Below are 115,343 nucleotides of genomic sequence, written 5' to 3'. Positions count from 1 at the left end.
CTCGGAGGGTCCGCCAGGATTTTCGACCTACCGAATCCGAAGTGGTTGTATTTTTCCACTCATCCCTTGGACCAATTTTCCCGCTCGGCATTCTTTTCTTCCAGCCCTCTTCTGGAAAACCCCACTTTGAATCTTGCCGGAATGGCGGTTTCGGTTTTCGAAGCCTTCGGTTTCGGATCTTGCATTGCAAAAGGTTTCGACTTTCGGAGAGAATCGGGAAAAACCCATTGCAGAGGAACGGGTTACGAAAGATACGACCGCTTCTTTTTGGAAAGAAAGGAAAGTATGTTTCGAAGAAGATACGTTTCGGAAAAAAAATGGGAACGTAGAAAAGCGGTACTCGGACTCTGGGAAGAATGGAGTCCCCTTCCCTTTCTCCAAAGCGTACCGAAAGAGACGGAAGTTTCTTCGGACTGGAAGCTCGCTCTTTCCGGAGCCCCTCCGAAATTTCCGGGGACGGGAAATTTCTGGAGAAAAGCGGACGAAATCCTGGCGGAATTTCCTTCCGAAGTCCGTTCCATTTTAGAGAGACAAAGTCGGATTCTAGACGGAACGGTTTAGAGATTCCCGACTCGGAACTCTTTTACGAATTCTTCTTATTGACATTCTTGGAATAGTCTCCAAAATTCTATAGTTCCGGGAAATCGACTCGTCCCCCAGGTCTTAGGAATATGAATAAAGGTTATATTATTTGTGTCGATGATGAAGTATCGGTTCTGGAAACACTCCAAGAGCAGCTACACAACGAATTCGGAAAGACCCATGAAATCGAAACCGCGAGGAGCGCGGAGGAAGCCTTAGCTCTTTTGGAGGAAATCCAGAATTCGGGTTTCGTGATAGAAGTCATTATCACGGACCAAGTCATGCCCGGGATGAAAGGCGCCGATTTTCTGGAGGCTGTCCACAAAAAGTCTCCCGATTCGATCAAGATCCTACTGACCGGACAAGCCGGTCTGGATTCGGCCATCCATGCCATAAATTTCGGAGGGCTAAGTAGGTACGTGGAAAAGCCCTGGAATATCGAGGACCTCAGCAGGGACATTCGGTCCTTGATCGAGAAGTTCCGTCAAAATCTGGAGAACCAACATCTTGTCAATGAACTCAACCGCAGAATCAAGGAACTCGAAGAAGAGAATCGAAAACTCCAACAGACCGACTGAAGGAAAAGGACGCAGAGGTACCGACACTTCCGTTTTCTTCCGGAATTTCTTCCTTGCACTCGTCGCATCCCTGGCTTTACTCTTCGTCTCCCAAGCAGAAGCGGGCGCCAAAGAACCTCCCAAGCCGAAATACACCGCGGAACAAATCAAAAAGAAGAAGGAAGTACTTCTTCAAATCTTAAAATACGGAACTACGAAAGAACGGGCCGGCGCTCTCCGGGAACTAGAGGATTTTCCTAAGGAAGAAGCGGGGGAACTCTACGACCTCGTAGGCGTCATTCTTTCCAAGGATCCGGATTGGTCCATGCGCATCTATGCGCTACGCATCTGCGGAACCCTGGAACTTACCAATTTCGAGGACAAGATCGTCGGTCTCTTAAAAAACGACCAGCAAGAGATATCCAAAGAGGCGGTCTACGTAACCAAAAAACTCAAGTTCAAGTCCGCGATCCCTACTTTGACCGAACTCTTAAAAGCACAGGACTTTACCAAAAATTCGAATTATACGATCGCCCTCATAGATACGTTAGCGGAATTCCCCGAAGCGACCGACGCTTTTCAGGTATTGGAGTCCAGATTCCAGGAAAAATTCAACGACCCCGAACTCCGCGCCCAGACCGCTCTGTATTTCGGAAAAATAAAAAACGGATCCGTGGAAAGCCTGCTAATCTCGACGTTTAAGGACGACAAGGAGCCGATCACGATCCGGGCTTACAGCGTCAATGCCCTCGGAAAAATGAAGTCGAAAGACGCGATCCAACCTATGACGGAGTTATTGACCAAGATTCGGAATCTAAAGTCCAAAACGGACGTCCAGGATTACCAGGCCTTAAAAATCCATATCATCACCGCCCTAGTTTCGTTAGGAGACAAGGACATTATAGAAGAATTATATTCCTTGGCTAGAGACGACGACGCCGTGGTTCGCTTACGGGCAATCAAACATTTGGCGGAAACGGAAGACCCGGCCGTCCTAGAAATTCTGGAATACAAGGCGCAAAGGGATCCTAGTGAAAAAGTAAAACGGGCGGCGCAGAACGCCTTGAACCAACTTAAGAAAAAGATTTCTCCCGACTTCGTCCCGCCCGCCGCCGAGAAATCTCGCGAGCCTTCCGGCATCAAACGCTACAATACTCGCCGACCTTCTTCCTCCAAGGAAGAATCTCCCGCGAGAACGGACGCAGGTTCCCAGTCCCAGTCGCCCTCTTCCTCTGATAAAAAACCGGATGCCGCTCCCCAAGGCGGTAGCGGCGAGTCCGAGGACTTAGAGGACCAATAGAATGTTCGGGTTCCGGCGGAAACTCGCGGGGGCGTTGTATTTCGCCGCCTTAACGATTTTCTCCGCCGAACTGGTCGGCGAGCCCGCAGCGAATACATATCGGGGAACGATTCCTCTAGAGTCCCCCCGGTCTTCCGATTTAAAATCGGCTTTGAGCGAAGGGAATCCGAATTTCCCCGAAAACATCCGACTGTTTTTCCAAGGCACTGAGGGAAATTACGCGGTGTTTTACGACTGGAACGGACATACGTTCTATTACCAATATAGGGAAAACAAATTCGATCGAAGGTTACGAAAGTACGTATCCAGACTCTCGAACGGGGCCGCATACGAGGTTTCGGGAGAATACGTTGGCGTTTTCGTTTTTGAAAATAAGGTGGTCCGAAGATTCAAAAAGAAGGGAGAGGATTCTCTTGCCGACAAAAAGGAAAAACAGTCCATTCCCGTATTTAGGTTGAAGTCCTACAAGGAACTCATCGTCGAGGAGATCCTATTTTGAATGGAACCGCGACTATATCCGCAGTTTTTATAATATTCTTTCTTCTTCCGCTCGGGTTATTTTCCGTACCCCTTGATCCGGACCAAAAAGTATACGAGCAGGACGAGATTTTCAGGGAGAATTTTCTCACGATATCTTTTCCGGAAAAAGCTCTGGTACGCACGGAATCCAGAAAGAGATGGAGAGCGGTTCCGTTAAAGGATCGACCTTGGATTCTGATCTGGAGAAAATTGGACAGGGTCGCAGAATTCGAAAAAGTCAAAGAGTCCGTATTAAGCGTTTTTCCGGAAAAACCGGCGGAAACGTTTTCCGTCGGCGGCGCGGAGATCCTACGTTGGACAAAAGAGGATGTGTCGGGTGGGAATCCGCTCAGAATCTATTTCTTTTTGATCCGACGAGGAGATTCGGCTTATACCGTATATGTGGCCATGTACCGGGAACGGCAGGATTTAAGCGAACGATTCGGATCTCCGGAAAGATACATATCCTCTCCCAAATAAACTCCGAAATGACTTGAAAGGCTTTGCCTTCCGAAAAAACTGGATCGGTCGGGCCTATAGCTCAGTTGGTTAGAGCGGCAGACTCATAATCTGCGGGTCGAAGGTTCAAGTCCTTCTGGGCCCAGATTTTTTTATATTAGTTTGGTTTTTAGCTGCAACTCAAATCCCCGGGTTACAGGTTCAAGTCCTTCTCAAGCCCAGATTTTTTTATCTTAGTTTGGTTTTTAGCTGCAACTCAAATCCCCGGGTTACAGCTTCAAGTCCTTCTCAAGCCCAAGCAATTATAAAGACGCCGTGGAGCTAAGTCGACCATGACGGGCGACTGCGTAGCGGCAAGTCACCTTCTTTCTCCCACCGTGTTCTCGAGTCTAAAACGATAAAAATCTTTTTTCCTAAAAAACTCTATCTCTCCCCCAAAAGGATTAGTTTCGAATACGAATCCAGATTGCGCAGAAAGGACCTGAATTAAAAAATTAGTCGTATGGAACAGACCGTAGTGAAAAAGGTCAGCCCCAAAACCCGCAGGAAAGGCGGCGGTTACACCGTCAATCCTGACGATATTTACGTTTTTCCGTTAACGGATGCAACGAGCGCCTTCCTGCAAAAAGTCTGGAACTCCTTCGTGAATAAGATGGTGGCGATGACTCTGCCGAACGGAAAACCGGTTTTTCAATACGCGATCTTCGAAGCCATCCAAGGAAAAAACCTGAAGATCGTCGCTTCCGCCACCCACTTTAAAATGAAAGAGGTGGCCGATCGTGTCGGTCTCCAGAGCATAGAGGAATTCATCAGAAATACGATTCCGATTTCTATACAGGATGCGGGAAATCTTTCCGCCAGATATTTGAGGGAAGCGATTCTCTCCGTGGAAAAAAAGGCCAGGCCGGAAGTCTATTTTCACAGCCTGCACGATGAAAGGATCCACCCCAACTTAAAAAAACTTTTAACCGAGACCATGAATTACGCCGCCGGAATTCCACTCTTCGTAAAGGGCTTTCCGATCGGAATGCTCTGGGGAATCCGCAGGGACAATATGACCGAAGACCAGGAGGAAGAAGTACGCCAGCAGCTTTATTCCTTATACGATGTCATCGACTTCGTGATCTCCAAGGAAATGGGATCCAAAGGAGATCCTTATTATGCTCGTAAGAATATCGAAAAATCCGACCTGAATTCCCGAGCCAAAAACCTTTTTTACACGAGAGGCTACGGACAAAACGATCCGGTAACTACGATCGTGTTCGATTCTCATACGTACCATCGATCTTATCGATTGGATGCCAGCTATATCATTCCGTCCGGAGACGGCTTTTCCGTTAGCCTGAAGCGTTTCGAGCCCAAGGATAAAAACGATACCGGAAAAAATCTACTTCTGATTCCCGGCTTCTTCTGCAGGCGATCCGTAATGGACAAAGTGGCCAGGGAGCTGGCCCTAAAGCACGGATACAGAGTATTTTCGATGGATATGAGAGGCCGATCGAGACGCACCCTCCCTACGTTCGGTATCAGGGAAGGTTGGACCGTAGACGATTTCATCCAGGAAGATTTTCCGGCGGTGCTGCAATGGATTCAGGAAAACTTCCCGAATGAGAAACTGGTCGCAGTCGGCCATAGCATGGGAGGAATGATCCCCCGTTTTTACGCGGCGGCGTACGAGGAAATCGTCCGGAAAAGAAAGGGTTCCCCTCTGCCTCTTCCCAAACCGGAGGAGATCCTTTCCGGAATCGTCTCCATCACCTCCCCGAACTTCATCCGTCTCCAAGCCCAAATTCCGGGTCTGGATGTTTTGAAAATGGGCTTGAAACTGGTTCCTTCCAAAACCATTTCCGATTTCCTGTTCGACCTGACTTCCTTTTCTCTCCAAACGACTCTTCCCACAGTGGACCTGAACAAATTCTTCAAATTCCTCCTGGGATTACATTCCTCTCTCCGAGCCGTGTCCTTCGACCTCCACACGAAGGTCGTAAATCTTCGGGACTTCGTAGGTTACAGACAGATTTCTCCTCCGGAATGGTATTTTCTGATAGAAGATATCTTTTGTGAGGAATCCACCAAAGTAGTATTGCAATTCCTCAGATCCCAACTTAGCCAGGACCATTCTTTTCTTTCGTACGACGGAAATCTGGACTATACCGCTTTACAAAAGAATCTCAAAATTCCTTTGCTTTCGATTTTAGGTTCTTTGGACAAAGTCGTTCCGAGCGAAACTATCAAGGCGGATCTCGCGGCTCTTCCGCACGAAAAAAACCAGATTCTTTCCTACGAACAGGGACACCTGGGAATCGTTTTCCACATGCCCGTGGTCAGAGAAATGTGCTCCGAAATCGATTCTTGGATCCGAAGATTAGACTCGACCTGAACCGTCGGTTTAGAAGGCTTGACATTTCGGAAATCGAAAGATAGGGTCTAATCTAGGAATGGATTTAATAGAAGCGAACATTTACAATATTTCTCTAACCAATGTCGGATTCGCAGTATTCCTAAAAGCAAAAGACGACTCGGACCAAAGGGTCGTGCCCATTTTTATCGGCCCCCTCGAAACCCATTCGATCACGTCGGTTTTGGAAGGTACCAAACCTCCCCGCCCCATGACCCACGATTTGATGACCATCCTTTTGACGACTCTGGGAATCCAAATCGTAAAGATCGCGATCGAGGAAATCATAGACAATACGTTCTACGCCAAAATCACTCTCAGAAAAGATGAGGAACTCATCGTTCTAGATGCCCGACCCAGCGATTCCATCGCGCTCGCTCTCCGCGCCAGCGCGCCCATCTACCTCGCCAAGAAAGTCATCGAAGAAGCGGGAATCGTAATGAAGGATGACGAAATTCCGGGAGAAACCATCGGAAAGGAAAAAATTTCCCAGCTTCCTAAATCGCAATTGGAAATCCTGCAGGATTCTCTGGATAACGCTCTGAAGGCGGAAGATTACGAAACCGCTGCAAAGATCCGGGACCAGATCCGCAAAATGCTAGAAAATCCTTCCTAAAACGAAAAGTGCGTCTCGCGATTTAGCTTGATGAATTCCGAATCTACTCGTATCCTGGGACGCCGTGCGAGGAGGATCGCCATGGAAAAAGTCTTAATGGATATCTTAAATGCCGGCATTGCCGCATTCCAATCCGGAGAAGGAAAGATCAAACAATCCGTCCATGATTTGGAAAAACTCTACGAGGAATTGCGGGCCAAAGGCGCGCAAAACCAGTCGGAGCAAGCGAATCGTCTCCGAGACCTGATCCAAAAAACGATCACCGATGCACAGTCCAAATTGCAAAGCGCGAACTCCGAAACGACCGCAATTTACCAGCAATTGAAGGAGAATTTCCAGAAAATCTCCTCGCAGGTAAACGAGATACTTCCGGAAGAATTGAAGGCTAAGGCAAAATCCGCGATAGAAGAGCTCAACAAACTCAGCCAAAAAAAGTAGGTTCTGCGAATCCTCCTGGGTGCCGAAAAATTCGGGACAAAGAAGACTCGGCTCAAAAAATAGGCAATACGATTCGGTCCTTGCCGATTCTTGTAACGCTCGAATATGAACCCACCCATGAGGAAACATTCCTTCATTTTAGTTCTTACGGTATTCATTGATATGATGGGGTTTTCCCTCATCTTCCCGATCTTTCCCGAAACCCTGAACCATTTCCTCGCCCAAGCCGGAGATCCTCTCTTGGACCTCCTCGCAAGTTGGACTTCCCGTTTGCTGGACAGTTCCGCTCACGACTGGAAACTGTTCGTGGCTTTATTCGGAGGGATCGTCGCCAGTCTCTATTCCGTTTTACAGTTCCTGTTCGCTCCGATTTGGGGAAAACTTTCGGACCGAACCGGACGGAGACCCGTGTTGGTTTTTACCTGCACAGGTAGTTTCGTCGGCTATCTGGCATGGCTCGCCTCCGGTAGTTTTTCCTTTTTCGTACTTTCCAGAGTGATCACCGGACTCATGGGAGGGAATATTTCCGTGGCTACCGCAGCCATGGCGGACTCTACCGAGGAAAAAGATAGAGCCAAAGGAATGGGAATGATCGGTGCGGGGATCGGACTCGGCTTTATTGCAGGACCTTCCATAGGCGGAATTCTTGCTCATACCGACCCTTCGACTTTACTTCCTTTCCTTCCTTGGTCCAAGATGACGGTATTCCCTTCCGTCGCGCTGGCGGCGACTGCCGCCGCATTGGTAAACCTACTCTTCGTCGTTTTCCGCTTCCGGGAAACCCTTCCGGCCTCGCTACGAAGAAAGCCGGAAGGAAGGTTGCATCCTATATTAGGAGTATTTGATATAGGATCGCGGGACGTCCTTTGGATCAGTTTGTTGAATTTTCTGTTCTTATTTTTCTTTTCAGGATTCGAATTCTCGCTGAACTTCTATTTGGACCAGTTCTTGGGATTTAAACCGATGGAAATCGGTTACACCTTCGTTTATATAGGTCTAATCATCGTATTGGTGCAAGGTGGGATCATCAGGCGTATCAGCGGGAAAGTTCCGGAAAAAAGCATCGGAATTTTTGCGGGGTCCATGCTTGTGATCGGCTTTTTGCTGTTATCCTTTACGGATTCCAAAATCCAACTTTTCCTATCTTTGACCTTTTTGGCCTTAGGAAGCGCCTTTTTAAACCCCGCAATTTCGGCCATGGTGTCCCTGTTCTCCCCCGCACAGGACCAGGGAAAAAATTTGGGCATTCTAAGAAGTCTAGGTTCTCTAGGAAGAGGAATTTCGCCGGTTGCGTTCAGCTTGGTGTATTCCCAAAAGGGACCCCAAATTTCCTTCCTAGTTTCCGGAATTTTAAGCGCCTTATTCCTATTCTTCTTTTGGTTCGTACGACAACCGAGACGGCATCATTCCTAAGAAACCCGGAATTTTCTTATATTAGAAATTCCGGATTTATAATACGGACAGGAGCGCATTTTTCAGTTTTTGGAAATGCAAAACCTCGTCCAATTTGGAACCGTTTTCCAATCTCAAAAGAAACGTATCCCGAACCTGTCCGGAATCCGTTACCGCTTTAAAGGAAAGGATGTCTATCCCGAATAGGAAGAGAATTTGGGAGATCTCGAACAGGATCCCCGAGCGATCCCTCATCCTCAGGTCCATTACGGTGGAATCGCTGATTTCGGAATTAAAGAGAAAAATTTCGGGAGTCTCTTCCAATTTCATCCGCAGCGTTTCCGTCTTTTCCGGATGTCTGGCGAGGTAGTTCATCACCGAAATTCCGCCGTAAAAGAGTTCCTTTAAGTCCTTATGAATGGCGTTCAAGTGTTCCTCTTTCATCCGTTCGTCGTCCAGCCTTCGAACGATGAAGATATCCTGGATGTATCCGTCCGTGGATGTTTCCGCGATTGCCTCCTCTATATTCCAACCGTGAACGTACAAAACGGCGGTCACTCTATAGATGATTCCGATCTCGTTTTTGGAAATATTGACCTTTAAGGCGTATGCATCCCCCCTGGGGATGCAGGAAATGTGAAGCGGTTTTTCCGTTGTTGGAATCGTCATATCGCCTCCTAAAGCGGTCTGCTGAATTCTTACGCAATCCGGCTCGGAACTTACTTCTCGTTGCCCGCTTTCCCTTTATATTGCAAAAGTCATGCCTATCCTGTTAGTATAGAATAAAAACCGAATTAAGCTCCCTTTTTATCGAAGAATCCGTCCCGAAAATTAAAAAACCGAGTACGATTAGAGTGCGAACTTCAACCCTATATTCGCCGCATAGATCTTGTCGTTCGTTACCATCGCTTCCGCCAGGACCTTAAAGGTAAGAAGGTTCACTTCCACTCCCCCCAAAAAGTAATTCGTCTGCGTTCTGGCATTGGCGGTTCCGGTGAGATCCAAACGAAGAGTTCCGCTGGCGCCCCCGCTCAATTGCTGGATCACCGCCGCAGGCAGTCCGGAAGAAGTGGGAACGTTAACCGCAAGATACAGGGGTCCGTTTACGTCCAGATTCACCTTTGCGTAGCCGGTATTATTGCTTACTCCGGCCCCTACGAATACTGTAAGAAAATAGAATAACCTGAGTCCCGTTCGAATATCCACGGGAACGGACTGAGCCTTGTTTCTGTAACCGAATGAAACGGTTTCGTCCCACCTACCCACGGCGGATCCGAAGTTGACCTGGGCTGCGGAATTCACTCCGGGAGCGTACGAGAGGGTCACGTTCTCGCTCTGCCGATGGAATCCTACCCCTAAACTCAACCCGGTAAAGCCGAAGAAATCCAGACGAGTGTATCTCTCTCTCAACAATTGGAATCGAAGGGTCACTCCCGCGTTATTGAAATTTCCGTTTAGATGGACTCCGTTATTCGCTTGGTTCGTGAGAGTCTTCAAATCTCCGGACCCGACATTTCCCTGGAATCCGTGCACGTACAAATTCAGTCGATGCAAAAAAGAACGTTGGGAATCGGGAATGTCCGCGGAGCGATCCGGTTGGTCGGATTGTCCTTTGCCGAACAGCCAACCCAAATTCACCGCCAGCATCAGGGACGGGTTTACGGAGGCTCCTACGTTCGGAAAATTCGGCAGAGTCGTGCCATTGTAGGAAACCGTAATATCGTTGTGTTTGACTCCCGCAACTCCTAGACCTGCTCCGATCTGGAATCGGTTCACCGTACCCGGCCCCATCATAGACGCGCCTACGTTGCTCATTACCGCCGAGTCCGCCATGGACTTCGTGACCTGGTTCAAATATTGGGTCTGGATGGAGAGAGCCAATCCGTTAAAATCGGACTGTATGTTCGACGGAATCATCGTACATACGTTGTTGCCTGTCAGCGGAGGAGTACAAGTGATCTGAGCTTGCAGCCCGGAAAAAGGGAACGAATATACGGAAACACCTAAAATAACAAAGGCGATGGCTTTTACACACCGCCTTAAAACGTTCTTAATTTGAGACATCTCGCCCATAGTAAACTAGGACGAAGAGAAAGTCGAGATTCTTTCAGAGACCGAGGCTGCTGCCAATAATTTCTTTCATAATCTCGGTAGTTCCCGCATAGATCGTTTGAATTCTCGCGTCCAGATACGCGCGGGCGATCGGATATTCCATCATATATCCGTATCCTCCGAAGAACTGAAGACAAAGATCCGTGTGTCTTTTTTGCATCTCGGTGGAATAATACTTGGCCATGGACGCTTCCACAGTCAATTTATTTCCTTTCATATGCTCGGCGACTACCTTATCGACGAACGTACGGCACATTTCCAACTCGGTGGTCATCTCCGCCATTTGGAATTTGATATGCTGGAAGGATCCGATTTTCTTACCGAAGGCCATCCTTTCCTTGATGTATTTCAAGGTCATCTTGTGCACCAATGCAGTCGCTTCGACCGCGGCAACGGCCAGAACCAATCGTTCTTGGGCAAGTTTCATCATCAGATATCGGAAACCTTGTCCGCCCTTGCCGATCACGTTCTCCTTGGGAACTTTTACGTCATTAAAATACAGCTCCGAAGTGTCTTGGGCTTTAAGGCCGATTTTCTCGAGGTTTCTACCCCGTTCGAAGCCTTTCATTCCCTCTTCTATCATAACAAGCGAGATCGTTCCGTTTTCATGTTTTACGGCGGTAATCACTAAATTCGCCAATTGACCGTTCGAAATAAACGTCTTCTGTCCGTTAACGAGATAGTGATCTCCCTTGTCCACGGCGGAAGTACGGATGCTTTTTAGATCCGAACCGGCGCCCGGTTCCGTCATAGCGACCGCTAAAACGCTATCGCCGGAACAACAACCCGGTAACCAACGTTTTTTTTGTTCGTCGGTCGCATACGCGGAGATATAAGGTGCAATTACGTCGTTGTGAAGAGATATGAAAAAACCGCTGTTTCCTACTTTTGCGGATTCTTCTATTACGACTATGTTATATAGAAAATCCGCTCCCGAGCCGCCGTACTCCTCGGGCACATCCGGACATAATAGACCGCTGGTTCCCGCTTTTTTCCAAAGCTCTTTCGGAACTTTTCCCACCTTTTCCCATTCATGATGGTGTGGAGCCACTTCGGTCTCGAAAAATTTGCGAGCCATTTCCCGGAACGCTTCGTGTTCCTCTGTGAATTGCAGGACTCTTTCCATTCCTATTCCCTCGTTTTAGTAGACGGTATTCATTCTCATGTAAACGCCGGGATTTCTCTTTATATACTGGATGAGTTCGTTCTGGGAAATGGAGTACAATTCCGCATCCGATTCCGCGACGAACATATAATTCGCAGCCAGCTTTTTGGAAATCGCATAGATTTCCCCGACAAAATCCCCGTCCGTAAGATCGGCCAATTTGTTTCCGTTCTGGTAGACGCTTACTTTTCCATGACGAATGATATACGCCTCATGGTAAAACGATTTTTCCTTGATCAATACTGAACCGGCGTTCACTTTAGAAAGCCTCATGATCATTTCCAACTGGGTGACCTGGTGACTGGTCAATCCTTTGAAGTGTCTGGATTCGATGAGAGTCTTCCAGGAATTGCTGTCCCGAATGCTGTTCAGTCTGATCAGATTTTGACGAAGGTCCGTGTTCCGAATGAATTGCAAAAATTTATTCTTTTCCACCGTGAGAGCAACGACGTCGGTTTCGGCAAATACGTCCGCAGCTCTCGGAAGATCCAACACGAGAGACGCTTCTCCGAAATACTCGTATTGACCGTATCGTTTCACGGGAACGGCTTCGGAGGACGTATCCAAACCCTCGAACTTCACGTTTCCGGACGCGATAATATAGAACTTATCCCCTAGCGTCCCTTTCCGGATGATGAGATCCCCTCTTTTGTATCTCTCTTCTCTCACGATCAAAAGGAACTCTTTGGCTTTCTCGATCGGAAACCCGCTGAAAATATCGATCTGGCTGAGTATATCCAGAAGATTGTACGCCTCGATATGTTTGGGAGGAGTGATTTCGGGATAAAGGGTGTTCTCGATCCCGAATTTCGCCAGATTCAATTTGGTTCCGGGCGGCATATCTTTTCGCGCGATATGATAGACGGTGATCTTCTCCTGGATCGTGAGCGGAAGACTTGCCAAATAACTGATTCGAGTGTGAAGCGGAGGAATCCCTGCCTCGTGGTAGATCACCCTTCTATCCCAAGGAAACTCCTTCAGGAATTTCCAGCGGGATTCGGGAAGCACCCCTTCCTTGTACATCTTATCGTGAATTTCCGGTTCGTTCAGGTGATCGGAAGTGTATACGAAAGACTGGTCCTGAAAAAAGAATTCGAAACCGACGGAAGGGATGGAATGCAAAGCATAATGAAAATTGAATTCTCCTCCGTTGATCATCACGGGCCTTCCTATGATGATGGGCTGAAAATTGAAGAGCTCCAACAATTCCTTTTTCGGAATCTTAGTTAGAGCGGAATATTTCCGGAGAAAACTCTCCATCACCGTTGCGGTCGCGTGGATCGTGATCTTAGTTTCTTCCAATATTTTTTGGAAGGTGCCTGCGTCGTGATCGGCGTGACAATGAGTCAGAATGACGTGATTGATCAGCTTAGGATTCACGTTGGAACTCCGCAGCCATTCCGTGGAATTCACGGGAGGATCCACCATGATTCCTTGGTGATTGAGCCAGATGATGAATCCGGAAGTATTATCGTCCGGATCGAATCCGTGCGAAGGGCCGAGACAGGTGATTCCTAAAAGGGGCGGCTGAAACGGTTCCTTGAGACGGGTACCAATATCGTATTTTATGTTGAAGCCCACTTCTCCCGGAAGTTCCGTCTCTTTGCTCCCGTCCGTAATCCTGAAATCTCCCGAAGGAAGTTTCCGAACGATGACTTTTCCGAGAGTCACCATGTTATCGGAAGCGAAGACTTTGAAATCCACCACGTCGTCCAGGCCCTTATAGCTTCTGAAGTAAGCCATCTCGGCGCGCATATCCGGGAAGCCGAAAGAGTCGGCTCCGTTCAGGTATTCCGATTCGAGATTGATCTCCTCCGGGCCCATTAAGGATTCCTTAAGAACGGTGATCAATTGTTCCTTTTGCTCCTCGGTACAGATGATGGTGGTTTTTTTCTGGCGAAGAAAGAAATTGAAATAGATGGGGAACTCAAGCTCGGCAGTACTGATGCCTTTTTCCACATGAAAGAACTTGTTCGGAAGAATGAATACGAGCGGAGTCTTTTTTTCCGCCATGGTATCCTTGATCGTTTCCGGAGGCGATCCGATTTGGAAAAAACCTTCGCTGGTCTCGACAAGATAGCCGCCGCGCTGGAGTTCGATGTATTCCCTAGATTGTTCTTTTAGCATGAAAGATTCCTGACGAATCGCCTCTACGAAGAGGCCTTATTTGTGCCTTTCGATGAAATTCTTGATCTGAGCTTTGGGAAGTGCGCCTATGATCTTGTCGACGAGTTGTCCGTCCTTAAAAAGCAATAGCGTAGGCAGGGATTGGATTCCTAATTTTTGAGCCGTATCCTGATTGTCGTCTACGTTCAATTTCTTGATTTTCAAAACTTCATTCAGTTCGTTGGAAAGCTCTTCGAGTACCGGAGAGACCATTCTACAGGGACCGCACCATTCGGCCCAGCAGTCTACTAAAACCATTCCACCGGAGATTTCCGTTTGAAATGTTGCGTCGTTGATTTCGGACAATGCCATGAGTTCGTTTTTACTCCTTTTTTTTCCCACTCTTTACAACAGATGAGACGGGTCTATTTCTTCTTTTTCTTCTTTTCCTTCTCCGCTTCGATTGATTCCACCTTCTCTTTCAGGGATTCGATCAGCGTTTTCGTCTTACCCAAATCCTCGGTTTCTCCCGTGGTCTGGAGGATCTTCCGGTTTACCTCCAAAAGCGAGATGGATTTTTTCAGATCACCCGCGTCCTGCGTGGACAAATCGAATTTAGCCCGGTATTCTTGAGCCGCAAAGTTACATAGCTCCAGAATCAGGTTATAATGTTCCTGACGCGGATAATAATACGGGTTCTCTAAGTCTCTTTCTTTTTCGAAAGCCCGGAAGTCAAAAAGATTCTTACTAAGAATCGCGATTTTGAAATGTATTTCCGGAAAGCTCCATTTCCATTTGGAGTTGGATCCGAACGCGTCGATCGTTTTGTTCGTGCAGAGACGAAGTCCTTTTACGTAATTCAATCTTTGGATAGGATTGAACTGTAGGATTTTCGCCAATAAATCTTTGTTTTCGGCCAAACCCCCGTCGATATCCACACCTACCACTTTTTCCATAAAAGAGATCGCGCTATAGATTTCCTTTCTTCCTTGGTTCAGATAGGTATCCGATTTCAGATCCAAAATCACCACGGAAATCTCGTTGATCAGCAGGCAAGTATTGATGTTTTTTATCGCATTGAGGGAAAGAGCAACGTTGAAATAGGGCTCCATCTTAGGGTCTTTCCGGGACTGTGCCTTAAGTAGGTTTCCTTCCTTCTTTAAATCCTCTAAATAGGCTCGGAAATCGCCCAGCTTTTCCTGGAACTCCTGCTTCTGCTCCTTTGTTAAGGCCATTCTTTTATACCTGCACGTTAATGATGCCGCCGGTGGATAACGCGTAAACGTAGTCGGAATTGGGGGTCTTTTCCTCTTCCTTTCCGTCCGTTTTTTCCATGGGAGGCTCCGCTCCAGGCTGGGACACTGGGGGAAAAGAAGACACCGCATCGAAAGGCGAAGATTCTACTCTCATTTTCCTGTATTTCCTTGCCGGAAGCTCTTTTAGAATTATCGGCTATGGGCTACTATCTATTTGACAGATAAAACCTGCGGGAAATCCTAACAAAGGAGGAAGATCCATGTTTTTACCCCTGGCATTCATCGGTAACCTAGGTTGGCCGGAAATCCTCATTATCCTGTTTTTAGCACTCCTGCTTTTCGGAGGCAAGCGACTTCCCTCGTTGGCTAAAGATTTGGGGGACGGCATCCGCCAATTTAGAAAATCCCTTTCCGGAGATCCCGAGAGTGAATCTCCAAAAATACAAGAACCTGAGAACAAAACGACTCAGACTACATCCAAAAAATCCAAAAAGTCCGCTTAAATCAGTACCGAGCCGCGGAGGCGTTTCGTCCTGCGGCTTTTTCCTAACGAAAGAGCTATCGACTCCCCCCAGGAATGCCCGCAAAAAAAAAGAAAATCCAGGCGCTCGAGTCAAAGGAACCGGCACCGGTCTCCCACCCGGATTCGGTCTCCCGCGACCAGGAAAAATATATGACCTTAGGAGAGCACCTGGAGGAACTCCGGCTCGTACTCATCCGAACCCTGTTGGTTTTTTCCGTCTTCTTCTTGGCGTCCCTTTTTTTCGGGGAAGAAATCCATAAAATTTTTACGAGACCCTACAAACGGGTTTTGGGAGAAGGCGCCACCTTTTACCAGATCAAGCTCATGGCGCCGTTCATGGTCTATCTCCGGACCGGATTCATGGTTTCCCTGCTCTTAAGTTTTCCATTCACTCTAGTTTTTCTCTGGAGCTTTGTCGCTCCTGCATTGGAATCCAAGACGGCGAGACTAGGCAGGGTTCTCATCGCATTCTCCACCCTTTTGTTTTGGTTGGGAGTTTGGCTTTGCTGGACACAAGCCTTCGAGAACTTTCTAAAAATCTTTCTAGTAACCTTCCGTCCCTTGGATATAGAAACCAAGCTTCCGATAGACGAGTACTACGACGTATTTTTCAATATCCATCTGATCTTCGGATTGGCTTTTCAGCTCCCGATCGTTCTGATCCTACTCGGAGCGCTCGGAATTCTGAAGACTTCCTTTTTACTTTCCCACTGGAGGGAGGCGATTCTGGGACTGGCTGTCGCGGCCGCCGTTCTTTCTCCCGGTCCGGACGTGATCTCGATGCTGATGCTATTCGTCCCGCTCGTGGTATTATTCGCGATTTCGATTTTTATAATGAAGTTGATCGAAAAGAAGAAATAGCCGGAAGCCCGGAAGGATCAGGCGATCTTAGGCTCTTTTTTGAGCACTAATTTCGGCGGCTTGGTTCCATTGACCGCGTCTTCGGTGATGACCACTTCCTCCACGTCTTTGCGAGAAGGAATCTCGTACATCAGATCTAACATCAGATTTTCCACGATTGCACGCAGTCCTCTGGCTCCGGATTCCCTTTCGATCGCGAGCTGAGCGATCCTGTCTATGGCGGCCTCTTCGAAGGATAACTTAACGTTTTCCATTTCCAAAATCTTGGTGTATTGGCGCAGAATGGAATTCTTAGGCTCGCGGAAGATTCTTTTCAACATCTCAACGCTGAGATCCTGCAATGTCGCGATCACCGGCATCCTTCCGATGAATTCGGGAATCAGACCGAATTTCATCAAGTCTTCGGGGATGACCCTGGACAGAATTTCTCCCTTGCTCTCGTCACGGAGTTGTTTGCCGCCCTTCTCGTCGCTGCCGAAACCGATGGTTTTGACCCCGGTCCTGGTTTTGATGATGTTTTCCAGATCTACGAAGGCTCCCCCTAGAATGAAGAGTATATTCTTCGTATCCACCTGTAAGTATTCCTGGTGGGGATGCTTCCTTCCGCCTTGGGGAGGCACGTTTGCCACAGTGCCTTCTATGATTTTCAACAAAGCTTGCTGCACGCCCTCGCCGCTTACGTCCCTTGTAATGGAGGCGCTATCCGACTTTCTGGCGATCTTATCCACTTCGTCTATGTAGATGATTCCGATCTCAGCTTTCTTAATATCGTTATCCGCGTTTTGGATAAGCTTCAAAATGATGTTTTCGACGTCTTCCCCGACGTATCCGGCCTCCGTCAACGCAGTGGCGTCAACGATGGCAAAAGGGACTTTGATGATGCGAGCCAGAGTCTGGGCCAGAAGGGTTTTTCCGGATCCGGTAGGTCCGATCAAAAGTATATTCGATTTTTCTAATTCAATATCGGACTTTTTGTCCTTCAGATAAATCCGCTTGTAATGGTTGTAAACGGCAACGGAAAGAGCTTTTTTGGCGTGGTCTTGGCCGATAACGTATTGGTCCAATATGGATTTGATGGCGGCAGGATTCGGAACTTCCCCTAATAACTCCGTACGTTCCTTTTCCTGTTCCGGTTCTTCGGCGATGATTTCATTGCAAAGCGAGATACATTCGTCGCAAATGTACACCCCAGGGCCGGCCACGAGCCGCTTGACCGAATCCTGTTCCTTTCCGCAGAAAGAACAAAAGAGTTTTTGTTTGCCATTGGTTCCGGTCGGTTTCTTTGCCACGATGCCTATCCTTTCCCCTTGATCAGTTTTTGCCGCGTTCTATGGAAATAACGGAATCCAAAATGCCGTAGGCCTGCGCTTCCTCAGCGGTCATGTAAAGATCCCGTTCCGTATCTCTTTGGATCTGCTCTATCGATTTTCCCGTATGCTTCGTATACAAGCCGTTCAGGATCTCTTTCAACTTTAGGACTTCCTTAGCCTGGATCGCAATGTCCGAAGCTTGACCGGTGGCTCCTCCGGTCGGTTGGTGCATCATGATTCTAGAATGCGGAAGAGCGGAACGTTTTCCCTTAGCCCCTCCCGCCAGAAGCAGAGCCGCCATGGAGGAAGCCTGTCCGACACAAAGCGTGCGCACATCCGCTTTAATATACTGCATGGTATCGTAAATGGCAAGCCCGGAAGACACGTATCCTCCGGGAGAATTGATGTACAAATATATGTCTCGATCCGGATTTTCCGCATCCAGGAATAAAAGCTGGGCGATCACCACATTCGCGTATTCGTCCGAGATCGCGTTTCCAAGGAAGATGATTCGATCCTTTAGAAGACGGGAATAGATATCGTAGGATCTTTCTCCCCGACCTGTTTGCTCGATGACGACTGGAATTACGCTCATACGCCTCCGCTTTCCTTGTTAGACAGGAATTCCTTAAGCTGTCGGATACTCATCTTCTCGTTGTATTTCTTTTCTACAAGCTCGAAGAGCGTATCGTCTATCTTTTTTGATAAAAAATTGTCCCGGTAAGATTCCAGAAGTTTCCCTTTTTCCAACTCTTTCCTAAAATCGGCCTCCTGCATCCCGTATCTTAAGGCGAGATCGGCCAATTCCTTGGAGAATTGTTCGTCGGATAGAACGATATTTTCCTGGGTTGCCAATTTCTGTCTGGCAAAATAGGCTTTGAGTCGGTTTTCCGCGATTCCTCTAAAGGAATTCCGAATTTCTTCCAGGGGCTTCCCGACCATTTCCGCGTATTTTTCGATCGGGGGAATCTGGTCGTCCGAAAGTCCGGCCCGTTGCCCCCTCCCCATGACGTCTCTCATCATGTTTCGGTAAACGTGCTCCGACTCTTCGGAAAGAAAGGATTCGGGAAAAACGAATTTGGAATCTTCGACCAATTCCTTATACACTTCCTCCAGTTTTTTGGCTTTTACCCCTTCCGTGTAATTTTTACGCAGGTTTTCCTTGATTTTTTCCTTCAAGGACGCCAAAGACTCGGAGCCGTCGTATTCGTTCGCAAGATCGTCGTCGGGCTCAGGGAGAACTTCTTTATAAACCGCTTTCAAAGTCATTTCGAACTGGATGGTTTTGCCGGCCAAATCTTCTCGAGGGTAATCTTGGGGATAGGAGTAGGAGAAAGTTTTCGGTTCCGCCATTTTCATCCCGTAGAGATTCTCGTCGAAGCCGGGTAGATTATTCGGCTCCCCTAATTTATAATCGCTAGATCCGTTTTTGGCGTTCCCGGATTCTTTTCCCTCTTCATGAACGATGAATTCCATGTCCACCGTGTCGCCGACCTGAGCGGTTTCCTCCGGTTCCCGGAGTAGTTTGCGAGCGAGTTGTTTCCGGATCGCTTCCAACTCGTCCAGGACATCATCGTCGGCTACGTTCACTTCCGGGAGCTTGATCTTGATTTTCTTATATTTTCCGAGGGTGACTTCCGGTTCCGTATCATAGACTGCGGTCGCTACTAGACTTTTTTCCGGTACGTAATCCTCGACGGTGAATTTCGGAAATCGTACCATCTTGTGCTCGAGTTGGTCCTTTAAGGAATCCACGGACTCGAACAAAAGGAGATTGATCGCGTCGCTCGCAACGGAGTCTCCTAGATGCCGTTTGACCATTGCCAAGGGAGCTTTTCCCGGTCGGAAGCCCGGCACTTTGAGGTCTTTCTGTTTTTGGACGTACGCCTTTTCGAAGGCTTTTTCTAGATCGCTCTTGTCAAAGGTTAACTTGAGGTCTACGGATGCGTTTGCGTTTTTCTTTGTCTTAAATTCCATGGATTGAGGCGCCGAAAGGCGAAAAAAAGAAAAAGCGGGAAACGGGATTCGAACCCGCGACCCCCTCCTTGGCAAGGAGGTGCTCTACCACTGAGCTATTCCCGCACGATTGGTAGAACCATCATTTTGACCCGGAACCGCCTGTAAACCGGTTTTTTGGGAAGAAAACGGTTGCTTGCAGCACAGGTCTCCGGGTAAAATTCCAAGCTACTTTTCTAAGGGAAAAGGATCGTATCCTGTCCGATTTCAGGCGGAAGAAAGTGTCTCAAAAATACGACATGACACTTTTACATATTATTTTATGTTTATGTAATCTTCCCAAAGGTTGATATTCCGAAAACCCTCCCTCTCCGATTTTGGCAATTCCAGTAACAGAGGATGCCGAGAGAGGATCTTGGACCGGGGGGAAACGTCGACGATCCGACCCGATTCGTACTCCGCCCACCAATCCGACAAATACTCCCGAGGAAAAAATCCGCACAAAGGTTCTAGTCCGTTCTCTCCGGTATAAAACACCCCTTCCGACGAATTTTTTCCCATAGATTTCAAGCGTTCTAGCGTACGGATCCGGACCTTCGGCATATCCACGGGAAGGGTCAAAATCGGGGAACGGATCCCGTTTTTGACGCAATGGGAAAATGCGCTCAAGATTCCTTTCAGAGGTCCGCCGAAAGAAAACGGTTCGTCGGGAAGAAGATTCTCGGGAGAGATCCATTCCGAATAGGAGGGAATCTGCTCTTTCCGCACCGAAACCAAAACGATAGAACACAAAAATTGCAACTTTCGGAAAGAATGAGTGAGAAAGAGGGATTCTTTTTTTCCCAAAGGTAACAAAGCCTTATCTCTCCCCATGCGGGAACTGAAGCCTCCCGCCAAAAGAACTCCGATCGGCTCAATGCCGATGTTGTTCATGGGCGCAACCTTGGGACCATTCCGAAGTGCCGTCCTCGAAAAATTCCCGCTTCCAAATCGGAACTTCGTGTTTGACCCGATCTATGATGTACCGATTGGCGGAATACGCCTCCTCACGATGCAGGGAACCCGTCGTAACGATCACGGCGATTTCCGAAATTTCCAATTTCCCGAGACGATGCCTACAGTCTGCGTGAAGCAAATCCCATTTTTTGCATGCGTCCGAAAGAATGGATCGTATCATCCGGTCCGCCATTTCGGGAAAGGCTTCGTATTCCAGATGATTCACTTTTCTTCCTTCGTTGATATTCCTGACGATCCCCGCAAAAAAAACGAAACCGCCCATTTCAGGTAAGTTCGGAAAACGTTCCGTCGGGACCAAAGGAGAAAACGTAATATGCTCGAATAACTCCACCGATTCCATACGACTAACCTCCGCTAGATGGAGGAAGCACCGCCACGCTCTGACCGTCGGAGAGAGAATAAGCGTCCTCTACGATCTCTTGGTTGACTGCAAACCGACTCACTCTTAAGAGACGGGAGGCCGACGGGTTTCTGACTTCCAGTGAAGAGCGTAATTCCGCGATCGTACTTCCGGATTTTACGAACAACTCTTCCATTGCGGGAAAATAATCCTTCATTGCGGCGAAACAGAGAAGTCGTATTTTCAAATTCAGCCTCCGATGTATTTCATGGAAAGTTCGCTTCCGATAAACCGGCTTTTTTTACTCTGCATGGCCAGTCCTAACGCCCGTACCGCACCGACTTCGTCTTCGGGAAGGTCGTAATTCTGGGGGTCGCTCAAACATCCGTAGATTTTTCCCGTCGCATCCATTCTAAGACGATTGCATCCTTCGCAAAACGGCTCCGTATGGTTGGCGATCAATCCGAATACGAAACCGTTCGAAGTCAGATAATAGCGCGCCGTGGATTCCAAAGGAGTATCGATCGGTTCGAACAGAAACTCCTCCTGGATTCTTTTCCGGATTTCCTCGGAAGAGACGAAAAGTCCGGAATGTTCCGGCACCAGAGGTCCCATTCTCATCAATTCCAAATAGCGGATGGGTAATTTTCTGACTCCGGCCCATTTCAGTAAGGGAAGAATTTGATCCTCGTTGTAACCTCTCACGATCGTGCTATTCAATTTCACCGGAAAGCCTAAGTCGGCGGCCTCTTCGATTCTCGAAAGCAATCTGGAGACGGAGAGATTCCTCCCTGTCATATGCGAAAAACCCGCCGGCGATAGGGAATCCAAAGAGAAATTCATCCGAGTCAAGCCGGAAGATTTCAAGGCCTGGATCAATCCGTCCGCAAAAAATCCGTTGGAGGTCAATGCGATTTCCGGAATGCCTTGCTCGGAAGCGATCCGGACCAATTCAGACAAGCCCTTATGGTTCGTGGGTTCCCCACCGGTCAGATGGACTTCCTTTACCTTCAGGTGGGAAGAGAGGACCTCCAGTTTTTTTCGAAACGTTTCCGGCGAAAGAAAAATCGCGTTCGTCTTAGGCCGAGCTGAGAATTCCGACTCCTCCGTTCCGGGAGCGCAGTAAACGCATCCGAAACCGCAGGAGGAAGTGACGCTAACCCTCAACACTTCGAATTTTCGGGACTCGGCTTCCGGCATAAATCCTATACTATCCCTCCGCTCCAATCTTGGAAACCAAAATCGAATATCCATGAAGCAAAGCGGGGAATCGAAAGCTCGGTGCGAAAGGAAAATCGGAGAAAACAAAAGAACTTGCGTATTCTAAGGGCGAGGGGTGAAATCATCAGTATGGACGAGGAGAGGAAAAAGTTTTTTTCCAGACAAATCCGGATTCCTTCTTTCGGGGAGATCGGACAGGAAAAACTTTTATCTTCTTCCGTGTTGGTGGTCGGTTTAGGGGGCCTAGGTTCTCCCGCCTCCCTGCACCTGGCCTCCGCCGGAGTCGGAAAGATAGGTTTGGTGGACTACGATCGGGTAGAGTTCAGCAATCTGCATAGACAGACCGCGTTCACTCTTTCGGATCTAGGAAAAAGAAAAACGGAGGTGACTGCCGAATTTCTCAAAAACCGGATCCCGAAGCTCGAGTTAGAGATTTTTTCCTTTCCCTTTTCGGACGACTTGTCCGAGGATTTTCTAAAAGGTTGGGATCTTGTCCTAGATTGCACGGACGACATCCAGACGAAATATTCCATCAATGATCGATGCGTACGGGATCGAAAACCCTTGTGTACGGCTTCTCTGTACCGGACCAGTGCGCAATTCGCAATCTTTTCTCCGGAAGGAAGGCCTTGTTATCGCTGTCTTTACCCGCGATTGGAATCGACAGACGCGATGAGCTGTGCAGACGGAGGAGTATTGGGAATCCAAACCGCTCTTGCCGGACTACAACAAGCCAATCTCGCGATCCGTTATCTACTCGATCCAAATTCCGTTTCCGTAAATTCACTTTATTTAATGGAATGGGAATCCCCCGTAATTTACGAAAGTACTATTCCTCCGAATCCGGCCTGCCTTGCCTGCGGTGACCGACCCTCTCCGGTAGAAAATAAGAATAGGCTCCGGGAAATTTCCATTTTGGAATATGCAAAAAATCGAAATGACCAAAGTTATCTCCTGCTGGATATCCGAGAGGAAGGAGAAAGAGCGGAGTATCCCATCTCCGGCTCGGAACATTTCCCTCTCAGCAGATTGACGAAGGGAGAAGTCCCTTCTCTACCTTCGGCTTCGATTTTAATCCTAATCTGTGAATCCGGAATGCGATCCTTAAAAGCGATCGATCTCTTAACGGATCGTTATCCGAACTCGTTTTCCCTAAAAGGGGGCAGAAGGGCCCTCGAATCCTTCCTTTCGGAAAAAACTTGAGATGTCTTATGCGGATTTGCGTCGGATCGACACCGGAATTCCGCTGAAGGCCGCGTTTCCGGAAAGTTCGTCCACGGACGAATCATCCGTCAAATCGTTGATACTGGCTCCTGCAAACTGACTCGCGACCTGTAATTTCGTCCCCGACCGGGTGTGTCCGAACCCGTGAGGAATGCTGACCACTCCTCTCATCATGTCCTCCGTCAATTCCGCCGGAAGGAAAATTTTTCCGACCCTGGATTCGACGAGCACCTCTTCCTCCTCTCTGATCCCCAGGCTCTCCGCGTCGTCCGGATGGATCAGTAAAGTGCATCTATCCTTTCCCGTCATGAGTTTAGGAAGGTTGTGCATCCAGGAGTTATTGTTTCGGAGATGTCTCCTTCCAATCAAAAGAAAAGACCTTCCGGAAGAAACGTTTTCCGTACTGGATCCGACTTCCTCGAACCGATGTTTCAAACGACCCATATCCGAAAGGATCCTCTCGGGTACCAGACAAATCTTTCGATCCGGCGTCTGCAATCTCTCCGGAAAACAGGATTGCAGTGCCCCCAAATCCAGTCCGTGAGGATTCGCCTTCAGTGCCTCCAGGCTCAGTTCCAGATTCTTTTCTCCCTTGGCTCCGTACGGGCCCGAGCGAAGAGCATGGTCAATGATGGAGGCGGGAGTGATTTTCGACTTTATGAGTTCCTCCGGCAAAGGCTTTCCCGCGCGAGCCAATTCCAAACGCTTGGTCAAGTCCGAGAAGATTTCCCAATCGTGAAGCATTCCGGCTTCCGGCTCGAACACGGGCTGACAATAACGGGCCACGTTTCGGACTGCGAACACGTTGAAAATCAGATCGTAATGGTCGTGCTCCAGAGTGGAAGTAGGAGGTAGGATATAATTCGCGTACTTGGTAGTTTCGTTCAGATAAAAATCGAAACTGACCATAAACTCCAAGTTAGAAAGCGCCTTTTCCAATTTTCCTCCGTTCGGAGTGGACAAGACCGGGTTTCCCGCGGATGTCACAAAGGCCTTCACCTGTCCTTCTCCCTCCGTCAGAATTTCTTCGGCCAGAGCCGCCACGGGAAGCTCGTCGTTGAATTCCGGCAATCCTCGTACTCGGGAACGGAACGTATCGAAACTACCCGGAGAAGTCCTCATCGTACTCTTGGGATCGACTACGTCCACCGCAGGAAGAGTGAACATCGCCCCTCCTTTAGAATCCATATTACCGGTGAGAATATTGATGGAATTGATCAACCATTGGCAGATTGCTCCGAACTCCTGGGTGGAAACTCCGACGCGACCGTAACAAACCGCTCCTTTCGCATCCGCGAATTCGGAGGCGATCCTCTCCACCGTTTCTGCGGAAACCCCCGTGACTTTTTCCGTGGCCTGGGGAGAAAATTCCGAGGAAAGTTCCCGGATTCGATCGACATCCTCGGCCTTGCATAGGCTTGAGGGTTTGATTCGGTTTTTCTTAAATAAGGAATGGATGATTGCAAAAAGGAAAAAAGCGTCGGAGCCCGGACGGATGAAAATATGCTCGTCCGCATGCGCGGCGGTTTCGGTGCGTCTCGGATCCACGACCACGTATTTTCCTCCCCGTTCCTGGATCGCTTTCAGTCTTTTCTTCACGTCCGGAACGCTCATCAGACTTCCGTTAGAAGCGAAAGGATTTCCCCCCAAGATCAGAAAGAAATTCGTGTTATCAATGTCCGGAATCGGAACCAGGAGTTGGTGTCCGAACATAAGATAAGATAGCAATTGGTGAGGCAGTTGATCCACGGAGGTGGCGGAATACAAGTTCTTAGTTCGGATCCGATTCGTAAACCGTTGGCCGAAGAGCATGGATCCGTAATTATGAACGGTGGGATTTCCGTTGTATACCGCTACCGAATCGTTGCCGTACTGGTCTTGGATGCCGACCAATCGGAGAGCGATATCCGAAAGAGCGTCGATCCAGGAGACCTTTTCCCAACCCGACGGAGTACGTTTGATCGGAAATTTCAATCGATCGGAGTCTTCGTATAGGTTCTTTAGCTCCGGACCCTTGGCGCATAGATGCCCCCGGCTAAAAGCATCGTCCTTATCTCCCCGTATCGCTACGATGGAATCGTTTTCCACTTCTATTCTTAAACCGCACATCGCTTCGCATAACGTACAAGTCCTAAAATGAGTACCGGTCATAATTACCTCGACTGAACCGCAGGTATTCTACCCCCGCGTACGATCCGTCGGCAAGCAATTATGGAATATAAGATCGGTTTAATTCGGATTCTTTGAATCCCAAACTAATTCAGTTGCTTTCTGAGATACGGCAGCACTGTTTTCGCCAGGATTCTATGTCCTTCCGCAGTAGGATGGATTCCGTCCCTTTGGTTCAATTTCTTTTCTCCCGCTACACCTACGAGAAGGAATGGAACAAGATCCACCTTTTCTTCTTTGGCGATCCTGGGATAGACCGCCCGGAATTCTTCGGAATATTCCCTTCCTAAATTCGGAAAAGTTCTCATTCCGACGAGTAATATCCTAATTTTGGGATATTTGGCTCTGACCTTGCGTATGATGGTGCGGAGATTCTCTTCGGTAGTTTTCGGAGCAACTCCTCTCATGGAGTCGTTCGCTCCCAATTCCAGTACAAAAACGTCGTACGGGGAGGAAAGCACCCAATCCAAACGAGCGAGACCGCCTGAAGTCGTATCCCCGCTGACTCCCGCATTCGTGAATTGTAATTTAGGATAGGGTTTGGACAATTCCTTCCAAACAAGATAAGGAAAGGCTTGTTCCGAGGAATCCAATCCGTAGCCGGCGGTGAGGCTGTCCCCGAAAAAAAGGATTTTTCTGGATTCCTGTTCTTTCCGCGTCACACCCGCCGCTTCCTTGTCCGGTTTGGATACGAGATCTCCTGCTAGTACGCAAAAGACGAGAACCAAAATCCATACGAATTCCTTTTTGCCGGCTTGAAACATCCATTCCCCCTTCTTTTCCGATCCGGAGCCATTTTTAGACGAACTTAAGTCCTTGAAAGAGCACCGAAAGAATCGTTCGAAACTTGTGCTTTACGGATCCCGAGTGCGTTACGATTAAGGATACATGACCAAGCGTATTCTTTTGGCGGCGTTATTTGCCGGCCTTTTTTTAGGTTCCTTACAATGGCTAGGACAGTATCGAGCGGAGCTACAAGCACAAGAAATCCGGGAAGAAATGCGACGTCAAGCGGATGAAATCGTATCCAAACTTACTCCGGAGGAATTGGTCGGTCAAGTCATCCACGTCGCGATCCCGAGTACCAATTTGGACGCGACCGCGGAAAAAGAGCTGGAAACCATCCTTCCGGGAGGAGTCATCCTCTTCGGTAGAAACCTAGGCGACCAAACGGAAATCAGGAAACTCAACGAGTCCCTACAAAAGAAAGCGCTGAAATGGACGGGACTTCCTTTACTCGTTTCCGTGGACCAAGAAGGAGGTCGAGTCATCCGTGTAAAGGACGGGGTCACCCAATTCCCGGGAGCAATGGCCTTAGGACAGACCAGAAATGCGGAATATGCGAAAAAAGTGGGATTCGTGACTTCCTACCAATTGAGAAAGCTAGGCTTGAATTTTTTATTCGCACCGGACTTGGATATCAACAATAATCCGGAAAATCCTGTGATCAACACTCGTTCTTTAGGAAGCGATCTGGACACGGTTTTGATTTCTGGCGTAGCCTATGAAGAAGGCGCTCGCCTTGGCGGTGCGATACCCGTTATCAAACATTTTCCCGGACACGGAGACACGAACGTGGACAGCCATTTGGGACTTCCTCGGATCGAAAAAAATCTGGAGGAATTGCGCTCTTTGGAATTGGTTCCGTTCCGGGCGGCCATCAATAACGGGGCGGAGGCGATCATGAGCGCTCACATCGTTTATCCCAAAATCGATCCCGATTTTCCCGCGACCCTATCTCCGAAAATCCTGACCGAATTACTTCGCAAAGAGTTGAAATTCCAAGGAGTGATCATTACGGACGCCATGGAAATGGACGCGATCGACGAGCACTACCAAGCCTACGAACCGGGAGTGCTCGCCTTGATGGCAGGTGCGGACATCATATTGATGACGAGCTGGGGAAAGACCACCCAGGACATGAAAGATCGGATTCTCAAGGCATACAAAAAAGGAACCCTTCATAGGGACGGACAGGATCTCCTAAAAGAGGCGGTCAAACGTCAAACCCTTTTGAAGATACGCCACGGAATCCTATGGGACTTCGAACGATCCGTCCGGGAAGGAAGAGCAAAGGAAATTCTTCCGGAAACGGTTTCCGAATCCTTACGCAAATACCAGGAGGAGTTGGCGGCAAAAAGGGAAACTCTGCACTCCGAGTGGAACACTCCCGAACTGAACCGGGACGTAAGCAGATCCTCCATCGTATCCTATCCGAGCGCGTACGCCCCCTCGACGGTCCCTCTTTCGGAAACGGTTTTTTCCCTGAAAGGTGCGGAGTTTACCGGCGAACTTTCTTCCCGTTCCTTACAAAACCTGAATTTTTCCCAAATGAACTCGTTTTTAGGAAAAGAAAAAGCAAAGCGCGTCGTTCTTACCGGATTTACTCAGGTAGACTTGGATATGGCAGGAAGTCTTGCCAAGAAATTTCCGCAGGCCGAAATCGTGGTTTTGCATTACGGAACCCCCTTCTTAAACCTTCCGAACCGACAAAATCTGCGGATCCTCTTTTCCTTTTCCCCCACTCTCGAATCCAAAAAAGCCCTTTTGTATTCCGTTTTGGATCGTAAAGAAGAGATTCCTAAAGTGAATCTTGTATTAAAAAACGGCCCAGAAAAGGAAATCAAGGCAGCCCAAAGGAACCCCTGATTGGAAACCGTCTCTCCAATTCTGGAAAAATCCGGAAAGAGCGGCATTTACGTACATTATCCGTTTTGTGTAAAAAAATGTTCTTATTGCGATTTTTACTCGGAGGGGATCGGATCGGAACCGTCCCCCCTCGAAGCGCCGTTATTCCGCGCTTACGAAGAGGAGATCTTACATAGGGTCGCAGGCAATCGTTCTTGCAAGGATCTGCGTTTCGATACCGTCTTTTTCGGCGGAGGTACTCCGTCCAAAGCCTCTCCCGAAAGAATTGCAAAGTTTATAATATTCTTAAAAAATAATCTTCCGATAGAAGAGGATGCCGAAATCACCTTGGAGTGCAATCCGGAAGATTTGAATCCGGAACTCCTTCGGGAACTGCATGACGCGGGCGTCAATCGAGTGCATGTGGGAATCCAGTCCTATCAGGGAACTCACCTGAATTTTTTGGACCGGTATTACGATCCGGAAACGTATTCGAAAGTGCTGGACTCGTTCTCGGGTTCCTCTATCCGCAATTTCGGAGCGGATCTGATGTTCGGAGTTCCGGGACAGAGGGAAGAAGAATTCTACTCCGACATGGAACGGATTCTTTCCGCAGGCGTTTCGCATATCAGTCTCTATGCCCTTACGGTGGAAAAAGGAACCGACTACAGCAGGAAGGTTTCCGACGGAATCGTCCCGCCTCCGGAAGAGGAAATCCAAGAGAGGATCTTGCAGGACTTGCCGGAAATTTTGCGAAAGAGGGATTTTTTCCAGTACGAAGTCTCGAATTACTCCAGACCCGGATTCCAGTCCAGGCACAATTTGAAATACTGGACGTACGAATATTATCTGGGCGTCGGTCCCGGAGCTCACGGATTCTTGCCGCAAGGACGCTATGCAAACGCAAGAAATACGCAAGCCTATCTCAAAAGAAAGGAATACGGTTCTTACGAACCCCCTAGTCCTTTCGAGGAGATCGTATTGTCCTTATTCAGAATATTTCTTCCGATCCGACTCGACGGGTTTCTCGCCTTGATCCCCGAACACGCGGAGGAACTAAAGAAAAAACTCCAAAAAAAATCGGAAGCGGGCATAGCCACTTGGGACGGTTCCGTCTTCCGGTGGAAACCGGAAGCGGTTCTGTTTTTAGATTCCGAAATCCTCGACCTAGCGAAAGGTTAGTTTTCCGAAATTTTAAAGCGATCGATCAGGTCCCTCATATGAGTGGATCTTCCCCTCATATTCTCCGCATAGGAAGTCAAGTGATCCGCTCCGGCCGCTATTTCCTGAGTTCCTTCGGAAATGTTCAGAATCGTCTTGGCGATTTCCTCCGCCGCTCTTCTTTGCTCGCCCACCGCCTCTTCGATCTGCATGCTGAAACTCGTCAGAGTGGTGGCGCTCTCGGCTATTTCCCGGGTATTTTCTTCCTGGGTTTTTACGGAAGAAAGTACGGATTTTGCGGAACGATCGAATTCCTCCACCCTTTCCCGCAAGCGGTTCAAAACGGAAGCCGCTTCCGTGACTTTCTGGTTTCCGTTTACGACCGCCTCGTTGGTAGAACCGACCAAATTCCCTATTTCCTGAACGCTGGAAGAAGTCTGAGAAGCCAATTTGCCGATCTCTTCCGCGACTACCGCGAATCCCTTTCCCGCCTCTCCCGCTCTGGCGGCTTCTATCGCGGCGTTTAAAGCCAACAAATTCGTTTTTTCGGATATGTCCGTGATGATATTCAGGATTTCGCTGATCCTGGAAGCGCTGTCCCCGATCGCCCCCATCGCGGTCGTGGAAGTCCTCATCGCGGATTCTCCCAAAGCAGCCTCCTCCTTGGAAGCCGCCGCCACCCGGGCTAGGCCTTGCATTTCGGAATTGATACTGGCGAACTGTTCCCTTAAGCGAAGAACGTTAGCGTCTATTTCCTGCATGTTGCCGATCGCCTTTTGCACGGACTTGCCCACGTTTAAAGCCGAAGCGGAGAGTTGTTCCACGGTAGCGGAACATTCTTCGGCGGCGGAAGCCTGCGTTTGTGCCACGTCCGAAAAATTCCTGGAAGAAACGGACATATTTTCCGCGGTTCCGGAAAGTTCCGAACTGGATTGGCCGATCTCTTTCACAACGCTGAGAAGATTGTTTCTCATGGAACCCATGGAGGAAAAAAGGGAACCGATCTCGTCCTTTTTATCGTATTCGGAACGTATCGTCAAATTCCCCTTAGCGATCTCGTCCGAAAATCCTATCGCTCTGAGCAGACTCTCGGAAATCAATTTTCGAAAAATCAGGTTCAGCACGATCAAAATGGCGCACGCGATCAACAAAGAAGACGCTACGTTTTGAAGAAGCACCGATGTCAGCTCGGAATAAAAAATCTGATCCGGAATACTGACCTGCAAAATCCAACTCGTCTGTCCCTTACCGATCCGGAACGGGAAGAAGTAATTGGTCGTTCCCGATTTTTCGTGCACAAAACGTTCCTTTCCCTGACCTTTCTCCAATACGAGTTTTAATTCCTCTCGGTCGGGAATCTTCTTGCCCACAAGGGAAGGATCTCCTCCGTTTGCGGCGAAGATTCCTTTCGGAGAAATCAATGCGATGAACCCGGTATTACGGAAGGGCTTGATCGGACCCATAACCTTTTGGAGCTGCTCCGCAGTAATATCCATGCCCAGAACTCCCCAAAATTCCTTTCCCTGACTGACCGGTACCGCCAGAGAAATCAACAACACCTCCGTACCTTCTATTTTATAATAGTAAGGATCCGTGACTAGGGGCTCTAGGGTCTTTCTCGGAATCTGATAAAAATCGGCGGTATCGTTCTCGTACCCGACGGTCGGCTGCAGGATCCATTCCTTGCCGGACTTCGTCTGATGAACATAACTTACGAATCTCCCCGTCGCGTCGTGTCCCGGAGCATTTTTGTATTGAGCGTCCTTTCCGTCGAAGGCGTTCGGTTCGTAAACTGTCCACATTCCGAACCACTGGTGGTTCCGAACCAGGATCTCTCTCATAGTGTCCACGACTTCCGATCTTTGCGGATTCGAAAAGATGAGAAGCATACGGAATCCGCGGGTCATCCCCATCGCTAGATCCAAGTAATCCTTGATTTCATACGTCCATCTTTCCGCCGTTACGGTGGACGCGTCCTCGATTTCAGATTGTAGGTTCCGATACGAAAGGATCGAATTCACGGAAGTAAGGATCGTAAAACCCAAAAACAATACTAGAGAAAGATATAAAGAAATCCGAGCTTTGATACTCATAAGGCAATTGGACTCGTAAATTTGCAAATTCGGAAGCTGAATTCTCGGCATCTGCGGTCTGAAAGGAAAAAAAGGCCTCACCTTCCGAAAAAATGCGGCAATGTCAATTTAGCGACATTGTGAAGAAACCTTGGATTCAAAATTGTCACCCAATTGTAACAATTTTACATGAAAGGAACCTTTTCCTGCGTATCTATATTCGCTTTTTTTGTTTCAGATAGACCGATAACGTAATGCGATCTGTCCGGTCCTCGCGATCTCGTCGATCCCGTACTTTTGCATCATTTCTATAAAAGCGTTCACTTGACGCACATTGCCCGAAAACTCGATGGTCAAGGAACCTTGGGTCAAATCCGCAATCCTAGCCTGGAACACTTCGCAAATGGAAATGATTTCCGTACGATTCTTATCGTCGCAGCGAACGACTACCAGAACCAACTCTCGACTGATACAGTCGTGATAAGCCAAATCTTCCACATCGATCACGTCGGGGAGTTTCAATAATTGCCGCTTGACCTGTTCCACCACGGAATCGTCGCCCTTTACGACGATGACCATACTGGAAACGTCCTGTTTGTCCGTAACCCCTACGGCGATGGAATCTATATTGTAGCTCCGTCGGGTAAAAAGGCCGGACACATGGCTCATTACTCCCGGATGGTTGTTGACTAGGATTTTTAAGATATGTTTCATTTCTTACGGCTGCCTATCAAGTCCGCAAACTCGATCATATCTTTTTGGGACTTGCCCGCAGGGATCATGGGGAACACTTTCTCCTCGGCGGGAATCATGACCTCTAAAAAGCAAGCCGCATCGTCTTCCAAGAAGAAATCCAGAGCCGATTCGATCTCGTTCTTGTCGGATACTCTCCTTGCCTTCATGGAATAGGCTTCCGCTAATTTCACGAAATCCGGATTATAATTCCATTCCGACTCGGAGAACCTTTCTTCGTAAAAGAGCTCCTGCCATTGACGGACCATTCCGAGAAAGTTATTGTTGAAGACGAGAACTTTGACCCCTTTCTTATACATGGCTATGGTCGCCAATTCCTGTATATTCATCTGGATGGAGCCGTCGCCGGAAACGCAGATCACCGTTTGGTCCGGATTTCCGAATTTGGCTCCGATCGCCGCGGGCAAACCGTAGCCCATAGTGCCCAATCCACCGGAGGTCAACCAACGGTTCGGTTCCTCGAAAAGATAATATTGAGCCGCCCACATTTGGTGTTGGCCCACATCCGTGGAAACGATGGCTTTGCCTTTGGTCTTTTCATAGAGACGTTTCAAGAAGGCCTGAGGTTTGATCGTATTCATAGAGTCGTCGAACTCGAGCGGGTGGTTCTTTTTCAACTCGGTCAAAAAGGAAACCCATTCTTTCCGATCCGCCTGTTTCACTTTCGGTATGAGAACCTCCAGAACTTCCTTCAGATCCCCGTGCAAAACGGAATCCACCGGAACCCGTTTGTTGAATTCCGCGGAATCGATGTCGACGTGGGCGCGAAACGCGGTTTCGGCGAATTCTCCCGGCTTGGCGACTCGGTCGTCGAATCTGGCTCCTAGATTCAGAATGTAATCGCAGTTCAGGATTGCCTTATTCGCGTAAGCCGTTCCGTGCATACCAAGCATTCCCATGGAAAGTCTGTGAGTCCCGGGAAAGGCCCCGATCCCCATTAAAGTAGTGGTCACGGGAATATCCGCTTTTTCCGCAAGCTTTGCGATCTCGGCGGAAGCGTGCGAATTGATAGCGCCTCCCCCTACATAGAGTAAAGGGCGCTTGGAACGGTTCAACGCTTCCGCAAAAGCGTTCAGGTCTCCCGAAAGAGTAGGCTTTTCGTAATGCCTAGGATTGATTTTCAGTTTGGAAGCTTTTCGAACATCGGTAAGTTCCGTTTGAACGTCTTTCGGAAAATCAAGCAGTACAGGACCGGGACGGCCTCCCATAGCGATGAGGGTTGCCTCTTCGAAATGTCTGGCAAGGTCGTCCGCGGATTTAATCAAAGCGTTATATTTAGTGATCGGAATCGTGATCCCGTAAATATCGGCTTCTTGGAACGCATCGGTCCCTATGGTATTCGTGGCAACTTGGCCGGTAATGGCAAGCACAGGCACCGAGTCCAACTTTGCATCCGTCAAGCCTGTGACCAGATTCGTCGCACCCGGACCCGACGTTGCGATACAGACTCCTAATTTCCCGGTAGATCTGGCATAACCTTCCGCCATGTGCACCGCACCCTGTTCGTGACGGACCAAAATATGCTGAATCTTCGTACTTTTATATAGTTCGTCGTAAAATGGCAGAATGGCTCCTCCCGGGTATCCGAATACGATATCTACTCCGTATTCTTCCAGGAGCTCGACCATGAGTCTCGCGCCGGTGATTTTACCTTCGCTTTTAGGCATTGTTCCCCCCGCCTAAGTCCATTCAAGGATTTGCCTAGGTCCTGTCAAGAGTTCAATGGATACATTCTCCGAAGACAAGGTCTAATCTATTGTTGTTAGTAGAAGTCGAAAACCGAACGATAGGAAGGTGATTTTCCGGTTTTTTTCCACCGTTCAAATATTCTTTACGGATTTCTAGGAACGGAAAATCCTTACTCATTCGTCCAAATATTATACTAAATAAAATATTGAATAGGGCCGTTTTTATTCTGCCCGATTCAAAATGGAAAAAAGGAACCTTCGATCTCATGAGTGAACCCATTGAAAAGACGCAAATCGGTAAGGAAGAGGAAGATTCTCACTTCACGCAGATCAAGAATCTAGCCAAAGAAGCCTATCGCTACTTGGACAGCCGACAGTGGGACAAGGCGGAATCCAAGCTGAAGGAACTTCTCGCCAAGGAACCGGCAAACACGTACGGTCTCGTGGGGATGGGAGATCTCCACTTCAAGCGCAAGGAATTCAAACAAGCATTAGATTATTATAATAGATGCATCAAGGAGGATTCCTCGAACAAATTCTCCCTCATGGGAATGATGAATTGCTATCGCGAAATGAATCTTCTGAACCGCGTGATAGAGATTGCCGAGGAATACAGACATATCACGATTACGGACGCATCCATTCTTAGCCGGGTGGCCGACGCGCATAGAAAGCTCAAGAATTTCAAAGAATCCGAAGTCTATTACATGCAGGCTCTCCAGATCAATCCGAAAGACCAGTATGTGATCGTAGGCCTCGGACATCTCTTCTTTGCCTGCCAAAGATACAAGGATGCGATCCATTGGTGGGAAAAATTACTCGTGATCCAACCTGACAATATCAAGATATTGACGGAGATCGGAAACAGCTATCGCAAGATTAAGGATTTCGACGAAGCCATACAATACTACCGTCGTGCGGCAGATCTGGATCCTAAGAATTTCTTCGCATTGTACGGGTTAGCCGAATCCTATCGAGGAAAGAAGGATTTCCGGAAAGCCAACGAATTCTGGGAGCGGATTTTGGAATTCGATCCCGACAACAAGTTGATCATCAATCGTTATGCGGACAGCTTACGCGGGATGGGAGAATACGATAAGGCTCTCGAGTGCTTCAACCGGATCCTTTCCGAAGGAGAGGATTACTTCGCCCTACTGGGAAAAGCGTCCTCTCTCAAGCTGAAAGGTAGCCGAGACAAAGCGGAAGAAATATATCTGGATCTACATCGGAAATTCCCGATGGACCCGAGACCAGTCATCGAGCTTTCCGAATTGTATTACGACGTCGCGAGAAAGGACGAGGCAGTCAAACTTCTGGAGGACTTCCATAGAAAGCAGCCTTTAAACGAGGAAGTAAAAGCGAAACTGGATTTCTTTACGGAAGAGGGCTAATCTCCCTCCTGCACACTGGTCTTTTCCCTTTCCAAAAGCTTTGGAAGGGGAAAAACCTCCTCTACTCCCTTCCTCAAATACACCGCTTCCGCATCCCAGACACCGTCTTTTCTAGTTAGTCGAACATGATGGTGCCAAGAGACACCTTCCGCATCCCGGAAAATCCGCGGAACTCGAGCCGCATTGATAAAAAGGATTCCGGACTTCCGGACCTTCCAGATTCGAAATAATACGGAACGTTTCGTATGATGGTGCATATGACCTGCGATGACTACGTTAGGCGCTCTTCTGCAAGATACGGCGTTTTCCAGAAAGGTAGCTAGGTCTGCATCTCCGAAATCCCCTTCTTCTTTTCGGAAATCGCATCCCCAAATATCGGAGGCCCTACTCCCCAAGCCGGCGGGCCCGTTGTGCGCCAAGACCAGCACGTCCGTTCCGGCTTCCGCTGCCTCTTTTCCCAATGAATCCAACCTCCGGACGGAATCCGCCACACTGGAGACCGAAAATTTCTTTCGTAAAAAAGGGAGAAAATTCATACGAAAGCCCATGGAAAGCGGCCGAGCCCCGAGAATCGCCAGACCGGCTATTTCACGATGCAAGGAATATTCGCATATTCTAATATTTCCAAGTTCTTTGCGGAAACGGGAGTACCTTCTAAGATGCCAAGGAAGACTAGGCCAGGTCAAAAAAGAAGGAAGATGCAGAATTTCTGCCAAGAGTTGGAACAAAGAAGTCGTATCGTGGTTTCCCGGGACCAAGTAGCAGGGCTTTCGGATCTTCGAAATCTCTTGCGCCACCCGGAATGTTGATTCCGTACTGTACGTCCCGAGATCTCCCGTAAATAATACTGCGTCGTATTCGCTTTTTGAAAAATACTCCGTATCGACCGAGGTCCAAAAACCGTGGATATCACCGATGATTGCCAGCGAAAGATGTTTCAAGGGGAAGGTCCTACCGATAGAAAGGTTCCTTCATGAATAATTCCTTGTGTTCTCATAGGAAAGACATTTTCTGGGTTAGTCTTTCCCGTCTAACCAGGGAACTCAGATACAACCACCAAAAGTCGAAGCCGATGCGAAAATAAAAACAGCTTAGATCATTCGAGGCAATCAGGCAGACGCATGCAAGGAATCAACAAAGAAATCAACAAATTCATAGCACGTTTTATTTTCTATACGGAAGCGGTCGCGTTTCTTATCGCAGTGCCAATCACTCTCTTTTTGTTTATGCTGGTATTGGAGCTTGACGAATCTCAAACCCGAAACCTGCTCCTTGCCGCGTCTATCGCCACTCCATTCCTGCTTTTGTACACGGCTCTAACGACTCGCTGGAAATTGAAGGTACTCTACGAATATAGAAGCCAATTCGATACGGGAGCGGTAAATCGCGAAACCGTTTTTAAAGCCCAAAAGGCATTGTTCCGACTGCCCATCTTTCATTCCCTGGAAGGCGGTAGCCGAATGCTGTTAGGCGGTGCGATCACAGCCTTTCTATTCGGCTATTTTGATCCCGGAATCGCGGCGGATTATTATAATTTGTTCGGCGTGCTTTTGTTTATGACCGCCTGCCTTTCCTTGTATTTCTATCTGACAACGGAAAAGCTCAAAGAGGATTTAAGCAGGACGGACATTTTCGGATCCATAGACTCTAGCTCTTTGGTGAGAATCAGCCTAAACCGCACGCTTTCTCTCACGTTTTTTTGCATCGTTTTTATTTTGGCGGTCGGAGTTTCCACCATCGTTTACAAGCTCTCTTACAATTCTCTCAGAGGCGCGTATTTCGAACAGATGAAGAACCTGGCCCAAACTCTGGACATACTTACCGAAACCATCTACCGGGACGCGGAAAAGGATTCGGAAGATCTGACGGAAAACCAGAATTTGAAATACTTCCTGTCTCGGTTAGACGCGAAGGAATCCTCCGGCATTCTGGAGAAGTTCCTCGCCTCCAAGAACAGATTCGAGGGGGTTGCGATCTGGCAAGCGGAGGGCAATTCCTATAGAAAACTCGCCTCCGCAGGAACGTTAAATTCGGATATGGGCCCTATCTCCGAGAAATTCTCTCTTCCTAGCTCGGATCAGATAGCGGAAAAGATTTCCAAAAATCGGATTTTCGCGAGCGAACCGGGTCCTTCTTCCGAAGGAGGTTCGGCGGCGGTTCTACTCATCAAACGGATTTCGGTTCCGACGGAGGAAAAAACCACCTTCGCGGTTTTTTCCTTTAAGATCGGAGAGTTGACAGGTTGGATCCTGCAATCCGTAAAAGTGGGCAAAACGGGTTACCCGGGACTTTGGTCGGAACGGATGACCTTCGTGAGCCATATCAATCCCTCCTTTCGTCTGAAAAAGCTGCAGGAATTTTCCTTTCGGGATGATTTCAAGAACAGCAGGGAGGGCGAACCCGTCCGCTACAACCTGAACGGAGTTTATAAATATTTAATCTATAAATCCAACCCCGGTTACGGATTCAAATCCTTCGTCGCGATCGAAAACGGAGAAATCGCGGACCAAGCGTTATCGACGGCTCTATACATGATCTTCTTTTCCTTTTTCGGTCTGATTCTAGTGGCTGCTTTGACCTACTACATTCTTACCAAAAGCCTGAATCCATTGAACGAGAGCCGAGCGCTGATCGAAAAGATGGCGGAAGGGAACCTGAGTCATAACATCACGGTGCATTCCCGAAACGAAATCGGGGAGATGTCCATCAGCATCAACGAATTCAATAAGAAAGTGAAAAGCGTACTTCATAAGATATCCGACGCATCCTCCAATCTCGCGTCCTCCTCCGAGGAGATGTCCGCGACGCTCAAGTCCATTTCGGATAATGCCCAGGGTCAAGCGGCGGCAGCGGAGGAAATTTCCGCATCCATCGAGGAAATCTCGGCGGGGATGGATTCCATCTCCCACCAAACCGACGAGCAGGTCCGACTTCTGGACCGCTTGGGAGGAGAAATGAACACCTTCTCCTCCGCCGTACGCGCCACTTCCAGAAACGTCGAAGAAGCTCTGGGTCAGGTCAAACGGATTACGGAAGACGCGAAAAAGGGAGGCAAGACCCTCGAGAGAACGAATACTAGTATAGGAAAGATTTCCCGGAGTTCGGAGGAGATCACGGGAGTGATCGAAATTATCACGAATATCTCGGAGCAGATCCACCTGTTAGCGTTAAACGCGGCGATAGAAGCCGCCAGAGCGGGGGCTGCGGGAAAAGGATTTGCCGTAGTCGCGGACGAAATTTCCAAGCTTGCGGATAAGACCTCCAGCAGTACCAAGGATATAGAAGAGATCATCCAAGCGAACGAGGCGGAAATCGGAATCGGAGTCGGAAATATCAAGGAGACGGTCGCGGTGATCGGAGGAATCATTCGGGACATAGAAACGATCTACGCGAAAATATCCGAAGTCTCCGCTTTCATGGGAGAACAGCTAAAAAGCAACGAATCCGTGAACCAAAGCGGCTTAGAAGTGAAAAGCAGGTCGGATTCCATTCGTGCGGCCGTCCAGGAACAAAAAATGGCGATTCACGAAATTTCCACAACGATCTCCAATATCAACGATTTAACCCAATCCAACGCGGCTTCTTCTGAGGAGTTAAGTTCCAGCTCAGTAGGTTTGGCGAATCTGGCCGAAGATCTAAAACGGGATTCCGAGTATTTTCATTTTTAAACGAAATCGTCTAAAGGAGATCCTGAGAACGGAGCGACAAGGCGTCGCAAAACGACAGGAATCTCCTTGATTTTTACGGAAATACTTATAATTTGCACAAATATGGAATGGGAAAAGATTCTCCGGGACTCCGTTAAAGACAGCGTAATCAAGGAATTGTACCTCCGACGAGTTCCCACTCTCAAGACCTGCGACGACTGGAGCAAAGTAAAAGAAATAGGACTAGTGGACCATAAAACCAAATACGCTCATTACAAAGGCGGCCTAGTAAAATATGGAGAAGCCCTTTTTTTTGTAAGCGACGAACGACTACAAGCCCTCGCCCCTTTCCGCAAGTGGGAATTCAAAACGAAAATTAAAGTTACGACGGAATAACTCGCTCTTTACGTCCGGGATACTTTCGCCCGAACCGATCGATCAGCGAGTCAGCTTAATAATCAGATTCAGTTTCTCTGAGACGGTAATCACGTCTTGAACCCTCGTTTTATCCACGAGAATGGCGTTCGGGCCGATTTCGTCCAAGACGATTTTCTTTCCCTTAATCTGCCCCAAGAGAAGTTCCATGACGTTCTGATCTTTCGTACGGACTAGGACACAGTCTTCCGCGATTTCCACGACCGGAAGGTTTCCTCCCCAATCTTCCAATAGGAACAGGAGGTTTTGGGCCAGTTCCGCTCTGCTGGAAGCCTTGAGAAAATCGATGAATTCGATCGGTTTGTATCCGAGCAGAATTCCCAACTGATAGGCTTCCTTTGTCAGAATGAAGGTATAGACTCTATCGTAGTCCTTCAGCTCCGTAAAGGCCTTTAACAGATGGATTCCGTTGATGGAAACTTTTTCCGGGAAGGCGATGATGGAAAAATCCGGATTGATGGTGATTCCCCCTTTTTCGGTGGAACCCGTAAGCTCGCCGGTTTGGAAGAAGTACTCTCCCAATTTGGATAGAGCCAAAAAGCGGTTCGGATATTCCACTTCCAAAAGGCCGAATAGATGCAGATAAAAAATGGCACTCATGATCTCTTTCCGGAGATCCGCCAGATCCGTCTGGAAATTCTTGGTCCGGAATCCCGGAGAAAGAATCAGATGGTCCCGGATAATCGTAGAAAAGATCACGGAGAGATGGATGTGCTTGGACTTGATGATCAGGTTTACGCATTTGTCCAGGATCATCTTATCATAAAAAGGCATCTCCGTCGGCTGGAAGACTTCCGGAGGATTGATCCTCTTCATCCGAGCCTCGTTGACCTCGTGGATCACGAGTTTCATGATTTCGAAAATATCCTTTTTCAGGAATCCTTCCACGTCGCCGCGGAGAATGATGTTTTCGCCCTTGATATCTGCGAGATTCAATAAACGCAAAATCGGAAGGATCAGTTCCATCTGATAGATCTGGCTTTTTTCGGGAAAAATGCCGATGTCCGGATTCAAAAGCTCCTGTTCCGTCCGCTTATGGTCGGCTTGCTTCACTTTTCCGGATTTGGCCAGAACCAGGCCTTTTCTGCTGATATATGAGAGTAATTTCTTGGTGTTTAGGAAAAAATCCAGCTCGTTCGTAGCCGACTTTTCTTGGCGCTGGCGCGTACCTTTCTTAATGGAAGGAAGGATGGGATTATTTTGTATGTACTTTAAAAGTTCTTCCGGAAGCGCGAATACGCGGACGAATTTCTCTTCCACGAAGCAGACATCCGCCACTAAGCCTTTTTCGACCAATGACGGAACGATCGCTTCGTATTTTCCGCGGTTCATTACCACGAAGCTGCGGATATCGTCCGCATCCGCGACTCCTCCGCTCAAATAGATCCGAACTAACGTATCCTTTTCCAATTCGGACAAGGAAGTAAGAGCACTCTCGAAAGCCTCGGGAGTGGTTGCATGGGAATAAAATTTCCGGACCGTATCCAGTTTCGCCGGAGCTTTTACCGCCTTTTTCCATTCCGCGGAAACGTCGGTCAGCTTCTTGTGATCCAGGAGCTTTTCGATCGTAATCTTATATTTGTCGCCTTTTAAGTTCTGGTCGAGAGGAACCAGCTCCGCCAATTCCTCATAGGCGTGGTACTTATCCAAATTGTTGGTAAGACGTTCCCGATTTTTACGTTGGTAAACGAGATGGTATTTCCGAAGGAGATTCAGCTCCATCTCGACGTTGATCGGAGGAATGTTCACTTTTCTGGAAATTTCGCCCAACGTTAGGACGTTTTTGTTTTTCAGAATGGAAGTATAGATGTTGACCTGGAGAACGGTCAACTTTTCGAGCACTCCCTTTAAGTAGAATTCATCCAGAAAAGTGTCATATAAGAATTTAAGGTTTTTATTCTTTTCCTTAAATGGCGGCTTGGGGAGATTCCAAAGGGCTGCGATCTTTTTTAAGTCGTTTAGTTCGAGTTTTTCGAGTTCTTGTAACAATACAGATTCGCCGCTCATACCAATGACCGAAATGATTCGTTCGAAAGCCATCCTCTAATTCTTGACTGATTCGTAAACTAAAATACAGATTCGAACTCCGGACTTCCGACAGGAATTCAGAGCCTTGCAAAGCACGGATTTTCGGGAGAAAAACCCTAGTCTCAGGCATCCTCCGAGTCGATTTGGATTGTCCTTACAGCCTTCCGTACTAACTTGGAACCGTATGGCCGGATTTCTGGATAACCTTCGCCTAGGATTGGGCGGGGCGGCTCGGATGGTTTCGAGCGGTTTTATCTTTTCCTCAAAGACCCTTCTCCTGCTCAAAGACCTGGCTGTGGGAGGTAACGTATCCCAGGACTTTCCGGTAAGACTCAGGGAAGCCTTCGAGGAATTAGGGGCGACTTATATCAAACTCGGACAATTCATCGCGTCCGCCCCCTCCTTGTTTCCGGAAGAGATCGTTACGGAAATGCAGAAATGCTTGGATGCCGTAAGGCCGATCCCTTTTTCCGAAGTGGAAAAAACGATTCGTAAAGAACTGGGAGGCCGGTGGGAAAACCATTTCCGCAGCATAGACCCGAGTCCATTGGCTTCCGCATCCATCGCGCAGGTCCATTCCGCAGTTACCAAAGACGGCATCGATGTAGTCATCAAGGTGCAAAGGTCCGATATAGAATCCGCTCTGGGCGCCGACCTGAATCTTTTGTACCTGGCCAGTCTATTATTCGAAAGATTCGTTCCGGGCTTGAATCGATCCGGCCTTTCGGATATGATGAAATTATTCCAATCCTCCATTTTAGAGGAAATCGATTTCCGTAAGGAAGCCTCGAATATAGAGGAGTTCGAAAAGTATCTCCTTGCGGCGGGAGAAACCAGAGCCCGGGTACCTAAAGTTTTCCACGAGCTCAGCACGGAAAAAATCCTGACCATGGAAAGATTTTACGGGGCTCCGATTACGGACGAAGCTTCCTTAAGAAAATATTCTACGGACCCCCAGCGCACGTTGTCGGACGCGTTGGAGATCTGGTTTTCCACCCTTTCCCACTCGGGTTTTTTTCACGCCGATGTGCATGCAGGAAACCTAATGATCCTCCGGGACGGTACGGTGGGTTTCATCGATTTCGGAATCGTCGGTCGGATTTCCCCGAAAATTTGGGAAGGTCTGATGATTTTTCTGGAAGGACTCGCGACAAATCGCCCGGAGAGGATCGCAAAAGGCCTGATCCGGATGGACTCCACGGCGGAGGGAGTGGACGAAAGAAAATTAGCCCAGGACCTAGGCAAGGTTTTCGACGAAATGAGCGAGATGGTACTCGGAATCCAGATGGGAGAACTGGAAGCTTTCGACGAGAGGAAGCTGAACGCAATATTATTCGAATTCCGCGAGTTGGCCCTCAGGAACGGCCTCAAAATTCCGAAAGAGTTCGGACTCCTCATCAAGCAGATCCTGTATTTCGACCGTTATGTGAAGGCGTTCGCTCCCGATATAGATCTGATCCGGGATAGGGAAAAATTCATCCGATGAAAGTGAAATTGCTGGATCTGGAGCCCGGAGAATCCCGAACGCTATCGGGGTTGAAGGAATCCCCGGGAAAAGAAGGTCTAGTAAGAAACCTGTTGGACATGGGATTCCTTCCCGGGACCAGGCTACAGATCCTTGCCAAATATCCGAGCCAAGATAAAATCATAGTGAAAGTCGGACTGGTCCAATTGGTGCTTAGACATATAGAGGCAGAATTACTGGAGTTAGAGGAAAGAGAGTGACCGCATTACAAAAAAGGATAACAAGGGGATCCTCCAAGGCCGTCGGTTCAAACATACACCGAATCCTACTCGCGGGAAATCCGAATTGCGGAAAATCCACTCTGTTCAATCGGCTCACCGGACTCAGACAAAAGACGGGAAATTTCCACGGAGTCACCGTGGAAAAAGCGGAGGGAAAAATTCTCTCCGAGGATAAAACCCTGAGTATCATGGATTTGCCGGGAGCCTATAGCTTAGGCGGAGAATCGGAAGACAAGCAGGTAACCACAAAAGTTCTGCTCTCCCGCAAAACGACGGATAGAATCCTTTTCGTACTGGACGGAGTCGCCGTAGAAAGGGGCCTGCAATTTCTAATGCAAATCGCCGGACTCAAGGCTCCCACTCTCGTAGTCGTTACCATGAGGGACGCGCTGGAAAAAAAGGGATTGAGTCTCGACCTAAAGGAACTTCGAAAGGCTTTCGGAATAGATTTTAGATTCGTGAACCCCCGAACGGGAGAAGGAGTCTCCGAATTGAAGGAAATCCTTTTCGAAGATTCTGCGTATCGAATTCCTGAATATTCTTTTGCCTGGGATCAAAAAAGGGAAAAGCTCGTCGGATCGATTCTCAATCGCCTGAAAAGTCCCGATCCGAACTCTCTCAGATTCGTCGTGGAAAATTCCCTGAAAGAGTTGTCTGGAGAAAAACTGCTTACGGGCATTCCCGGTCTCTCCTTTTTACCGAAGGAGGCAAGAACTCTCGTCCAAACTCTCTTCGAAAAGTCCGGACTGGTCTTTTCCTACTCCGACGAACTCGTACAAAAATCCTTTTGGATCAAAAAGCTTCTCTCCAAATCTCTTTCCGGCAAGGAAGTAAAGGGAGAACATTTGCTGAATTTTGCGGACAGGATCCTACTGCATCCGGTCTGGGGCCTAGTCGGTTTTTTAGGCATTATGGCGCTTGTTTTCCAGATGCTTTTTGCTTGGTCCGAAATTCCGATGGATTGGATCGAAAAACAGGTCGGGGCATTTGCGGAATTCGCCGGAGGTTTTTTCCCTCACGGTCCCATCCGTTCCCTCATCCAGGAGGGGGCCATAGGCGGAGTCGGAGCCGTGCTCGTCTTTATCCCCCAAATCAGTCTCCTTTTTTTCTTTATCGGGATCATGGAGGAAAGCGGCTACATCGCGAGAGCTTCCTTCGTCATGGATCGGTTCATGGGAAAATTCGGACTCTCCGGAAAATCCTTTATTCCTCTCCTGTCATCGGCCGCTTGCGCGGTTCCCGCGATCATGGGAACGAGGACCATAGAAAATAAGGCGGACAGAATCACTACGATTCTGGTTTCTCCTTTGATCACATGCTCCGCGAGATATCCCGTTTACATCCTGGTCATCGGAACGGTTTTTTCCCAAAAACCCGTTTTCGGAATCCTACAGACAAAAGCCTTAGCGTTGTTCGGATTATTCCTTCTCGGAATGATCGCGTCCATGACCGCGGCTTTCGTATTTAAAAAGACCTTTTTTCTCTCCGAACCCTCCTACTTTTTGATGGAGCTCCCCCGGTATCATTTCCCCTCCCCCAAAATCCTTTTTATGGTAGTATATAAGAAAATTAAAACATTCTTATTGAATGCGGGGAAAATCATCCTATCCATATCCGTACTGCTTTGGTTTTTGGCGAATTATCCCCGCTTGGACGAATCCAAAACGTCAGGACTGGAACCGGCTCAGGCAAAATCCCTGCAGATCTCCGAGTCCTATGCGGGCTACATGGGTAAGGCGATGGAACCTATCCTAAAACCGATCGGTTTCGGCTGGAAAATGGGGATCGGACTCATCACCTCGTTCGCGGCACGGGAGGTGATGGTATCCACATTATCCATCATCTACGGCGTGCAAGGCGAAGATAGCGACCAGGAAGACTTGCGTACCGCGCTCAAAAACGACAAGGATCCGGAAACGGGAAAGCCGATTTGGAATTTGGCCAGCGCCTTAAGTCTATTGGTCTTTTTCGCTTTTGCCTGCCAATGTATGTCCACTTTGGCGGTAGTAAAAAGGGAGACGAACTCGCTTTTTTGGCCGTTTTTCCTATTCGGGTACATGACTTTACTCGCCTATATTTCTTCCTTCTTGGTCTACCATATCGTAAAAGCGATCGGATGGACCTGAATCTTGAAACGGATCCCTCCGAATCTTAGGATTATCTCCGTTTTTTTTGCGGCGATCTTCGGTTTGCTTACGATTTTCCGATTCGTTCTGCTTTTCATTTACTTCGACAAAGTGGAAAACTCCTCTTGGACGGAAATCCTATCCTCCTTCGGAATCGGGATGCGCTTCGACCTTTCGGTTGCCGCGATTCTTCTCGGTCCGTTTTGGACGATGTCCGCCTTTCATTACGCTAACCGATGGCCGGTTTACCGCTACTTGTGGGGAATTCCGCCTATCCTAATTTTCTTATGGATGTGCGGCCACCTGATCGGCGACACGATCTATTACGGAGAAGCGAACAAACATCTGGGCTACGAAGGTTTCGTGTTTTTAGGGAAGGATTTTCTAGTTCTCTTATCCGCCGCCTTTCGAAATTCTCCCTTACTGGTTCTCTCCGCTTTATCCGCGATTTCCATCGGACTTCCTCTCTTAGTCGTCGCATTTTTCAAATGGAACGGGTACGAATTTTCGGAAGACCGACGGAAATCGGAACTCCTGCAGATTCCGATTTCCCTTTTGATCGCGTTTTTACTTTTTAGAGGGGGCTTCCAACAAAGACCCCTTCGACCTACGGACGCGATCCATTCCCGGAACGAATTCCTGAACAATCTCCCTTTGAACGGAGTGTTCACCACTCTGACGGATTTGAAATCCAAGACGCTTCTTCCGAGCCTGAGAATTCCCTTCCCCCAAGCTGTGGAACTGGTCAGGAAAGAGATAGAGTATCCGGGCGCTTCCTTTATAGACGAACGTTATCCGATTCTGAGGGAAACTCGAGAGACTAGAAACGGAACTCCACCGAACATAGTTCTCATCCTTTTGGAAAGCTGGACCGGTAAATTTCTGAAACCGAACGGAGGAGGAAAAATCCTGGGGCATGAGTTGGCACAAAACTTCGACTCTCTCTCTATTAGAGGCAGGTATTTTTCCAAATTCTTTGCGACCGGGGGCAGGACTACGAACGGTCTACTCTCCGTACTGACGGGGATTCCGGACAGGCCCGGGATCACTTCCGTTCGCACCCACCAAGTGCTGGGAAACTTCGGCGGGTTAGGAACCGTTTTGAAACAGGCAGGTTATTCCACACTCTTTGTCCACGGCGGGGATGCCGGATTCGACAATATGAACTTTCTCTTCCCTCACTGGGGATTCGATACGGTAGTGGATCGGAACGAGATGAGCAAGGAAGGTAGGTATACTCCGGGGGCTTGGGGGTATTTCGACGGAGACGTCCTGGAAGAATTGCACGAAAGATTGCTTTCCGCAAAACGCCCTCTCCTTGCGGTCTCGCTCACTCTTACCACTCACTATCCCTACGAAGTTCCGAATAAAAGTTTCGAAATTTTTCCGGATTCGGTCCAGGATTACGATTATCTTAACACTTATTATTATTCGGATTGGGCCCTAGGTAGGTTTATGGAAAAGGCGAGGAAGTCGCGGTACTTCGAGGATACGATCTTCGTATTCGTTGCGGACCATACCCATCATAGAAACCTGAGTCCTTACGAGGACAGGAACATCCCTTTTTTGATCTATTCTCCGAAATACGTAAAGCCGGGAGTCGATTCTCGGATTGCCTCCCAACTGGACGTGGTCCCGACGATACTCGGGTTAGTAGGTAAGAAAGTTCGGTTTTCCGCTATGGGAAGGGATTTGCTCGGGCCGCAAAACAAGGACAATAGAGGAGCTTATTTCGCGTTTTCGAGCGTGATCGGCTGGATCCAGAACGATTTGGCGTTGTATAGATTTACGGACGGAGAACTCCGGGACGCGACGTCCTATTCCAAAAACCCGACATCTAAAATTTGCGAATCAGATCCTGCCGTCTGCGACGTCTATGAAACGAAGGCGAAAGCCTTCCTCAATTTGAGCTACGACCTGATGAACTCCAATACGGTTTTTCCACCGACGAAATAAGTTGAGAAGAATCGTCTCGCATCGGAAAAACGGGAATGCGGAACGGAAAGGATTTTCGGGAAATCCTTTCCGTTTCAAAAAATCGAACCGATACCTATTTTATAGAAACTAGAGGAAAAAATGACGTTCTCAAAAAGCTTTAGCCTGAGCCCTGCTACTGAACTGAGTCCTGACTCCCCTCCTTTTATCGTCGCGGAAATCGGATTGAATCATAACGGAGATCTCGAAATCGGAAAGAAGACGATCCGCGCAGCAAAGAAAGCGGGAGCGAACGCGGTGAAATTTCAGACGTATCGCACGGAGGATTTTATCGATCTTCGAAACCCGAAAGCCAAGATCCTGGTGGAAATCTTCAAACGGTACGAACTCTCGGAGGAGATGCATAGACACTTCCGGGATACCGCAAAGGAAGAAGGATTGTTGTTCTTTTCGACTCCTTTGGACGAAAAGAGCGTGGATCTGCTTGTTTCCTTGGGTGTCCCTGCCCTTAAGATCGCGAGCGGAGACGTCGTAAACAAAGGCCTGCTCGAAAAATGCGCTTCCACGAAACTTCCCATTTTTCTCTCTACGGGCGCGGCGGAAGCGTTCGAAGTGATTCGTGCTTTGGAATTCCTGGAATCTCTCGGGGTAAAGGATCTTTTGCTCTTCCATTGCGTCTCTTTGTATCCGACTCCTCCTGAAAAAGCGAACCTGAGAACCATCACTCATTACAGACATTCCTTTTCCGGACCCATAGGTTTTTCCGACCACACGGCGGGAGCACTTGCCGGAGCCATGGCGATCGCCTTGGGAGCAACCGCATTAGAAAAACATTTTACACTAGATAAGAATCTTCCCGGACCGGATCATGGAATCTCCGCGGACCCTACCGAATTTTCCTCCTACGTGGAACAAGCTTCGCTTGCTTATTCCATGCGGGGAGAAAGAAGAAAAATCGTACAACCCGAAGAGGCAGCAGGACGTTTTTTCGGAAGAAGATCCTTGTATCTCGGACAAGAAGGAAAACCTATCGCACTTAGACCCGATGTCAGCTTGGAGGATCCCAGTTATCTGGATTCCTGGAAAGTCGCCGAAGCAAAAGCCTTACTGGAAAGGGGAAAAAGCATACAAGCGGGAGAAGCGATTCGTTCCAAAGCATGAGATTCCGATTCTTTTTTTTCCTAGTAATCGCCGCAACTTTCTCCGTCCTATCCGCACCCAAAACGTACGGATCCTTGGGTTCGGAAGTGGATTATCTTGATTTCGGAAAATTGACGGTCGCACCGTTTTCCTATTCCGTATCTTCTTCCTTTGACGAGGAATACGGTGCCTTCAATCTTTTCGATACCAATCCGCAAACGCATTGGTATTCCGCGTCCAGCACGAAACCGGATTGGATCATCGTGGATTTCGGCACCAAACGCCTGATAAACGGAATCGAACTGGTGGTTCCCGTTTTTCGGGGAAAAAGATCGGTATCCGAATACGAGGTACAGGTATTGTACCAGGAATCCTGGAAGACGATTCTGAAAAACGATCGAGTGGAACTGAACAATTTCCATCGAATTCCGCCTATGGACGCTTCCGTTGTGCGTATCTTTTTTCCTAAGAACGAGGATAAAAGCTCGGTCGTCAGCGAATTCAGGATTTTGTTAAACGACACTTGTTTGAATTCCGTTCCCAAACGTGTAACCGGCTATCTCTATCCGGTTATCGGAGGAGTCCTACCTCAAAAGGATTTCCAACTCCCGGGCGCTCCGCGGGATTATAGAAACGGAGTGCACAAAGGGTTGGATATCTATTATAAAAAGGAAAAAGACGGCACCGTTCGTAATCTCAAGTTCTCGGATCCGCTCGTTGCCCCCGCGGATGGAACGATCGTAAGAGCGGACGTGGAATATTCCCCCATGACTCTACCCGAATATCAGTATCATAGTTCTCAGGCCCAGAAAAACGGAGTAACCTATGTGGAAAAGGACTTCGGCGGAAGGCAGATCTGGATCGATCACGGAAACGGAGTGATGACTTCCTTCAATCACCTTTCCTCGATAAAAGCGGGATTAAAGGAAGGCTCGAGAGTGAAAGCGGGAGAAACGATCGGTACCGCCGGCAATTCCGGACTGATAGGGGAAGCCAAAGGCACGGACGAAAACACGCACTTGCATTTCGAGATTTGGGTGGACGGAGAATATTTGGGAGCCGGAATTTCCGGAACCCAAATGAGAAAACTGCTCCAATTCTTCTTTTCAGGATCCGGATTGCTCTACTGATCGAGTCTTAGATCGGACGTCGCCTTCTTCGTAAAAATTCGGATTCTATTACCGGACCATTATTAATGGTTTTTTTATACAAGAAATTCCGAAGATGCGCCGTATCCTCCTCGGAAAGACGCCAATCTTCCGAAACGGCCCGGATTCGAGGTAGAAGATTGGATAGGACGATCGCCACCGTAACCGAAAGATTATAGCTTTCCGTAAATCCGTACATAGGCAGTTTCAGATGCAGATCGGCTTGAGCCAAGGCCCGCTCCGAAAGTCCGATCTCCTCCGCTCCGATCAGCAACGCAGTCGGCCTATCTAGCGGGAGGTCCTCCAGAGAACGGAGCCCTTCGCCGTCTCTAGGGGAAGTGGCCACGATCCTATATCCGGCCGATTTTAATTCCCCGAGACAAGCCGAAGTATTATCCTCGTTTTTATCTTGATACTTATGGATCCGAAGCCATTTTTGGGCTCCCATCGCGACTCCGGAATTCGGTTTGTACGAGTTACGATTCTCGACCACATAAACGTCGCTTAACCCTAGACATTCAGAGGTTCTCAAAGTCGCACTAGCATTAAAAGGTTGGAATACGTCTTCCAACACAATTGTTAAGTACTTCGTACGAAACGAAAGAACTTCCTCTATTTTTCTACGTCTAGACTCCGAAAGCATCTCCGAGAAATATCCGTTCAGGGCTTTTGCCTCTTCGAACGAAAGAATAGGATCTTCCAAAATCGGAATCGGGCGCATTTCCTAAGATTCTCATACGCTTTCATGCGGACAAGTCATCCTCGGAAGGGCTTTCCGAAAGACATACTAAACATCCGCTGCGTAATAAAAAAAATTTCTAAAGTTTTTTTAAAAAGGGATTGTACTTTGTTTCCGAAAATCTATTATGTCCCGTATCTTGTCGGTGGTGAAGGAATATGCCCGAGCAGTTGCAAAAGATTCTGAATAATATCAAGGAATTCTTCGGTTCCTTGGATATGACCAAAAAATTGATCTTAGGAGGAGTCGCGCTCACCGTTCTCGTGGCGATCGGCCTCCTGGCAACGGTTTCTTCCCAAAAGAACCGGATCATCCTGTTCAAGGACCTTACTTCCAAAGATTTCGCGGAAGTGACCAAAAAACTGGATTCCATGGGATACCAGTACGGCACGTCCGATACCAGCGTGATCAGTGTGGATCCGGAGCAAAGACAGGAAATCATCACCAAACTGGCGCAAGAGAACCTGATCCCCGCCGGAGTGCAAGGCTGGGAGTTGTTCAACGTGGAGAAATTCACGGAAACGCAGTTCGACAAGGATATAAAAAAGTACAGGGCCTTAAAGGGAGCCATAGAGCAATCCCTCATGACCCTTCGCCCCGTCGACAAGGCTTTCGTCAACATAGCCATTCCCGAAGAGGAACTGTTCAGCTCTAACGCATCTCCCGTAAAAGCCTCCGTCATTCTCCATTTTATTCCCGGAGTGGACGGTATTTCGAAAAAAGAAGTCAAAGGAATCGTAAACCTGGTTTCCCGGGCCGTTCCCAAACTTAAACCCGAAAACGTAGTGGTGGCGGACGCGGACGGTAAGATCATTTCCGATTTCGAAGAGGATCTCGAAAAAGAGAGATTAGAACTCAGGGTCGTGCAGGAAAAATTAAGGATCCAAGAAGAACAGAGGATCCAAAGACTCATAGACGTTCGCAATACGCTTCGCTGGTATTTGGGCGGAGAAGACAGAGTCGACATTACGCGATTCGAATATATGTTGAATTGGGACAAGGAGTCCTACAAAGACAATACGGTAACCCCCGTCGTAGAAAGGCCGGACGACCCAAACACGCCTTATTCCGAACTCAAAATCGTAGACGGATACAGCCTAAAAGTCTCTTCCAAGGAAACCAGCGAGCAATTTAACGGAAGAGGCTTCACTCCGGACGGACCCGCCGGAACGGAACCGAACCTTCCTCCGGGCTATAAGGATACCGACTATCAAAAGGCCGAATACAAAAAGACCGAAAACATCAACAACTACGAGTTTAATCGCAGGGTAAGCGAAGTGCAAAAGCAACCCTGGAAAATCGAAAAAGTAAACCTCTCCGTAGTCATCGACGGACAATGGACCAAAAAGGAAAAAGAGGACGGGACCGGTTACGACCGTACCTATATTCCGGTTTCCGACGACGACCTTAGGACCATCCGCAAAAACCTCGAGGCTGCAGTCGGGATCGACAAGGCGAGAGGAGACATGATCTCCGTCATCAGCATTCCGAAAGACAGAACCGCGCAATTCGCGGCCGAAGACGAGGAACTCAGAAAACAAAAAGCGATCCGACAAATGGTCATCGCATCCCTCGTCATCGTTCTCTTCCTGATCCTGACGATCCTGATCTACAGAGCGATCAAAAAAGAGATCGCAAGACGTCGCAGACTCCGCGAGGAAGAGCTGGCGGCAATGCAACAAATGATGCGGGAAGCCGCCCTCCGAGTCATGGACGACGGCAGCGCAGAAGTCGAACTTTCACTCGATGAAAAACTGAGGAGAGAGTTGCTTGAAAACGCGATCAATCTAGCCAAGGAAAAACCGGAAGAAGTCGCTCAACTTCTCCGGACCTGGCTCTCTGAAGAGGAAGCAACCTAATGGAATCCCTGTCCGGAAATAAAAACCGGGCGGGTCGCCTCCTCCGAGTCTTGGGGGAGCACCTTCCTCCGGAAGTATTCAGACACCTAGGTCCGCAGGACACCAGCCGCCTCTTGGAAAGTTTTCACAAGAGCGGTAAGCTGGAAGCGAAAGAAGAAAGAGAGCTACTCGGAGCCTTCCTAAAAGGTCTCTCTTCCACTCCTCGGGAGTCGATGGACCTTGAGACCATGACTCTCATCCAGGAACTGGAATCCATCCTGAGAGAGGATTCCCCGTCGGAACCCGATTGGATAGAGGAGCTCAAGAACTGCACCCGGGAAGAACTTTCCCGAATCGTTGCAGGAGAGGAGAGTTCCAGAATCGCATGCATCTTATGCTACGCAAACCCGGAAGTTTCCGCGAGAGTGCTGGAGGAATTCCCCGAATCCATGCAGGAAGAGATTCTTCTGCAGATCCGGGAGCTGGACCCGTCGTCGGAAGCGGCCAGGGACGCATTAGAGCGATTTCTCAGATTCAAAAGAGAGGCGATCAAGCGACCTGGATTCCGGTCGACAACAAGCGAAAAAATCGGAAAAAGGGCTGCCGATTTATTGGGCAAAATGGATCCCCAAGATTCCCGGAAATTATTCACACGGATACGCGAAAAGAGCCCCGAGTTTGCCGAAAATATAAACGAACACTTCTTCCGGATGGAGGACTTCCTGGAGCTGAACCGAGAAAGCCTGAATCGATTCTTTTCCCCGGTCCACCCGATTGTGATCGCAGTGGCCTTCAAGGGAACGGAGCCGGAAACCAGGGCGGAGCTTCTGGAAAGAATGGAACCTTCCCTATCCTCTATCGTCAGATTAGAAGAAGATTCCATGGGACCGATTTCCTTAGCGGAAATCGAAACCGCCCAGAACGGTATTCTTGAAATTTTCAAGGATGCGGTAGAATCGGGAAGAATCAAGTTCCGGAGAAACGTCTGATATGGCCAAACTCGTCTTTAAACCCATCCAGATTGCCGACATGCAGGACCAGGTCGAGCTTCAAATTCCGGATAAGTACAAGAAATTCCACAGGGACGAAGACGCGGAAGAATTCGAAGTCGACCAGGAAGGAAACATCATCGAGCAGTACCAAGGCCCTTCGATCGAAGAGATCGAAGCCGAGCTGAATAGGTACAAAGAAGAGACCGAAGAAAGCATCAAGAAAATGCTGGAAGATTCCCGCCGCAAAGCGGAGGAAATCGAAGAGGAAGGCAGAAAGAAAGCCTTCCAGATGATCCAGGACTCCAAAGAAAAAATCAAACTGGACGAGGATTCCGGAAAGGCCAAGGCGGAGCAGATCCTAGAACGGGCCAAAATGGAATCCGAACGGATGATCAAAGAGGCCGAAATGAAAACGGCCGAGATCGAACACGAGGCCTACCTAAAAGGGTTCGAAGCCGGACGGGAAGTGGGATTCCGAAAAGGACAAGGAGAAGTCCGACGACTGATCGACCGTTTGGGAACCATCGTAGGAAAGGCGATCGACATTCGTGCGGAACTGATCCAGGCCTCGGAAAAACAGATGGTCGAGATGATCCTCATCATCGCGCGCAAGATCATCAAAGACGAAATCATCGAACGTAAGGAAATCGTACTGAATAACATACGAGAAGCCTTAAAACGGATCAAGGACCGGGATCGCGTGGACATCCGCGTGAACTTTGCGGATCTGGAAATCACAACGGCTCACAAGGACGAACTCATCAAGCTGATGGAGTCTCTCCGTAAGGTAAATATCTACGAAGACTCGAGGGTGGACCGAGGCGGAGTCATCATAGAGACCGACGTGGGCGCCATCGACGCGCGCATCTCCACCCAGCTCAAGGAAATCGAAGAAGCGATTCGAAATGCGGAGCCGATATAATCGACCATTCACGTCCACTCTCTCTACTCTCCTGCCCGATCCCCCACTCCGGAGATCGGGCAAGGGGAATCTCTTCTTGCGGGACATGGTTTTTGGGCGGAAGGGGCCCCACCCTCATTGGGCGGGGGCCGGTGCGGTGGTACCCTCTGTCGCTGCCGAGCAGAGCCCGTCCTACTCGATTTTCCCCTTTTTTGCCAATCTTTTTCCGGGCTTTCTTCTTGTAGGAACTCCTGCAAGCCGAGAGGAAGATCGTCCTTCCCTTCTTTCGAATTCCTTTTCCTTTCGACTATCAAGCGACATAATTCCATTATATTCGCATTATAACTTGACTCGAAAGATTTTTTTTCGGAAGGTATCATTCGGGTTCCAAGGATCCGGGCAATGATCGAAAAGAAATTCTACGAGAAGGTAGACGTTATTTCTAAATATTTTCTCATCCTGGACAGGACGGAAACGATCCGCAAATCCGGAAGAGTGGTTCGCGTCTCGGGAAATGTGATTTATTCGGAAGGCCCTCCGGATTCCAAGATAGGCGAGATTATGGACGTCGAAAAGGCCGGGATCGAAGGGTATCTCCAATGCGAGATCGTCGGCTTCGAGAATCACGTATATACCCTGATGCCTCTAGGACCGGTGGAAGGAGTTTATCCCGACGCCTTCGTATTTTCTTCCGGACGTCGGCTGAACGTTCCCGTCGGAAACGAACTTTTAGGAAGAGTCCTGAACGGCGTCGGCAAACCGATCGATAAAAAAGGAATCATCATCACTTCGGAGGAAAAATCCCCCGAAGGAGAAAGCATCAATCCCCTGGATCGCCCCATCATACGGGACATTCTACTTACCGGAGTGCGGGCTATCGACGGAATCTTAACCGTCGGGCGAGGACAGAGATTGGGTATCTTTTCCGGATCGGGGGTCGGTAAATCGAGTCTCTTAGGAATGATCGCCCGATTTACCGATGCGGATATCAACGTCATCGCTTTGGTCGGCGAGCGCGGACGTGAGGTGAACGAATTCATCGAACGCGACTTAGGAAAAGAAGGCCTCGCAAAGTCGGTCGTATTTGCCGCAACCTCCGACTCCCCGAAAATGGAACAAGTCAACTGCGCGTTTCTTGCAACTTCCGTCGCGGAGTATTTTCGGGAAAAAGGACTTCACGTAAACTTAATGATGGACTCTTTGACTCGCTTCGCTCACGCGAATCGGGAAATTTCCGTTTCGAACAACGAACCTCCGATCACGAGAGGATTCAGTTCTTCCGTCTTCAGCAAGCTAGCAAAATTGGTGGAAAGATCCGGAACTTCCAAATCAGGAGGAAGCATAACGGGATTCTATACCATATTAACGGATACGGACGAAATGGAAGATCCGGTGGCCGACGCCGTGCGAGGTTATATAGACGGCCATATCGTCCTTTCGAGAAAACTCGCGGAGAGGAACCATTTTCCGGCCATAGACGTGCCGGCTTCCCTTTCCAGGGTGATGCAGACCATCACGGACGAGGACCATTTCATGCGAGCGGGAATGATACGGGAATTGATCTCCACTTATAATTCCGTGGAGGAATTGATTCTATTAAATGCCTATGTGAAAGGTTCCGACGCAAAGGTGGATTTGGCCATTCGGAAAAAGGAGAAGATAGATTCCTTTCTCCGCCAGAAACTCATGGAAAAAAGCCCGTTTCCGAATACGATGAGTTCTTTACGGGACATCCTCAGGGAAGAGCGGGAAGAGGAGGAATTTTAATCGATGAAAAGATTCCGATTCCGGCTCGAACCCGTGCTTCGTCTCAAAAAAATCGCCGAAGAAAAAAAGCTGCAGGAACTTTCCGAACTCGTTGCGGAAATCAACCGACGTAGTTCCGAAATCGAAAGTAACGAGGCCAAAATCGCGAACCTTACCGACAAGCCCACGGAGACTTACGACTTGCGGGAATACTCCTACCTACAGACTTATATTCGTCAACTTTTAACGAAGAACTCCGAACTGACGGAAGAGATCCACACGTTCGACGAACCCATCGCAAAGAAAAGGCTCGAAGTGAACGAAGCGCGAAAGGAAAAGAAAGTCATGGAGCTTCTCAAAGAGAAGCGCTATTCGGAATACATTCATCATTATAAGAAAAGGGAACAGCAAACGTCGGAAGAACTGTTCCTAAGCAGATATTTTTCGAAAACGAGGGGGACTCAGGATGGAATCGAGCAAATTGGACGGGATCCGAAGACTTTTACCTATGATACGGGAGGCGTCGAGCGTTCCGGTTCGGAGGATGCGGGACTTTCTGAACTCCGAAAACTTTACGAGCGTTATAAAAAATGAACTCCCCTTTTTAGAGATTAAAAAGTCGGGAAATGCGGATCCGACGATCAGTTCTATGGTTAACCTCCGCGAAAAAATTACCGACTTAGAAACTAAGGCCGAAAGACTGGAGAAAAAGATCTCCGGATCGCGCCTGGACGTTCGGGTATAACAAATTTATGGCAAGCCTTACCGATAAAGCGAGAGCCGTTTATCTCGTTTTACTGATTTTCTTTCTGCTTTTGATCGGATTCTTCGCGTTCGATTACTTCCAGATCATAGACGCGGCGGAATTTTTCCCGTTTTTACGCAAGGAGCCCGGACTAGTAAATGCGGATTCTGAATCCCCTTCGGAACTCGAAAAACTGGAGTTCCGAAAAGAGATGGAGCGTCTTGCCAAGGACAGAGACGAGATTTTCCAAAAGGAAGAGGATATCCGGAAAGAAAGAGAAAGGCTAGATGCGGAGTTGGAAAAAATCTCCGAACTCAAACGCGGCCTTACCGCCAAAGAGAACGAGTTGAAATCCGCTGAATCCGAAAAAAACAGCCGGAACAAACTTGTGAAAGTCCTAGCCGAAAAGGTGGCGAACATGCCGCCCGATAACGCGGTCCAGATGCTGACCAACTGGCCGGACAAGGATATCATTGACGTATTTATCCAGATGGATCAGGATGCGGAACAGGACGGGCGACAGACCATTACCACATATCTGCTGACCCTATTTCCTGCGGAAAGAAGAGCGACCATAACGAATAAATGGCTTTCCCGTTCGGATACGATCCGTGCGCCCGAATCATCGCCGGAGTCCGAGGAGTTATAATGACCTTTACGCGAAAATCGATCGTTCCTTTAATCTTGCTTGCGACTCTTTTTTCGGCCGGATCGGAAATCCTTGCCAAAGAAAAGAAAAGGAAGGTTCTAAGCGGCGAGGATCTGGTAAGGAACCCTTCGAAAGCGGTCGGAGAAACGGTTCGTTTAACGGGAAACGTTTCCCATGTTTTGTACAAGGGAAACTCGATCCGCTTCGTTCTCCAATTCGGGGGAAGACCCGTGGTCCTGGATTCCGACGATTCCGGGCTGATCAACAGGGTTGCCGTAGGCACTTATGTGGAAGTTTGCGGTTTTTATCTGAAGAACAAAAAGCTGGAACTAGACGGTAAGAGAACGGACATGCCTTCCATCGTCGTCGAACAACCCTACTGCTCGAACTGACAGGATTTCGATCCTGCCTTCGGTACCCGACTTATCTTTTTCCTTTTTCCGAGAGGAATTTATCCACTCTCGCTTTTGCGTTGCGTCGGATACTCGCATAGAACAAATGATAGTCCACCAAATGGTAGGTATCGTCTTTTCCTAGAGTCGGAAACCCTCTACTTTCGGGTTCGTGCACCCATAAAATTCCCGACTCGCATTTCGCGTCCGCGATTCCGGGCAAGACTCGATAGAATCGTATCGGAACGCTTCCGGGATTCGATTCTTTCGGCTGGTACGATTCGTCTACCGTCCAAGAAAGAGGATTTACGCAAAGAGATTTGCCGAATCTCTCCGAAAGTCGGACCGGTTTACTTCCCCACAGAAAGGAGTTCCAATTGATTACGCAACCTAAAGCATCAGGGGAAATGCAGGGCGAAAGTCCGGTCTCCTCCGAGGAATACGGATATCCTACGGAATAAGCGGCGACTAGATTCTTCTTGTACGAAGACGAGGACACGATTTCCTTCAAAAGCCGTACCGTATGACGGGTACCCTGGCTATGGGACGCCAAAATCCAAGGACGTCCTTGGTTTAGATTTTTCATATAATATAAAAATGCGTTCTTTACGTCTTCATATGCGAATTCCAGGGCCTTTTGTCCTTCCGGAGTATCCTCCATAAAAACGTAAAATGCTGCCTGTCTGTACCTGGGAGCGTACACCCTACAACATGCGTTAAAGGCGCCCGCTTGGGAGCGGATCGGTCCTTCTTCCGTTTTCCGATTCAGACTTTCGTCCTCCAGATCCCCGTTCCAGTATTTCCCGGCTACGATCAGAGTGGTCGGGTGTACGAAAAAAACGTCCGCTTCCGCAGTTGTTTGCATGTCGGTAAACCCCGAGTCTTTCGGGACTTCGTCACCCGGATCCTTTTTTGCAGGATGCGAGGCCCAATATTTCAAATCGGAATAATCCGGCCGGGAAAGGTTTTTGCTGCTCTCGAAATTTTCCCTAGGCTTTAAGAGATAAAGGCAGGAAGCGTTCGAAACGCAGAGGAAGAGTAAAAAGAAAGAGCGAAGAAAAGGCGGGAGAAGGGATAAGAAAGACGAATTAAGAATTTTTTTCATACGCAAACCTACCCAAACTCAATGTTTTTCGGAGGAAAGCAATATGGATTCGAGCTGCGACAATGTGCGATCCAAATCGTCGTTCAGAATGACATGATCGAATTCGTTCCTGCGGGAAAGTTCCTGTTTTCCGTTGCGTATCCGTTTCATTATGCTTTCTTCGGAATCCGTTCCGCGGGCTCGAAGCCTTCTCTCCCATTCTTCTTCGCTAGGAGGAAGGATAAAGATCGTAACGACAGTGTTTCCCAATTTCCCCTTCAAGAGCGCCGCACCCTGCACGTCCAAGTCCATAATGACCGACCTTCCGCCCGCAAGACATTCCTCGACGTATTTTCGTGGAGTACCGTAGTAATGGTCGTGAACCTTGGCCCATTCCAGAAATTCGTTTTCACGAATCCCGCGCTCGAACGCCTCGGGAGTTAAAAAAAAATAGGTAACCCCCTCTTCGTCTCCCGGACGCGGCGGTCTCGTCGTGCAGGAAACGGAAAAAGCGATCTGGGGGTGTTTTTCCCGGACCAAACGAATCAAAGTGGATTTTCCGCCGCCTGCTACGGAAGAAAGAACGAAAAGTTTAGAAGACACTTAGTCCTTTTCTTCCTCTTCTTCTGCTACGGAATTGTCTCGGCTTTCGATCCGTCGAGTCAATGCCTCGACGCGAAGATTAGAAAGGACCAAATGATTGGAGTCCGTGATAATGATGGATCTGGTTTTTTTCCCCTGAGTGGCATCGATCAGACTATTATTGCTTTTTGCTTCGTTCCGAATTCTTTTTGCCGAAGCGGAATCGGAATGAATAATACCGACGATCTTCGAAACCATTACGATGTTTCCGAAACCGACGTTTAGGACGCTAAATTGAGACATTAGACCCTCCGGTTTCTTTCCAACCTGAACCTTTCGATGATATCCACCTCGCCTGTCGCCAAATCCAGTGCTTCTGAAATATCCTCATGAGAATATCCTTTTTTCAAGAGGAAAACAACCTTCTCTATCTTTGTCGTACCGACCGGTAAATCTTTCAGAATAGCCTCGGGAGAAATTTTTACTCGGTCGGATTTTTGCGGCTCGAAACCCGCGATTTTCCGTTCAAGCAATCTGCCGAAATCCTGTTCTACCGGAATCTTATTGTCTCGTATTTTCGGTTTTACCGGAAACGCTTTTTCGATCTGTCCCGTCTCGGGGACATACTCCGACTTCGACCGAAGACTTCCTCCACCTGTCGCTTCCGCGTTTAAAGGAAGCGCCTGCGAAAACGGATCTCCGCCCAAAGAAATGTCGAAAGTGGAACTAGGATTGTACATAGGCTGAGGAGGTCTAGTGGGAGAAGGAGAAGCCAGCAGTTCCTGAGCGTCCTTCCAACCTAGGGAATCCTTGATTCGTTTTCCGAAATTTTTCAGGATTCCGATCGTCCCCGAATCGGCAGGTTCTTCGATCTTTTGCGAAGAAGCAGTTCCGCGATTTTCCCGTTTGCCTACGGTTTCCATCCCGGGAATATCTTCCGGCATATTTTGCCTGTACAAATGACCTACGCCACGACCTGCCTTGGAAGCGAGGTCCGTTCGCTTTTCCTCCGGCGCTTCCGGAGATTTTTTCATTTCCTTCTGCTTTTCGCGGATCAAGGTGAGGTATTCTTCCCTGAACGAATGTTCTTCGGAGGCGACTTCCTCCAAACCCACCTCTTCTAAGGAGGAAAATTCCTCCTTTCGAGGAGTTGTTTCCCCCGCCGGTCGAGGCTGACTTCCGAATTCGAGAGGAAGGTCCGAGATTTCTCCGATCCGTTCGGGAAGCTCCTCCACTTTTTTCAGGATGGACTTCAATTTCTCTTCCAAAGAATCCGTCTTCTGCACCAGGATCTTATAGGCTTGCACTTTAGAATTCAGTAATTCTATATGGTTTTCCGTTTCGGATTGAATCTCGTCGACCAAAGTCCGTACTTCCTCGTTGATCCGTCGGATCATATGAGATCGGATCCTCTTCGTGACTTGGGCGGTAATGCCTATGTACAGACCTACGCCGAGGACGACGTTTAAAAAAATCACTGCGAACAGTTCCATGCATCCGACCTCCGGGTGGAAGTTTCCAACAACATCCCTTCGGAGGTAATTTAGAATTGCATCGGTGTCGTTTAGGCCAGCACGTCCAGACCGGTTCGGGAAGCCGTTTTGTATTCTATCTTTCTTCCCGATTGGTCATAGGAAACGATCTTATCCTTGCCGCCTTCCGGACGAGGTCCTTTAAAGGAGCGGATCTCTTTTTCGATTTCCCCGATTTTTTGAACGTAAGACGTCCTAAGCCTTTCCCTATATTCCGGAGACAGGGAAAAAATCTCCGCGTACATCTGTACTGCATATTTTTTATCTATATTGTACTCTCGGACCGACTTTTCGTTTTGAGCGATTACGTTGGTGAGAGTGTGCGGATTCTCCACCATGGTCCGGCGAAGGATATCCGTTGCGGCTCCATATCCCGAAAGGGGTTCGTTCAGCCTCATAGCCTCTTATTTTACTCGAGACCGATTTTTTCTCCAGTCTTTTTTATCCGGCTCGGGATCCTGGTACGGAAGTTGCCGGATGACTCCGTTCTCTTCCACAAAGGTCTTATGTTTGATTTCGTTCCGGGTCTTAAAGTCGGAATTTCTGATCTTCAAAGTAACGCCGCCGAAAAGGGTTTTTTCCACGGAAATCATTCCGTTGGCGGCTTTTTCCTCTATGTAGTTGCGGAGGTTTTGGATTTCGTTCTCGTATTCCCGGATCCGAATCTCCAGCTTTTCCACAGCCTTGGCCGTTTTAGACAATTGCTGTTCCTGGTCCTTGGTAAAGGAGGCAGGGTCGCTCTCTTTGCGCGCTTTTAAAGTCTTTAAACTTTTCGTAAGTTGTTCGAACTTCTCCTGGTTCTCCGCCAGTTTTTCCTCGTATTCCGCGATCTGTTTCAATACTTTCGGATCGGTTCCGACAACCAATTCTGTGGGCGGGTTGGCGGAAGAACCGATCACCTTCGCCGCAATCATCTCTGCGGCACGAATGGTCCCGCCTACGATTTGGCCCCGCTTTCCGTTGGACACGACCTTTCCTCCGGCGCTGATAAAGCAATGGAGAATTCCTTCCTGGACGATCACATCCTTCTCGGTGATAACGGTGGCGTTCTGTATGAATTTAGCGATCACATTTCCGCCCGTCGATTCTATACGCGCCTCGTCCCGCCCGGAAACCCCTTGACGGATAATGATATCTCCGTCGGCTTCTATATTCGCCTTTTGTACGGTTCCGTAGATCTCTATATTTCCGGCGGCCTTGACCGAATAATTGTCTTCCACATTCCCGGTGATAATGATGGAGCCGAGGAACGTCACGTTCCCGGTCTTGATACCTACGTCTCCGTTGACTCGGTACACGGTCTCTACGGAAAGCCGCCCGGCTGCGTATACGACTTGGCCGTTCACTTCCGCAGTCAGTTTGGTTCTGTCTTCCGAGAGGATGGTTCCTTTGCCCTGCTTCAGCTCCGTGTCCAGCCCGTCCTTAGCGGGTAAGAGCTCGTTGAATAAGGAACGGCCGTATTTTCCTTTCTCAGCGGGAACCTTCTCCGCCAATAACTGACCCACGACTACGTTTTCGATCAGATCCAAGTCCTTGTAATCCACACGACCGGACTCGTCTTCGCGGAAGACCACATTCTTTTGGGTACGGACACGATAGATGATGGTCGCATTTTTACCGTTGACGGGTTGGTCCCCCTCCGCAGCGGTAAACGGTTGGGTATAATATTCGTCTTCAAGCCGACGTTTGATCTCGTCCTCTTTGATCCCGTATTTTATACCGGCGTTCTTCAGATAGTTGATCACGTCTTTGACTTCCAAATCTCTTCCTCCCGGCTTGGGAGGAATGAACGTCACCTTAGCCCTCATCCTGTCGGGCGCTATATCTAGCACGAGCTTTCCTTCCATTCCCGGACGAGGTTTGGCGTTGGAAATGAATACCGGTTCTCCCTTGGCTTCCTTGACCAATTTCCGAATCTGATCTTCGTCCAACTGCCCCACTCCCCGGTAAGAAAGTTTTTTGGAAGCTTCAGCAAGCTCGACTGCCCTTCCGTCTCCCGCAGGCGGAAAGACGGTGAGGTAGGCTCCGTTTCTTAGGATCTGAACGAGAACTCTTCCGTCCCTGTCCTTAGGCTGTAGGAACTCCTTCAAATCTTTGGAAACTAATTTTCCGGAACCCCCGGTCAATTTCTTGTCCAGCTCGGACAACTCGTCCAAAAAATTGTCCTCGGGAATGAGGGAAGCTCGGATATGCCAGGGTTCGGAACCCAAGAGTTTTTTCTTGCCGCGTTTGATGACGATATAATCGATTTCGTGGATCTTCCGTCTCAGATGGGAGGCGGCCAACTGTAGGCATTTCTCCAAAGTTTCGGCCAAGACCTCTACTTGCTCGTTTTGGAGTTTATCCAATTCTTTGGACTGGTCTTTGAGAAAGGAGGTTAAGGAAGACATAGCGATAGTTTCAGCCGGAGCTCACAGGAAGACGGAATCCGAAATCGGAGGAATCAGCGGACGACTTGGGGAAATAATTTCTATATATAAGGAAATTCTCATATAGAACTCCTAAAAAAAGGATTACTTCTTCGTAATGACCGATTTTACTTTTCCCAGTTTGCTTCTCAATCTGGCGACGGCCCTAGTATGAAGCTGGGAGATCCTGGACTCGGTCACTTCCAGCACTTCCCCGATCTCTTTTAAGGTAAGATCCTCGTAATAGTAGAGGACGATAACCTTCTTTTCCTTATCCGGTAAGGTCTTGATCGCTTCGACAATGACGTTTTTGATCTCTTCTTTCTCGATGATCGTATCCGGATTCATGTTCATCGGAGATTCTAACGTTTCCATGAAGGAGACTTCGTCGTTTTCGTCTCCGAGAAACCAGATATCATTGAGGGATACGAGAGAAGTACCGCTGATTTTCGTAAGAAGAGAATTGAATTCCTCCACGGAAATTCCCATCTCTTTCGCGATGGCCTCGTCTTCCACATGAGCGCCTTCTTTGTTCTCCAGCATTCCGATAATCTGTTCCAATTGCTTGGCTTTTTGTCGGATCGAGCGGGGAATCCAATCGATGGAACGCAGTTCGTCGAAAATCGAACCGCGAATCCGAGTCATCGCGTACGTCTTAAATTTGATTTGTCTGTCCGGGTCGAACTTTTCGATCGCATCTAGAAGTCCGAATACTCCGTAGGAGACCAGGTCATCGAACTCCACATTTTGGGGCATCCCGATCGCGATACGACCGGCCACATGCTTGACTAAGGGAGAATATTTCTCTACGAGATAACTGCGTATGTTTTGGTCTTTGGTGTCCCGATAGGACTTCCACAGTTCCGTTTCATCCGTATTATTATATTTATCAAAAAGTTTGGACATAACATCGGACTGGGAAGGTCCCTCGATTAAGAGTGTCGAGGACCAAACCGATTTGCAATAGCATTTTTTGTCGCAAAAAACGGGAAATCAAGCAGTTTTTTGTCTCATTAGGAAATGCTGGTGGATCCTACTTTTCGGACCCGCCATCATCCTTGGCGAGCATCGTTCGAATGGCTTCCGCCATCAATTTCGGTTCGTTTTTGATGGCGATATTTTCCACCATAATATGGTCGCCAAATTTTTCCGTCTTTCTGCGCGGGATCCCAGCAACGGCGGCCCGGCCTTCGTCGCCGCCGCTCGCCGATTCGAAATGTGCGGACGAAGTGTCCCCGTCCAATCTCTCTCCGTACAGGTTGCTCGCCCCGGCTTCGCCACCCTCGCTCTCAAGGGAAGAAGAATAGGAACCGGTCAAATTCCGAAGAAAGTCCAGGAACTCGGGAACCTTCATTTCTAAAATCGTATAGACTCCGAATCCGAATCCGGCCATCCCGATCGTGGAAAGTAAAGTAATGAATAAGACGTGAGTCACGTAATTTCCCGCTAAAAATCCGCAGACGGAACTGACCACCAGTCCCAAAAAAGCGAAAAAAGCGAGAAATACGATCTGAAGGTTCAATTGTCGTCCAGACTCTGCTGCTTCTCGCGGACATCCACGAAATTAAAAAATTTCTTAAAGAAGCCTCCGATTCCGGAATCCTCCTGCGCATCCATTTCCTGGTTCAGAAGGGAGTAAGTGATCCGATTGAGACAGGCCGCCGCTTTGCTTTTCGGAGAGTGGATGATGTAGGGCTTTTGTTCCCGGATGCTTTTTTCCACCTCGTCGTCCTGAAAGATAAATCCCAGATTTTCGACCCGGACTTCCAGGAATTGTCCGGAAATGTCTATGACCCGATCGGCGACCTTCTTACCTTCGATAGCCGATCGGACCCGATTCACCACCATTTTCAGATTTTTATCCCTACTTTGGGAAACGATGGCTTTGATCAGTCCGTAGGAATCCGTGATCGCTGTCGGCTCGGGCGTGGTGACTACGATCACGTCGTCCGCCGGAAGCGTGAGCCCGATGACATTGGAGCTGATTCCGGCTCCCGTATCTATGATCATATAATCGTAGGAATCCAGATCCCCGAATCCCTTGATCAGATTGTTTCTTTGGGTGTCGTTCAAGTTGGCCAGTTGGGAATATCCGCTCGCTCCTGCGATGATATCCACCCCTTCCGGCGCCTGGATGATGATGTCCTTTAAACTCTTATGTCCCTTAACAACGTGGTATAAATTGTATTTCGGAATGATCCCCAATATCACGTTTACGTTGGCGAGTCCCAAATCTCCGTCGAAAACTAGAACCTTCTGTCCCGCCTTGGCCATGGAGATGGCGAGGTTCACGGAAATCGTACTCTTTCCTACTCCGCCTTTTCCGGAAGCGATCGCGATTATTTTGGTCATCGGTTTGGTCGAAGAAACGAGCTTAAGACTCGTATTCCCCTCGGTGAGTTTCCGCAGTTGGGCCGCCTGGTCCATCCTAACCTCTTCTTCGAACAATCTTCATCGCGGAATTTTTCACCCCGCGGTGGAAAAGATTTCGCCTTTGATATCTTTGATTCTTTCAGGATTTACCACACACTCGGCAAGTAGATGCTTTTCCGCAGGGATCATATCAAAAGGCACTTCCTGACCGACGCTCAAATGGGTAAAACCCTTATTAAGTGTATCGGCCAATTCCAGAAATCCACCTAAAAATTCCGCTTCGTCTAGTTTGGTTAATAAAATTCTGCGGAAACCCAAAGGTTCGTAGGCTTTCATCACCGAGTGGGAATGATGATACGATGAGGTAGAGGATAATACAAGGATATTTTCGACGCTGTCTTTTTCCCCGAATGCGGACAAATAACCGTACATTTTACCTAGCTGGTCCATATTTCTGTGACTGTATCCGGCAGTATCGATCAGGATCAGTTCCGAACCGTCCCTAGCCAAGGTTTCCTGGAATCGTTTCAGATCCTTTACGGCATAGAATGGCATTTCCATGGTATCCGCGTAACGTTTTAATTGCTCGATCGCCGCGATCCGATAATTGTCGGTGGTGTATAAGGAAACCGCCTTCCCCATGTGAAGGTGGTATTTTGCCGCAAGTTTCGCGATGCTGGTAGTCTTGCCGCTTCCCGTCGGACCTACGAAAAATACGACTTTTCTTTGGCCTCTCCCTGTTCCTTTGAAAATGTCCGGCTCGGAACTTACTCGTTCGGAAAGGACTTGAACCGCTTTTTCGTTTACGGAGGCGACTCGGGATCGATCCAGAGGAGAAAGCCTCTGTTCGACCGCGGAAGCGATCTCCTCGGCATAACGAGAGGTCATTCCTTCCTGGACCAACCTTTCTTTGAGTCGATTCAAGTGGGAATCCGCTTCCGGCTTTCGAACCGTAGCGATCCTGGGTTCGAATTCCCTCGCGAAAGAGAGACCGAATCTCTCGTCCTCAGATTGCGAATCCGTATCCGATTCCTCGGGCAAGGAAGTGACGGAAGGAATTCGTCTCGACCTTTCTTCCCAGGACGGAATCTCTTCGGAATGTTTCCGTCGTTCGGGTGTCTGAACGGATTTTTGCTTTAGCAATTCCTTCAGGTCCTGCAATTTCTTTTCCACCTTTTCCCGAGAGCTTGCTTTTTCCGGGATTCCTACCTGGATTTCTACGACTTTTCTCGCCATCAGACCGGTTCCGAAAACTCCACCTTCCGTCAAAATCCGGTGTTCGATCACGTGAGCTTCCGGTCCGTATTTCATTTTCATCTGCATCAAGCAGTCCTGTAGGTCTTTTCCCCTGATCTTAGCGAAATCCATACGTGCTCCTTCTTGTATTCTTTACGTTTTTTTAAACCGTTTCCACGGCTTCGGCGGCTTGCGCCTGGGTCACCCGGAGTTCCCCCACGATCACGGTAGGTACGGAAGAATGGACTTCCTCCAAAGCGAGTACCGCGAAATTTCTGGGCGGGAATTCCTTTGCTAGGAAATATGCGAACGGCATCCGTACCTCTCGGTTGACCACGTAGATCGGGAAGCCCCTGCTCTCCTGGACCTTGCGGTTCATCTCGGCTACGGATTCCAAAAGTCTTCTTTGAAAGTCAGGCGGTAAGATCAATATATCCCTTCCTTCCAGTCGATCCTGCGCGAGGGATTTGTTCAATCTGTCCAGAACCCTTCCTTCCACCACGACCACCTGAAGTTTTCCGTCGACCATATAGTCTTTTACGATCGTATTCGAAATGGCTTGGCGTACGAATTCCGTAAGCACATAAGGATTCGGGTATTTGGACATTTTGTTTGCGACCGTTTCCAAAATCGGAACCAGATTCCGGATCCCCAATCCTTCCCGCAAAAGATTCTGGAGTACTTGTTGTAACATCCCCAGGTTTCCCGGTTTGTCCGCTTCCAACTCCTGGATGAGAGTAGGATACTGGGAACGATAATGATCCAGAAGTTTCTTCACCTCTTCCCGCCCTAACAGACTTGCCGCGTGTGTCGCAAGCAATTCCCTTAGATACGTGATGATCACGGTGGAAGCGTCGACCACGATGAACCCTTTTGACTCCGCGTCTCCTTTCGTATCCCCGGAAATCCACTTCGCGGTCCGCCCGTACGCTGGCTCCATGAAAGACTCCCCTTCTATGGAGCTTATATCCTGACTTTCGGCGGAAGGCATCGCCATCAACTTGTCCGGCCGGATCGTGCTCGCCCCGACCTCTACGCCGTTGATTTTTATGGTGAATTGATCCGGAGGTATTTCAAGATTATCTAAAATACGAATCGGCGGAATCACGATCCCGCTTTCTCTAGCGAATTTAGCCCGCAAATTCGAAATTTGGTCCATCAGGGTTCCCCCCTGGGAAGTGTCCACGAGAGGAACCAGATGATATCCGAATTCGATCTCGATCGGCTCTATACGAAGCTCGTCGTAATAGTCCCGCGGCTTTCGGTCCGTTACGGATTCCTTTTCCTTTTTTTCCAAGACTTCCAATTGTTCCTGAACGGTCTTTTCCATGGAATACGCAAGATACGCGAGACCGCCAGCAAGAAGCGCCATCGGGATAAAAGGAAGCCCGGGAATAAAGGCCCCGAGCCCGAGGGAAGCCGCGACCACGTACAATACTTTAGAGTTTGCGAAAAGTTGGGTCTTGAACTGCTTTGCCAAATCGGCTTCCGATCCGGAACGGGTGACGATGATACCCGTCGCGACCGTAGTCAAGAGGGCCGGAATCTGGGAAACCAAACCGTCGCCGATCGTAAACTTGCCGTAGGTTTCTATTGCGGAAATGAAGGACTCTCCCCGAATGCTAGCCCCGATGATCACCCCGCCTAACAAATTGATCGCGGTGATGATCAATCCCGCACGAACGTCCCCTTGAACGAATTTACTCGCACCATCCATGGATCCGTAAAAATCGACTTCGGCCTCGATTTTTTTTCGCCGTTTCCTGGCCTCTTCCTCGTTGATATTCCCCGTAGAAAGCTCCATATCGATGGCCATCTGCTTTCCCGGGAGGGCGTCCAAAGTGAACCTGGCGGCCACTTCGGAAATCCGGGTCGCACCTTTGGTGATGACCAAGACCTGGACGATCACTAAGATCAGGAATATGATGAATCCCACCACGTACTTGCTCAACCCCGATTCGCTCCCGACGATAAACGAACCGAAGGCGTCTATGATCGCGCTGTTCACCGCGGGCCCTTTGGAGAGGATCTGCCTGGTGGTCGAAACGTTTAACGCCAAACGATAAATGGTAGTGATCAGCAAAAGACTGGGAAAGATGGAAAACTCCGCAGGCTCCTTGATCGAAAGGGAAGTCAATACGATCAAAAGGCTGATCGCCAGACTGAAAAGGATCAGAAGATCCAGGATCATTCCGGGCAAAGGAACGACGAGCATTCCGACGACCGCAACCGCGCCCGCGCCCAGGATGAAATCCGACTGCATGTACCATCTCTTTTCCATGAGTTTCTCCTAATCGTCTACGACGCGTTGCGGAACGCCTTCCTGAAAGATTCGAGTTTGGTAAAGATAACGCTGAGAGCCGTGTAGAATCTGGCGGGGACTTCCTGGCCGATCTCGACTTCGTCGTATAACATCCTGGCCATGGGCCGGTCTTCCACGGTCGGAACTCCGTTGGATCTCGCGACCCGAATGATCCGGAGCGCAAAATCGTCCACTCCCTTTGCGATCACGACAGGAGCCTTATGGACGCCGGGTTTGTATTCCAGAGCCACCGCAAAGTGCGTCGGATTCGTGATGACCACGTCCGCTTTCGGGACTTCGGTTAACATTCTACTTTTCTTGATCGTATCCCTTGCCATCTGTCGCCTTCTGGCTTGTAGAGAAGGATCTCCGTCCTGTTCCTTCATTTCCCGTTTCGCCTCGGAAGGGGTCATCTTCAAGGACTCTTCGTATTCGTATCTCTGAAAAAAATAGTCCCCGACGCTGATCGCTAGGAGGAGGATACCCACGACTACGAAGATTTTGAATGCCGTAAACGTGATCAATGTGACGGACTCTTCCAAGCCCATGTCTCCCAGCATCAGGATGCGGAAAAAATCCTTTTCGATCACGAAATAAGATACCCATCCGATGATCGCGACCTTTGCCAGCGATTTGCCTAGATTGAATAAGGTCTGGCGATTCGGGAGAATCCTCCGGAAATTCGGCCGGATCCGGCTGAAATTGAAAGCCAACGCCCGAGGAGCGAATAAGAAACCGACTTGCAGTACGTTTCCGACGATGGCGGCAACTACCGTGATTCCCATTAGGGGCAAAAGCAGTTGGGTGATGTCCCAGAGAGCGTTGTTCATCAGTGAGGACACCGCTTCCTGGCTGACGGAGTCGGCGGAGCGGATTCCGAAAAAGTATTTTCGCAAAAGATAATACGATTTCATGAAAAAATATTCACCCATGAGATACATGAGTACGACTCCGGCCAGGAGAACGATCGCGGACGGGACTTCGGCGCTTTTCGGGACGTTCCCTTTTTCCCTTTCCTCTCTCCTGCGCCTTTCGCTACCGGGTTGGGTACGTCCTTCGTCCTCTGCGGCGAACAACTGCAGGTCGATTTTGAATTCTTCCGCCCTAACGGAGGAAGAAGACTCAAAAACCGGGAAGGCCCGCCTCGGGTCCAGGATACGGAGAATTTCCGACAAAGTAATTCTCATTGCGTCGGCCATTCTCTTAACAGATAATTCACTTTTTCGAAAGAGAGTTGAAAAGCCGAACCCATCTGGGAGACCAAAAACGGAACGATCAGGATCATAACGATCAGACCGATCGCGATTTTAATCGGAAAACTCAACTGCAGGATATTCAATTGGGGAGCGGCTTTTCCCATCAAGGCCTCGGACACCGTAACCAGAAAAAGAACTCCCAAAACGGGAAGGGAAATCTTAAAGGCCACGAGAAACATGGCGCCCACCGCCCCCTCCATCGCTCGGTACAGTCCATCCTGTATTTCCGGAGCGATTTTCAGAATCTGTATTTTCTCGAAAGAATAGGCCAAGCTTTCGAATAGAAAACGATACGCGCCTAGGGTCAGGAACAAAAGCATTCCGAGCATATTCTTCAAGGTGCTGATTACCGGAAGGCTGGTTTGGGAGATGGGGTCCAGAATTTCCGCATAACCGAAACCTAATTGAACGTTGAAAAATTCCCCCGCCATCTGGAAGGCCGCAAAGACCAGTCCGACCAAAAAACCGATCAGAATTCCGATCAATACCTCTCCCACCGCGACTAGACCGTAATCGATCATATTTCCAGGAATCGGCGGAACGAATCCCGCCGAAACCGGAAACAGAATCACCGCGATCAAAAAGCCGAAGGACATACGATGGGCGAAAGTGATGGATGCGAATGAAAACACGGGAGCAACCGACAATAAGCCCACGATCCTAGCGAGGATCAGCAAAAAGACCTGAAAGTTCCCGACGAAATATTCCATTCGAATTTCCTAAAACTTCTCTATCATCAGGAAAAGATCCCTGGTATAGTCCGTTGCGGTCTGAAGCATCCAACCCGCAAAAATCACGATCACCACGAATATGGAAAGCAGTTTAGGAACGAAGGCGATGGTAGGCTCCTGGATGGAGGTCGTGGTCTGCAAAATCCCGATCACCAAACCCACGATCATTGCCGTCAGAAGGATGGGGGAAGACAACTTCAACGTGATGAACAGTGCGTCTCGGATCAGGGTAATCGCGTCCACTTCCGTCATTTATAACTCCTCACCAACTCGTAGACGATCAGGTTCCAACCGTCGACAAGAACGAAAAGGATCAGTTTGAACGGAAGACTCACCATCACCGGAGGAAGCATATTCAGACCCATGGAAAGAAGCGCCGAAGCCACGACCAAATCCACTACGATGAAAGGAATGAATATGATGATTCCGATCCAAAAAGCCTTTTTGATCTCGGAAAGCATAAAGGCCGGAATCAGAACGTAGCTAGGAACATCGTCGAAGGATTCCACCTTCTCCACTTTACCGATTTTCAGGAACAGGGCCACGTCCTTTGCTCCCGTCGGACCGATCTGACGGATCATAAATTCGCGCATGGGGACCATGGACTTATCGAAGAATTCGTTCGTGTCTATCTTTCCGTTCATGTACGGAGTCAGCGCCTTCTCGTAGACAACGTTCAGGGTCGGTGCCATGATAAAAAAAGTCATGAAGAGAGCAAGTCCCACCATCACTTGGTTCGGCGGAAGGTTCTGTATGGAAAGAGCTCGCCTTACGAAATCCAGTACGATCACGATTTTAGTGAACGAAGTCAGAGACATGACGATTGCGGGAGCGAGAGAAAGAATCGTTACCAAAAAAAGGACCATGAGAGAGAGGCTGGTCTCTCTCGGCCCCTTGGCTTCGTTTACGTTGATTCCTAAATTCGGAATGGGGATACGCGTCGCTTGGGCGGAAACCTCCCCTCCCAAGCAAAACAGTAGGAGAAAGGCTCCGGTAGCGGATCCGCTTAATGCCCAAAATAATTTTTTATGTCTCTTTATCCAAGAAACGGATTTTGGAAATAGACTTTCAAGAGCTCCCGCCAATTTTCCCCCTAGTTCAAATCGAATAACCCGTTTTCCAGATTATTCCTTTCTCTCTTGATTTCGTCCAACTTCTGCTTCAGCTTTTTCTGTTTTTCTTTTCTGGAACCTGGACTCGGCTTCAGCAAAGGTTCTTCGGCCGGAGTCTTTCCGGTGATTCGGGTATTCAAATCCTTGATTTGCTCCAAAACGGAAACCAGGAAGCCTCCTTCGGGCGGCTGGAATTCGTCTTTCATTCTCTGCAATCTGGATTTGGTTTCCGGATCCGTAATCTCAGAGATGAGGCTAATCCCGCTGTCCGCCACTCCCAACACGAAAATCTGCCCGGTCACCTCTACGATTTGGAGTTGCTTGTTCGTTCCTAAAATCAGGCTCCCTAAAAGATTCATCTCGCCTCGGACAGGCAGTTTGGAATCTCGAGAAGCAGCTATGGTCCGCAAAATCCAATAAACCGCACCACAAAGAATTCCCAGCACCAAAACGATTCGAAACAGAATTCCGCCCAATCCCGGACCTTCCGAAACGGGTCTGTACCGTTCTTCGATCGGGTTTTGCGTATCCTGTTTTGCACCGGTACTCTTTGCGGGATCCGACTTCGCTTCCGAATTTTGCTTGGAACTTTCCGGAGAACTCTCCCCCTTCAGTTCCTTCTTGAGAAGTTCGTCCATGGTTTCCCGATCGGAATCCTGAGCGCTCAAATCCAGAGGACCCGATAAAACACAAAAGACTCCGATCGCCAAAGCGAGGGAGCCGAACCGAAACACCAGCGGTTGGAATGAAATGTTCTTTCTGTTCATCCGCCTCCCGGCTCCGGCCTAATTCTATCCGCCGGACTGACGATATCGGTGACGCGAACACCGAAGTTTTCGTCGATGACGACGACTTCTCCTTTTGCGATCAGTTTCCCGTTCACCAAAAGATCCACCGGTTCACCCGCAAGCTTGTCCAACTCTATAATGGAACCTTCTCCCAATCCTAGAATGTCCTTGATGTACATTTTGGTTCTACCCAATTCCACCGTGACGGACATTTGAACGTCCATCAGAAGATTCAGGTTGGGAGCGCCTTGCGCACCGCTCGCAGTGGCAAGATTCGGAAAGGATACGGAGCGCATACCTACTTGACCGGCTCCTCCGCCTCCACCCATTCCACCCTGAAAGCCTCCGCCTCCATAATCCGCTCCTCCGCCTCCGGAACGTTTGGACAAAGAAAGAATGTCGCTCGCCATTGCGAAGGAGAGTAGAAACTGCACGCGGAAAGAAGGGAGTCCTTCTATGGAAAGATTAAAAAAAGTGCGAACGATCGGATCCCCTTCCGGCAAGACCAACGCGGCTGGAGAAGTCACATGCCTGGTTTCCGCGGGAGATCCGTTGACCCCTCCTCCGGTTTTCGCCGCAATCTGGGATTGGAGCGCGCCCATGATGGGAGTCAGACTGTCCTTCAGGGTCTGCAATTGTCCCTCATCGAGTCCTCCCGAATCGAAACCACCCATCATCATATTCGCGATTCTAGCGGCGTTGTCGGCTCCGATGGCCAAGACCACGCGGCCGTTCAATCCGCCGGAATAGGTGGAATATAAAATCAGCGTGCCTGCCTTGAGTTCCGATTCCACATCCTTGCGGGACTTCGTTTCCGTAGTGGGGTTCAGAAAACTGGAGGTTTTGGAGAGAATCGCTCCCAAAGTGTTGCCAGCAGTTTGGAAACAATGGGAAAGAAAATCCGACAAGAGGTCCCTGTCCACAGGGGAAAGCCCCGCGACTTCTTTCGATCCGCCTGCTGCTGCCGCGCTTCCGGGATCGAACGTTTCATTGGCACCCGCTAACAGTGCATCTATTTCTTCTTGGGAAAGGGATCCTTCGCCCATACCTGCGATCTCTCTATGAATTTTGGATAAGGAGACATAATAAAAAGATTTTTGTCGATCCCTTTTTTCTCTTGCCTGGAAAAACAGGGGAATACGTGTGAGGCTTTGTAAATTTTATCCGGAACCCAAGGGCAAAACAAGACAAAAAGAGGGCCTTTTTCCCTCTTCTTGTCTATTCTTACGGGCTTCCTAGATCCCCTTCTTTTCCTTCCCAGAGGAGACGCAGAGAATCGAAGCTATAAATCCCGGTATTGTGATAGTCTCCCCAGACCAGATTCAAGGCGTAACGGCCCACTTTGGAAAAGGACAGCAGTTTTGCCTCCCGGATGGCGCCTGTAGCGGCTCCGATTTTCCCCCCGTGCCCACCCTTACAAACCACACAAGGACAGCGCTTGCGCAGATCCAATAGGGAATATTCGGACTCTGCTCCGTCCTTCCAGCGGATTCGCAAAAACTCTTCGTCGAATTCTATCCCGTCCGGCGTGGTCGCCGCTAAACTCAAATTCATCCGGATTTACCTAGGCAACTGGATCAGCTTTTTCCTGAAATGACCCACCGTCGTTCCGTACGTGATCTTTTCGTTGATCGCAAGTTCAGAGAAATCGAAAGTATCTCTCTCGAAAATCAGGATCACGGTCGAGCCCATTTCGAACCTCCCCAATTCCGCACCTTTATCGATCATAATGGACACGTCCTTATAATCCTCTTCTTTCGGGGTGCGAATCAGAGTATTCGTGACGATTTTTTTGTCGTAGGTGACTCTGATCCGGCCCACGTTGGAAGCCCCCACCTTAATGACGGCCACCAAGCCGTATTCCGTTTGCAGGAAGGTGATTAGACGCTCGTTTTTCGGAAAGAGACCCCGGATCCCGAAAACCGCCAATTCGTTTACCGGAAATAGTTTCCCCGGTTCGTAGTAATATCCCAGAATGCGACCGTATGCAGGGGAATGGATCCTATGATAATCCTGGGGAGATAAATAAAACGTAATGTATTTTCCGTTCTGGAAACGTGAAAGGTATTTTTCCCCGCCGATCAATTCTTTGAGGCTGAAATCCACGCCTTTTGCCTGTAGAATCACCTTATCGTCTATGTCCCCGAATCCGGTGATTTTTGCGTCGACGGGAGAAACTAGCGCGTTTTCCTCCGAGTCGATGATTCTCGCCCCGGCCTTCAGCGCTCTGGTAAAGAATTGGTTCAAGGAATTGTATTCGCTGATATGCAAAGCGGCTTCGTCCAAATTGATCTTATACGCTTTCGCGAAAGCTTTCAGGATCGGAATCATGATGAATCTGGGCAATCTCAGAGCGGCCAACAATCCGAAAAGGAGGGAAACAAGATTTTTAGGAAGGATGGAAAGGAGCAAAAGGTAAAAATCTTTAAAGATTTCGTAATGCGCCCCTCCCTCCAGGAATTTACGCAATTCCGTTTGCGCCACTTTTACCAAAAGAACGAGGCTGATGAGAACCGGAACCCCCGTAACCAAGGCCAGGGAGTATCCGATCCCGAACATCTGGAGCAGGAACTCCTCTCCGAATTTCAGATACGCATAGGCGGAACCTAGGATCGCCACGATGAAAAGGATCCGATACGCGTTCGCGAATTTCTCCCCGAATATGTACCTCGCATTCTGTTCGCCGGTATAGAACCAACCGGAAATGGCCACCACACCGAATAGCAAAAAGGAAGAAATGAGCAGGATATGCGCAGGATCGGCCGGTCCGGACACTACGATCCGAACGAAAGAAAGGATTCCTTCCGTATCCTTAACGCCGAAAGAATACAGCGCGTAGATGACCAGAGTAGCGACGATAAACCCTTCGAAAAAAGTGGCCAGCATACTGACCAACCCCTGTTTTGCCGCCTGATCGGTGCGCACCACTCCCGCGACGCCGGCACTCTTTCCGATTCCGGTTTCCGTAGACAGGAAGAACATACCGGTTCCGGTACTGAAGATTCGAACCAAAGAATACGTTCCTCCCAGCAAGACGGAGATAGGATTTGCGGCTTCCGTGAATACAACGTTCAAAAACGGAAGGAAGCCTGAAAGTTGCCCGCTAAATAGCAGAATATAACCTAGAAAAAAACAAAGTAATCCGATCGGAGCAAGATAGCCGGAAACCCTTCCGATCCGTCTGATCCCGCCCAATACTACGAACACTACGACGATGCTGACAAGGGCAGGGACAGTCATTCCCTGGATATCGAATCCTTTTTGAGTCAAATAAGAAACTCCTAATATAGGCATGGCCCCACCCATGGCCAATACCGTCAGGAGTCCCGCTAGGGAAAAAGCGATTGCCAACCACCTGGCGCGGAGGGCTTTTTCGATGAAATACATGGGACCGGAAAGATACCTTCCGCTCTCCAAACGGATCCGGAATCGGATGGCGAGTGTGGAAGATACGAAACGTAGTGGCATGACTAAGAATGTGGAAAGCCAGATCCAAAGTAATACCCCCGGGCCTGCCAAAATCAAAGAAAGCGCGGATCCTAGTACGGCTCCCGGCAAAAGGGAAGAACCCGTTCCCGCAAAAAACGCCTGAGAATGAATCAGTCTTCCTCTGGACCCTTTGTAATCCATGTTTCCGGAAAAAATTTTTATCGCGAGAAACAAGAACCGGACCTGGGGAAACTTCAGCCGAATTGTCAGATAAAAACCGATGAACAAAAGGAAGTAAAAGTACGGCTTGAGTAGGTCCAAGTCCAGAAAGGGAAAAAGTTTGATAGCGGTCATCCCTGCGGCGTTTCCTTGCAAATAAAGACTTTTAGAATGGAAGCCCCCGAAAAACGGTGATCGTGTTGCCGGGTTCGATCAAAGATTTCCCGAACAGAGCCAAACAACCACTCCTTTTTGGATCCGAAATGCCTTATACGCGACTTCCCAAAAGATTCCGAACCCTTTTTAGCGGCTTACTCCTGTTTCCGACCCTGATTTTCGGGGAAGACGCGGCGATTCCGAAATTTAAGGAACTCCCCCAGGAAAGAGTGTCTCCCGCCGAAGACAAATGGGAATTCGGAGCGAGGTTCGGAGCGGGCCTCCGGGGAATGGACCGATTCGACCACAATCTAGGAGGATTCACCTCTTCCTTGGATCCGACCGTGTTTACGGTGACGAAGGTGAGAAACGAAAGGACCATGACCCAGGGAGAAATCCTGATCCGAAATCGATTTTCGGGAAATTTCAAGGTCGGGGTCATCGGAGGCTTTCATTATTTTCAGAACTTCGGGCTCACGAATATCACCGGAGATCCGTTTTATACGAAATTACATTTCGGTATGGAGAGTTTGTATCTACTAGCCATGGTCTGGCAGGACGGAAGGATCAATCGGCGCCTAAATTGGGAGGCGGGATTCGGCGGAGGCTACACCAAGGCGCTCTGGGTATCCGGAGGATATGCCACCAACGGAAAAGATTATTACGTCCAGAATGGAAACCTGAGCGGTTCCGGTATAGAATTTCGTCTGGAAGGATCCATCTCCACTCCCGTGACGAATCATGTGACCGTAAGCGCGGGGGTCTTTCTATCCTGGATCAACATAGCCTCTTTCGATGGTTCGTTTAACGGAAGCACGTCAAGCGTTTATATTAGGCAGGACGGAAGGGTTTCCCCTTTGACCGAATCCGCCAACCAACAGAATATACTCCTTTCTCAGCAGTATTCCCGCAAATTGGATATGCAATCGGCTTACGGCGGAATCTTTTTCGGAGTCAATTACAGACTTTGAAGGCGGAATTCTGCCCCGCAAGCTCCGATTCGCGAGCAGGAAGAAACGTCTTCAGTGAACGGTAGGATTTTCCGCGAGTAAGGGAGAAGGAGGCGCGTTCTTGTATTTCGGCTCCTCCAGCTTGTCCTTCATTTTTCGGAGAGTTTCGTAAGGAATGTCCACTACCACAAAATTCGCGATCGAGGAAGGAATGCTTCCTCCGGGCTCGCTATGAACCTGGTAGGTTACCTCCACTTCGTCCCCTTTCGGGGCGAATCTCCAATACCCTTTGATCTTTCCTCTCACGAGTCCTTTCTTTTCCGGCAAAACGTTTTCCGCGGGCCTCATCGTATACGTGACCGCTCCCGTGGTCTTGTCCTGGGAAAAAACGGAATGCACCACAAAATCCCTGTCGTCCAACGGCCAGGGTACGCCGTTCCAAATATATATGTATTTCTCCCTGGAATTCAAGGTCCGGATGGCCTCCGACTTTTTGCAATCCTTGAGCCAAGTGGTGTATGCGGCGTTGTCCTCCAAAAGCGCGAGCACGGAATTTAAGCTCGCCTTCACTTTCGTCTTACCGCGGAACTCCTTCAACTCCGAGCCCTCGACATTTCGCGTATGAACGGTCACGCCGTTCTTCTCTTTCGCAAGCTCCCACCCGAACAATTGAAAGGGCAGACATAAAATCAAAATTCCTAAAATAGTCCGATGCATCATAAAAAACCGTCCGTCAAGTCGGGGTTGGATTTTTTCCGAAAACGGAAACCCAGTCAACCGCTTTTCGGAAAATCGACATTCGCGTGAGATCCGAGATATGTCTTAAATGTCGAAGGAAGAAGGTTCCCGTTTGTATTTTAAGGGTTTTTGCAGATATTTGATGAGCAGGACCCGGTTCCCTTTTTCGTTGAATTTGACGACGTCGAATACTCTGCGAGTCATCATGATTCCCCTTCCGTGAGTATAACTCTCTTGGTTCAACTTTTCGCCGTCCATGTTCAGGACTTTCTTAAAATCGAAGCCGTCTCCTTCATCGTATATTTCGAATCCGATTCTGTTCGAATTTAAGGAGTAAGCCACCTTGACGGATCTGGAACCGTAAAAAATTTCCTTCTGTCTTTTTTGGATGAACTCCATATAATTCCCGGCTTTGATCGCATCCGTCTTCTCGTCGAAACTGATCCCTAAGTTTCCGTGCTCGATCGCGTTGATGAGCACCTCCCGAAGACAGGTCCGCACGACCGTAACGACCTCGGATCCGGTAAACTGGCCCAGGTTGGAAGTCAATTGTCTGCTGAGAATATCCGCGTTTCTAAGATAATTATTCACGGTAAAGTGCATGCTTTCGCTTTGCAAAAATCGGGAAAGAATATCCTCCGAAATTTCGGATACCTTTCCTAAGACCATTCTTTCCCCTTCCGTATCGAAGGATTGCAAACGGATTTTGACGGGTCTAGGTTCCATTACGTATTTTTGGCTGAACTCCGAATGAAAATCCACCGTCTTACGAAGCTTCAGGTGTTCCTCCAATTTTTCCTTCGCCAAATAGATGTTTAACGATCCGTCCGGTCCTTCGGGGGAATAAATCAAATCCAAGAAACTCTTTCCTTGTATCTCGGAAGGTCTGTAGCCCGTCAGCCTAGATAAGGTCCGATTCGCATCCCTAACCCTACCTTCCTTGTCTAGAGTGAGGAGCAATTCCTGGGCTCCTTCGAATAGATTCCGGAACCTCATTTCGGATTGTTCAATGGAATGTTTCGCGGCATCCAATTCGTCTACCCGGTTCGTTAGATCCTTCGAAAGTTCGTTGACCCTGTCCGCCAAAGACATACCGATAAGTAGCACGTGAAATAAGGAACCCAATTCGATTCCCCAGGACGCGACCCAAACCGTACGCGAAAGAAATCCGGAAAATTTCAAACCGTATAGAAAGACTCCGAAAAGAAAGACCAACCAAGCACCGAGGAAAAAGGAAGTCGACCTTACGTTCCGGGATAAGTTCTGGACTCCGAGTAGAATCAGACAAACCAGTCCGAAAAAACCGACGGGAAAGTACAACGCCATCCCGAATCGAATCGGCAAAAAAGCGCTCACGAAAGCCGAAGCTAGGGAGAAAAAGATCAAACCCAAAATCAGAGCATGGATTCTAGGATTTCTGGAGCGGGCATCGAAGTATCTTCTTCCGAAATCGGCGGCAGCCGCTATGGACAAAAGACCGAGAGGCGCGATACACTGACTCGCCCAAACCGTGGCTTCCGGCCAAAGATATTGGAAACCGTAACCGTGCAGGATCCATTGCAAAAAGATTCCCGCGCCCACATACGACGAAAACGAAAAGTAAACGAGTTCTTTCGTGGATAAAAATAGAAACAAGTTATAGAAGACCAAGACGAGGATCGCCCCGAAGTATAGACCTTCCAGGATCTGTTCCGAGTTGGCCTTGGTAAAGAAGTCCTCTCGCTTGTAGGCCAGAGCGGTAAAATTCATCGCGCTCGTGGTCTGGACTCGGATAAAGATCGAATCCTGGGAATGACCGGAAACTTCCAAAGGAAAACTAGGATTTCTGTAGAACAACGGGCGTTCGCGAAAAGGAACGGAATCCCCCGCCCAGTAGACTGGATCCGTCCCGGAAGAACTCCTATAGAGTTCGATCCGATCCAGATAAGGATATTGGATTTCCAGAACCCAGGAGACAGGAAGATTCGTTTCGTTTTCCACTCGGATGCGGAACCAATAAACGGAGGAACCGTAACCGAAATACGGGGAAAGTACCGGTTTGAAATCGTCCTTTTTTTTCAGAACTTCCGCAAAGTCCGTCCCCTCTTCTGAATCCACCCAAAATTCCGCCTGCCCGCCGAGAGGAAGTCCTTCGGCAGGAATTTTATCCGTGTCGAAAGCGAAACTGGAACCGGAATAGAGAAAAAGAACGAAATAGAAAACGAAAAATAAAGAACGACCTTTCCCTAGTTTTCCTTTATTATAAATCCCTTTCACGTTATCTCCGGCCGTAGAAAAGCGGATCGGCACTTCCGATCCGCCCCGTCCAAATTCAGATTATCATTTTTTCGTTTTGGATGCAGCTTCTTTAATCAAACCTGCCGCGATTTCGTTTCTCTGGATCTGGCTGGTCCCTTCGTAGATTTGTAGGATTTTGGCGTCGCGATAGTATTTTTCCACCGGATATTCCTTGGTATAACCGTATCCCCCGAAAATCTGCACCGCGTCCGAAGCCACTTGAACCGCAGAATCGGAAGCGTAGCATTTTGCCATGGCGGAAAATTTTGCGGCGTCCTTATGCATGGTTTCCGCATAGACACCCGCGCGATATGTCAATAAGCGGGAGCCTTCTATCTTGATCGCCATATCCGCGAGCATGTGCTGGATTGCTTGGAAGGAAGCGATGGTTGTTCCGAATTGTTCCCTTTGACGGGCGTAATCCACTGCAGCATCGAACGCTCCTTGCATGACTCCCACGGCGCCTGCGGCGACTGCAGGACGGGAAAGAATCAAGGTTTTGAATGCGTGCAGGAATCCTTGGTTTTCCTTTCCCCCCAGAAGGTTCTCTTCGGGAACCTCGCAATCTTCCATGATGAGCTGTCTCGTCTCGGAGCAACGGATTCCGAGCTTGTCCTCTTTCTTACCGAAAGAAAATCCTTTGGTTCCTTTTTCGATGATGAAGCAGGAAATTCCCCTCGGTCCTCTTTCCTTGTCCGTCATTGCAAATACAGTATAGATGTCCGCCTGTCCGGCGCTGCTAATCCATTGCTTCGTGCCGTTTAGAATATATCTGTCCCCTTTTTTCACGGCGACGGTGGCCATCGCCGGAACATCCGATCCTGCATTCGGCTCGGAAAGCCCGAAAGCAGCAGTCTTTTCCCCGCTGGCCAAAAGAGGAAGCCATTTGTCCTTTTGGGCTTTTGTGCCTCCGACGTCGATGGGAAGAGCTCCCAATTTCGTGGAAGTGAAAGCGGTATTCACACCCAAGCATCCCCAGGACACTTCTTCCGCAAGAACGATTCCGCCCATCATTCCGTAACCCAGACCGCCGTGTTCTTCGTCGAATAGAGCCTGGTACAGACCGGCCTCTTTAAATTTCTGTAGAATCGCTTTCGGGTATTCGTTATTTTCATCATAATGCATGCGGTTGGGAACCACTTCCTTACGCACTACGTCTCGGACTAAATCTCGAAGTTGTAATAACTCTTCTGGAAGATCGAATTGTAATTTGGATTGCAAGAGGTTGTCTCCTTGGATTAGATCGGGGGGAATCTCCCCTACCGGGCCAAGTATTTTCGCTCCCCTTTTCCAAGGCAAGTCGTTGCCTTCCGTCCGATTCGGATTCGTAGCGTCTACTTCTGGAATCTATTTAGTTTTAAATACGAACTAAACTCGGAAAAGAATTCCGGAGCGGAATAAAAAATATCCTAAAAGGAAAGGAATGGAAATCAGACGGACGCCTTCCCACATGAAGGCATTCTTACGCCCTTCCAAAAGAAGGCCGATACAATAAAAGGAAAAAATGATCCAGGTTCCGAAGATCGAAAATAACTCCGCGGGAATCGTCTCTTTTTTGAATAACTTTAGAAGAGTAACCGCCGCAACCGCGGACAATACGAATTGAAGGATCGAGTAAATTTTTCTCCATTTTGCAAGAGGAGGATCAAATTTCCGGAATGTTTCCCGATTTACTTGCGGGACCTTCCTCGGACCTCCCATAGAATCCGGTCGCCAATCCGGTTTTTTGAATAGTACGAATATCTTATCCTTCCAGGTGGACGCCTGTCCCGTCAATCGCCAGAGTTCGGCATAGACGTGCAGATTCGCGGAGATCGGATCGAAAGTCCCGAGTTGAGTCGTAAGTCCGTAATTCGGTTCCTGTTTTTCCTCCGCGAAAGTTCCGAACCATTTGTCCCAAAGGATAAGAATCCCTCCGTGGTTCTTATCCAGATATTCCGGGTCCCTTCCGTGATGGACCCGGTGATGGGAAGGAGTGAGCAGGTATTTTTCCATCCAGCCGAGTTTTCCGATCAAACGGGTGTGCACCCAAAATTGATAGATTTTCAGGATTCCGTGACAGACCAAGAACATCCACCAGGGAACTCCCGCGAGCGCCAGAGGTAGATTAAAAGCGTATTCGAAGATCCTCTGAAAACTGCACTGCCTCAGAGCAACAGACAGATTGAATTCTTCGCTTGAATGATGAGTAACGTGGCAGGCCCAAAGGAAATGGATTTCATGTGTGGCTCTATGGAACCAATAGTAAATGAAATCCACCGCGAGGAGGACGACAAGCCAGGAAAACGCCTCGTTCGGCAGGAACTCCCAACCGTTAGCGCCTTTTTGAAACGGAGAACCCGTCGGAATTCCCGGAACGCCGAAAAGACTTTGGAGAGAAAAATGAGTGCGGGTAATTTCGTACACCCACAAGGAGGCTACGGTGACGAAGACGCCGGTGAGGGAAAAAAGGATTCCTGTTCCCAAATCCGTGATCGTATCGTTCCATCTATAGACCTGTCTTTTTTTTCCGACAAAGGATTCCACGAGAATCAGAATCAGAAAAAACGGCACTGCGGCATCGATCAAAGATTCTCCCATTTGCACTCCTGTCGGACGATGTATTCCTTTCTACTTGGCTGCGTTCAGGAATTTGGAGATCTTCCGGATCAAAAATCGCGGAGAAATTCTTACGGACTGAGCCAAGACCTTGTTCGCCAAACCGGAAATCACGACGACCTTTCCGGATTTCACTCCTTCGTATCCCAATCTCGCGACCTCTTTCGGGTCGCTCATCGGGACGTGGTTTAGAATTTTGGAGGAATTCATCTCCGCTTTTTTGAAGAACTCTGTTTTGGTCGGCCCCGGACAAAGGCAAGTAACCGTCACGCCTTCCTTTTTCAACTCTTCTGAAATCCCTTCCGAGAACGCCAAAACGTACGCCTTACTCGCGTAATAATCCGACATCATCGGACCGGGTTGAAACGCGGCTGTGGAGGCAACGTTCAGTATTTTTCCAGAATGTCTATCCACCATATCCTTCAAAAATAGATGGGTAAGAGCCACAAGAGAAACCACATTCACTTGGATGAGGGAAAGCTCTTCTTCCAAGTCCAGTTTATCGAAGCGGCCATTCGTTCCGAAGCCGGCATTATTGACGAGCAGATCCACGATCGCTTTCTTTTTCCTGGCGAATTCGTAAATCTTCTTCGGAGCCTTGGGATCGGACAGATCCATGACCAAAACTTCCGCTTGAGCGCCCATACTCTCCAGCTCTTTCTTGACTTTGGCCAAAGCCTTGGAATTCCGGGCGACAAGAATCAGGTCATAGCCGTCGGACGCGGCTAATTTTGCGATTTCATAACCGATCCCGGCGCTTGCTCCGGTCACTACGGCCGTTTTTTTCATGATTTCGCCTCCTAAACGTTTCGCTCCGGAACCTACCGGAAGCGAGGGCAATACTATGCGAAATCGACGGATAGGGAAAGAATAAAAATTAACGGAACAAGAGATCCGATAACTCCGGAAAAAGACTTTACGAATCGGTTTTAAAGGGAAGCATCCGATCGCGTATGATACGACTGTACGGATACCCCATCAGCAATTACTCCAATAAGGTGAAACTCTTCTTACTCGAAAAAGGTTTGGATTTCGAAGAAATCCGCATCCCGTATTCCCAAGACGAGGAGTTTCTGAAAAAGAGCCCGATGGGAAAAATTCCGTTTCTAGAAACGGACGGACGGTATCTCTTTGAATCCGGCCCCATCATACAATGGATAGAGGACTCGTTTCCGGAATCCAAGAAACTGTTTCCTCAGGATCCGTTCGAAGCGGCCTTCGTGCGTTCGATGATCGTTATTATAGAGAATTACGTCGACCTACCTGCGAGAAAAATCTATACTCCCGGACTGCAACGGAAGCCCGTTTCGGAAGAGACCATCTTAGAGGCAAAACGCGAATTAGAACGGGGAACTGCAGCCTTGGCAAGAATCGTCCGGTTTTCTCCGTTTATCGCTGGATCGGAAATGACTGCCGCGGACTGTGCCGCATTTGCGACCCTTCCTCTCGTCATCGATAATGTGAGCGAATGGCTCTCCCCCTGTCCCGTGGAAAACCTGCCAGGATTAAAGCAGTATCTGGAAATGATGAATTCTCTGCCCGGACCGGCAAAGGTCGAAAAGGCAAGGACGACGATCATGAAAGCATTACGCAGAAGTAAAAAGTAGATTCTTCGAAATCCTGAAAACCGACGTACCTTTCGTTTTGTGCACTGCGATCCGAATCCGAAAGACATTCTGCATATAAAATTCCGATCGGATTCGATTTCAAAAAATCTGGTTGACTCTCGTCGTTCTAAAATTAACCTTCGAGAGGCCTTATGGAAGCAGAGAAAGTCATTTCCGTCCCCATTAAAGAACTTCCTCACTTAAAAGTGATCCTGGCAGGTTGGTACAATTTCCTTAAGGATAGCTACGATCAGAAAAAAATCGACGCGGGGGCTTTCAAAGATTCGTTGAAAACCAGCGTGGTTTATAATATAGACTCCGATCAGATCGAATTGCTTCTTTCGGGAACGGAGCAATTGCTCCAAAACTTTCGGAAGAACCTTTCCTAATCTTTTCCGTCTTCTAAGAGTCGAGTCGTATCTTAGAAACTCCTTCCGACGGAATTTCGTTCCTTCAAACGGTTAAGTCGTACAATTTCAATAGGGCCTTCGGTTCCGGCTCCCTTCCTAGAAATTTACGAAAGAGAGCCATCGCGTTTTCCGAACCGCCTTTTTCTAGAATTTCCCGTTTGTAATTCTCGGCCAAGCCCGGATCGAAAATCCCCTTGTCCAAAAAAGAGAAAAACGCGTCCGCCGCCAGAAGCTCCGCCCATTTGTAGCTATAATATCCCGCCGCGTATCCTCCGGAGAAAATATGGGAAAAACCGTTTTGAAATTTATTGTAGGCCGGTAGTCGTAAAACCCCGACCTCCTTTCTGACCTCATCCAGGATTTTCTGCACTTCCTCTTCCGAATGTTTTCCGGAATGGATTCTCATATCGAAGATCCCGAATTCCAATTGCCGAACGACTCCGAGACCTGCCAGGAAATTCTTGGTCGCTTTCAGTTTTTCGACCAGGCTCACCGGCATTTCCCGGTCGGTTTTGTAATGAACGGCAAAGAAGCGAAGAACTTCCGGCTCGTATGCGAAGTTTTCGAGGAACTGGGAAGGGAATTCCACCGCATCCCATTCCACTCCGTTGATCCCGCTGACCGGAGGCTCCTCCACCTTTGCACAAATATGATGCAGAGTGTGACCCATTTCGTGGAAGAAAGTGACCACGTCTCCGTGTTTCAACAAGGAAGGAGAATCTTCTTTGGACGGAGGAAAATTGCAGACTACGAAGGCGGAAGGCAAAACGATCCCCTCGGAAAGACGGTTGCGGGTGGCCCAGTGATTCATCCAAGCTCCGCCTTGCTTGCCCTTTCTCGCTTCCAGATCCAGGTAAACCCTGGCGACGATTTCGGATCCGACCTTTAAGGAGTAAACCTCCACCTTCGGATCCCAAACGGCGGTCTCCACTCTTTCGAAATCGAAGCCGAATAACTTGCGAAAAAAGGAAAAGGCTCCGTGTACGACCCGGGATTTTTCCAAATACGGCCTCGTCTCCTCTTCATCGAAATCGAAAAGACGTTTCTTCAGCTTTTCGGAAACGTAAGCCATATCGAAGGCCTGAAGATCGTTTATCCCTAGCGTATCAGCGAATTCGGACAATTCCCGAAATTCCCGTTCGGCGAAAGGCTTGGATTTTTTTCCCAAATCCTCCAGAAAATCCAGAACCTTACGCGGAGATTCCGCGACCTTCGTAGCGAGGGAATATTCCGCGTAGTCTGAATATCCGAGAAGTTTCGCCTCCTCGTCTCGAAGCGCCAAGATTTCCTCGATCAGGTTTCCGTTTTGCGGAGCCCGGGTGACGTAAGCCTTGTACAGATCCTTTCTTTTTTCCCGATTGGAACCGTAAGTCATGTAGGAAATGTAGCTGGGATATTGCAGTGTAAACGTATAGGTCCCGTCGGAATTTCTATACAATTCCTTATCCGATTCCGGGATTTCCCGGACATCGTCTTCGGATTCCACCTTTAATTCGTATTCGTTCGTCGCATCCAAAAGGTTCTGGGAGAATCGATTGTCCAGATCGGACAGACTCAGTTGGATCTCCTGCAAACGTTTCTTTTTGTCCTCCGGAAGTCCTACCCCGCCTAACTTAAAATGAAGGATGCCGTCCTCAAGGACCTTCTTTCTAGGTTGGCTCAGTGCGCTTTTTTCCCTTTCGTAGATTTGCGTGTAGGCCTCGTACAACTCCTCGTTTTGACCCAGATCGGAGTAAAATTCGGTAACGATCGGAAGGACATCGGAATAATTCTTTTTGGACTCTTCGTCGTTTTTTACGCTATTCAGATGGGACAATGCGGTAAAGTCCAGATGGAGTTCCTGCAAAAGATCGTTTAAGGGAGAAACCAAGGTTTCATAACGTGGAGATTTTTGGGCCAGCAAATCGGATAGCCTTCCCCGAATCCTGGACACCTCCGCTCGAACGGTATCGGCTAATTCCCGCAAGGGCATATTCGGAAACTCTTGAAAAGGAAGGGGTCTGTCCATCGGGAACAGATTTCCCGAAACGGCAAAAAGCCGCACTCATTTTTGCGGATCTCTTGACAAGTAGAGAAAGATGCATTCCAATTCCGACGGGATATCGAAGCGATGAATCGACAAGCTCTGCTACTTTACCTGATCCTCGCCTTCGGATCGCAATACGATTGCGCTGAGACGAGCCTGCCGGTATTTCCCGTTTCCGAGGGAGCATGCCAAAGTAACAACCTACCCGTTCTGGTACAACCCGAAGAAGATATCCGCTCCGGAAACGATCTCCTGGCGACGTATTGCAAAGCGGAGATAACGCCCCAAGGTCTCGAAATGAAAATCTCTTACGTATTTCGGGACGAATTGCATCCGAGCATTTGGAAGGATAGGATCTATCGGATATATAGAAAATTCAAGTACGGTCGGACCATGGACATAGAATCCGTGCTCGTTAGATGGAAGGTAAACGGAGACTTGGAGGAAATCGACTTGAAGAACGTCTACTCCGGCGATCAAGTTTTCCGAAGCGATCCGGTCCGACACTACGACTCCGTATTAAAGCCTGCGAAAATGGAATTCCGCAACCTTCGCCCCGTTCTATTCGTAAACACGTGGAATCATATGTTCGGGGAAAAGGACACGAATCCACAGTTACCCAAAATGGAAATCCTGGACACGGAACTTAGGTACGGTTCGCGGGAATCTCTGGACGGCTATTTCCGAGGAGACAATTGAAAAAGCCTTTTCCGAGGGGCCCGAAGGAAAATCCTAGGAAAAACTAAAGGAAATAAGGCAGGAGCTCCATGGCACAAATCCCAACCAACCCCTTTGCGGAACTTGCACCGAAAACTCCGGTGGATACCGGTAAGGTCAAAAAGGGGATTTACGGACGTTATCTAGAAGAATTTACGGAAGGCGCGATTTTCGAACACCCTAGGGAATTGACCATAGACAGGGCATTTGCCCAAGAGTTCGCGACCACTTTTATGGAAGCGAATCCTCTTTTTCTTTCCGCTCCTTATGCCCAAGCCCACGGATTCAAAGACTTATTGGTTTCTCCCTTGATGGTGTTCAACGTCGCTCTCTCTTTGGGAGTCCAAAACGATTCCGAAAAAGCGTTGGCGAATCTAGGATATTACGATGTCCAATTCCTGAAACCGGTATACCCCGGCGATACGTTATCCGCCAAAACCAAGGTGCTAAAAGTGGACGACAAAGGTCCCGATAAACCGGGGATCGTTCACGTTCGCACGATTTGCCTGAACCAAAACCGAGAGTTGGTCCTGCAATATGAAAGAAAGATCATGATCTACCAATCCAACGGAAAACCGAAAGGGACTCCTAAGCCGGTGATCAAAGAAGCGTTCTTTCCGGAGACGGACAGTCCGAAAATCGAACTCCCGAACCTGAAATTTCCGAAAGGATTCGAAACCGCAACCTGGTCGGACACTACCTTCGAAAATTTCGAAGCAGGACAGATATACGTCCACCAAAACGGAAGAACCATCACCGACGAACACTTCCCTTGGACGTACCGGGTAGGCAACACCCACCCTCTCCATTATGATAAACTTTATTCCGCCGGGATTTCCGGACCGATGGGCGGCGAGCCTGTAGTTTACGGAGGACTCGTATTCGCTTGGTTATGCGGTCTTGCTTCCCGCGATACCACCGAAAACGTTCTTTGGGATCTGGGATTTACGGAAGGGTATCATACCCAGCCTTCCTTTAGCGGGGATACGGTGACCGCAATTTCCAGAATACTCGCCGTGAAGGATCGTGGAACGGATTTCGGAATTCCGGCCGGAGAAGTGCATATACAGTTCATCGGGTTGAAAAATACCAAGGCAAACGATGCTTTCGAAAAATTCGGAGAGGAACTATTCCTAAAAGAAAACGATAAGAAGAAGCACGGTAAGGAAAAATTACCGGAAAAAATCTTCGAGATCGAAAGAAAGATCATAGTCAAGAAAAAAGGCTGATTCCCGCCTTTTGCCGGCGGAGAATTCGTTTTCCGTCGGCCTCGGCTTTCCTTTCTTACGGAGCAACATCCTTTTTCAGGATTTTTCTAATGTGGCGCTCATCGAGCCCTTGGACACTGCCATTCTAGGATCCGGCCCGTATTCCAAAATCAATTCCTGGATATGCTCCGCGTGTTCGAATTCTCCGGAATACACCACCGTTTTCTTTTGCGTATCCACTTCCACGGCGTGATGAAATGCTTGCTCCATAGTCATAACGCAGACTTCCATCAGCATTTCGATCACATAATCGTACGTATGCTCATCGTCGTCCCAAAGAACTACTTTCCAAGGCCCTCCCGTTTTCACGGGATCCTTGACTGTAGTCTCTTCGATAACGGGTGTTTGGGACATTCTCGATCTTCCCTAAAGCAGTATTTCGAAAAGATTCCTATCCCCTCGGAAGGCTATTTTAGCCGGATCGCTTTCTCTGCCAGTTCTACTATGTTTTTTGCCCTAAGGCCGAAGTAATCCAGAAGTCCGGACCAGGTGCCGGATTTTCCGAACGTGTCCTTCATGCCGAGTTTCAAGACTCGGACAGGATACTCCTCGGAAAGAAATTCGCTGACCGCGGATCCCAGACCGCCCACTACGTTATGCTCTTCGCAAGTCACGACGCATCCGCAAAGTTTGGCGTATTTCAGGATGGCTTCCTTATCGATCGGCTTGATCGTAGCCATGTTCAATAAGGTCGCATGTATCTGACGGGATTCCAACTCTTTTACGGCGATCATCGCTTCGTTTACCAAAACTCCGTTCGCGATAATTAGGACGTCTTTCCCTTCCTGCATGACTTCGGCTTTGCCGATTTCAAATTTGTAATTCTCTCTCTGGATGACTGGAACGTTGGGTCTTCCTACCCGAACATATACCGGGCCTTTGTATTCCGCGATCGTTTTGATGATCTGTTTGGTTTCGTTATAATCCGACGGGCAGATCACGACCATTTCCGGAATCGCGCGCATCGTGGCAAAATCCTCGATGCACTGGTGGGAAGCTCCATCCTCTCCCACCGTGATTCCCCCGTGAGATGCCACTAATTTCACGTTCAAAAAAGGGTACACTACGCTGTTCCGTACCACTTCCCAAGCCCTCCCCGAAAGGAACATGGCAAAGGAGGAAGCAAAAGGCACGTAACCCGCTAGAGCAAGTCCGGCCGCATGTCCGACCAGGTTTTGCTCCGCGACTCCCACGTTGAAAAATCTATCCGGATAGGATTTTGCGAATTTATTCGTTTTCGTGGATCCGGACAAATCCGCATCCAAAACCACGATATCCTTCCGCTCCGCTCCCAATTCATGAAGAGCGTCGCCGTAACCGTCACGGGTTGCTTTTTGGTCCGAAGTGGAAACGGAAGGTGCGCCCATCAGCCTTTCAATGCCTCTGCTTTATCCGTTTTTTCCCAAGTAAAGGTTTCTCCGCTTCTTCCGAAGTGGCCGTAGGCAGCGGTTTCGCGGTATTTTCTTCCCGTTTCCAGCAACTTCAAGGAATCGGTGATTCCTCTCGGGGTTAACTTGAAATTCGCACGGATCCGTTTTACGATTTCCGCCTCGGGTAATTTTCCGGTTCCGAACGTGTCCACATGGACGGAAACCGGCTCTGCAACCCCGATCGCATACGCCAATTGCACTTCGCACTGGGAAGCAAGTCCCGCCGCGACCACGTTTTTAGCGATGTATCTTCCCATGTATGCAGCCGATCTGTCGACTTTGGAAGGATCCTTTCCGGAGAACGCTCCTCCTCCGTGACGGCCGTAACCGCCGTAGGTATCCACAATGATCTTTCTTCCGGTCAGTCCCGTATCACCGTGAGGTCCGCCGATGATGAACTGTCCGGTCGGATTGATGAAGAATTTCGTATCTTTCAGGAAATTTGCCGGAATCACCTTTTTAATGCACTCTTCGATGACCGATTCTTCGATTTTTTTATGGGCCACTTCGGGAGTGTGTTGGGTGGAGATCACCACGGTATCCACTCTCACCGGCTTGCCGTCCTTGTACTCCACGGTTACCTGGGACTTGGCATCCGGACGGAGCCAAGCCAGTTTTTTGTCGTGTCTCAATCGAGCGAGATATTTGACCAGCTCGTGGGAATAATAAATAGGCATGGGCATCAACTCAGGCGTCTCGTCGATGGCGAAACCGAACATCAAACCTTGGTCGCCGGCTCCCTGCTCTTTGAACAATCCTTCTCCTTCCGTAACTCCTTGGGAAATATCAGGACTTTGTGCGTGGATGTGAGTGGAAACGACCGCAAAATCCGCGTCGAAACCCATGGAAATATCCGTATAACCTATATCGCGGATCACGCCTCTTGCGAGTTCGGCGGCGTCTACTTTGCCCTTGCTAGTCACCTCTCCCGCAACCACGACTAGATTGGTGGTCACCAAAGATTCGCAGGCGACCCTAGATTTTGGGTCCTGGGCCAGATACGCGTCCAAAATCGCGTCTGAAATTTGATCGCAAACCTTGTCCGGGTGGCCTTCCGAGACCGATTCCGAAGTAAAGATAAAGTCTTTCAGGGACATTCGGTTTAATTCCTAGTTATTCTATCTTGGCAAAGGGATTTATAATCCCGCCATAAAACTAAAAACCTCCGGAACCCGACACTGTCAAGTGAATCCGCCCCATACTCGGGCCAAGTTTCCGCTTTGATTTAAATTTAGCGGCCTTTCCGTGAAATTGATTTGTAGGATTTCCGCGCCGCGAAAAAGGTTTTCTGAGATGAAAATTCGGGTTTCCGATATCAAGGTAAAAAATCGAATTCGTAAAGATCTGGGGGAACTCCAAAGCCTTCGCAATTCGATCCAGACCCTCGGTCTTTTGCATCCGATCATAATCGATTTAGACAACAAGTTGGTTTCGGGAGAAAGACGCTTGGAATGCGTCAAGTCCCTTGGCTGGGAATACGTGGACGTCCGCATCGTAGACGTGCAAAGCAAGAAAGAAAGAATCCTGATAGAAGCCGAAGAAAATAATGTACGCCTACCTTTTTCCTTGGAAGAACAGGAAAGAGTGAAAAAACTTTTAAAACGCTATTCTTATACCGGGATCCTAGGAAAATTCTGGGCCTGGCTCCTGGATCTCTGGGATTGGTTCTGGAATTGGATCTCACACAGATAAAAAAATCCTGAACCGCGGTAAAACGAATGTCCGATATTTTCCGCACTTTCTTCCGTTTTCTTATTCCCTAAGAGAATTCTAAAATAAAAGGAAACGCCTCTTCTTTTCCTTTTTCCAAAGAAGTACATGTAATGTTTAAAGCGACAGACCGTTCAATTTTTTATTTTCTGGATCCGACCAACCTTTTTTGCGACGCCAAAAACCGGGTAAGAAAAATTTATTAATTCTATTTACAAAAAGAAAACGGTTCCTTAGTGTGAGCAATCCATAACAAGGAGAGTCTCCCGAATGAAAAAGTCTTCGATTCTTATAGGCTCCGCAATGATCGCAAGTTTAGTCGCTTGTTCCGGCGGATTGCCTACACTAAAAAGCTCTATCCCCCTACCTGATACGGGTTTGGGAATTAGCGCACCGTCCGTTCCAGGGGTTGCAGCTCCGAAGCCAACTCTGGGGTATTCCGAAACCGTAAACTACTGGGGATTCATCAAACCGGGCCAACAAAGCGACGGTATTGTAGACGGAAAGAAAAAAGCGTATTACCTGTACGTTTGGGTTCCTGCTGCAGTCGCTGAAATCGGCGTGCGTATGATTTCCCCTACCGGTGAAATCGGAGAGCCCGGCGCTCACGACATCGTAAGCGATAGCTTCAAAGCAGCTACTCCGGAAGAAAAAAATATGCCGAACTGGTTCGACACTTGGATCCGTGTAGAGCGTATGGCTGCGATTATGCCTGACCAAATCGACGCAGCTTCCAAAAAACCTGCCGTTCAAAAACTCAAAGATGATGACGACGGTGATGATACCTACCACGAAGAGCGTCACGCTAAGTACAACTCTTTGACCAGAATCACCATTCCGAGCATCCCAAAAAGTTTGGATGAGCTGAAAAATATCGACACGAAAAAACTTTTAGTTCGCGGTCTGTACAGAATCGCATTCACCACCTACAAACCGGGTGAAGTAAAAGGATCTTTCGTTGCGACCGTAGGCGTTCTCGGCGTGCCAGGAACCCCAGGACTTTCTCCGATCGTTCATTCGAACCCGGAAGAATTGCAAAAACAAGCGATTGCTGCCGAAGAAGCTCTGAAAAAAGCTCTTTCCGGATCTAAATAATCGCCTGTAGAAAATCGGGAAATTCCCGGGAAGAGGCCGCCTTTATAGGCGGCTTTTTTTATATCTTAGCCGATTTTCTTTAAAAGATCCGGAATGTTCGGACGGACGGAAGAAGCGCCCAATTCCTGGATCCGATCCGATTCGATCCTGTAGGTACCCTTTTGGCTTGCCCAGGCCGCGTTCACCATGGCTTTTGCCACCGTACTAGCTTGAATCGATCGATATTTCCGCGCTGGTCCGATTAGAAGCGGATTGATCAAAAACGCCAGAAAAGATCCGATCTTTTCGCCGAACCTGAATTCGGATCGATCCCCTTCCAGAAGCGAAGGTCTAAAAATTCCGCAATAGGAAAATTTCAGGTCGACCACCGCCTCCTCGACTTCTCCCTTTACTTTATTATAAAATACGAATGAATTCGGATCTGCTCCGAGGGAACTGACCAGGGAAAAATGCGAGGCTCCGGATGCCTTTGCCGCCTTTGCGAAAGAAAGAGTATATTCGTAATCCGTTTTACGGAAATTTTCCTTGGTTTTAGCCCGTTTGATGGTGGTGCCGAGAGAGGCAAACGCGTCCGTCACACCCGGGGGAAAATCGGGCAACCTGTCCCAATCCACCTGAACGGTCTCCAATTTCGGATGAGACCAGGATAGAGGTCGCCTTGTAAACGCGTATACTTTTTCCCAATCCGGGTCCAGTAAAAGCTCCCTCAAAAGATTCCCTCCGACCAGACCAGTTCCCCCTGCAACGACCGCGACCCGATGATCCATATATTCTCCGATGTACGTTAATGGGGGCGGGACGGAAGAGTTCGCGTCGACACATTAATTTCGCGGAGAATCTTAATTTTCCGGGAAAGATAAAGAATTGATCGGTTCCGGAGCGAGTCTAAGATTCTACCATGCCTTTTCCCGAATATTTACCTAAATTCCTATGCAGAATATTGGAAAACACGAATCGGGAGCGGATGAATGAATCCACTCGCCGGGTCATCGAAAACGAAGAGTTGATCGGTGCCTACGTCTCCAACGGATTCCGTTATCTACTATTGGCGTTTTTCGGATTTCAAGTATTGGCAAATCTTCATACGGGAGATCCGTGGATCAACGGAATCGGCATCGGACTATTTGCATTGATCACGGTCGGGCATACGATCGTGATCCGGACCTGTCCCAAATGGAGCATTTCAGCGTTCTCGTATATCTCCCTCGTTGCCGATTTTGCCATCATCTCCGCCGTCCTGATTTCCTATACTTATTTGGCGAGTCCCCAAAATTTGGGCTTTGCGCTCAAAAATCCCATCCAGAGTTATTTTTATTTTCCCCTAGCCTTTTCCCTAATCCAATTCAGACTCAGATTGGTATTGTTAAGCGTAGTATTGTATTATCTCTTCTATTTCGGCTTTTTTATATACGCCCAACTTCTAGGAAAAATCACGTATGCTCGTGATTGGCTGGATTACGTGATGGGACCGAATCTACTCTTGGGAGACGCTCTGGCCGGACGACCGCTGATCTACCTGGTTCTCGCGTTCTTTTTCTGTTTCGGGATCCTTCGCACCCTGATCATGATCCGTCGGATCGGGGAAGCGGAAGCCCAAAGAGGGCTTCTCTCAAGATATTTTTCCCCTGGAATGGTAAAGGAAATGATGTCCAACCCCGAGGTGCTCGCGGGAAGAAGGCAGACCGCGACGATCCTATTTACGGACATCCGCAATTTTACGGCGCTCTCCGAAAATATGGACCCTTTGGAATTGGGAAAGTTTCTCTCTTCCATCCGGGAAATTCTGACCGAATGCGTCTTTGAATTCGGGGGAACCTTGGACAAATACATAGGAGACGCCGTCATGGCTACGTTCGGAACTCCATATCCCTCCGAAGACCCCGCTTCCGACGCCATTCGAGCATTGCATTGCGGAAAAAGGATGTTGGAAAGACTCGGAAAATTCAACGACCAAAGAGTCACGGAAGGATTTCCTCCCTTAAGCATAGGAATCGGAATCCATACGGGAGAAGTATTTTCCGGCAATATCGAAACTAGCAAAAGAGCGGAGTTTACAGTTATCGGAGACGCGGTCAACACGGCGTCCAGAATCGAATCGCTTACGAAGAATTTCGGAAAGGAGTTTTTAGTTTCGGAAGAGACTTGGAAACTCGCCGGAGCGAATTTTACCGGAGAAACCCTACCCCCGGTTCAAGTAAAAGGGAAAGAAAAACCGGTAACCGTGATCGCGGTGGGCACCTAAAACCTCTTTCAGTTTCCGAAACAAGGGCGTCGTCCGGTGGTGCTCCGAACGACGCACTAGGAAAATGAAAGGTTTCGCATCATGAAAGGCAGGCTTTCAAAGGAAACTACTTCACCCCAGCTTTTTGGAGTTCTTTTCCCAATTGGCCGGTAATGGTGTAGAAAAACATTCTCCAATCGCTTACAAAGGATTTCACCGGATAGGTAAACGTGGCCGGGCGATTTTTTTCCACGAAGAAATGGCCGATCCATGCGAACAGATAACCGCTGAACAAGGCACCTAACAGATACCAAGCGTTTAAAAATACGATAGAGGAAAGGATCCAAGCCAATGCGATGGACGTTCCGACAAAATGCAGAAACCGATTGAATCTGTTGGAGTGCTCTCTCAGATAAAAAGGCCAAAATTCCCCGAGCGTATTGTATTTGATTTCTTCCGACATGAATTCCTCCGTCCCCATCATACCACTCCGCGACCCGACCCCGCAACCTTAAATCGATCCCCTTTCTTCCTCTTTTAGGAGGTGGTATTTCCCGCAAACCTCCGTTTTTTAAAACGGAAGAAGTGAAAGATTCCGGGCAGATTTGCGCCAGATTGACAAAAATTAGCACTCTCCCTCTCAAAGTGCTTGACAACCTTTCCTCACGGATTTTTGCTGAATCGGAACCCCCAGCACTCTATCCAAGAAAGTGCTAAGGAATTATTTTAAATCTCAAAGGAGAAAAGTCTATGGCGATTAAACCATTAGGCGACCGCGTATTGGTCGAGCCGAAACAGGAAGCCGAAGAAAAAATCGGCAGCATCTTCGTCCCCGATACCGCAAAAGAAAAACCCCAAGAAGGAAAAGTGGTCGAGGTCGGAAGCGGACGTTATGAAGACGGTAAGCTCGTTCCTCTGGAAGTGAAATCCGGAGACGTTGTGCTCTACGGAAAATATTCCGGAACCGAGATCAAATCCGACGGAAAAGAATATCTGATCATCCGTGAGAGCGATATTCTCGCCATCGTTAAGAAGTAATTCCTCAGGAGGAAAATCAAAATGGCTAAAGTTATTGAATACGACGAAACAGCAAGACGGAAACTCCTAGAAGGAGTGAACAAACTTGCAAATGCAGTAAAAGTTACCCTGGGTCCCAAAGGCCGAAACGTGGTAATCGACAAAAAATTCGGATCCCCGACCATCACGAAAGACGGTGTGACCGTAGCTAAGGAAATCGAACTGGAAGATTCCATCGAAAACATGGGCGCCCAAATGGTTAAGGAAGTTTCCACCAAAACCAACGACGTCGCCGGAGACGGAACGACCACCGCGACGATCCTGGCTCAGTCCATCATCAACGAAGGATTGAAAAACGTTACCGCCGGTGCTAATCCCATGGCTCTGAAACACGGAATCGACAAAGCGGTCGCGTCCGCCGTGGAAAGCATCAAAAAACGTTCCGTTAAGATCGAAAACAAAAAAGATATCGCGAACGTCGCGACGATTTCCGCAAACAACGATAAGGAAATCGGAAATCTGATCGCGGACGCTATGGACAAGGTCGGAAAAGACGGAGTGATCACCGTCGAGGAAGCAAAATCCATCGAGACCACTCTGGACGTGGTGGAAGGGATGCAATTCGATCGCGGATACGTTTCCCCTTACATGGTGACCGATCCCGAAGCGATGGTAGCTACTTTAAACGATCCTTATATTCTAATCTACGATAAAAAGATCGCTTCTATGAGAGATCTTTTGCCGGTTCTGGAAAAAGTCGCTCAAGCGGGAAGACCTCTGGTCATCATTGCGGAAGAAGTGGAAGGCGAGGCTCTGGCTACGATCGTAGTAAACACTCTCCGTAAAACCATTTCTTGCGTTGCAGTCAAAGCTCCCGGATTCGGCGATCGTCGTAAAGCGATGCTGGAAGACATAGCGATCCTGACCGGCGGACAGGTGATTTCCGAAGACCTCGGAATGAAACTGGAAAACGCGACCGTACAACAACTCGGCCGTGCGAAGAAAGTCACCGTGGATAAGGAAAACACCACCATCATCGAAGGACAAGGCGCTTCCAAAGACATCCAAGGTCGCGTCGGTCAGATCAAAAAACAGATCGAAGACACCACTTCCGAGTACGATCGCGAAAAACTCCAGGAACGTCTGGCGAAACTCGCCGGAGGAGTCGCGGTAATCCATGTGGGAGCCGCTACCGAAGTCGAGATGAAGGAAAAGAAGACCCGTGTGGAAGACGCTCTTTCCGCAACCCGTGCGGCCGTGGAAGAAGGGATCGTTCCCGGAGGCGGTCTGACCCTATTAAAAGCCCAAGAGGCGGTCGGCGCCCTGAAGCTCGAAGGAGACGAGGCGACCGGTGCTAAGATCATCTTCCGTGCATTGGAAGAACCGATCCGAATGATCACCTCCAACGCCGGCTTGGAAGGCTCCGTAATCGTAGAGCAAGCCAAAGGCAAAAAAGGAAACGAAGGCTTTAACGCGTTGACCATGGTTTGGGAAGACCTACTCCAAGCCGGAGTGGTAGACCCCGCGAAAGTGGTTCGTTCCGCTCTCCAAAACGCGGCTTCCATCGGTTCCATGATCCTGACTACCGAAGTCACGATCACCGAAAAACCGGAAAAAGACGGCGGCGCTCCTCCGATGGGAGGAATGGGCGGTATGGGAGGAATGGGCGGCATGATGTAAGCCCCCGTTCTTTCAAAAAGTCCGAAAGCCGGAGATTCGTCTCCGGCTTTTTTTTGCCTTTCTCAGAATCGGATGCCGAATATCCTACTGTAATTTTTTCCCGCGTTTGTAGTATTACTATATAAGATTTGTAGAATGGAGTATTTGCTGTAGTCCGTTTGGGTTTCGTATTCCCAATCCCAAAGCAGTCCCCCCAGCCAAGGCAAGGCTAATATCCCCATGGACCGGTAGCCTCTTTCGGGCCGGACTCGGTAATAAAATAATCCGGAAGCCACGACCATCGTGTCTTCTCCCGCGGATACGGATTCGTTCCTGTAGTACAAAAGTCCTAAACCGGCCATGTCGTATCGACCGTCTTTTCCGGAAGAAAAATACCCCAAAACCGGAGGAACGAAGTTGGAAACTTCCCCGCCATCCCTATGATAATAGTAAAGAGGAAGAAAATTCGCGATTCCTTCCGAGGGGGACCGTTTCCAACGAAGCCATAAAAAATTCGTATCGAAGCTATCCCGATCCGATTCATAGCCCGCCACCAACCTTCCTAGGATTGCCCATCTTGTCCTCGCCTCTTCGTATTCTCCGTGAAACAATCCCAAAAATACGTTCACGTTCCTTTTGCGGAGAGCTAATTCCCGATTTACGTCCAGAATTCCCGCGAAACCCCAACGATCGATTTCCTTGTCCTCGTACGAATATGCTCCTAAGCCGAACCAAAAATTCGAATCGGTGGATCTATGTCTGAGAAACAGAGGCAGCAACCCCCAAGAACTCGAGTCCGGACGAAAGCTCGAATACCAGGGCCCTAAGATCAGGCGATTGGATCCGACCGTGGAATCCTTCGCAACATCGAAAAGGATCCCTAGGTTCAGATGAAAGACTCCCCCGGAAGGCCGAACTTCTCTATGATAAAAAAATAATGGAAATACGTAGTTCGTGGTCGATTCCGTTCTTCCCTTGTCTTCCATACCTTCGCTTCCCCCAAAGGAAATCAAAGGAAAAAGACGAAAATCGCTCGAGCTTCCGCTTTGCGATCGGGAACGATTGTAGGCCAGGAATTTCAGGAAGCTGATTTCTTGGGACTCGCTCTGCGGGGTCGGTTCCGTTCGATGATAATAAAATCCTAACCAAAAAAGAACCCTTTCCGACCGGGAGCCGGACGTGTACAAGGTTGGAAGAGGTAGAAAATAAAAGTTCGTCCAATTCTCATCTTCTCGATCCTTACCTTTGCCTTCCGAGGAAAACACTCCGAAGGGGTGAATGGAAAACGAGTCCCAAAGGCCCGATTCTTTTTCCGTCCGTTCGTAATAAAACGGAATCCCCCAAATCGTTCTGCTTTTCGTTCCGTACAAGTCCGTTTCCGAAGAGGAATAGAACGGATAAATCGCAAAAGAATCTTCGGTCTCGGATTTCGTTCTATTTCCTAGGAGGAGAACGTTCCATGTATAGGAATGCGGAGAGAAATCCGAATAGAACAAAAGAGGAACCAATACGCTGGAATAAACCTGACCGTTTTCCAAATCCGACTTTAGCTCGGTAAAAAGAAAAGGGGAGATTCTGAAGCTCCTTTTTTTCCAGGTATCCGTTTCCGTCTTCTCGGACGCGATCAGACCGAACAAGGACCAATGGGAAAAACCCCTACTCTCCTTCGCATAATATCCCAGGATAAACCGGGAGCTGGAATAAAAATCCTGATGAAAATACAGACCCAACGGTAGGATCAGATCCGATCTTTCCCGTTCCTGTTCGACGATTCCCGTCTTGCGATACCTATAATACAAAGGGGTAAGGATTTCACTGATAGAATACGTGCCGTCCTTCAGTTCGGAGGATACGGAGCTGTAAAGCAAAGGAACGAGAAGTTTCGATCTACTGAAGGTCTGGGCGTCCGCGGATTCGGAAAAAAAGAAGGGAAAGACCCTGGATTCGGAGAATTCCGCGTCCGGAGCGGTTACTTTAGAAAACGCGAAAATACCCAATAGATTTCCGTAGGATGCTCCCGGATCCTTTTCCGAATAATAACCTAGAAAAAAGGAACGACTGGATTCCCCCTTTCTCCAGGAATACAGTCCGATCGGAACGACAAGATCCGTTTTTTCGATCTGTTCCGCCGATTCTCCCGGAGCCTTTGCCCGATGGTAGTAGTAAAGAGGGAATAAGAACGTAGTATCGAATCCGCCCGCGATATCCGACGATTTCCTGTAGTAGGATAAAAGCGTATATACCTCTGCGAGAGAATTTCCTCCGACCGGACCTTCTATGGAATCATAGGTGCGGAAAAAGAAAGGAAGCAGAAGCTGCCAACCGTCGGACTCCTTATTGCCGGAAGCCAAGGTTCTCGTGTTACCCCTGGAATGATACAAAGGAGGCAAAAAGGAATGAAAGCCGAACGATTCTCCTTCCGGAGATATCTTAATATTATTATAATACAAAATACTAATCGTTCTCTTTCTTTCCGGAGAGGAATCATGGAGAACGAAGGGCAAAGCGCGGAACCCCCAGGAATCGGGGGAAAAATAGGTCCGAAATAGAGGCCATAAAACGGAATAATCCTTAGTTTCCCCTTTTTTACCCCTCTGGAATCCTAGGATCATCCAGGCTTCCTGGTAGTCGGGACCGTCGTCTTGCCTTGCATAAAAAGGGAAGATCACGTTGTATTCCTGGTCTCCGATCCTGCTCTTGAAAATGGGCGGCAACAACCACACGGTCACCTGGTCCTTGGTTGCTTCCGACCAGGAATACCAGGCCAAAGGTAAAAGACGAAAATGTCTGCGTTCGTCCCCTCTTTCGTAGCTCAAAATCCCGAACAGGGTACTGAATCCGAAAAAGGATCTCGAAGTTTCCCTGGATAACGTCTTATATTTTCTGAGCCCGTCTTCTCCCGGTTGAGAAGCGGAAGACGAAGGGATTTCCTTTACCTCCGGTACCTTTCTTTTCCACCAGAGAATGGAATCCTTCGAAATGGACTCCCGATACGAAACTCGGACCAGATTGTAGAACCAGGAAAAATCCGTATCCAAGTAGATTTCCTTCTCGTTGATTCCGACCGAAGCGGAAGTGAGGCCGTGCAAAGTGCCCAAGGATTTCGAGGACGAAAACCCAGCCAGGTTCAGATCCAAAGATTTGTCCTCTTCCTCGTATTTCAGATAAAACGGAAGAAAAATGGAAGCTTTACTAGCTTGGGTGTCCCAAGAATAATACAGCGGAAACAGGATCTGCGACGTTTCCTTTTCCTTTCTGTCCTCTTTGGAATAATAGAGCAAAGCCCAAGTTCTGTCGAGATCGGCGGATCTTTTCACATAATGGAATATTCCAAAAGAAGAATATTCATTCTCTTCGTATCCGAAACGGAAAAAGAAGGGAAAGAAGATTCGGAAATCTCCGTTTTTATGGTAATAGAGCGGAAAGGCGTATGAATATCTCTGTTCTCCCGTTTCGCTTTTACCCCTGCCGATCATCCCTAAAACGTTCCAAAAGGAACCCGAATCGGACCGTCCTGAATAAAAGAAAGGGTGCAGATTCCACTGGGATGAGGATCCGGTTTGGCCGATTTCCAAAGGACCGTACAGACCGAACCTCTCCGAAGGAGATTCGCTTCTATAATAAAAAGGGAAAACGTAGGAATATCTCTCGTTTCCGTCGTCTCCCGCCCCCGCAAATCCTAGTACGTTCCAGTAAGAACGATCCGACGAGGACCCCGAGAAATAAAACGGGAAAGCCGTGAAATAGGAATCCTTTTTGTAGAACAAAAACGGAAAGAAATACGCCGACTTCAATTCGTTTTCGGGACCGCTTTTCCATCCGATCAGATAAAGCAGATTGCTGCTCGTACCGATCGATCTGGAATAATTGCGGAAAAAAATCGGGCTAAAGAGATTCGATTCCAGAACTTCTCCGAATTGTCGCTTTTCCGATCGAAAGGAAAGAAGCCAAGGGAGCCCTGCACTGGTTTCGGAAGAGTTTAAGGAGGCGTTCTCCGACCAGGATCGGAAAAAAAAGGGAGAGATGAAATTCCCTTCCTGTCCGTCCTGATCGGAACGATAGGAAAAAAGAGGAAGCAAGGTAAGATGGGATTTGGATTTTCCTTTGGACCAATAAAGCAGAGGAAGTACTGCGCCGTATTTGGAATCACGATCCTCTCCCGAATGAAAAAGTAGGAAATGCGTCCAATCGGAGGCTTCCTCGTTTTTCTTGAAAAAAAGAAAGGGAAGAAAGTAACTGAAAGTACTCTTACTTCCGTTGGCAAAATCCTCGGAAGTCTTGCCCGCCAAGGGAAGAAAGGAAGGGAACCGGATCGATTCCTTCTTATGATTCGTAGTCTCTTCGTAGGAATAGGAGTGAAACAGGGAAAAATGAAAACTTTCCCGGGACGATCCTCTATCGACGCGTTGGCTAAAGTACAAAGGGAAGGACCAACTGCGGTAAGAGTTCGAATTTTTATCCTTTAGATGATAAAAGAAAGGATACGCATTATATTCTTTGAATTTAGGATAATGCGTGTACCCGAAAGCGAATAACGCGTCCCAGGAAAAATGCTCCTCCCAGGATTCCATTTTAAACACGATAGCTCGGATCGGATATTTTTCCTCTTTCTCACTTCCATAAACCGGCTTTCTTTCCGAAGTGAGATCTTCGAAAAAATCCCCGGATTGCCCCCGAACCGAAAAAACTCCTCCGCAAAGAAAAAAAACCGCGATGGCCGACGTTAGAAAAAACGTATTCCGGAGAGGATTCATGCGGAGCTTTCACGGAAAATTTCGATCAACTTATTTTTTCCCTTTTCTCCATGAAGGAGGCGTACCGAGCGTTTCGGTACGTCGAATTCCCGGGCCAACGCCTTGATCACGGCCTCGTTCGCTTTTCCTTCTATCGCCGGTTCCGAAACGGCTACGGTCCAGGAACCGTCGTCCTCTTGTCTGACGAAGGTTTTTTTGGAATTGGGTTTGACTTTTACCTCGATACGCACCGGAAATCCAAGTCCGAACGAGTTTAACGTCTTCTTTTAAATTTTCCAGCGATTAATTTCATCTCATCCAATTTGCATAGGAGAGCCGTTCCCAAAAAGGAACCTCCGCCGAAGAGGATGGCAAAAAAAAGCGAAATGCGGGAGGAATTCGCGTACCCGAAACCCGCTTCCCGAAGTCCGTTTAGGACGGACACATGCAGAAAATATCTGTACAAAATCAGTACCGAGGATAGGGCCGCCAAAGGTAGAAGCAAACGGAACGACTTTCTTACGAAACCGGACCAGGGAAAAACGACACCGTGTTTGGTAAGACTCCGGGAAAGGATCAACCATGTAACGATGGAGGAAACCGCCGAAGATAAGGCGATCGCGGAATGTTGCAACGAATGCACCAACGAGAAATTCAAAATCAGATTTAAGCCGAACGAAAGCGCCTGGACTTTCAGCGGAGTCTTGGTATCCTGGAACGCGTAAAACGAAGAGATCAAAACCTTGTTCATACTGTAAAAAGGTACCGCGACCGAATACAGAATCAGGGGAAGAACGGCGGTCTCCGTCGCGACATGATCCCATTTTCCCCCGTAATAAATCGAATCCAGGATGGGACCCGCTAAAAGTCCCATGCCCAGAGCTGCGGGAACGGTCAAAAAGGAAGCGAAGCCCAAGACCCCTAACATTTCATCCGGAACCTCGGAATGTCTGTTTTCTTTTAAAGCGATGAGTAGAGCCGGCAAGGTGGTGGTCGCCAATGCGACTCCGATGATTCCCGTAGGCAATTGCACGAGTCTCTGCGAATAATCCAGACTTACCACGGCGCCCAAACCGGGATGGTTATTTTGCACCATATTCGCGAGAAAGATATCCACCAAGAGTCCGAGCTGGTAAAATCCTCCGCCCAAAGCCGCGGGAAGCATCAATTTAAAAATTTTTCGGATGGCAGGATGTCTGTAATTCAAGGAAAAGATCGGGCCTTCTCCGTTCTTGGCGACATACCAGGCCTGAACGAGCAACTGCAATACTCCTCCGGCGATGATTCCGAAACAGAGTATCTTTACCTTACCGAGCAGATCGGAATCTATAAAAGGAAAGATGCAGAGAAAAACGACCAGATAACTTAAATTTAAAAGGATGGGAGAAAGGGAAGGTACGAAGAAACGGTTCTTAACGTTCGAGATCGCCATGAATATGGAGGAAAGACTGGCTGTGACGATCAGAAAAAATAGGATATAGGTGAGCTCTATCACTAACGAGGAATATTCCGCCGATCCTCCCACGAGTAGAGGAATCGCGAACGGGGAAAAGGAAAACATCAGCAGAACGAACGCGGAAAGGACTACGATTAGGAATCCGAGCACCGCACCGCTCATTCTTCTCGCGGCTTCTTCTCCTTCCTTTCCGGCTTCCGAATACAAGGGCATGAAGGATTGCGACAATGTTCCTTCCGCCAAAAGATTCCGGAACATATTCGGCAAACGATATGCAACGGAAAACGCGGAGGCTACCATTCCGGTCCCGAAAGAAACCGCCATGAAATGATCCCGAAAAAGTCCGAGGATTCTGGAAAGTAACGTGTAAAAAGATAATGCGAAGCTACGCGAAGCTGCTTTGGACAAGGTTTCCTTCTATTCCGGAGAGACTAGGAGTCTTTCCAGATAGCGAACCCCGCCCATCCGATTCAAGTCAAACTGAATTCCGCAAGAAGGACATTTGTATCTTCCCGGCAGTCTGATCCGCAAACGGGAATGACAGGATTCGCAGTATAGAATCCTTTCCTGAGTGGATCTGATTCTTTCCACGGATTGTTCCAACTTGCTTTCCGCGGGAAAATCTTCTTCCTGTCTTTTCTTCGGCTCTTCGGGAGCGACGTTTTTCGAAAATTCCTCTTCGACCGTCGGAAGAGAGCGGATCTCCGGAAACGTTTTCTCCTCGGGAGAAACCGACTGTGGGGAAGAGTAAAACTGGAAAGGTTTGGTTTGCCGCAATTCGGAAAGGGAAGCCTTCTTCCGGGTCGAACGGCGATCTTCGATTTTTAAGGAAGAAAGCCATTCTACTCCGCTTTTTTCCTCCGAGAACGACTGCAAAGAGGAATTCATTCCGAACAATCCTAGGATCAATTTGCATTCCTCGTTCCAATTCGAAAAGGCGACCTGTCCGCCGTTCTCCTTCAAAAAGGACTTAAGCTCCGACAGACAGGAAATTCCTTCCTCCTCCAGATACGGAATGGAATCGCAGACGACCAAAAAGAGCCGTTCCCCTTCTTCCCAACGGGACTTTAAGAAACGCAAAAAGTCCGGAGAGGAATGCGAATCCAGAACCCCTACGGGGGAGATCCTTAGAATATTACGAATACGGGATGTTTTCAGTTCCAAGAGGAATTATCCCAAGTAAATTGCGTCCAGAATCTCTGGTCTTTCCGATCTCTGCGAGGAAACGACGACCGGATTCTGGGGAACGGAAACCTTCTGCTCGGGGACGACCGTTTGCACAGGATTCGCAGGCATCGTATTACGAACCGGAGCAGGCTCTACGGATTTAGGAGGCGCGGAAGCGATAGGTGCAGCTTCCGAAGTTGGCGCTCCTCCTTGCCAGCGGACCGGTCCATCGGTGGAAGCAAAATCCACCTTTTCCCATAGAGGCGGAGAACCGCCGGTCCTGACGGAAGAGGGAGCGGAAGAAGCCGCAGGCCGGGCTTGCTCGGATCGTACGGAAACGGAAGGTCCCGCACTCTTAATGAGCAAATGGATGAAAGAGATGAATAACGCGCAAATCAAGGCGATCCAAGCGTTGTTCTGGGTGATCCAAAAGAACAGGTCGGATTGATGACTTACGAATCTCGTAAAATTCCCTCTCTCATACGTCAGGAACAGCGAAGCCACCCGCTCCAATTTTTCCGGATGATACACTCCCATGGAAAGTAGAACGTCCGGCTCTCCGATCTCCGGAAAATACGAAACTAAATATTTCAGCAAAGGCTGCTCGTAAACGGAAAGGTCCTTTCTACTCCCAAGCAAAACCGGAGTGCCGACCTGCCATTTTCTAAGACGGTGAGAGACCGTGTAAGTAGGAGAAAGAAACTTGCTCTCGGGCTTTCTCTTGCGCACCGGATCCTCCAGAAACGTTTCCTCCGAAGACGCGAGCACCACTCCTCTGTCGTCCACCAAGGAAATTTCTTTGATCCAAAATCCGTCCTTATCCCCCAAGGTGACCTTTACCAACCTGGCGAAAGTAAAGTCCAGATCGGCGAGTTTTTCCAGATCCAATTTCGCTTCGGTGGATTTGGAAAGGGAGCTGATCGTATCTCTGGCTCTATGATCCGAAGATATCTTCAATTGTTCGAAGGATGCGGAGGCGGATTCCAAAAAGGACCAGGCGGAAGCGCCTACGGCGATTCCTTCGCAAACTAAGAGAGTAAATAGAAAGAAAAGTACGTTTTTAAAAGTCTGCACCTGATGACCTCTCTTCCTTAAAATCGGTAGATTCGGTCCGTTCTCTAAAGGAGAAAAAGCGGGATCAGGCCTAGTTTATAGGCTCCAGCTCAGATTTCCCGGCGGAAATTCTTTCCCAAAACTTCGACAAAAATGCGGACATCCATTCCTTTTGTCTGTCATCCCCGGCATACAGGTTTAGTTTCGAAACGGAGGTCATATTTTTCCAATCTCCACCGCAAGGATGAATGCATCGAAAGGCCGAAAAATCGTTGGAAAGGTTCAATGCGATTCCGTAACTCGTGAACCAGGATTTGAATAGCACGCCTATGGAGAGGATTTTTCTTTCCGGATCGCCCGCCAAATAAAGACCGGGGGATTCCTTCTTTTGTACCAAATCCAAATCCCAAACTTTTTTGGCGGATTCCGCGGCGGAAGCCAGAACCGCATTCAGAAAATCGGCAATGTTCAGATTCCGAGCCTTCAAATCCAGATGAAAATAAACCACGATCTGCCCCGGTTCATGGGCCGTAAAATCGCCACCCCGTTTGATAAAATGCAGTGAAATTCCGTTTTTGGACAGGAATTCCGGATCTCTCAATAGATTGCCGATATTATAATTGATCCCCGCAGTGATTGTGGGAGGGTGTTCCAAAAATAGAATCGTTTCCTTTCTTTTTGTCCTGGCCTTCTCCTGAAAAAGAATGTACCTTTCATACGGGACGGGGTGTTTGAGGAAAACCGACGGTACCACGCTTACAAATCCATGGAAAAGCTGCTCGAAGTCATCTCCTTTATCTTACAAAAATCCCCCAACGGCCGCAACCGCCAAGAGCTCGCAAAATTGATTTATTTGGCGGACGGAGTATTCTTTCAAAAATACGCCAAAATCATTACCGGCCAAAAATACATCCATTTAGAGGATTCCCCCTACGCGATGGACTTGAACCAAGCGTTGCTTCATATGAAAGAAAACCGTCTAATAGACGTACGGCCGAAATTGACGGATAAAGGAATTGCGGGATACCTCCTGACCTGGGTCGGTCCGGCACATGAAGAGGAAGTGGATTTGAACCGTCAGGAAAAAAGAATCCTGCGAAAGGTATTGGAGAATTTCAAAGGAAGCGTAAACGACGAAAACAGGGTGTATCCGAACCTATACGAGAATTACGTGATCACTCCCCTATTTTCCGAGATCAAATTCAGCAAGGAAACGATGAATACCAAAATCCATTTCTTTAAGAGAAAAACGCTTTTGAATATCTCCGGCAAAATATTTAAGGTACTTTTTAGCGAGTAGGTAAGGCGAAAGCATGCTTATTACAGTTTGCAAGGGCAAAATACACCGCGCCACGGTAACGGACGCCGATCTGAATTACGAAGGCAGCCTAACCGTAGATATGGACCTGGTAGACGCTGCTGGGATGTTCCCTTATGAAAAAGTTTCCGTGGTAAACGTAAACAACGGGGCCCGATTTGAGACATATCTGATAGAAGGCAAACGCGGTTCGGGAGAAATCTGCCTGAACGGCGCCGCTGCCCGCCTCGGGATGAAGGGTGACAAAGTCATCATCATCTCCTACGGATCCTTGGAGGAAAAAGACCTCCCGAAAGGATACAAACCCCAAGTCGTGCTCGTAGACGAAAAAAATCACATCAAAAAGGGATAGTCCTCTTTTCCTTCGGTAGGACTGGACAAAACCGCCTTTTCCGAGGACAATGCTCCAACGGTTCCGGGAAAAACGGCAATCTTTCCGGTTTTTCCCGAAAAAACCTCCGGACCGGCTAAGTTTGGAGTGGTTCCGGTCGATATTTATTGAGAAGAACCGTATTGGGATCAAGTACACGCATGAAATCCTTCGCAAAGCTTTCCTTCGCCCTACTCCTACTCATCTTGGGAACCGCCGCATCAGGACAAAATGCGGAAAAACCGGCCGCTGCAAACCAGGGGGGAATCGAGTTCTACCCTCTCGCGTATTACGACGATCGATTGGTCGTAAAAGAAGTCTCCTTCTTTCGTAGACACGCGGACAACGGAAAAGGGGAATTCGTGGACGTAATGGTCGAACTGGAAAATCGCGACTTCGATGCGGCGAATTTTTCGGTTTATATTCTTGCGGTAAACGAAAGCTCTCTCGCGAAAGTGAACGAACACCGCGAATTGGTTCCGTTTCCCAGATGGCGCACCTACGATCTGGAGGAAGATACCAAGGTGGTCAACTTCCAAAACCTGATGCCGACTCCGTTGGACAATAAGGCCGTTTGGGGCGACCAACGTTACGCCGAAATCAAAAAGAAATACGAAGACAAGATCACGAGAGGGGAAAAAGCGAAACTAGGAAACCCTTCCTTTAACGAGCTTGTGCATTACCTTACGAACAATCCCCAAACCGCCCTTCCGATCACTCTATACGGAGAGACGGGCCCGACAAAGGACAAGGTACTTGTCAGCAATTACGTTCCTCAGACCGCAGAGGATTTGCAAAAACAACGCCACGACTCCTTGAACAAACACACGTACACGATATACAACGCGAAATACAAGACTACGATCTTTTCCCACCACTATACGGAATACCGTCCCGGGTATTTCACATTCAACAAGATCGCCGTTTTGATCTTCAATCCGCAAAAGGAAAAAAACAAATTGGTTTTCCGACGGATCATCAATATCGACGGTTTGAAATTGGTGGATTGAGGAAAGAAGGAAAGCAATTCCATACGAAAAAGGACCTCCTATGAGGTCCTTTTTGCTTTCTCTAAAACCATTGAGCGGGAAATTTTTTAAAACGGGGAAGAATCCCTGGGTTTTTTATAACGGTCTATGGTTCCCGGCACGAAGCGGGTCGCCCATTGGTCTCGGTTGATATTCTTTTCCACCCAGCCTTTTCCATGGTCCCAACGGCCGTCGGAGAGGAAATCGAAGAAATAGGAGGAATTCATGAACCGGTAGGAATCCATGATATCTAAAATATCGCGTTTTTCAGGTTCATCCTGTGGGGCGTCTTCGTAGTAGAAGCTGCTATCCATTCTTCTCAAGCCTATCCTGGTTCAACGGCAATGTCCATCCTTATTTAACAAATAAGAATATAAAAAAGCCCGCCGACCGAGGTCAATTTTCATTTCCCTGCCCTACCGCCGGAGAAAAAGGAGGATCCTCCCCTACTCCTTCCTGCCTAGGACATAGAAAAGGCAAGTATTCCTGTTCTTTGCCTTCGGAAAGTCCCTTTTCCCCGAATTTCTTCCTCCTTCCCTTCCTAACGCTTTTGGCGGTACGCATGGATTCCGCTTCCTGTAAGAGTCCATTCAGTCTTGTCTCCAAAAAAAACTGGAGTTCTTCCTGGAGTCCCAGATCGGTTTGATCTTCCGCAAATCTTCCTTTGGAATTCTCTCGGTTCGGTTCCATCTCCATTTCTTTCGGCCTCCCGGACGCTGATCAGTATATTTCCGCTCCCGGACAAACGGTTCCGAAGTCCTCGGGGAGAGCGGAAATTTTTTTCTTGCGAACAAGGAGTTGCGGCTTAAGTTTGAGGGGCATGTTGAACGTCCCCGAATCCGCGGAATCCCTTGCCTCAGGGAAAGAAATCGACATAGAATATCGATTCCTATCCGACGAAGACCACCAGCAAATTTACCTCCTCCTTTTACAAATCCTAGGCCATTTGGACCGTCTTTTCCTCACGGAAGTGATTTCCACGATTCTGAAAGAGCTCCTGATGAACGCAAATAAGGCCAACGCCAAACGGATCTTTTTTCTGTCCGAAGGTCTGAATATCAACGAACCTTCCCAGTACCAAAAAGGGATGAAGCGGTTTTTGGAGGAGATCATTCACAAATGGGACGAGCAGGAATCCGTCCTAAAAGGTTCGAACTTTTCCGTCAGATTGCGAGCCAAGATCTTGAACCAGAATCTGATCTTTCTCGTAGAAAACGACGCGCCCCTCCTTCCCCAGGAAATGGACCGGATCAAGGCCCGATTGGAATCCGCCAGTAAATTCAACGATCTTTCGGAAGCGTTTTTAACCATGGCGGACAGCCAGGAAAGCGCGGGACTCGGCCTTGTTCTCATACAGCTTCTCCTGAAAAATTCCGGGATCGGAATGGACAAATTCAAGATAGAGACGGACGGAAAACTCACTCGGGCCACCCTTGTCGTGCCGAAACAGATCGTCCCTCTGGAAGTCACCACCAAATTGAAGGATCGCATATTTACGGAGATAGAAGGGATTCCCCCCTTGCCAAACACTCTGACTCGGATCATCAGTCTGTGTAACAATGCGGATTCCGACCTAGGAGTGATCGCGAACGAAATAGAAAAGAATCCGGCTCTGAGCGCGGACTTACTGAAGCTCTCCAATTCCGCGGGTTTTGCCAGCAGGAATAAAGTGAATACGATCGTACAAGCCGTAAAAGTGGTGGGTCTGAAGAACGTGAGGAATCTTCTCTACGTTTCCGGAGTCAGAAAAATCATGGAGGGAAGATATACGAAACTCCAGGAAGTCTGGAACCACTCCAATCTTACCAGCTACTTGGCCCGCCAAGTTTCCCAAAGAGCGGGCTTTTCCAAAATCGCCGATATCGCCGCCGCAGGCGCGCTTCTGCATGATCTGGGAAAACTCGTTCTTTTGGCTTTGGACCCCGCTTTGTTCCGAAAATTAAGCGCCTACCAAAAGCACAGAGACTTAAGCAGTTCCACGATTTTCGAAGAGATCTCCATCGGAATTTCCCACCCCACGTTAGGAGGAATGCTCGCTAAAAAATGGGATTTTCCTCCCGATCTCGTGAGCATGATCGAATTCCACCACCGACCCTTTATGGTGTCCAAGAGCATCTACGCCGATTTGGTGGAGACAGTTTATCTGGCCAATATGATGACTGATTTTCTGGAAAGAAAAGTCACGTATTACGCGATCGATTCGAGTATCCTGAGAAAATTCGAACTGGATGATAAGAGGAAATTCGAGGACACCTGCGAAAAGTTGTCCAAAGCCTACGAAAGATCGAATGAAGAAAATTGAATCCTCTTTGCTGACTCTGAGCGGGATTCGTTTTCTTCGATCCGGAAATCCGATCTTGGACGGCATCGATCTGGAAATCGACGCGCACGAACACTGGGCTCTTTTAGGTAGAAACGGAGCCGGAAAGACCACCTTGGTCAATCTGATCTACGGAACGGAATGGCCCACCGAGGGAAAAATCGAACTGTTCGGAAAAGCGTTCGGAGACGTTCCCTTGCAGGAGCTCCGTACCCGGATCGGCGTTCTGGATTCCTCCCAGCAGGAAAGCGCTCTCCAAAGAAGCCTCACCGTCTTCGACGTGCTCCTTACCGGTTTTTTCCATACGATCGGCTATTACCGGGATCCGAGCGCCTGGGAAGAAAAAGAGGCGGATCGGATTTTGGAGGAAAACGGAATGGGCGCCAAAAGGAACCAATTGTTTCGAACTCTCTCTTCCGGAGAAAAGAAGAAAGTCCTTTTCCTGCGCGCGATGTCCACCTCTCCCGACTTCGTAATTTTGGACGAGCCCTGCTCCGGTTTGGACCTAACCGCAAGAGAGGAGTTCATCGAATTTTTGATTTCGTACAAAAGAAAACGAAATTTCACATCCGTCTACATCACCCATCGTTTGGACGAGATCCCTCCGTTTTACGAACACGCCGCAATCTTAAAATCGGGTAAGTTCCTGTATTCCGGCCGGATCGAAACCGTTTTCACTTCCGAAAGACTCACAAACCTGTACGATCGCAAAGTCATTTCGGAAAATCGTAACGGTTCCTGGGTGACGATCACGGAACGGCTCTAGGACTTACAGATATTCCGCATAGTCGCATTCCGGAAAACGGGAACACACATAGTATTCCTTTTTTTTGGAGGATCTTTTTCTCACCCTGACTCCCTTTCCGCATACCGGACAAGTTCCGTAGCCTAGGACCGGTTTCGGAACGGTTTTCCGATCCTTGGAGACGGATTTAGAGTCCGTCCGTTTGAGTGTGGATTCCAGCTTGGAATAAAAACGCTTCAACACCTCGGAGCGGGAAACCGATCCTTCCGCGATCCGATCCAGCTCGGACTCCATTTCGGAAGTGAATCCTTCGCGGAATAAGTCGGGAAAGACTTCCTGCAAAATGGAATTTACCCTCTCTCCCAGACTCGTAGAAAGGATGCCGACCTTATCCGCGATCGTATATTTTCGTTTATAAAGAGTTTCTAATATATTTGCGAACGTGGAAGGCCTTCCGATCCCTTCCTTTTCCAATCTACCCACGAGCGTGGCTTCAGTATATCTAGGAGGAGGTTCCGTAGTCTTTTTTTCCACCTTCCAGGCTGCCGGAAGGAGGAATTCACCGACCTTCCATTCCGGTTTTTTTTCCTCTCTTCCTCCGTATACGACCCTATAACCGGGAAACTCGGTCCGCTTGGTTTCCGCCTGCCAAATTTCTCCGCCCGCCTCCGCCGAGAATCGAAGCTGATTCCATCTTTCCGGCTTCATCTGCGACGCGATAGCACGCTTCCAAATCAGTTCGTAGAGTTTTTTCGCGTCCTTACCCAAGGCCTTGTCCGAAAGAAAAAAGATCTGCTCAGAAGTCAGGGAAGGATCCACAGGACGAATCGCCTCGTGAGCATCTTGGGCCTTTGCCTTTCCTCTGGATTTGCGATGGGAATCCGCTTCCTCCGCCACGGATTCTTTTCCGTAGGAAAGGGCCGCTTGATTTCTCAGTCCGATTTTGGCATTCGTCGAAATGCGCACCGAATCCGTCCGCATGTACGTGATTAATCCCTGTCGTTTTCCCCTTCCCAAATCCACTCCTTCGTACAGGATCTGCGCGAGCTTTAACGTCTTGGCGGCCGGAAATTTGTACATTCGGAAAGCGTCCTGTTGCAAACTTGCGGTCGTGTACGGAGGAGGAGGATATGTTTCTCCTTTTTTCTCCTTTCTCTCGATGACTTTCAACCTAGCCCCGGACTCGGAAAGGTAGGTTGCCAGAGAAACCGCAGGGCCTTCCTCGGGAAATGCGCCTTCTTTCCTTCGGAACAGAACGAATTCGTCCTTTTCCTTTCCGAAGTGGACCTTAGAATGGACTTCCCAAGAATCCTCAGGAACGAAGGAGCGGATCTCCTCTTCCTTCTCACAGATCCATTTCAAGGCTACGGACTGTACCCTTCCTGCCGAAGTTCCGGAAGTATAGGCTTTCCATAAAAACGGGCTGATTCTATATCCGATCAGACGATCTAAAATCCGGCGCGCCACTTGGGATTCCACCAGATCCAAGTCCAGATCCGTAGGTTTACCTAATGCGGATAATACGGCACTCTTGCTGATTTCCCGGAATCGAACCCGGCTAAGTGCGGATTTTTTACCGATCCTTTCCCATAACACCGAACCGATAAATTCCCCTTCCCGGTCCGGATCCGTTCCGATGAAGATGCGCTCCGCTTGTTTCGCCGCTTTCAGAATCGGAGCCAGTACCTTTTTCTTTCCGGGTAAAAGCTCGTATTCCGGAAGAAAGTCCGAGCCGAGATCGATCCCAAGTCGATCTTGAGGGAGGTCCACTAGATGCCCGAAGGTAGCGAGCACGATAAAATCGGATCCGAGATAGGAAGATAAGGTTCTAGCCTTGGCGGGAGATTCGACTATTAGAAGTTTGGTCATCTAAAGGAATGAGTCGGAAAACCTCCGGCCCGCTTGTACTATTTACTTCGGACCCAGGTTTTCAATCAAATATCCGTTCGGATAACTCGGGTTCTTTCTCTTGGTCACATAGAAAGGTTTCTTTCGCGGAGGCCACATAAACTTAAGTAAAAACGCCCGTATCTTAAAAATCGCTATCGTAAGAAATTGGAAGAAAGGATTTGGATCGGAAAACCCCATCGAGGCGCGCAGAGGAGGATCCATCAGGGAAGACAACGCTTGGGAAACCAAATAATGGACTCCGGGAAGATTCGGAAGCCTTCCCACAGCGATACGAATAGTAGCCGCACCCAATCGCATTCCCTCCGGAGTCTTTTGGAAACTTTTCTTTTCGAAATTCCGATTGAACTCTTCCATTTCCTCATACGTACGGGGAAGATTCTTGATGTTCATTCTTTCTCCGATCCGTCTCCATAGATGGAAATTCGCGAGCTTTTCCTTAGGGGAAGATTTTCTCCAACCGAAGCGATCATTCCAGCGAGCTGGTTCGAAAATGAACGTAGTAAGGGTATAGAGAAAATCCTCGTTCTTGATTCCGTATCGTTTATGAATCTCGTTCAATCTGTCGATGGCGCGTTTTCCATTTTCGCTATCCAACCCGTTTTCCAGAAATTCCCCTAGGATCAGAGTGGTATCGTCGTATCTCTTCTGCCCGAAATTTTCGAACTGCTTTGTGGCGTCCAGGATCTTGGCGATAGAAGGAATCGCATACGTGCGAAAGAAAGCCAGACCCAAGGAGATCTCCACGTCTTGCGGGAAATCGTAACTACCGGAAAGAAAAGCGATCTTGTGACAGTCCTTTTCCGGATCCAATTCCGAAATTTCTCTTAAAACGCGAAAACGATCGAACATGGTTATTAATCCCGAATGTATTCTCTTACTAAGCGAAAGAG

General features: G+C 48.5%; 106 protein-coding genes, 2 tRNA genes and 1 pseudogene (1 of these 109 cut by a window edge). 46 read left to right on the top strand and 63 right to left on the bottom strand.

All coding sequences use genetic code 11. The features are described from left to right. The 10 genes from EHO61_RS13575 to EHO61_RS13530 all read left to right on the top strand — a co-directional run. Positions 1 to 561, top strand: partial view of a 6-hydroxymethylpterin diphosphokinase MptE-like protein gene (locus EHO61_RS13575; protein WP_246032132.1) — the 3' portion only. Its footprint begins 564 nt before the window's first position; only the last 561 of its 1,125 coding nucleotides appear in the window; its start codon lies beyond the left edge, outside the window; the stop codon is at positions 559 to 561. A gap of 110 nt (positions 562 to 671) precedes the next feature. After that, entirely contained in the window at positions 672 to 1,160 is a 489-nt protein-coding gene (locus EHO61_RS13570) for a response regulator (RefSeq protein ID WP_135814094.1), read from the top strand. Then, the gene (locus EHO61_RS13565) at positions 1,096 to 2,439 is read left to right on the top strand and encodes a HEAT repeat domain-containing protein (RefSeq protein WP_135814093.1); all 1,344 of its coding nucleotides are present in this window, start codon (positions 1,096 to 1,098) and stop codon (positions 2,437 to 2,439) included. Before EHO61_RS13570 ends, EHO61_RS13565 begins: the two co-directional genes overlap by 65 nt. 1 nt (position 2,440) lies before the next feature. Beyond that, positions 2,441 to 2,938: an LIC_11959 family protein gene (locus EHO61_RS13560; protein ID WP_135814092.1), complete on the top strand. Its 498-nt coding sequence runs from the start codon at positions 2,441 to 2,443 to the stop codon at positions 2,936 to 2,938. Next, positions 2,935 to 3,438 carry a hypothetical protein gene (locus EHO61_RS13555; RefSeq protein ID WP_135814091.1) on the top strand — a complete coding sequence of 168 codons (504 nt, stop codon included), beginning with the start codon at positions 2,935 to 2,937 and terminating at the stop codon, positions 3,436 to 3,438. Before EHO61_RS13560 ends, EHO61_RS13555 begins: the two co-directional genes overlap by 4 nt. Before the next feature lie 50 nt (positions 3,439 to 3,488). After that, a tRNA-Ile gene (locus tag EHO61_RS13550) sits at positions 3,489 to 3,562 on the top strand. Between the two features lie 357 nt (positions 3,563 to 3,919). Then, positions 3,920 to 5,797, top strand: a complete 1,878-nt coding sequence (locus EHO61_RS13545; RefSeq protein ID WP_135814090.1) for an alpha/beta hydrolase — start codon at positions 3,920 to 3,922, stop codon at positions 5,795 to 5,797. A 58-nt stretch (positions 5,798 to 5,855) separates the two neighbouring features. Beyond that, on the top strand, positions 5,856 to 6,431 hold the full coding sequence (locus tag EHO61_RS13540) for a bifunctional nuclease domain-containing protein (protein ID WP_135769377.1): 576 nt from the start codon (positions 5,856 to 5,858) through the stop codon (positions 6,429 to 6,431). 81 nt (positions 6,432 to 6,512) lie between these two features. After that, complete coding sequence (locus EHO61_RS13535; RefSeq protein WP_135814089.1) at positions 6,513 to 6,869, top strand: phasin-related domain-containing protein; 357 nt, start codon at positions 6,513 to 6,515, stop codon at positions 6,867 to 6,869. Positions 6,870 to 6,986: 117 nt separating this feature from the next. Further along, a complete protein-coding gene (locus tag EHO61_RS13530) occupies positions 6,987 to 8,282 on the top strand; it encodes an MFS transporter (protein WP_135814088.1) in 1,296 nt (431 codons plus the stop codon). 36 nt (positions 8,283 to 8,318) lie between these two features. Here EHO61_RS13530 and EHO61_RS13525 read toward each other — a convergent pair whose 3' ends face one another. From EHO61_RS13525 to EHO61_RS17245, 7 genes are all read right to left on the bottom strand, one after another. After that, positions 8,319 to 8,930, bottom strand: a complete 612-nt coding sequence (locus tag EHO61_RS13525) for a hypothetical protein (protein ID WP_135814087.1) — start codon at positions 8,928 to 8,930, stop codon at positions 8,319 to 8,321. Between the two features lie 180 nt (positions 8,931 to 9,110). Next, a complete protein-coding gene (locus EHO61_RS13520; protein WP_135814086.1) occupies positions 9,111 to 10,334 on the bottom strand; it encodes an Lsa36 family surface (lipo)protein in 1,224 nt (407 codons plus the stop codon). Positions 10,335 to 10,368: 34 nt separating this feature from the next. Beyond that, entirely contained in the window at positions 10,369 to 11,499 is a 1,131-nt protein-coding gene (locus tag EHO61_RS13515) for an acyl-CoA dehydrogenase family protein (protein WP_135814085.1), read from the bottom strand. 15 nt (positions 11,500 to 11,514) lie between these two features. After that, a complete protein-coding gene (locus EHO61_RS13510; RefSeq protein WP_135814084.1) occupies positions 11,515 to 13,665 on the bottom strand; it encodes a cAMP/cGMP-dependent 3',5'-cyclic-AMP/GMP phosphodiesterase in 2,151 nt (716 codons plus the stop codon). A 36-nt stretch (positions 13,666 to 13,701) separates the two neighbouring features. Then, positions 13,702 to 14,016 (bottom strand): thioredoxin, encoded by a 315-nt coding sequence (gene trxA / locus EHO61_RS13505; protein ID WP_135769383.1) that lies wholly within the window; start codon positions 14,014 to 14,016, stop codon positions 13,702 to 13,704. Positions 14,017 to 14,069: 53 nt separating this feature from the next. Then, positions 14,070 to 14,879: a hypothetical protein gene (locus EHO61_RS13500; protein ID WP_135814083.1), complete on the bottom strand. Its 810-nt coding sequence runs from the start codon at positions 14,877 to 14,879 to the stop codon at positions 14,070 to 14,072. 4 nt (positions 14,880 to 14,883) lie between these two features. Further along, on the bottom strand, positions 14,884 to 15,054 hold the full coding sequence (locus tag EHO61_RS17245) for a hypothetical protein (RefSeq protein ID WP_167884874.1): 171 nt from the start codon (positions 15,052 to 15,054) through the stop codon (positions 14,884 to 14,886). A gap of 106 nt (positions 15,055 to 15,160) precedes the next feature. On the opposite strand from EHO61_RS17245, the gene EHO61_RS13495 reads away from it, so the two are divergent. Further along, positions 15,161 to 15,403 (top strand): Sec-independent protein translocase subunit TatA/TatB, encoded by a 243-nt coding sequence (locus EHO61_RS13495; protein WP_135814082.1) that lies wholly within the window; start codon positions 15,161 to 15,163, stop codon positions 15,401 to 15,403. A gap of 74 nt (positions 15,404 to 15,477) precedes the next feature. Then, positions 15,478 to 16,284, top strand: coding sequence for a twin-arginine translocase subunit TatC (gene tatC, locus EHO61_RS13490; RefSeq protein ID WP_135814081.1), 807 nt, complete (start codon positions 15,478 to 15,480; stop codon positions 16,282 to 16,284). 17 nt (positions 16,285 to 16,301) lie between these two features. On the opposite strand, the gene clpX is transcribed toward tatC, so the two are convergent. From clpX to EHO61_RS13450, 8 genes are all read right to left on the bottom strand, one after another. Then, on the bottom strand, positions 16,302 to 17,573 hold the full coding sequence (gene clpX / locus EHO61_RS13485) for an ATP-dependent Clp protease ATP-binding subunit ClpX (protein ID WP_135769387.1): 1,272 nt from the start codon (positions 17,571 to 17,573) through the stop codon (positions 16,302 to 16,304). 22 nt (positions 17,574 to 17,595) lie between these two features. Beyond that, positions 17,596 to 18,189 (bottom strand): ATP-dependent Clp endopeptidase proteolytic subunit ClpP, encoded by a 594-nt coding sequence (gene clpP, locus EHO61_RS13480; protein ID WP_135814080.1) that lies wholly within the window; start codon positions 18,187 to 18,189, stop codon positions 17,596 to 17,598. Further along, positions 18,186 to 19,571, bottom strand: coding sequence for a trigger factor (gene tig, locus EHO61_RS13475; RefSeq protein WP_135814079.1), 1,386 nt, complete (start codon positions 19,569 to 19,571; stop codon positions 18,186 to 18,188). Before tig ends, clpP begins: the two co-directional genes overlap by 4 nt. A gap of 33 nt (positions 19,572 to 19,604) precedes the next feature. Then, positions 19,605 to 19,676 (bottom strand) — tRNA-Gly (locus EHO61_RS13470). Positions 19,677 to 19,865: 189 nt separating this feature from the next. Continuing rightward, complete coding sequence (locus EHO61_RS13465) at positions 19,866 to 20,483, bottom strand: molybdenum cofactor guanylyltransferase (RefSeq protein ID WP_135814078.1); 618 nt, start codon at positions 20,481 to 20,483, stop codon at positions 19,866 to 19,868. Beyond that, positions 20,464 to 20,907 (bottom strand): molybdenum cofactor biosynthesis protein MoaE, encoded by a 444-nt coding sequence (locus EHO61_RS13460; RefSeq protein ID WP_135814077.1) that lies wholly within the window; start codon positions 20,905 to 20,907, stop codon positions 20,464 to 20,466. Before EHO61_RS13460 ends, EHO61_RS13465 begins: the two co-directional genes overlap by 20 nt. 4 nt (positions 20,908 to 20,911) lie before the next feature. Next, positions 20,912 to 21,154, bottom strand: a complete 243-nt coding sequence (locus EHO61_RS13455) for a MoaD/ThiS family protein (RefSeq protein WP_246032131.1) — start codon at positions 21,152 to 21,154, stop codon at positions 20,912 to 20,914. Positions 21,155 to 21,156: 2 nt separating this feature from the next. Continuing rightward, positions 21,157 to 22,107 carry a GTP 3',8-cyclase MoaA gene (locus EHO61_RS13450; RefSeq protein ID WP_135814076.1) on the bottom strand — a complete coding sequence of 317 codons (951 nt, stop codon included), beginning with the start codon at positions 22,105 to 22,107 and terminating at the stop codon, positions 21,157 to 21,159. A 114-nt stretch (positions 22,108 to 22,221) separates the two neighbouring features. Between EHO61_RS13450 and EHO61_RS13445 the strand changes: the two genes are divergently transcribed. Beyond that, on the top strand, positions 22,222 to 23,331 hold the full coding sequence (locus tag EHO61_RS13445; RefSeq protein WP_342776066.1) for a ThiF family adenylyltransferase: 1,110 nt from the start codon (positions 22,222 to 22,224) through the stop codon (positions 23,329 to 23,331). 6 nt (positions 23,332 to 23,337) lie between these two features. Here the strand turns inward: EHO61_RS13445 and EHO61_RS13440 are convergent, their stop codons facing one another. Together EHO61_RS13440 and EHO61_RS13435 are read right to left on the bottom strand one after the other, a co-directional pair. Beyond that, complete coding sequence (locus EHO61_RS13440) at positions 23,338 to 25,503, bottom strand: molybdopterin oxidoreductase family protein (RefSeq protein ID WP_135814075.1); 2,166 nt, start codon at positions 25,501 to 25,503, stop codon at positions 23,338 to 23,340. Positions 25,504 to 25,607: 104 nt separating this feature from the next. Continuing rightward, the gene (locus EHO61_RS13435; protein WP_135814074.1) at positions 25,608 to 26,285 is read right to left on the bottom strand and encodes an arylesterase; all 678 of its coding nucleotides are present in this window, start codon (positions 26,283 to 26,285) and stop codon (positions 25,608 to 25,610) included. Positions 26,286 to 26,409: 124 nt separating this feature from the next. Here EHO61_RS13435 and nagZ point away from each other — a divergent pair, with 124 nt between their 5' ends. Next, entirely contained in the window at positions 26,410 to 28,170 is a 1,761-nt protein-coding gene (gene nagZ / locus EHO61_RS13430) for a beta-N-acetylhexosaminidase (protein ID WP_135814073.1), read from the top strand. Then, entirely contained in the window at positions 28,171 to 29,331 is a 1,161-nt protein-coding gene (gene hemW, locus EHO61_RS13425; protein WP_135814072.1) for a radical SAM family heme chaperone HemW, read from the top strand. It abuts the gene before it with no gap. Here hemW and EHO61_RS13420 read toward each other — a convergent pair. From EHO61_RS13420 to ilvB, 3 genes are all read right to left on the bottom strand, one after another. After that, on the bottom strand, positions 29,328 to 31,403 hold the full coding sequence (locus EHO61_RS13420; protein WP_135814071.1) for a methyl-accepting chemotaxis protein: 2,076 nt from the start codon (positions 31,401 to 31,403) through the stop codon (positions 29,328 to 29,330). The genes hemW and EHO61_RS13420 overlap by 4 nt on opposite strands. A 213-nt stretch (positions 31,404 to 31,616) precedes the next feature. Further along, positions 31,617 to 32,096, bottom strand: coding sequence for an acetolactate synthase small subunit (gene ilvN / locus EHO61_RS13415; RefSeq protein ID WP_135769398.1), 480 nt, complete (start codon positions 32,094 to 32,096; stop codon positions 31,617 to 31,619). Further along, entirely contained in the window at positions 32,093 to 33,802 is a 1,710-nt protein-coding gene (ilvB, locus tag EHO61_RS13410; RefSeq protein WP_135814070.1) for a biosynthetic-type acetolactate synthase large subunit, read from the bottom strand. Before ilvB ends, ilvN begins: the two co-directional genes overlap by 4 nt. 287 nt (positions 33,803 to 34,089) lie before the next feature. On the opposite strand from ilvB, the gene EHO61_RS13405 reads away from it, so the two are divergent. After that, a complete protein-coding gene (locus EHO61_RS13405) occupies positions 34,090 to 35,214 on the top strand; it encodes a tetratricopeptide repeat protein (RefSeq protein WP_425460354.1) in 1,125 nt (374 codons plus the stop codon). Here EHO61_RS13405 and EHO61_RS13400 read toward each other — a convergent pair. After that, positions 35,211 to 36,155 carry a metallophosphoesterase gene (locus tag EHO61_RS13400; RefSeq protein ID WP_135814069.1) on the bottom strand — a complete coding sequence of 315 codons (945 nt, stop codon included), beginning with the start codon at positions 36,153 to 36,155 and terminating at the stop codon, positions 35,211 to 35,213. The two genes, EHO61_RS13405 and EHO61_RS13400, sit on opposite strands and share 4 nt — an antisense overlap. Positions 36,156 to 36,335: 180 nt before the next feature. Here EHO61_RS13400 and EHO61_RS13395 point away from each other — a divergent pair, with 180 nt between their 5' ends. Together EHO61_RS13395 and EHO61_RS13390 are read left to right on the top strand one after the other, a co-directional pair. Next, positions 36,336 to 38,882 (top strand): methyl-accepting chemotaxis protein, encoded by a 2,547-nt coding sequence (locus tag EHO61_RS13395; protein WP_135814068.1) that lies wholly within the window; start codon positions 36,336 to 36,338, stop codon positions 38,880 to 38,882. 102 nt (positions 38,883 to 38,984) lie between these two features. Continuing rightward, a complete protein-coding gene (locus EHO61_RS13390) occupies positions 38,985 to 39,257 on the top strand; it encodes a hypothetical protein (RefSeq protein ID WP_135769432.1) in 273 nt (90 codons plus the stop codon). 42 nt (positions 39,258 to 39,299) lie between these two features. Here the strand turns inward: EHO61_RS13390 and EHO61_RS13385 are convergent, their stop codons facing one another. Continuing rightward, positions 39,300 to 41,303 carry a phenylalanine--tRNA ligase subunit alpha gene (locus tag EHO61_RS13385; protein ID WP_135814067.1) on the bottom strand — a complete coding sequence of 668 codons (2,004 nt, stop codon included), beginning with the start codon at positions 41,301 to 41,303 and terminating at the stop codon, positions 39,300 to 39,302. Between the two features lie 205 nt (positions 41,304 to 41,508). Between EHO61_RS13385 and EHO61_RS13380 the strand changes: the two genes are divergently transcribed. The 6 genes from EHO61_RS13380 (at position 41,509) to EHO61_RS13355 (ending at position 49,401) form a co-directional block, all read left to right on the top strand. Further along, positions 41,509 to 42,810, top strand: coding sequence for an ABC1 kinase family protein (locus EHO61_RS13380; RefSeq protein WP_135814234.1), 1,302 nt, complete (start codon positions 41,509 to 41,511; stop codon positions 42,808 to 42,810). Beyond that, on the top strand, positions 42,807 to 43,049 hold the full coding sequence (locus EHO61_RS13375; RefSeq protein ID WP_135814066.1) for a FeoA family protein: 243 nt from the start codon (positions 42,807 to 42,809) through the stop codon (positions 43,047 to 43,049). Before EHO61_RS13380 ends, EHO61_RS13375 begins: the two co-directional genes overlap by 4 nt. Positions 43,050 to 43,102: 53 nt before the next feature. Continuing rightward, positions 43,103 to 45,196 carry a ferrous iron transport protein B gene (feoB, locus tag EHO61_RS13370; RefSeq protein ID WP_135814233.1) on the top strand — a complete coding sequence of 698 codons (2,094 nt, stop codon included), beginning with the start codon at positions 43,103 to 43,105 and terminating at the stop codon, positions 45,194 to 45,196. Continuing rightward, complete coding sequence (locus EHO61_RS13365) at positions 45,197 to 47,152, top strand: LTA synthase family protein (protein ID WP_167884879.1); 1,956 nt, start codon at positions 45,197 to 45,199, stop codon at positions 47,150 to 47,152. A gap of 120 nt (positions 47,153 to 47,272) precedes the next feature. Continuing rightward, positions 47,273 to 48,292 carry an N-acetylneuraminate synthase family protein gene (locus tag EHO61_RS13360; RefSeq protein ID WP_135814064.1) on the top strand — a complete coding sequence of 340 codons (1,020 nt, stop codon included), beginning with the start codon at positions 47,273 to 47,275 and terminating at the stop codon, positions 48,290 to 48,292. Continuing rightward, positions 48,289 to 49,401: a M23 family metallopeptidase gene (locus EHO61_RS13355; protein ID WP_135814063.1), complete on the top strand. Its 1,113-nt coding sequence runs from the start codon at positions 48,289 to 48,291 to the stop codon at positions 49,399 to 49,401. Before EHO61_RS13360 ends, EHO61_RS13355 begins: the two co-directional genes overlap by 4 nt. A 7-nt stretch (positions 49,402 to 49,408) precedes the next feature. Here EHO61_RS13355 and EHO61_RS13350 read toward each other — a convergent pair whose 3' ends face one another. Then, on the bottom strand, positions 49,409 to 50,140 hold the full coding sequence (locus EHO61_RS13350; RefSeq protein WP_135814062.1) for a TrmH family RNA methyltransferase: 732 nt from the start codon (positions 50,138 to 50,140) through the stop codon (positions 49,409 to 49,411). Positions 50,141 to 50,316: 176 nt separating this feature from the next. Here EHO61_RS13350 and fliF point away from each other — a divergent pair, with 176 nt between their 5' ends. From fliF to EHO61_RS13310, 7 genes are all read left to right on the top strand, one after another. Beyond that, a complete protein-coding gene (gene fliF / locus EHO61_RS13345) occupies positions 50,317 to 52,017 on the top strand; it encodes a flagellar basal-body MS-ring/collar protein FliF (protein ID WP_135814061.1) in 1,701 nt (566 codons plus the stop codon). Beyond that, positions 52,017 to 52,985 (top strand): FliG C-terminal domain-containing protein, encoded by a 969-nt coding sequence (locus EHO61_RS13340; protein WP_135814060.1) that lies wholly within the window; start codon positions 52,017 to 52,019, stop codon positions 52,983 to 52,985. The genes fliF and EHO61_RS13340 overlap by 1 nt, the downstream gene beginning before the upstream one ends. Position 52,986: 1 nt before the next feature. Further along, positions 52,987 to 53,910: a flagellar assembly protein FliH gene (gene fliH, locus EHO61_RS13335; protein WP_135769410.1), complete on the top strand. Its 924-nt coding sequence runs from the start codon at positions 52,987 to 52,989 to the stop codon at positions 53,908 to 53,910. Positions 53,911 to 54,291: 381 nt separating this feature from the next. Continuing rightward, positions 54,292 to 55,656 carry a FliI/YscN family ATPase gene (locus tag EHO61_RS13330; protein WP_135814059.1) on the top strand — a complete coding sequence of 455 codons (1,365 nt, stop codon included), beginning with the start codon at positions 54,292 to 54,294 and terminating at the stop codon, positions 55,654 to 55,656. Positions 55,657 to 55,659: 3 nt separating this feature from the next. After that, complete coding sequence (gene fliJ / locus EHO61_RS13325; RefSeq protein WP_135814058.1) at positions 55,660 to 56,229, top strand: flagellar export protein FliJ; 570 nt, start codon at positions 55,660 to 55,662, stop codon at positions 56,227 to 56,229. A gap of 158 nt (positions 56,230 to 56,387) precedes the next feature. Next, a complete protein-coding gene (locus EHO61_RS13315) occupies positions 56,388 to 57,029 on the top strand; it encodes a periplasmic-type flagellar collar protein FlbB (RefSeq protein WP_135814056.1) in 642 nt (213 codons plus the stop codon). Continuing rightward, complete coding sequence (locus EHO61_RS13310; RefSeq protein WP_135814055.1) at positions 57,029 to 57,421, top strand: TOBE domain-containing protein; 393 nt, start codon at positions 57,029 to 57,031, stop codon at positions 57,419 to 57,421. The genes EHO61_RS13315 and EHO61_RS13310 overlap by 1 nt, the downstream gene beginning before the upstream one ends. A gap of 31 nt (positions 57,422 to 57,452) precedes the next feature. On the opposite strand, the gene EHO61_RS13305 is transcribed toward EHO61_RS13310, so the two are convergent. The 19 genes from EHO61_RS13305 to asd form a co-directional block, all read right to left on the bottom strand. Beyond that, entirely contained in the window at positions 57,453 to 58,526 is a 1,074-nt protein-coding gene (locus EHO61_RS13305; RefSeq protein ID WP_135814054.1) for a DUF3089 domain-containing protein, read from the bottom strand. 18 nt (positions 58,527 to 58,544) lie between these two features. After that, positions 58,545 to 59,108, bottom strand: coding sequence for a guanylate kinase (gene gmk / locus EHO61_RS13300; RefSeq protein WP_135814053.1), 564 nt, complete (start codon positions 59,106 to 59,108; stop codon positions 58,545 to 58,547). Next, positions 59,109 to 59,390 carry an extracellular matrix/biofilm biosynthesis regulator RemA family protein gene (locus EHO61_RS13295; protein ID WP_135768227.1) on the bottom strand — a complete coding sequence of 94 codons (282 nt, stop codon included), beginning with the start codon at positions 59,388 to 59,390 and terminating at the stop codon, positions 59,109 to 59,111. After that, positions 59,390 to 60,580, bottom strand: a complete 1,191-nt coding sequence (locus EHO61_RS13290; RefSeq protein WP_135814052.1) for a hypothetical protein — start codon at positions 60,578 to 60,580, stop codon at positions 59,390 to 59,392. The genes EHO61_RS13295 and EHO61_RS13290 overlap by 1 nt, the downstream gene beginning before the upstream one ends. A 71-nt stretch (positions 60,581 to 60,651) precedes the next feature. Then, positions 60,652 to 61,017: a hypothetical protein gene (locus tag EHO61_RS13285; protein ID WP_135814051.1), complete on the bottom strand. Its 366-nt coding sequence runs from the start codon at positions 61,015 to 61,017 to the stop codon at positions 60,652 to 60,654. 6 nt (positions 61,018 to 61,023) lie between these two features. Then, positions 61,024 to 63,009, bottom strand: a complete 1,986-nt coding sequence (locus EHO61_RS13280; protein ID WP_135814050.1) for a FapA family protein — start codon at positions 63,007 to 63,009, stop codon at positions 61,024 to 61,026. A 123-nt stretch (positions 63,010 to 63,132) separates the two neighbouring features. Next, positions 63,133 to 63,933 (bottom strand): RNA polymerase sigma factor WhiG, encoded by an 801-nt coding sequence (gene whiG / locus EHO61_RS13275; protein WP_135768231.1) that lies wholly within the window; start codon positions 63,931 to 63,933, stop codon positions 63,133 to 63,135. 127 nt (positions 63,934 to 64,060) lie between these two features. Beyond that, on the bottom strand, positions 64,061 to 64,549 hold the full coding sequence (locus EHO61_RS13270; RefSeq protein WP_135814049.1) for a hypothetical protein: 489 nt from the start codon (positions 64,547 to 64,549) through the stop codon (positions 64,061 to 64,063). Then, positions 64,546 to 65,454 (bottom strand): MinD/ParA family protein, encoded by a 909-nt coding sequence (locus tag EHO61_RS13265; protein ID WP_135814048.1) that lies wholly within the window; start codon positions 65,452 to 65,454, stop codon positions 64,546 to 64,548. The genes EHO61_RS13270 and EHO61_RS13265 overlap by 4 nt, the downstream gene beginning before the upstream one ends. A 39-nt stretch (positions 65,455 to 65,493) precedes the next feature. After that, on the bottom strand, positions 65,494 to 66,768 hold the full coding sequence (flhF, locus tag EHO61_RS13260) for a flagellar biosynthesis GTPase FlhF (protein WP_135814047.1): 1,275 nt from the start codon (positions 66,766 to 66,768) through the stop codon (positions 65,494 to 65,496). Between the two features lie 31 nt (positions 66,769 to 66,799). Beyond that, positions 66,800 to 68,917 (bottom strand): flagellar biosynthesis protein FlhA, encoded by a 2,118-nt coding sequence (locus EHO61_RS13255; protein WP_135814046.1) that lies wholly within the window; start codon positions 68,915 to 68,917, stop codon positions 66,800 to 66,802. Positions 68,918 to 68,934: 17 nt separating this feature from the next. Beyond that, complete coding sequence (gene flhB, locus EHO61_RS13250; protein ID WP_246032130.1) at positions 68,935 to 70,137, bottom strand: flagellar biosynthesis protein FlhB; 1,203 nt, start codon at positions 70,135 to 70,137, stop codon at positions 68,935 to 68,937. Next, entirely contained in the window at positions 70,122 to 70,904 is a 783-nt protein-coding gene (gene fliR, locus EHO61_RS13245) for a flagellar biosynthetic protein FliR (protein ID WP_135814045.1), read from the bottom strand. The genes flhB and fliR overlap by 16 nt, the downstream gene beginning before the upstream one ends. Before the next feature lie 9 nt (positions 70,905 to 70,913). Further along, a complete protein-coding gene (gene fliQ / locus EHO61_RS13240) occupies positions 70,914 to 71,177 on the bottom strand; it encodes a flagellar biosynthesis protein FliQ (protein ID WP_135768237.1) in 264 nt (87 codons plus the stop codon). After that, a complete protein-coding gene (gene fliP / locus EHO61_RS13235) occupies positions 71,174 to 71,902 on the bottom strand; it encodes a flagellar type III secretion system pore protein FliP (RefSeq protein ID WP_135814232.1) in 729 nt (242 codons plus the stop codon). Before fliP ends, fliQ begins: the two co-directional genes overlap by 4 nt. Positions 71,903 to 72,018: 116 nt before the next feature. After that, complete coding sequence (locus EHO61_RS13230; protein WP_135814044.1) at positions 72,019 to 72,804, bottom strand: FliO/MopB family protein; 786 nt, start codon at positions 72,802 to 72,804, stop codon at positions 72,019 to 72,021. After that, positions 72,801 to 73,871 (bottom strand): flagellar motor switch protein FliN, encoded by a 1,071-nt coding sequence (gene fliN, locus EHO61_RS13225; protein ID WP_135814043.1) that lies wholly within the window; start codon positions 73,869 to 73,871, stop codon positions 72,801 to 72,803. Before fliN ends, EHO61_RS13230 begins: the two co-directional genes overlap by 4 nt. A gap of 178 nt (positions 73,872 to 74,049) precedes the next feature. After that, a complete protein-coding gene (locus tag EHO61_RS13220; RefSeq protein ID WP_135814042.1) occupies positions 74,050 to 74,379 on the bottom strand; it encodes a DUF971 domain-containing protein in 330 nt (109 codons plus the stop codon). Between the two features lie 6 nt (positions 74,380 to 74,385). Further along, the gene (gene asd, locus EHO61_RS13215) at positions 74,386 to 76,608 is read right to left on the bottom strand and encodes an archaetidylserine decarboxylase (protein WP_135814041.1); all 2,223 of its coding nucleotides are present in this window, start codon (positions 76,606 to 76,608) and stop codon (positions 74,386 to 74,388) included. 65 nt (positions 76,609 to 76,673) lie between these two features. On the opposite strand from asd, the gene EHO61_RS13210 reads away from it, so the two are divergent. Continuing rightward, a complete protein-coding gene (locus tag EHO61_RS13210; protein ID WP_135814231.1) occupies positions 76,674 to 77,600 on the top strand; it encodes an LIC_11366 family protein in 927 nt (308 codons plus the stop codon). Positions 77,601 to 77,651: 51 nt separating this feature from the next. Here the strand turns inward: EHO61_RS13210 and EHO61_RS13205 are convergent, their stop codons facing one another. The 5 genes from EHO61_RS13205 to EHO61_RS13185 all read right to left on the bottom strand — a co-directional run bounded on the left by EHO61_RS13205 (position 77,652) and on the right by EHO61_RS13185 (position 83,981). Beyond that, positions 77,652 to 78,299, bottom strand: a complete 648-nt coding sequence (locus EHO61_RS13205) for an START domain-containing protein (protein ID WP_135814040.1) — start codon at positions 78,297 to 78,299, stop codon at positions 77,652 to 77,654. Between the two features lie 102 nt (positions 78,300 to 78,401). Beyond that, positions 78,402 to 80,606 carry a 7TM diverse intracellular signaling domain-containing protein gene (locus EHO61_RS13200; protein ID WP_246032128.1) on the bottom strand — a complete coding sequence of 735 codons (2,205 nt, stop codon included), beginning with the start codon at positions 80,604 to 80,606 and terminating at the stop codon, positions 78,402 to 78,404. A 30-nt stretch (positions 80,607 to 80,636) separates the two neighbouring features. Next, positions 80,637 to 81,815, bottom strand: a complete 1,179-nt coding sequence (locus EHO61_RS13195; protein ID WP_135768244.1) for an acyl-CoA dehydrogenase family protein — start codon at positions 81,813 to 81,815, stop codon at positions 80,637 to 80,639. Between the two features lie 147 nt (positions 81,816 to 81,962). Then, on the bottom strand, positions 81,963 to 83,174 hold the full coding sequence (locus EHO61_RS13190) for a sterol desaturase family protein (protein ID WP_135814039.1): 1,212 nt from the start codon (positions 83,172 to 83,174) through the stop codon (positions 81,963 to 81,965). A gap of 30 nt (positions 83,175 to 83,204) precedes the next feature. Next, a complete protein-coding gene (locus tag EHO61_RS13185) occupies positions 83,205 to 83,981 on the bottom strand; it encodes an SDR family NAD(P)-dependent oxidoreductase (RefSeq protein ID WP_135814038.1) in 777 nt (258 codons plus the stop codon). A 164-nt stretch (positions 83,982 to 84,145) separates the two neighbouring features. Here EHO61_RS13185 and EHO61_RS13180 point away from each other — a divergent pair, with 164 nt between their 5' ends. Together EHO61_RS13180 and EHO61_RS13175 are read left to right on the top strand one after the other, a co-directional pair. After that, the gene (locus tag EHO61_RS13180) at positions 84,146 to 84,799 is read left to right on the top strand and encodes a glutathione S-transferase family protein (RefSeq protein WP_135814037.1); all 654 of its coding nucleotides are present in this window, start codon (positions 84,146 to 84,148) and stop codon (positions 84,797 to 84,799) included. A 152-nt stretch (positions 84,800 to 84,951) separates the two neighbouring features. Continuing rightward, positions 84,952 to 85,188 carry a hypothetical protein gene (locus tag EHO61_RS13175; protein WP_016548133.1) on the top strand — a complete coding sequence of 79 codons (237 nt, stop codon included), beginning with the start codon at positions 84,952 to 84,954 and terminating at the stop codon, positions 85,186 to 85,188. 64 nt (positions 85,189 to 85,252) lie between these two features. Here EHO61_RS13175 and EHO61_RS13170 read toward each other — a convergent pair whose 3' ends face one another. Further along, positions 85,253 to 87,217, bottom strand: coding sequence for a M3 family metallopeptidase (locus EHO61_RS13170; protein WP_135814036.1), 1,965 nt, complete (start codon positions 87,215 to 87,217; stop codon positions 85,253 to 85,255). Between the two features lie 102 nt (positions 87,218 to 87,319). On the opposite strand from EHO61_RS13170, the gene lsa23 reads away from it, so the two are divergent. After that, positions 87,320 to 87,934, top strand: a complete 615-nt coding sequence (lsa23, locus tag EHO61_RS13165) for a surface adhesion protein Lsa23 (RefSeq protein WP_135814035.1) — start codon at positions 87,320 to 87,322, stop codon at positions 87,932 to 87,934. 68 nt (positions 87,935 to 88,002) lie between these two features. After that, complete coding sequence (locus EHO61_RS13160) at positions 88,003 to 89,181, top strand: MaoC family dehydratase (RefSeq protein ID WP_135814034.1); 1,179 nt, start codon at positions 88,003 to 88,005, stop codon at positions 89,179 to 89,181. A gap of 75 nt (positions 89,182 to 89,256) precedes the next feature. On the opposite strand, the gene EHO61_RS13155 is transcribed toward EHO61_RS13160, so the two are convergent. The 3 genes from EHO61_RS13155 to metK are packed head-to-tail and all read right to left on the bottom strand — an operon-like array spanning position 89,257 to position 91,747. Then, positions 89,257 to 89,574, bottom strand: coding sequence for an ATP-dependent Clp protease adaptor ClpS (locus EHO61_RS13155; protein ID WP_135814033.1), 318 nt, complete (start codon positions 89,572 to 89,574; stop codon positions 89,257 to 89,259). 53 nt (positions 89,575 to 89,627) lie between these two features. Further along, on the bottom strand, positions 89,628 to 90,587 hold the full coding sequence (locus EHO61_RS13150; protein ID WP_135814032.1) for a transketolase family protein: 960 nt from the start codon (positions 90,585 to 90,587) through the stop codon (positions 89,628 to 89,630). Beyond that, positions 90,587 to 91,747, bottom strand: coding sequence for a methionine adenosyltransferase (metK, locus tag EHO61_RS13145; RefSeq protein ID WP_135814031.1), 1,161 nt, complete (start codon positions 91,745 to 91,747; stop codon positions 90,587 to 90,589). Before metK ends, EHO61_RS13150 begins: the two co-directional genes overlap by 1 nt. A gap of 196 nt (positions 91,748 to 91,943) precedes the next feature. Between metK and EHO61_RS13140 the strand changes: the two genes are divergently transcribed. Together EHO61_RS13140 and lipL32 are read left to right on the top strand one after the other, a co-directional pair. Continuing rightward, positions 91,944 to 92,342 carry a ParB N-terminal domain-containing protein gene (locus EHO61_RS13140; RefSeq protein ID WP_135814030.1) on the top strand — a complete coding sequence of 133 codons (399 nt, stop codon included), beginning with the start codon at positions 91,944 to 91,946 and terminating at the stop codon, positions 92,340 to 92,342. A gap of 288 nt (positions 92,343 to 92,630) precedes the next feature. Then, on the top strand, positions 92,631 to 93,455 hold the full coding sequence (gene lipL32, locus EHO61_RS13135; protein ID WP_135814029.1) for a major surface lipoprotein LipL32: 825 nt from the start codon (positions 92,631 to 92,633) through the stop codon (positions 93,453 to 93,455). Positions 93,456 to 93,520: 65 nt separating this feature from the next. On the opposite strand, the gene EHO61_RS13130 is transcribed toward lipL32, so the two are convergent. Further along, complete coding sequence (locus EHO61_RS13130) at positions 93,521 to 94,222, bottom strand: NAD(P)H-binding protein (protein WP_135814028.1); 702 nt, start codon at positions 94,220 to 94,222, stop codon at positions 93,521 to 93,523. Between the two features lie 197 nt (positions 94,223 to 94,419). Here EHO61_RS13130 and EHO61_RS13125 point away from each other — a divergent pair, with 197 nt between their 5' ends. After that, complete coding sequence (locus EHO61_RS13125; RefSeq protein WP_246032127.1) at positions 94,420 to 95,697, top strand: adenylate/guanylate cyclase domain-containing protein; 1,278 nt, start codon at positions 94,420 to 94,422, stop codon at positions 95,695 to 95,697. 106 nt (positions 95,698 to 95,803) lie between these two features. Here the strand turns inward: EHO61_RS13125 and EHO61_RS13120 are convergent, their stop codons facing one another. Continuing rightward, a complete protein-coding gene (locus EHO61_RS13120) occupies positions 95,804 to 96,139 on the bottom strand; it encodes an Mpo1-like protein (protein ID WP_135814026.1) in 336 nt (111 codons plus the stop codon). Between the two features lie 287 nt (positions 96,140 to 96,426). On the opposite strand from EHO61_RS13120, the gene groES reads away from it, so the two are divergent. Together groES and groL are read left to right on the top strand one after the other, a co-directional pair. Next, positions 96,427 to 96,714: a co-chaperone GroES gene (groES, locus tag EHO61_RS13115; RefSeq protein WP_135814025.1), complete on the top strand. Its 288-nt coding sequence runs from the start codon at positions 96,427 to 96,429 to the stop codon at positions 96,712 to 96,714. A gap of 21 nt (positions 96,715 to 96,735) precedes the next feature. After that, positions 96,736 to 98,373 (top strand): chaperonin GroEL, encoded by a 1,638-nt coding sequence (gene groL, locus EHO61_RS13110; RefSeq protein ID WP_135814024.1) that lies wholly within the window; start codon positions 96,736 to 96,738, stop codon positions 98,371 to 98,373. Between the two features lie 62 nt (positions 98,374 to 98,435). Here the strand turns inward: groL and EHO61_RS13105 are convergent. The 6 genes and pseudogenes from EHO61_RS13105 to lipB all read right to left on the bottom strand — a co-directional run. Further along, a pseudogene (locus tag EHO61_RS13105) lies at positions 98,436 to 102,578 on the bottom strand (LA_1737 family protein); the annotation flags it as partial. 524 nt (positions 102,579 to 103,102) lie between these two features. Next, entirely contained in the window at positions 103,103 to 103,336 is a 234-nt protein-coding gene (locus EHO61_RS13100; protein ID WP_135814022.1) for a DUF167 domain-containing protein, read from the bottom strand. A gap of 23 nt (positions 103,337 to 103,359) precedes the next feature. After that, positions 103,360 to 104,949 carry a murein biosynthesis integral membrane protein MurJ gene (gene murJ, locus EHO61_RS13095; RefSeq protein WP_135814021.1) on the bottom strand — a complete coding sequence of 530 codons (1,590 nt, stop codon included), beginning with the start codon at positions 104,947 to 104,949 and terminating at the stop codon, positions 103,360 to 103,362. Between the two features lie 9 nt (positions 104,950 to 104,958). After that, positions 104,959 to 105,705 carry an STAS domain-containing protein gene (locus EHO61_RS13090; protein WP_135814020.1) on the bottom strand — a complete coding sequence of 249 codons (747 nt, stop codon included), beginning with the start codon at positions 105,703 to 105,705 and terminating at the stop codon, positions 104,959 to 104,961. A gap of 6 nt (positions 105,706 to 105,711) precedes the next feature. Beyond that, positions 105,712 to 106,782, bottom strand: coding sequence for an LIC_12071 family protein (locus tag EHO61_RS13085; RefSeq protein ID WP_135814019.1), 1,071 nt, complete (start codon positions 106,780 to 106,782; stop codon positions 105,712 to 105,714). A gap of 70 nt (positions 106,783 to 106,852) precedes the next feature. After that, positions 106,853 to 107,515 carry a lipoyl(octanoyl) transferase LipB gene (gene lipB, locus EHO61_RS13080; RefSeq protein ID WP_135814018.1) on the bottom strand — a complete coding sequence of 221 codons (663 nt, stop codon included), beginning with the start codon at positions 107,513 to 107,515 and terminating at the stop codon, positions 106,853 to 106,855. Positions 107,516 to 107,527: 12 nt separating this feature from the next. Here lipB and EHO61_RS13075 point away from each other — a divergent pair, with 12 nt between their 5' ends. The 3 genes from EHO61_RS13075 to EHO61_RS13065 all read left to right on the top strand — a co-directional run bounded on the left by EHO61_RS13075 (position 107,528) and on the right by EHO61_RS13065 (position 109,459). Continuing rightward, positions 107,528 to 108,061: a type II toxin-antitoxin system antitoxin SocA domain-containing protein gene (locus tag EHO61_RS13075; RefSeq protein ID WP_135814017.1), complete on the top strand. Its 534-nt coding sequence runs from the start codon at positions 107,528 to 107,530 to the stop codon at positions 108,059 to 108,061. 13 nt (positions 108,062 to 108,074) lie between these two features. After that, positions 108,075 to 108,431: an aspartate 1-decarboxylase gene (panD, locus tag EHO61_RS13070; RefSeq protein WP_135814016.1), complete on the top strand. Its 357-nt coding sequence runs from the start codon at positions 108,075 to 108,077 to the stop codon at positions 108,429 to 108,431. Positions 108,432 to 108,610: 179 nt separating this feature from the next. Continuing rightward, positions 108,611 to 109,459: a hypothetical protein gene (locus EHO61_RS13065; RefSeq protein ID WP_135814015.1), complete on the top strand. Its 849-nt coding sequence runs from the start codon at positions 108,611 to 108,613 to the stop codon at positions 109,457 to 109,459. Between the two features lie 86 nt (positions 109,460 to 109,545). Here EHO61_RS13065 and EHO61_RS13060 read toward each other — a convergent pair whose 3' ends face one another. Continuing rightward, entirely contained in the window at positions 109,546 to 109,791 is a 246-nt protein-coding gene (locus EHO61_RS13060; RefSeq protein ID WP_135768270.1) for a hypothetical protein, read from the bottom strand. 82 nt (positions 109,792 to 109,873) lie between these two features. Beyond that, a complete protein-coding gene (locus EHO61_RS13055) occupies positions 109,874 to 110,167 on the bottom strand; it encodes a hypothetical protein (RefSeq protein ID WP_135814014.1) in 294 nt (97 codons plus the stop codon). Between the two features lie 130 nt (positions 110,168 to 110,297). Here EHO61_RS13055 and EHO61_RS13050 point away from each other — a divergent pair, with 130 nt between their 5' ends. Both EHO61_RS13050 and EHO61_RS13045 read left to right on the top strand, forming a co-directional pair. Beyond that, complete coding sequence (locus EHO61_RS13050) at positions 110,298 to 111,779, top strand: HDOD domain-containing protein (protein WP_135768451.1); 1,482 nt, start codon at positions 110,298 to 110,300, stop codon at positions 111,777 to 111,779. Next, on the top strand, positions 111,766 to 112,563 hold the full coding sequence (locus EHO61_RS13045; RefSeq protein ID WP_135814013.1) for an ABC transporter ATP-binding protein: 798 nt from the start codon (positions 111,766 to 111,768) through the stop codon (positions 112,561 to 112,563). Before EHO61_RS13050 ends, EHO61_RS13045 begins: the two co-directional genes overlap by 14 nt. 3 nt (positions 112,564 to 112,566) lie before the next feature. Here EHO61_RS13045 and topA read toward each other — a convergent pair whose 3' ends face one another. Further along, positions 112,567 to 114,411, bottom strand: coding sequence for a type I DNA topoisomerase (gene topA, locus EHO61_RS13040; RefSeq protein ID WP_135814012.1), 1,845 nt, complete (start codon positions 114,409 to 114,411; stop codon positions 112,567 to 112,569). A 42-nt stretch (positions 114,412 to 114,453) separates the two neighbouring features. Beyond that, positions 114,454 to 115,302, bottom strand: coding sequence for an oxygenase MpaB family protein (locus tag EHO61_RS13035; protein ID WP_135814011.1), 849 nt, complete (start codon positions 115,300 to 115,302; stop codon positions 114,454 to 114,456). Between the last annotated feature and the right edge of the window lie 41 nt (positions 115,303 to 115,343).

Origin of the sequence: Leptospira fluminis, from assembly GCF_004771275.1 — a bacterium.
GTDB classification, from domain to species: Bacteria; Spirochaetota; Leptospiria; order Leptospirales; family Leptospiraceae; genus Leptospira_B; species Leptospira_B fluminis.
The sequence above is the reverse complement of the archived record's forward strand: the minus strand, read 5'-3'. Positions and strand labels throughout refer to the sequence as shown.

Excerpts from the sequence above, each read along its gene's own strand:
- EHO61_RS13570 (WP_135814094.1), top strand. The coding sequence starts at position 672 with ATGAATAAAGGTTATATTATTTGTGTCGATGATGAAGTATCGGTTCTG.
- EHO61_RS13565 (WP_135814093.1), top strand. The coding sequence starts at position 1,096 with ATGAACTCAACCGCAGAATCAAGGAACTCGAAGAAGAGAATCGAAAAC.
- EHO61_RS13560 (WP_135814092.1), top strand. The coding sequence starts at position 2,441 with ATGTTCGGGTTCCGGCGGAAACTCGCGGGGGCGTTGTATTTCGCCGCC.
- EHO61_RS13545 (WP_135814090.1), top strand. The coding sequence starts at position 3,920 with ATGGAACAGACCGTAGTGAAAAAGGTCAGCCCCAAAACCCGCAGGAAA.
- EHO61_RS13540 (WP_135769377.1), top strand. The coding sequence starts at position 5,856 with ATGGATTTAATAGAAGCGAACATTTACAATATTTCTCTAACCAATGTC.
- EHO61_RS13535 (WP_135814089.1), top strand. The coding sequence starts at position 6,513 with ATGGAAAAAGTCTTAATGGATATCTTAAATGCCGGCATTGCCGCATTC.
- EHO61_RS13530 (WP_135814088.1), top strand. The coding sequence starts at position 6,987 with ATGAGGAAACATTCCTTCATTTTAGTTCTTACGGTATTCATTGATATG.
- EHO61_RS13525 (WP_135814087.1), bottom strand. The coding sequence starts at position 8,930 with ATGACGATTCCAACAACGGAAAAACCGCTTCACATTTCCTGCATCCCC.
- EHO61_RS13520 (WP_135814086.1), bottom strand. The coding sequence starts at position 10,334 with ATGGGCGAGATGTCTCAAATTAAGAACGTTTTAAGGCGGTGTGTAAAA.
- EHO61_RS13515 (WP_135814085.1), bottom strand. The coding sequence starts at position 11,499 with ATGGAAAGAGTCCTGCAATTCACAGAGGAACACGAAGCGTTCCGGGAA.
- EHO61_RS13510 (WP_135814084.1), bottom strand. The coding sequence starts at position 13,665 with ATGCTAAAAGAACAATCTAGGGAATACATCGAACTCCAGCGCGGCGGC.
- trxA (WP_135769383.1), bottom strand. The coding sequence starts at position 14,016 with ATGGCATTGTCCGAAATCAACGACGCAACATTTCAAACGGAAATCTCC.
- EHO61_RS13500 (WP_135814083.1), bottom strand. The coding sequence starts at position 14,879 with ATGGCCTTAACAAAGGAGCAGAAGCAGGAGTTCCAGGAAAAGCTGGGC.
- EHO61_RS17245 (WP_167884874.1), bottom strand. The coding sequence starts at position 15,054 with ATGAGAGTAGAATCTTCGCCTTTCGATGCGGTGTCTTCTTTTCCCCCA.
- EHO61_RS13495 (WP_135814082.1), top strand. The coding sequence starts at position 15,161 with ATGTTTTTACCCCTGGCATTCATCGGTAACCTAGGTTGGCCGGAAATC.
- tatC (WP_135814081.1), top strand. The coding sequence starts at position 15,478 with ATGCCCGCAAAAAAAAAGAAAATCCAGGCGCTCGAGTCAAAGGAACCG.
- clpP (WP_135814080.1), bottom strand. The coding sequence starts at position 18,189 with ATGAGCGTAATTCCAGTCGTCATCGAGCAAACAGGTCGGGGAGAAAGA.
- tig (WP_135814079.1), bottom strand. The coding sequence starts at position 19,571 with ATGGAATTTAAGACAAAGAAAAACGCAAACGCATCCGTAGACCTCAAG.
- EHO61_RS13465 (WP_135814078.1), bottom strand. The coding sequence starts at position 20,483 with ATGAACAACATCGGCATTGAGCCGATCGGAGTTCTTTTGGCGGGAGGC.
- EHO61_RS13460 (WP_135814077.1), bottom strand. The coding sequence starts at position 20,907 with ATGGAATCGGTGGAGTTATTCGAGCATATTACGTTTTCTCCTTTGGTC.
- EHO61_RS13450 (WP_135814076.1), bottom strand. The coding sequence starts at position 22,107 with ATGCCGGAAGCCGAGTCCCGAAAATTCGAAGTGTTGAGGGTTAGCGTC.
- EHO61_RS13440 (WP_135814075.1), bottom strand. The coding sequence starts at position 25,503 with ATGACCGGTACTCATTTTAGGACTTGTACGTTATGCGAAGCGATGTGC.
- EHO61_RS13435 (WP_135814074.1), bottom strand. The coding sequence starts at position 26,285 with ATGTTTCAAGCCGGCAAAAAGGAATTCGTATGGATTTTGGTTCTCGTC.
- nagZ (WP_135814073.1), top strand. The coding sequence starts at position 26,410 with ATGACCAAGCGTATTCTTTTGGCGGCGTTATTTGCCGGCCTTTTTTTA.
- EHO61_RS13420 (WP_135814071.1), bottom strand. The coding sequence starts at position 31,403 with ATGAGTATCAAAGCTCGGATTTCTTTATATCTTTCTCTAGTATTGTTT.
- ilvN (WP_135769398.1), bottom strand. The coding sequence starts at position 32,096 with ATGAAACATATCTTAAAAATCCTAGTCAACAACCATCCGGGAGTAATG.
- ilvB (WP_135814070.1), bottom strand. The coding sequence starts at position 33,802 with ATGCCTAAAAGCGAAGGTAAAATCACCGGCGCGAGACTCATGGTCGAG.
- EHO61_RS13405 (WP_425460354.1), top strand. The coding sequence starts at position 34,090 with ATGAGTGAACCCATTGAAAAGACGCAAATCGGTAAGGAAGAGGAAGAT.
- EHO61_RS13395 (WP_135814068.1), top strand. The coding sequence starts at position 36,336 with ATGCAAGGAATCAACAAAGAAATCAACAAATTCATAGCACGTTTTATT.
- EHO61_RS13390 (WP_135769432.1), top strand. The coding sequence starts at position 38,985 with ATGGAATGGGAAAAGATTCTCCGGGACTCCGTTAAAGACAGCGTAATC.
- EHO61_RS13385 (WP_135814067.1), bottom strand. The coding sequence starts at position 41,303 with ATGAGCGGCGAATCTGTATTGTTACAAGAACTCGAAAAACTCGAACTA.
- EHO61_RS13380 (WP_135814234.1), top strand. The coding sequence starts at position 41,509 with ATGGCCGGATTTCTGGATAACCTTCGCCTAGGATTGGGCGGGGCGGCT.
- EHO61_RS13375 (WP_135814066.1), top strand. The coding sequence starts at position 42,807 with ATGAAAGTGAAATTGCTGGATCTGGAGCCCGGAGAATCCCGAACGCTA.
- EHO61_RS13360 (WP_135814064.1), top strand. The coding sequence starts at position 47,273 with ATGACGTTCTCAAAAAGCTTTAGCCTGAGCCCTGCTACTGAACTGAGT.
- EHO61_RS13355 (WP_135814063.1), top strand. The coding sequence starts at position 48,289 with ATGAGATTCCGATTCTTTTTTTTCCTAGTAATCGCCGCAACTTTCTCC.
- EHO61_RS13350 (WP_135814062.1), bottom strand. The coding sequence starts at position 50,140 with ATGCGCCCGATTCCGATTTTGGAAGATCCTATTCTTTCGTTCGAAGAG.
- fliF (WP_135814061.1), top strand. The coding sequence starts at position 50,317 with ATGCCCGAGCAGTTGCAAAAGATTCTGAATAATATCAAGGAATTCTTC.
- EHO61_RS13340 (WP_135814060.1), top strand. The coding sequence starts at position 52,017 with ATGGAATCCCTGTCCGGAAATAAAAACCGGGCGGGTCGCCTCCTCCGA.
- fliH (WP_135769410.1), top strand. The coding sequence starts at position 52,987 with ATGGCCAAACTCGTCTTTAAACCCATCCAGATTGCCGACATGCAGGAC.
- EHO61_RS13330 (WP_135814059.1), top strand. The coding sequence starts at position 54,292 with ATGATCGAAAAGAAATTCTACGAGAAGGTAGACGTTATTTCTAAATAT.
- fliJ (WP_135814058.1), top strand. The coding sequence starts at position 55,660 with ATGAAAAGATTCCGATTCCGGCTCGAACCCGTGCTTCGTCTCAAAAAA.
- EHO61_RS13315 (WP_135814056.1), top strand. The coding sequence starts at position 56,388 with ATGGCAAGCCTTACCGATAAAGCGAGAGCCGTTTATCTCGTTTTACTG.
- EHO61_RS13310 (WP_135814055.1), top strand. The coding sequence starts at position 57,029 with ATGACCTTTACGCGAAAATCGATCGTTCCTTTAATCTTGCTTGCGACT.
- EHO61_RS13305 (WP_135814054.1), bottom strand. The coding sequence starts at position 58,526 with ATGAAAAAAATTCTTAATTCGTCTTTCTTATCCCTTCTCCCGCCTTTT.
- EHO61_RS13295 (WP_135768227.1), bottom strand. The coding sequence starts at position 59,390 with ATGTCTCAATTTAGCGTCCTAAACGTCGGTTTCGGAAACATCGTAATG.
- EHO61_RS13290 (WP_135814052.1), bottom strand. The coding sequence starts at position 60,580 with ATGGAACTGTTCGCAGTGATTTTTTTAAACGTCGTCCTCGGCGTAGGT.
- EHO61_RS13285 (WP_135814051.1), bottom strand. The coding sequence starts at position 61,017 with ATGAGGCTGAACGAACCCCTTTCGGGATATGGAGCCGCAACGGATATC.
- EHO61_RS13280 (WP_135814050.1), bottom strand. The coding sequence starts at position 63,009 with ATGTCTTCCTTAACCTCCTTTCTCAAAGACCAGTCCAAAGAATTGGAT.
- whiG (WP_135768231.1), bottom strand. The coding sequence starts at position 63,933 with ATGTCCAAACTTTTTGATAAATATAATAATACGGATGAAACGGAACTG.
- EHO61_RS13265 (WP_135814048.1), bottom strand. The coding sequence starts at position 65,454 with ATGGACCAGGCGGCCCAACTGCGGAAACTCACCGAGGGGAATACGAGT.
- flhF (WP_135814047.1), bottom strand. The coding sequence starts at position 66,768 with ATGGATTTCGCTAAGATCAGGGGAAAAGACCTACAGGACTGCTTGATG.
- EHO61_RS13255 (WP_135814046.1), bottom strand. The coding sequence starts at position 68,917 with ATGGAAAAGAGATGGTACATGCAGTCGGATTTCATCCTGGGCGCGGGC.
- flhB (WP_246032130.1), bottom strand. The coding sequence starts at position 70,137 with ATGGCCGACGCAATGAGAATTACTTTGTCGGAAATTCTCCGTATCCTG.
- fliR (WP_135814045.1), bottom strand. The coding sequence starts at position 70,904 with ATGGAATATTTCGTCGGGAACTTTCAGGTCTTTTTGCTGATCCTCGCT.
- fliQ (WP_135768237.1), bottom strand. The coding sequence starts at position 71,177 with ATGACGGAAGTGGACGCGATTACCCTGATCCGAGACGCACTGTTCATC.
- EHO61_RS13230 (WP_135814044.1), bottom strand. The coding sequence starts at position 72,804 with ATGAACAGAAAGAACATTTCATTCCAACCGCTGGTGTTTCGGTTCGGC.
- fliN (WP_135814043.1), bottom strand. The coding sequence starts at position 73,871 with ATGGGCGAAGGATCCCTTTCCCAAGAAGAAATAGATGCACTGTTAGCG.
- EHO61_RS13220 (WP_135814042.1), bottom strand. The coding sequence starts at position 74,379 with ATGAATTTGAGTTTAGCGGCGACCACGCCGGACGGGATAGAATTCGAC.
- asd (WP_135814041.1), bottom strand. The coding sequence starts at position 76,608 with ATGACCGCTATCAAACTTTTTCCCTTTCTGGACTTGGACCTACTCAAG.
- EHO61_RS13205 (WP_135814040.1), bottom strand. The coding sequence starts at position 78,299 with ATGATGCATCGGACTATTTTAGGAATTTTGATTTTATGTCTGCCCTTT.
- EHO61_RS13190 (WP_135814039.1), bottom strand. The coding sequence starts at position 83,174 with ATGGGAGAATCTTTGATCGATGCCGCAGTGCCGTTTTTTCTGATTCTG.
- EHO61_RS13185 (WP_135814038.1), bottom strand. The coding sequence starts at position 83,981 with ATGAAAAAAACGGCCGTAGTGACCGGAGCAAGCGCCGGGATCGGTTAT.
- EHO61_RS13180 (WP_135814037.1), top strand. The coding sequence starts at position 84,146 with ATGATACGACTGTACGGATACCCCATCAGCAATTACTCCAATAAGGTG.
- EHO61_RS13175 (WP_016548133.1), top strand. The coding sequence starts at position 84,952 with ATGGAAGCAGAGAAAGTCATTTCCGTCCCCATTAAAGAACTTCCTCAC.
- EHO61_RS13170 (WP_135814036.1), bottom strand. The coding sequence starts at position 87,217 with ATGGACAGACCCCTTCCTTTTCAAGAGTTTCCGAATATGCCCTTGCGG.
- lsa23 (WP_135814035.1), top strand. The coding sequence starts at position 87,320 with ATGAATCGACAAGCTCTGCTACTTTACCTGATCCTCGCCTTCGGATCG.
- EHO61_RS13160 (WP_135814034.1), top strand. The coding sequence starts at position 88,003 with ATGGCACAAATCCCAACCAACCCCTTTGCGGAACTTGCACCGAAAACT.
- EHO61_RS13155 (WP_135814033.1), bottom strand. The coding sequence starts at position 89,574 with ATGTCCCAAACACCCGTTATCGAAGAGACTACAGTCAAGGATCCCGTG.
- EHO61_RS13150 (WP_135814032.1), bottom strand. The coding sequence starts at position 90,587 with ATGGGCGCACCTTCCGTTTCCACTTCGGACCAAAAAGCAACCCGTGAC.
- metK (WP_135814031.1), bottom strand. The coding sequence starts at position 91,747 with ATGTCCCTGAAAGACTTTATCTTTACTTCGGAATCGGTCTCGGAAGGC.
- EHO61_RS13140 (WP_135814030.1), top strand. The coding sequence starts at position 91,944 with ATGAAAATTCGGGTTTCCGATATCAAGGTAAAAAATCGAATTCGTAAA.
- lipL32 (WP_135814029.1), top strand. The coding sequence starts at position 92,631 with ATGAAAAAGTCTTCGATTCTTATAGGCTCCGCAATGATCGCAAGTTTA.
- EHO61_RS13130 (WP_135814028.1), bottom strand. The coding sequence starts at position 94,222 with ATGGATCATCGGGTCGCGGTCGTTGCAGGGGGAACTGGTCTGGTCGGA.
- EHO61_RS13125 (WP_246032127.1), top strand. The coding sequence starts at position 94,420 with ATGAATGAATCCACTCGCCGGGTCATCGAAAACGAAGAGTTGATCGGT.
- EHO61_RS13120 (WP_135814026.1), bottom strand. The coding sequence starts at position 96,139 with ATGTCGGAAGAAATCAAATACAATACGCTCGGGGAATTTTGGCCTTTT.
- groES (WP_135814025.1), top strand. The coding sequence starts at position 96,427 with ATGGCGATTAAACCATTAGGCGACCGCGTATTGGTCGAGCCGAAACAG.
- groL (WP_135814024.1), top strand. The coding sequence starts at position 96,736 with ATGGCTAAAGTTATTGAATACGACGAAACAGCAAGACGGAAACTCCTA.
- EHO61_RS13075 (WP_135814017.1), top strand. The coding sequence starts at position 107,528 with ATGGAAAAGCTGCTCGAAGTCATCTCCTTTATCTTACAAAAATCCCCC.
- panD (WP_135814016.1), top strand. The coding sequence starts at position 108,075 with ATGCTTATTACAGTTTGCAAGGGCAAAATACACCGCGCCACGGTAACG.
- EHO61_RS13065 (WP_135814015.1), top strand. The coding sequence starts at position 108,611 with ATGAAATCCTTCGCAAAGCTTTCCTTCGCCCTACTCCTACTCATCTTG.
- EHO61_RS13060 (WP_135768270.1), bottom strand. The coding sequence starts at position 109,791 with ATGGATAGCAGCTTCTACTACGAAGACGCCCCACAGGATGAACCTGAA.
- EHO61_RS13055 (WP_135814014.1), bottom strand. The coding sequence starts at position 110,167 with ATGGAACCGAACCGAGAGAATTCCAAAGGAAGATTTGCGGAAGATCAA.
- EHO61_RS13050 (WP_135768451.1), top strand. The coding sequence starts at position 110,298 with ATGTTGAACGTCCCCGAATCCGCGGAATCCCTTGCCTCAGGGAAAGAA.
- EHO61_RS13045 (WP_135814013.1), top strand. The coding sequence starts at position 111,766 with ATGAAGAAAATTGAATCCTCTTTGCTGACTCTGAGCGGGATTCGTTTT.
- topA (WP_135814012.1), bottom strand. The coding sequence starts at position 114,411 with ATGACCAAACTTCTAATAGTCGAATCTCCCGCCAAGGCTAGAACCTTA.
- EHO61_RS13035 (WP_135814011.1), bottom strand. The coding sequence starts at position 115,302 with ATGTTCGATCGTTTTCGCGTTTTAAGAGAAATTTCGGAATTGGATCCG.